Source organism: Nocardia sp. bgisy118 (assembly GCF_057708605.1).
In genome coordinates this window covers 1-115,343 of record NZ_JBYISM010000005.1, presented here as the reverse complement: position 1 = coordinate 115,343, position 115,343 = coordinate 1, and the positions used below count along the sequence as shown (strand labels likewise).

Below are 115,343 nucleotides of genomic sequence, written 5' to 3'. Positions count from 1 at the left end.
CGCCACATCGCCGAGGAAGGACATGACGAATTCGTTGGACGGCCGGTCGTAGACGTCCTCGGGGGTGCCGATCTGCTCGATCCGCCCCTTGTTCATCACCGCGATGCGGTCGGCGACGTCGAGCGCCTCCTCCTGGTCGTGGGTCACCAGCACGGTGGTCACGTGGACCTCCTCGTGCAGGCGGCGCAGCCAGGTGCGCAGGTCGGCGCGGACCTTGGCGTCCAGCGCGCCGAACGGCTCGTCCAGCAGCAGCACCTGCGGGTCCACCGCGAGCGCCCGGGCCAGTGCCATGCGCTGGCGCTGGCCGCCGGACAGCTGGGCCGGGTAGCGGTGCTGGAAGCCGTCCAGGCCGACGATGCCGAGCAGCTCGTCGACCCGCTTCGCGATCTCGTTCTTGGGCCGCTTGCGGATCTTCAGGCCGAACGCCACGTTGTCGCGCACGGTCATGTGCTTGAACGCCGCGTAGTGCTGGAAGACGAAGCCGATGTCGCGCTTCTGCGGCGGCACCCGGGTCACGTCGTTGCCCGCGATCGTGACGACGCCGGAGTCCAGCGACTCCAGCCCGGCGATCGAGCGCAGCAGCGTCGATTTGCCGGAACCGGAGGGACCGAGCAGCGCGGTCAGCTCGCCGGACGGGATGTCGATGGTGACATCGTCTAGCGCCGCGAAGGTGCCGTAGTTCTTCCTTGCGTTGGTCACGGTGATCATTTGGCGCCCCGCTTGCGTTCGAGAAGAGTCATGAGAAGAAGAGTCACGAGGGCGATGCCCATCAGCAGGGTCGCGGCGCAGTAGGCGCCGAACGAGTTGTGGTCGTTGATGTAGCGGCCGTGCACCAGCAGCGTCAGCGTCAGCGACTGGCCGGGCAGCGCCGAGGACACCATGATCACCGCACCGAACTCGCCGAGCGCACGCGCGACGGTGAGCACCACGCCGTAGGTCAGGCCCCAGCGGATCGCGGGCAGGGTGATCCGCCAGAACGTCTGCCACCGCGACGCGCCGAGGGTGGCCGCGGCCTGCTCCTGGTCGTCGCCGATCTCGTGCAGCACCGGCTCCACTTCGCGCACCACGAACGGCAGCGTGACGAAGATGGTGGCGATCACCATGCCGGGCAGGTTGAAGATCACCTTCAGGCCCGCGTTCTCCAGGCCGCCGAACCAGCCGCCCGCGCCCCACAGCAGGATCAGCGACACACCGACGACGACCGGCGAGACCGCGAACGGCAGGTCGACGATGCCCTGCACCAGGTTGCGGCCGGGGAAGCGGCCGCGCACCAGCGCGATGGCGGTCACCACGCCGAAGACCACGTTCACCGGCACCACGATCGCCACGATGAGCAGCGACAGCTGGAACGCCGATTGGGCCGCGGGCGTGGTGATCGAGTCGATGAACGCGCCGATGCCGTTCTCGAAGGTGCGCCACAGGATGATGATCAGCGGAAGCAGCAAGAGCACGAACAGGTAGCCCAGTGCCACCGTCCGCAGCGAAATGCGGGTCAGGGCGGACGGTTTCATCGGGTCGCCTGCTCCTTACGCGCGCTGCGGTCCGCGAGCAGACGCAGCACGAGCAGCGTCACGAACGAGATCGCCAGCAGCGCCACCGAGACGGCCGCCGCGTTGACCGGCCGATCGATCTCGATCTGCTTCTGGATGTACTGCGAGGCCATCTCCGTCTTGCGCGGGATGGCGCCGCCGATCAGCACGACCGAACCGTATTCGCCGATCGCGCGGGCGAAGGCCAGGCCGCCGCCGCTGATGATCGCGGGTGCCAGCGTCGGCAGCACGATCCGGCGGAAGGTGGTCCAGTTGTCCGCGCCCAGGGAGAGCGCGGCCTGCTCGACCTCACGGTCGGCCTCCATGAGCACCGGCTGCACCGAGCGCACCACGAACGGAAGCGTGACGAACGCCAGGGCCACCACCAGACCGGGCTGGGTGGCGTTCAAGTGGATGTCGATCGGGCTCTGCGGACCGTAGAGCGACAGCAGCACAATGCTGGCGACGATGGTGGGTAGCGCGAACGGTAGGTCGATCAACGCGTTGACGATCCCCTTACCGGGGAAGTCGTCGCGCACCAGCACCCAGGCGATGAGGGTGCCCATCACCACATTGATCAGCGCGACGATCACCGACACGAGGACCGTGATGCGCAGCGAGTCGAGCGCGGCAGGTGCGGTGATCGCCTCCCAGAAGCCGGACCAGCCGTCCTCGAAGGAGGTCACGGTCAGCGCGGCCAGCGGCAGCAGCACGATGATGCTGAGCCACAGCACCGTGGTCGCGATGCCGAGCGGGCCCACCGAGCCGCTCACCCGCAGCCACGACCAGCGCGAGCGCCCCGGGCGTGCTGCTTTCTTGGTTACGCCGGGACCGGGGGCGACCCCGGTCCCGGCGGTACTGCTGTCAGTCACAATCGTCCAGTATCCCGTGTGCTGTGGGTCACCCAGCTACTTGGTCGCGTTGTCGTAGATGACCGCGACGCTGCCGGTGTTGGGAGCGAACAGCTCCTTGTCCACGGTCTTCCAGCCACCGAGGTCGGCGATCGTCCACAGCTTCTGCGGAGTCGGGAAGTCCTTGGCGAAGTCGCTCGCGACCTTCGGGTCGACCGGACGGAAACCGGCCTCGGCCCATGCCTTCTGACCGGCCGGGGTGAACAGGAAGTCACGGAAGGCGACGGCCTTCTCCGGGTTCTTGCTGTTCTTCAGCACCGCGACCGGGTTCTCGATCTTGAACGTGGTCGGCGAGATGATGTGCTCGATCGGGTCACCCTTGCGCTCGGAGAAGATGGCCTCGTTCTCGTAGCTCAGCAGCACGTCACCGGTGCCCTGCAGGAAGGTCTCGGTGGCTTCGCGGCCCGACTTGGGCTGCACCTTGATGTGCTCCTTGGAGACCAGCTGGCTCAGGTAGTCCAAGCCCGCCTGCGGGTTCTTGCCGCCGTCGGACTTCGCCGCGTACGGGGCGAGCAGGTTCCACTTGGCCGAGCCGGAGCTGAACGGGTTGGGCGTGACCACCTCGACGCCCGGCTTCAGCAGGTCGTCCCAGTCCTTGATGCCCTTCGGGTTGCCCTTGCGCACCACGATCGCGACCACGGAGCCGAACGGAATTCCCTTGTTGGCGTCGGCATTCCAGTTCGCGTCGACCAGGCCTGCGTCGACGAGGCGGGTGATGTCGGGCTCCACCGAGAAGTTCACGACATCGGCCTCGGCCCCGTCCTTGACCTTGCGGGACTGGTCACCGGAGGCGCCGTAGGACGGCTGGATCTGGACGCCCTTGCCCGCATCGGTCTTGTTGAACTCGGGGACGACCTTGTCGAATCCGGGCTTGGGGACGGCGTAGGCGTACAGGTTCAAGGTGCCGCCGCTGCCGTCGGCCCCACCTCCGCCCACGGTGTCGCTGGCTCCGCCGCCGCAGGCGGTGAGCACGACCGCCGCTACCGCGGTGAGCGCGGCGGCGGCATAGCGTCGGCGCGGGGCGAGCCAAGTGTTGCGAGACATCGTCGGGTGGGACCTTTCCTGCGGACCGCCACGCGGATCGAAAAAGACCGTGGCAGCGTAAGATTCGTGTCGATCGGGTAGACCTGCCGCCGAACTGCGCGACAGTGGCGCGACTACCGGCCGGAAACGGCCGACGCGGGGGTCGGGGACGTCTGCGAAAAATTGCACGCCAGTCTACGGGGCAGGGACGCGCAGACGTGCCCGGTCACCGATCAACGACAGAGAATGTCCGCGACCGCGAGGTTGCCGACAGCGATCAACGCCAATTCATGGCGGACCTGCGGGACGGCACTCGAAGACACGGGCAGACTGTAGCAGAGCACAGCTCGCTAGTTCGAATCGAAGAGTTCCTGAACAAGGGGGGTTTCATCCCATGACGATCAGTCCGGATCGGGTCCGCACACGTTTGCCCGGCATCAGCACTCGCGCGTGGGAACACCCCGCCGACCGCACCGCCCTGGTGGCGCTGCGCTCGCTGACCGGATTCGACACCGTATTGCGCACCCTCTCCGGTTTGCTGCACGAACGCCAGCACCGGCTGCTCTACCTGGCCACCGCCGTACGGGTGGACGAGCGGCAGTTCCGGACGCTGCACGACTTGCGCGCGGACTGCGTGCAGATCCTGGACGCGCCGATCACGCCGGAGATGTTCGTGCTGCAGAGCCCGCACGTGAACGCCTTCACCATCGGCATGGACCGGCCGTTCATCGTGGTGACCACCGCGCTGATCGACCTCATGGACACCGAAGAACTGCGCTTCGTGGTCGGCCACGAGCTCGGGCACGCGCTGTCCGGGCACGCGGTCTACCGCACGATGCTCATGCACCTGCTGCGGCTCACGGCGAGCGTCGGTTGGATGCCGGTCGGCGGCTGGGCGCTGCGCGCCATCGTGGCCGCGCTCATGGAGTGGAGCCGCAAGTCGGAGCTGTCGGGCGACCGGGCGGGACTGCTCTGCGGCCAGGACGTGGAGGCGTCGGTGCGGGTGCACATGAAGACCGCGGGCGGCGCGTGCGTGCACGAGATGAACCACGGGGCGTTCCTGGCCCAGGCGGACGACTACCAGCGCGCGGGCGACCTGCGCGACGGCGTCCTCAAGCTGTTGAACCTGGAGTTGCAGTCGCATCCGTTCTCGGTGCTGCGCGCCGCCGAACTGCGCCGCTGGATCCAGAGCGGCGAGTACAACCGCGTGCTCGCGGGCGACTACCCGCACCGCGCGCACGACAAGAACACCAGCATCAGCGCGGAGATCAAGGAGGCGGCCCGCACCTACCGGCAGAACTTCGACCAGTCCGAGGACCCGCTCGTGCGCACCGTGCGCAACCTCGGCCGCGACGTCGGCGCGGCGGTCGGCACCGTCGGCCACGAGGTCGGCGAAACCATCTCCACTCTCGGCAAGCGCCTCGCAGACTGGCGCAACGGCGACCGGGCGGACTGAGCGCGCATCCTTTCCCACGCCCCGCAGGCCGCGGACGGCCTGCGGGGCGTCGGAAGCGCCGCGAATCCGTGCGGGCGATTCAGCGGGTGAAGAACCAGGCGATGACGACGAGCACGAGCAGGGCGAGCAGGGCCAGTTGGACCCGGGAGCGCGGCATCAACGTGCTCCGGTCTGAACGGGCCTGCGGTCGCCCGGCCGGTCGTCGACCAGGACCGGGGACGGCTCGGCGAGGATCGCGGCGTCGGCGACGGTGAGCTCGCGGGCGCGGTTGCGGCCGAGCAGCTGCAAGGCGGCGCGCAGCGCGCGGTCGAGCAGGTACGCGATGGCGAAACTCACCGGGACCATGCCGACAAGGACAACGAGGAACTGCGGGATGAACGGCAATCCCGCGACCCACAGCTCGAAACCGTCCCACCAACCTGCAACGCGATGCACGGATACCAGCCTACTGGCCCAACCTGAGCAACCGACCGGCGCATTCGGGTGGACGGCGGGCCTGGGCGGCACACATGATGGGGTATGGCGTCAACGGATGATCTGACAGTTCGCGAACCCGACGATCTGCCGGTGCTCAGCGCGCTCACTCAGTCCAGGCATCGCGGCACCCATCCCCCCATCGACGACTACGCCTTCCTGTCCGATTGCGAGACCAGCTGCCTGATCTCGAGCAACGGCGCGGTCGAGTGGATGTGCGTGCCGCGCCCCGACTCCCCCAGCGTCTTCGGCGCGATGCTGGACCGCAGCGCCGGGCACTTCCGGATCGGCCCGTACGGCGTCAACGTGCCCGCCGCGCGCCGCTACCTGCCCGGCGGCATGATCCTGGAGACCACCTGGCAGACCGACACCGGCTGGCTCATCGTGCGCGACGCGCTGGTGCTCGGGCCGTGGCACAACAACGTCCAGCGCAGCAAGACCCATCGGCGCACCCCGATGGACTGGGACGCCGAGCACATGCTGCTGCGCACTGTGAAATGCGTCAACGGCACGGTCGAGCTGGAGATGAGCTGCGAACCGGCCTTCGACTACCACCGCTCCACGGCGCGCTGGGAGTACACCGGCAAGGTCTACGAGGAAGCCACGGCGGTGTGCAGCAGCGATCCCAGCGCGGGCCCGACCCTGGTGCTCACCACCGATCTGCGCCTGGGGCTGGAGGGGCGCGAGGCTCGGGCACGCACCAGGATGCGCGAGGGCGACCAGGTCTTCGTCGCGCTCACCTGGTCGGATCTGCCCGCCCCCAAGACATTCGAGGACGCCGCAGAGAAGATGTGGATGACCACCGAGTGCTGGCGGCAGTGGATCACCCTCGGCAAATTCCCGGATCACCCATGGCGCAACTACTTGCAGCGCAGCGCGTTGACGCTCAAGGGCCTGACCTACGCGCCGACCGGCGCGCTGATGGCGGCGGCCACCACCTCGCTGCCGGAAACCCCTGGTGGCGAACGCAATTGGGACTACCGCTTCAGCTGGGTGCGCGACTCCAGCTTCGCCCTGTGGGGCCTGTACACGCTCGGACTCGACCGCGAGGCCGACGACTTCTTCTGCTTCCTCAACGACGCGACGACCGGCGACAACGGCGAACCCGTTCCGCTGCAAGTGCTCTACGGCATCGGCGGGGAACGCGATCTCGTCGAGAGCGAGCTGGAGCACCTGAAGGGCTACGACGGCGCCCAGCCCGTGCGCATCGGCAACGGCGCCTACAACCAGAACCAGCACGACATCTGGGGCACCATGCTCGACGCGGTGTACCTGCACGTGAAGTCGCGCCAGCAGGTCCCCGAGACGTTGTGGCCGCTGCTGGAGCGGCAGGTGAACGCCGCGATCACGCACTGGCGCGAGCCCGACCGCGGGATCTGGGAGGTGCGCGGCGAACCGCAGCACTTCACCTCCTCGAAGGTGATGTGCTGGGTGGCGCTGGATCGCGGCGCCAAACTGGCCGAACTGCACGGCCAGTTCCAGCGCGCCACCGAGTGGTACACGATCGCCGAGGAGATCAGGGACGACGTGCTCGCCAACGGCGTGACGAGCGAGGGCGTCTTCACCCAGGTCTACGGCGGGGACACCCTGGACGCCGCGCTGCTGCTCGTGGTGCTGACCCGCTTCCTCCCGCCCGACGACCACCGGGTGCGCGCCACCGTGCTCGCCATCGCCGACCGGCTCACCGAGAACGGGCTGGTGCTGCGCTACCGCACCGAGACCACCGACGACGGACTCACCGGTGAGGAGGGCACCTTCACCATCTGCTCGTTCTGGCTGGTCTCGGCGCTGGTCGAGATCGGCGAGCTCCAGCGGGCACGGCACCTGTGCGAGCGCCTGCTCGGCTTCGCCAGCCCGCTGCGGCTCTACGCCGAGGAGATCGACCCGCGCAGCGGACGGCACCTGGGCAACTACCCGCAGGCGTTCACCCATCTGGCGCTGATCAACGCGGTCACCCACGTGATCAGGGCCGAGGCCAAGCGCGGGGCCGGACAGTTCCAGCCCGCACACTCCCCGCCGATCAGCCCCGCCTGAGCTGTGCCGCCGTCCGCGGCGGGTTACGCGGCGAGCGAGTCGGCGCGGTCGCGGACGGCGCGCAGCTTGCCCAGGTTGGTGTCGAGTTCGGCGATGCGGTCCTCGCGCCGGTCGCCGTACTTGCCGTAGGCGTCCTCCGCGACGCGCAGCGCATCGTCGGCGGTGCGCAGCGTGTCGGTGGCGATGTCGGTGAAGTGATCGCGCAACGTCCGCTGCATGGCGCGCAACCGGTTTCGCGATTCCTTGCTCACCTGGAAGATCACGTCGTCCATCAGCCTGGCCACCGCCACCTTGGCCTCGGCGCGGCGGCGCAGCTGACGGTTCTTGCGGTCGTCCCAGATCGCGTTGACGCCGAGCAGCACGCCCGCGCCCGCCGAATACCAGTTCACCAGCGACATGCCGAGCAGACTGGTCGCGAGACCGACCATCAGGATGCCGCCGTAGGAACCCCGGAGGCCGGACAGAACCTGTTGGGTCACACTGGCTTTGGCACTCTCCAGCGACTCCAGCGGCGCCACCGGCTCCAGCACCTCGCCCGGGTTGGCCAAGCGCAGATCGGGCAGCGGCGGGGTGCGGTTGTCGGCGGGGAACTTCGCGGCGACCTGCTCGCACAGCTCCACCGAGCGGTAGTGCGCCATGACGAAGTTCTCCTCGACGGCCTCGCAGATGCGGGCGTCGAGGTCGGCGCCGAAATCCCTCCAGCCGCGCGCCGGATCCGCCTTGGCGATCTCGGCCTCGGCGTCACGCACCAGGCTGCGTAGCCGGTGGCGTAGGTCGTGCTCGATGTCGGCCATCAGTTCGGTGGCGCCGTCGACGAGGGTGACCTGCCAGTTGGCGGTGCGCTGGCGCAGCTGATCGGCCTCTTCACGGGCCGCGAGCAGCTGCTGGGTGATCTGGGCGCGGCGGCGCGGATCGCGCAGCGCCTCGGCCTCGGTGTAGAGGGTGACGGCGAGATGGTCGGTCACCAGCCGGATGTCGCGCAGGGCGGCATCGCGGGCCACCGTGTCGGCGCGCGCCACCACGTAGTCGCGCAGGTGGTCGATCAGCTGCGGCACCCCGGACTCGATATCGCGCTGGTAGTTGCCCGCCTGGCGGTGCAGCAGCGCCGAGACCGGCGCGACGGCGAACCCGAGACCGGCCGCGTCCAGCAGATCGCGGTTGCGCTGCTGCACGTGCGACCAGTGCGGGTGGATGTCGATCTTGTTGAGCACGCAGACGACCGTCGGGCAGAGCTGCTGCACCCGCTGCAGGTACTCCAGCTGCACCGGCGTCAACTCGGCCGAGGCCTCGGCGACGTAGAGCACCGCGTCGGCGGCGGCGATCATCGACCACCGGGTGTGCTCGTCGCCCGCGCCCGGCGCGTCCATCAGGACGATGCCGTCGGCGAGCAGCGAACTCGGCTCGGTGAACTCGGCGCGGATCACGCCGTGCGCGGCCAGCGCCGGACCCGGATTCAGCGGATCCACCGGCTGGCGTTCGGTGCGGCCCGGGCCGGTCGACTTGACCAGCGTGGCGCTCGACTCCGGCCCGTACTCCACGATCACCGGTGCGCTCAGCGCGGAATCGGTGGCGCTCACCTGCGCCCCGACCAGGCTGTTGACCAGCGTGCTCATGCCGTTCTTCGGGTCGCCGACGACGACGAGACGGACCCGGGGATCACCAACCCTGGCGCGCACCATGCTCAGCCGACCGCCGAGATCGTCGCGGCCCGCGGATCTGGCCATCTCCCGCAGTTCGTCCAGTACCCGGATGAGCGGCGCCATCGCGTCCGGATGTTTCACCGTCGCGGACTCCAGTCCGGCTGCGGCAGACAACCCTCCTCCTCACTTCTCGTGTTCGCGCTCGACCGTGCGACGTGCGTACTCCCCGGTGGTCCGGATCAGACCAGTGTCATATCCGGTCCGGCGACGGGGTGGTGCGTCTCGGTCATGATGGTGGTCCCTGGCAGCAGGCCCGCGTCGAGTCCGCCGTGCTCGATCGATATCGGAGCGACCGCGTGGTGGTAGCTCACGTGGTCGAGCTCGTCGCTGATCGGACGGGTCTTCGGCGGTTCGACCACTACCGGCGGTTTGACCGGCACGACCGGGGTCGGCACCGGGGCGACGGTCGGGACCGACGCGGTCGGCACGTCGATGTCGACCGAAGGCACGGTAGGCGCCTGCGTCGGGATGTCGTGCGTCGGGGGTTGCGTGGGCACCGAGACCGTAGGGACGTCGGGTGTCGTCTGGCCGCCGGTCGGATACGTGGTGTCCACGCCGGAGCCGGGGTTCGTGGTGCCGCCGGTATTGCCGCCCGTCGCGCCACCGGTCGTGCCCGTGCTGCCGCCCGTGGTTCCGGTGCTACCGCCGGTGGTGCCGCCACCCGGGATGGTGACGTCGTCGTCCGGGGTGGAGGGCCGCGGCGTGACCGTGACGCCGGGCGTCTTCGTGGTCACGTCCGTGCCCGGCGTCGGCACGATCGTCACGCCCGGCGTCTTGGTGACGCCGGGTTCCAGGGTCGGCAGCGTGCCGGTGTCCGGCTTGGTCGGGATCGGCACGCTGGGGGTCGGCACCGTCTTGGTGATCGTGGTCGGCGCGCCGGGCGTGGTCCCCGGGTAGATGTCGGTCGGCTTCGGGGTGTCGGTCACCGACGTCGGCCCGGGAGTCGGCCGCGCGGGCGGGTCGAACAGCGCGGGCGCCACGGCCGCGGGGGCGGTCAGCGGCGACGGGCCCGTCGGCGTGCCGATGACGTTCGCGATGGGCGTGGTCGCGGCCTCCGGCTGGATGGTGGTCTGCAGCGGAGTGGCCACCACCGGCGCCGCGACGGCGGCAGGCGCGACCACGGCGGGGGCCACGGGAGCGGGCGGCGGCGCGACGGGGGCGACCGGCGCGGGCGCGGCGGCGACCGCCGGAGCGATCGGCTGCGGCGCGGCGGCCGCGGGCGCCGCATGCGAGACGGGGGCGCTCGCACCGGGCGTCGAGAGGCCACTCGCGAAACCGGCGCCGCCCGCGTTCGGACCGTGCTGCTCGGCGGCGCCGCGCGCGGAACCGGTCTCCGGCCGCGAACCCTCGAGCCAATCGGAGAAGTCGTCGAGCTGGTCACCGATGTTGGTGCCCGCGGCCGTCTTCACGGTCAGGCCCGCGGACGCCTCGACCCGCAGATCGGTGGTCAGATACGCGCCGTCGGGCCCGATGCCGAAATCGACGTCCAGGTGGGTCCAGACCTCGGCGCCGGCGTCGACGCCCAAGTACACGCCGAAATCCCCCGGCGACCCGACTCCGTCGAACATGTCGCCGGCGCCGAGCGAATCGCCTGCGCGCAGCGAATTGTCCACCGGCCGAGTGCTTTCGGCGGCCGACTCGCTCTCGTTCGACAACTTGGTGGCGGGCAGCTTCGGCGCGAACGGATTGGAGCCCGGAGCGAGGAAGCCCTCGTTACCTGGTAGGCCGAAACCGTGACCCGCCTGACCCAGCCCGTGGCCCGGCAGGCCGAAACCCTGGTTCTGCTCCCACCATTCGTACGGGGAACCGCCGCCCGGCGCGGCCTCGGCGGGCCCGGGCTGGGTCTGATCCCACGGCCCGTAGTCCGGCGTCGGGGCGAACCCGGGCGTCGGTGCGCCCTGGCTGTCCCACCACCCGTAGGGCGACTCGGACTCCGTTTCGCCTGGCCGGTTGCCGGTCCAGTACTCCGACGGCTCGGGCGCGGGCGGAGGTTCGAGGTGGAACTCGGGCGCGGGTTGGGGCGCGGCCACGGTGTGCGGCGGCCCCGAGGTGAGCGGCGGCGCGTACGGCAGCGAATCGGGCTCCGGATCCGGGAAGGTGACCACCGGGCTCGGCAGATCGGGATCCGGATCGGTGTTGTGCGCCCAGCCCGCGTTCCAGCTGTCCAGTCGCTGGCCGCCCTGAGCCGGGACGCCGCCACCGTTGGAGGCGATCAGTGCGCCACCGGTCACGTACGCTCCAGCCCTCGCGACGCGTGCGACACCGGTCGCCACACGGTACGCGGTGTCACCCGCGGGCTCGGCAAGATCGGTGTCGTCGTCGAAAGGCAGGTCACGCGTCATGCAAGCTCCACATCTCGGGTTTTCGGATCCTCATCTCGCTGGGAAGACCGAGTGAAGATCACCTAACGATATCCGGAAAACCCAGCTGTCACATTCTCCAAGACACCGGAGCGCGTGACGGTAACGAGCACAACAACCTTGCCATCCTGCTAACCGGAACGGAAGCCCCCTTTTCACGGGCCATCCGGACTGGACGAACGCCTCGACTGGACGCGAGATCCGGCCTACTTCTTCTCCTTCGGCTTGTCGGCCTGAGCGTCGGAAGAGAGCGCGGCGACGAAGGCTTCCTGCGGGACCTCGACACGGCCGATGGTCTTCATCCGCTTCTTGCCCTCCTTCTGCTTCTCCAGCAGCTTGCGCTTACGGCTGATGTCACCGCCGTAGCACTTGGCGAGCACGTCCTTGCGGATGGCGCGGATGTTCTCGCGGGCAATGATCTTCGACCCGATCGCGGCCTGGATGGGCACCTCGAACTGCTGGCGCGGGATCAGCTCGCGCAGCTTGGTGGTCATCTTGTGGCCGTAGGCCTGGGCCGCGTCCTTGTGCACGATCGCCGAGAACGCGTCGACCGCCTCGCCCTGCAACAGGATGTCCACCTTCACCAGCTGCGATTCCTGCTCGCCCGACTCTTCGTAATCCAGTGAGGCGTAGCCGCGGGTGCGCGACTTCAGCGAGTCGAAGAAGTCGAAGATGATCTCGGCCATCGGCAAGGTGTAGCGCAGCTCGACGCGGGTCTCGGACAGGTAGTCCATACCGCCCAGCTCGCCGCGCCGGGACTGGCACAGCTCCATGATCGAGCCGATGAACTCGCTCGGCGAGATGATGGTGCACTTCACGACCGGCTCGAACACCTTGCGCACCTTGCCTTCCGGCCAGTACGAGGGGTTCGTCACGATGTGCTCGGCGCCGTCCTCCATCTCCACCCGGTACACCACGTTGGGCGCGGTGGAGATGAGGTCCAAGTCGAACTCGCGCTGCAGCCGCTCCCTGGTGATCTCCATGTGCAGCAGGCCGAGGAAGCCACAGCGGAAACCGAAGCCGAGCGCCACCGAGGTCTCCGGTGTGTAGCTGAGCGCGGCGTCGTTGAGCTGGAGCTTGTCCAGCGCGTCGCGCAGGTCCGGGTAGTCCGAGCCGTCCACGGGGTACAGACCGGAGTAGACCATGGGCCGCGGCTCGCGGTAGCCGGTGAGCGGTTCGGTCGCGCCGTTGCGCGCGGCGGTGACGGTGTCGCCGACCTTGGACTGGCGCACGTCCTTCACGCCGGTGATCAGGTAGCCCACCTCGCCGACGCCGAGCCCGTCGGTCGGCTTCGGCTCCGGCGAGACGATGCCGATCTCCAGCAGCTCGTGGGTCGCGCCGGTGGACATCATCTTGATCTTCTCGCGCGGGGTGAGCTTGCCGTCCACCACACGTACGTAGGTGACCACGCCGCGGTAGGTGTCGTAGACCGAGTCGAAGATCATCGCGCGGGCGGGCGCGTCGCCGTCGCCGACCGGCGGCGGCACCTGCTTGATCACCTCGTTCAGCAGCTCGGGCACGCCGACGCCGGTCTTGCCGGAGACGCGCAGCACGTCCGAGGGCTCGCAGCCGACGATGTGCGCCAGCTCGGCGGCGTAGCGGTCCGGGTCGGCGGCGGGCAGGTCGATCTTGTTGAGCACCGGAATGACGGTGAGGTCTTTGTCCAGGGCCAGATACAGATTGGCCAGGGTCTGCGCCTCGATGCCTTGGGCCGCGTCCACCAGCAGGATCGCGCCCTCACAGGCCTCCAGCGCACGGGAGACCTCGTAGGTGAAGTCGACGTGGCCGGGGGTGTCGATGAGGTGCATCACGTAGTCGGTGCCGTCCACCTGCCACGGCAACCGGACGTTCTGCGCCTTGATGGTGATGCCGCGCTCGCGCTCGATGTCCATCCGGTCCAGGTACTGGGCGCGCATCGCCCGCTCCTCGACCACACCGGTGAGCTGCAACATCCGGTCGGCCAGCGTCGACTTGCCGTGGTCGATGTGCGCGATGATGCAGAAGTTCCGGATCCGGGACGGATCGGTGAACGTCTTGTCGGCGAAGCTGGCGGGCACTCCACTCCTCAGCTGGGTATCGGCAAACTGTGGTCTATCGTCCCATGAGCGCGGGTGTGCCCGGTCCACTGGTCCGGCCCCGACGCCGCGCCGTCCCGGTCGGCACCGCCACGCCCGGTTTTCCTGAGATGTCCCCCGCCGCGACGGGCCGTCCGAGCGGCCCGCGATCCCTACCGCAAATCCTCAGCTGTGCCAAGCGGATTGCGTGCCGGATGAGAAGTCGTCACCACACCGTTATCCTCCAACGATGGCCCGAAGTTGGAACTCTCTCGGCAAGCAGTTGAGCCTGATCGCGAAGGAGCAGGGTCCCAAGATCGTCCGGCAGCAGGGACCGCGGCTGGTGGAACGGCTGGTCGGCTCGCTCGCGCAGCGTCGCAACGGCAGCGTGTCCGTGCGACCGGCCGCGTCGACGCCGGTCCCCACGGCGCAGCGAGCCAGGCAGATCGTCTACTGCCCGCACCTGGACGGCCGCGCCGATCCCGGCGAGATCGTGTGGACCTGGGTGCCGTACGAGGAGGACCCGAGCAACGGCAAGGACCGCCCGGTGCTCGTGGTCGGCCGCGACCGCCGCACCCTGCTCGGCCTGATGCTCTCGTCTAATCCCGAACGCGCGCACGACCGCAACTGGATCGGCATCGGCAGCGGCAGCTGGGACCACGACGGCAGGCCGAGCTGGGTGCGCTTGGACCGGGTGCTGGACGTTCCCGAGGCGGGCATCCGCCGCGAGGGCGCCATCCTGGCCCGCAAGACCTTCGACCTGGTCGCGCACCGGCTGGTCGTCGAGTACCACTGGAGCTGAACGCGACGGCCCGATGCCGGCCGCGCCGGAATCGGGCCGTCGGCGCGAACCGTTCTCAGCTGATCATTTCCCGGCTCCGGCCGTACAGCAGGCCGTAGATCAGCGCGCCGAGCACGCCGCCGATCAGCGGGAAGATCACGAACGCCCACACCTGCCCTGGCGCGCCCTCCTGGTAGAACGCGACGCCGAGGCTGCGCGCCGGGTTCACCGAGGTGTAGTCCACCGGGAGGGAGACCAGGTGGATCGCCGCGAGGGTGACGCCGATGGACAAACCGGCCAGCGGCACGTCGGAGATCTGGTCGGTGCAGGCGAGCACCACGAAGACCAGCAGCGCCGTCAGCATCACCTCGATGATGATCATCGCGGCCATGCCGTAGCCGTTCTGGATGACGACCTCGCCGAGCGGCCCGGTCTTGGCCGACGGGCTGTGCTTGCCCCAACCGTTGGCGCCGAGGCCGTCGACCCTGCGGTCGTAGGACGGCAGATTCTTCGCGATCGCGAACAGCACGAGCCCGGCCAGGAAAGCGCCGATCAGCTGCGCGATCGCATAGCCGCCCGCGCTGATCGGGGTGAGCCTGCCCATGATGAGCTGACCGAGCGTGACCGCCGGATTGACGTGACAGCCCGAGATCGGCCCGATCGCGTAGACCAGGAACATCAGCGTGAGACCGAAGGCGAGCGCGACCCCGAGCGCGCCGACCCGCTCACCGGCCAGCACCAAGGTGCCGACACCGACCATCACCAGAATGAACGTGCCGAGCGCCTCGGCCGCCCATTTCTTCAAGTCGGGGATCGGCCTGTCCTCGGCCAGTTCCTCGACAACTTCCTGCGCCGTGGGAGACATACAGACACACCTTCCGCCATCTCGAGCTACCGGTAGACGAGGTATTGCTGCGAACCCAGACCATTCAAGATCAAACGGTGCTTGTAGGTGGGACGCTACGCCAGACGGGTGATCTCTACAACGACTTCGAGGTCCGTCGAGCCACCGCCGGAAAAGATTCCCTTCAGCGGCGGCACGTCGGCGTAATCGCGCCCGACGCCCACCGAGACGTGCTGTTCGCTGATCGGAATGTTGTTCGTCGGGTCGTGTCCCCACCACTGCCCCGTCCACGCCTCGATCCAGGCGTGCGACTGGCCCGCCACCGTCTCGTCGACGGCGGCCGCCGGATTCGGGTGCAGGTATCCGGAGACGTAGCGGCTCGGAATCCCCATGCTGCGCAACAACACCAGCGTCAGGTGCGCATAGTCCTGGCAAACGCCGTTGCGGTCGGCGAAGGCCTCCACCGCCGAGGTGTGCACCGAGGTGGTGCCCGCCAGGTAGGTCATCTCCCGGTGCACCCACTCCGCCGCCTCCAGCACCGCCTCGGCGGGCGAGACGCCGCGACACAGCAGGCTCGCGATCTCGGCCAGCTCCGGATCGCGCGGCGCGTAGGCGGTGGGCGTGAGCATCTCGCCGAAGCGGTCGGCCAGGTGCGCGCCGCGCAACTCCTCCCAGGACAACTCCTCGGGCGGCCCGGTGAACGGTTCGGTCTCCACCACCGACGAGCCCGTCACCTCCAGCTCGGTGTGCGGTGCGTGCAGATCGAACGCGGTGACCGCGGTACCCCAGTAGTCGGTGTAGCGGTACGACCGGGTCGCGGGCACCGTCTCGACCCGGTTCAGGATCACGTTCTGTCTGCTGTCCGCCCGCGGGGTGAGCCGCGCCTCGTTGAACGACCGGGTGACCGGCGCGTCGTACACGTATCCCGTGGTGTGCACCACCCTGATCCGCCAGGTCATAGCTCCCCCACCACCGGCACCTGGCTGTCGTGGCTGCTGCGCAGGTCGGTCCAGGCCACCCACGGCGCGGCGTGGAAATACTGCAATGCGATGGCCTCGCTCACCTCGCGGCAGGTGCGCTGTAGCGCGAGCAGCCGATCCTGCAGGTCTTCCAGCAGCGCGCCGGGCGGCAGGAATTCGAGTTCGCTGCGCGCCCTGCCGAGCAGGCGCTGTGCCTCGTGCCTCGCACCGACCCGGCTGCTCGGGCGCTGGTCCAGCTCGGCGAGACAGGACTCGGCGACCCGCACCGCGTGAAACACCGAGCGCGGGAAAAGCCGGTCGAGCAGGATGAATTCGACGACCAGGCCCGCGTCCAGCGCGCCGCGGTGGGTGCGCAGGTAGGTGTCGTGCGCGCCCGCCGACCGCAGCAGCGTCACCCAGGCGGGCGAGGACGTGCGGTCGCCCGCGCGGGACAGCAGCAGGCGCACCATCATGTCCACCCGCTCGATGGATCGGCCCAGCAGCAGAAAGCGGTAGCCGTCGTCGCGGCTGAGCGTGGAATCCGACAGCCCGGCGAACATGGCCGTCCGATCCTTGACGTAGGCGAAGAATTCGTGCGGGCCGAGACTGCGCGCGGCCTTCTCCGCGGCGGTCAGCCCGTTGTAGGTCGCGTTCAGGCACTCCCACATTTCGCTGGAGGTGACTTCGCGCGCGCCCTTGGCGTTTTCGCGCGCGTTGGCGATCGAGTCGACGATCGAGCCGCCGTGTTCGTGGCCGAACGCGACCAGGTCGGTCACCGCCCAGACGTCGAGTACGCCTCGGGGCGGTTCGATGCCGAGCACCCGCAGCAGCACCCGGGAGGTGCGGTCCGGGTCGACGGTGGCGTCCTCGAGCAGTTGGTGCACCGCGATATCGAGGATGCGGGCGGTGTCGTCGGCCCGCTCGACGTAGCGTCCGATCCAGTACAGGGATTCGGCATTGCGGGCCAGCATCGGCTATTCCTTCCCTGAGCGCCGGGTGGATCGCCGCCGCGGCACTGTCGATCGCGGGCCGCCCTGGCGTTGCTCCTGCTGTTGTTGCTGCTGTTGCCGATTGGCCTGCGCGGCGGTGAGCTCGCGGCCGACCTCGCGCGAATCCGATTGCGGCGGATCGCTCACCAACTCCCCACCCGCCAGCTCGCGTTCCGCCGGCGAAGCACGCCCGGCCAGCACCCAGGTGTCCTTGCTGCCGCCGCCCTGACTGGAATTGACCACCAGCGAGCCCTCGGGCAGCGCGACCCGGGTGAGTCCGCCGGGCAGCACCCAGATGTCGTCGCCGTCGTTCACCGCGAACGGACGCAGGTCGACGTGCCGGGGCACCAGATCGTCGCCGATCTTGGTCGGCACCGTGGACAGCTGCACCACCGGCTGCGCGATCCAGCCGCGCGGGTCCTCCTCGACCCTGCGCCGCACCGCCTCCAGCTCGCTGGGGCTCGCGTCCGGCCCGATGACGATGCCGTAGCCGCCGGAGCCCTCCACCGGTTTGATCACCAGTTCGGCCAGCCGGTCCATGACCTGCTCGCGTTCGTCGTCGAGCCAGCAGCGGTAGGTGTCGACATTCGGCAGCACCGGCTTCTCGCCGAGGTAGTACTCGATGATCTTCGGCACGTAGGTGTAGACGAGTTTGTCGTCGCCGACGCCGTTGCCCACCGCGCTGGAGATGACCACGTTCCCGGCGCGGGCCGCGTTCAGCACGCCCGCGACGCCGAGCACCGAGTCGGGCCGGAAGTGCATCGGGTCGAGGAAGGTGTCATCGATGCGGCGGTAGATCACGTCCACCTGCCGTTCGCCCTCGGTGGTGCGCATGTAGACGAAGTTGTCCCGGCAGAACAGGTCCCTGCCCTCGACCAGTTCCACGCCCATCTGCCTGGCCAGCAGCGAATGCTCGAAGTAGGCGGAGTTGTGTACGCCGGGCGTTAGCACCACCACGGTCGGGTCGGCTTCGTTCGGCGCGGCGGACGCGCGCAACGCCCGCAACAGGTGGCTGGGATAGTCGCCGACGGCACGCACCCGGTGCGAGGAGAACAGATCGGGAAAGACCCTGGCCATGGTGCGGCGGTTCTCCATGACGTACGACACCCCGGACGGCGAGCGCACGTTGTCCTCCAGCACCCGGAAGTCGCCGCGCTCGTCGCGGATGAGGTCGATGCCCGCGACGTGGATGCGGACGCCGTTGGGCGGGACCAGGCCCGCGGCCTCGCGATGGAAGTGCTGGCAGGAGTTGACCAGCCGCCTCGGGACGACCGCGTCGCGCAGGATGTGCTGCTCGCCGTAGACGTCGGCGAGGAACAGCTCCAGCGCCACCACCCGCTGCTTGATACCGCGCTCCAGCTTGTTCCACTCCGCCGCCGCGATCACCCGCGGCACCAGATCCAGCGGGAACGGGCGCTCCTGACCGGACAGCGAGAAGGTGATGCCCTGGTCGATGAAGGCGCGGTCGAGCGCGTCCGAGCGGCGCGCCAGGTCCGCGACATCGATGGGCGCGAGGGCGGCGAAGATCCCCTTGTACGGCTGGCGCACCCTGCCCGCGTGGTCGAACATCTCGTCGAAAGCCGCCGCGAAACGGCCCGGGCCGTACCCCTGGAACAGCTCCGTCGAGGTTGCCCGCCCGTTGCCGTTCCGCCGTCCCTGGAGCCTGTTCGAATTCGGCGCCGTAGACCGTCCCGAACGCGGCGGGGAGGCGGAAGTCATGCAAAAATCGTGCAACACGCAGGGGTGACGCCATGTGAGACGCAGGTAAATTTCTTGCATCGTCCGGCCACCGCCGAAATTCGGCCACGGTCCCGCCGTCCGGACAGGCCCCGACGCGCCGATTTCGTGTGCCGCGCGGCGGCTGGTAACCTCGACCTTCGGCGTCGCGATACCCGTTCACCTCGGGCGTGTCGTACGCGCAAGACTTCTCAGTACATACCACTCAGCGACAGGAACACGAGGAAACAGGCGTGGCCAACATCAAGTCCCAGATGAAGCGGATCCGTACCAACGAGGCGGCGCGCAAGCGCAACCAGTCGGTCAAGTCCGCGCTGCGCACCGCGATCCGCAGCTTCCGGGAAGCCGCTGCCGCCGGTGACAAGGATCAGGCCGGCGAGCGTCTCCAGTTCGCCAGCCGCAAGCTGGACAAGGCCGCCTCGAAGGGCGTGATCCACGCCAACCAGGCCGCCAACAAGAAGTCGGCGCTCGCGCTGGCCTACAACAAGCTCGGCTGATTCGCCGGTCCCGGGCATCCGGGATCCATTCTTCTGACGCCAGCCGCCGCGGCCTCGATGACCACGGCGGCTTTTGTCGTGTCCGACCCGAATCCGAGCCTCGTCGACGAGTTCACCGGACCGTAGCCGAGATGTCGGTGTCGGGGGCTACGATTCCGCGCATGGTAACCGTGTACGCGAATCAGACCGTGGTCAGAGCCGAGGACCTCCCGGAGGTCATCCGCGCCGCCGAGGTGCTCGGGCTCGGCCTGAAGATCGAGAACGTCATGGTCCCCGACGACGACGGTGGTTACTCGCTGGAGTGGATCGTGACCCGGGAAGACGATGTGCCCGTGTACGACGAATGGGAAGGCCGGTTCGAGGAATCGGACGAGGACGACGACGAACTGCTGCTCAGCTCGGCGGACTGAGCGACCGGCTCGGCGGGCGTCGTCCCAGGGACTCAGCCCCGCGGACGCCGCTCGGTCCGGCCGACACAGCTCGGCTCGACGGACACTGCTCGACTCAGCTCGGCGGGCTCAGCTCCGCCGCGCGCGGATTCTTTGCCGCGGCTCCGGCCATCAGGCGGTTCAATGCCGTCTGTGAGTCGGCGTCCGCGGCCCGATAGATGACGATCCGCTGGTCGGGATCCTGCACGGGCATCAGCACCTCGTAGGTGACGACCAGCGGCCCGACCTCCGGGTGGCACAGCGGCTCGTTCCCGCGCCCCTGCACCTTCACGTCGTGACGGTCCCAGGCGCGCGCGAACTCCTCGCTGTGCGCCGTGAACTCGCCGATCAGGTCGGCCAGTCGCTGATCGTCCGGGTGCGCCGCCCATGCCGCGCGCAGGTCCGCGACACCTTCCCGGATGACGCGCTCACGCTCCACGTAGAACTCGCGCAGCGCCGGATCGAGCAGGCACAACCACATCGAGTTGCGCCGCCGTTCCGTAGTGCGTCGAAATCCATTATGAGACAAGCCATTTCGCGATTCCATGCCATCGACCGTCTGGAACACGCCACCGCCGTCGACCTCGGTTTCCCGCACGAATTCCTGTCCCGCCCGCTCACCAGAAGCGTCACTTTCGGCGACCTGAAAATCGAACAGCGGGCCTGAGCCCACTGGCCTGGTCGTCGCTTTCACAGGTCCTCGCAGCACCTAAAACTCCTGCGAGGCGTCTGTGCAGGGCTGTCAGTTCACGCAGGGGATTTGGTCGCCGGAGATGGCGGCGTCCACGGGTTTGCCGACGTCCGGGATGGGGAGAGTGGTCGGGGTGTGGGTGGTGGCCGATGCGGCGGCGAGAGCCGTCGGCATGGTGAAGTCCGAGCCGATGACGACCTTGATGCGGCCCGTGGGCACGGTCGCGGACCGGATGACAGACAGGCCGCCGAGGGTCCGGGCCAGGCGGGCGGCGTCGGCGTCGTTGCCGGGGCCGTAGTACACGGCCGAGGCCGAGCCCTCCGAGGACGCGGCGTAGCCGACCGTGCCCGTCAGGTAGCCGCGCGCGGCGAGGGCGGCGGAAACCCGTGCGGCGTAAGCGTCTTCGCCATCGGCGTTGAGCACGTCGACGGTGCTCGACAGCGGCGGCGGTGCGGTCGGCACGGTCTCACCGAACGCGGCGCGCACCTCGCGGCGGATGGCAGCCGGATCGACGATGTTCACGTCCTGACCATCGATCACGTCGTAGCGCAGCACCGGCAGGGTGCGGAACTCCACGGTCGGGCTGGCGGCGGAGCCGACGGTGCGCAGGAAGTCGGTGACGTTCCAGCCGTCGGAGAGCACGATATTGCGGTGCGCGACGTCCATCAGGGCGGAGAGCTTGCCGACGTCGGTGAATGTGCCCGCATTCCGCAGCTCCCTCGCGACCGAGGTGAGGAAGGCCTGCTGGCGGTGGGTGCGGTCCAGATCGCCGTTCTCCAAGCCGTGGCGCTGGCGGACGAAGGCCAGCGCCTGGGCCGGATCGAGGCGCTGGCGACCGGCCGGGAAGTCGGCGCCGGAGTATTCGAGATCGCGCACCGGCTTGCGCAGGCACACGTCGACGCCGTTGAGCGCCTTGGCCAGATCGTAGAAACCGGCGAGGGTGACCTCGGCGAACCGGTCGATCGGCACGCCGGTCAGATTGCGCACCGCCTGCACGATCGAGGCACGGCCCGCCTCCCGGCCCGCCCGCTCCAGCTTCGTGCGATCGGTCTCGCCCCGCGCCTCCATTTGTTCCTGCACCAACGCCTTCTTCAGGCCGTACGCCTCCTTGATCTTCATGTGGGTGTAGCCCGGGATGCCGGAGACGGCCACGTAGTCGTCACGCGGGATGGAAACCGCGGTGATCTTCTTCAGGTCGGCGGGGATGTGCACCAGGATCAGCGTGTTGGCGTTGTAGCCGCCCTGGTCGCTGTCGCCCGCGTGGAGCTGATCGAGGATTTCCTGGGGAAGGTCGTTGCCGTTCTGGTCTTTTCGCGTATCCAGGCCGATCAGGAGGATGTTCATCGCGCCGCCCAGCGATCGCGGCGCGTCGTCGCCGAGCGCGTGGGAACGGCCGAAGCCGGCGTCGAAGCCGTTCTCGGTGGCCCAGCCCACCGCGGCGCCGGCCAGCACGAGCGCCGACAAGCCGCCCGCCATCACCTTCGCCACCGTGCGACCGAAGCCGCGGGGTGGTGTGGGCAGCTGAAGCACGTCGCGGGACGCCCGACGCCGCCCGTTGCGGTCGGAAGCATCGATGCGGGGAGCCCGCGCTCGTCGCTCGTTCATCCCAATCCAGTTTGACACGGATTGGGTAACCAATCATTTGCCGCAATCGATACTGTCTGGGGTCACCCCGCGCCGTGCAGGTCGAGAATGCTCGTCAAAGCGTGTTCGAGGGCGTAACTGGAGTCCGCCGCGCCGCCCTTCACGTCGGCGTTCAAGGTCGCGACCACCTGCATGGCGGTGCCGATGGTGGCCGGAGTCCAGCCGCGCGCCTGGGCCTGCGCCTTCTTCACCTTCCACGGCGGCATGCCCAGCTGCTGGGCGAGCTTGAACGGGTCGCCGCGACCCGCCGAACCGACCCTGGCGATGGTGTGCACCGAATCGGCGAGCGCGTCGGCCAGCAGCACGTGCGGGACGCCGCGATCGTTGGCCCACCGCAGCGCCTCCATCGCGCCGGGCCGGTCGCCCGCGACGGCGAGCTCGGCCACGTCGAACCCGGACACCTCCGCCTTCCCCGAGTAGTACTGCCGCACCGCGGCGACATCGATCTTGCCACCGGTGTCGGCCGCCAATTGCGAACAGGCGGCGGCCAATTCACGCAGATCCGAGCCGACCGCCTCCAGCACGACCTGCACGACGTCCGCCGCCACCCGCACCCCCGCGGCGCGGAACTCGCCGCGCACGAACTCCGTCCGCTCGGCCGCCTTGGTCAGCTTGGCGCAGTTGTGCACCACCGCCCCCGACTTCTGCAGCACGGGCGCGAGCGCCTTGGCCCGCCCGCCGCCGGAATGCAGCACCACCAGCACCACGCCGTCCGGCGGATCCCCCGCGGCCTCCGTGATCACCGCGACGGCTTCCTTCCCCGCCTCGGCCGCCGACTCCAGGACGATCACCCGATCCTCCGCGAACAAAGACGGACTCAACAGTTCCGCCAGCTCCGCGGTACTCGCGTCCCCCGCCCGCAGCCGGTCCACCGGCACCGCGTCCCCATCCGGCGCCACCGCCCTGACCTGCGCGGTGATCCCCGCCACCGCACGCTCGATCAACAGCTCTTCCTCGCCGAGGACCAGATGCACCGCCGCAGACCGTTCGCTCACCCGCCCGATCCTACGGTCCCCCGCCGACAGGGTTGTTCGCCCGCACCGACGACCCGTGACCAGCTGATCGTGCGCGAATTCGGGACGACATGGGTGCAGGTGCGTGTAGTCGAAGCTGCGGAGCGCGGCGATCGCTCGGGTGCGTGCGTCATGTCGCGGCGGCGACGGTGTCGACTGGGGCGCAGGCCGACCCTGCACAGCCCCAACCAGGGGGAGGCCGACTGGGAAGTGGATCGGCCGGGGCGCAAGCCGACCCGCGCAGGCCGACCAGGAGTGGATCGGCCGGAGCGCAAGCCGACCCGCGCAGGCCGACCAGGCGCGGATCGGCCGCCAGCACGGCTGAACGATCTCGGCCGTTCACGTGTTCAGGCCGGAGCGCACACCGACCGGGCGCAGGCCAACTAGACGCAGGCCGATCCGCAATCCGATCTGGTGCGGGTCTGCCGCCACGCGGCTGCTGTTGTCGCGGACGCTTACGCGGCGGTCAGGGTTCGGTGGACCACGAGGTGTCGGCGCTGTGCCCGCGCCGACAACCGGTGGCAGTGGCACGAACGTCCATGTGTCCACCTGCACGGCGGGTGCGAGCATGCTCCTCATCGCTGGCCTGCTCCTTTCGGATTCCGGGGCTGAGCGATCTCGGTCGTTCATGTGCTCGGTCCGGAGCGCGTGGTGAGGATGCGTAGGTCGGACGGGCCTCCGGCGATCAGCACATCCCCGTGCAGATCGGTGCGAGCGATCGTGGTGCCGAGGGTGTGCAACTCGGTGAGGATTTTGGGATGCGGGTGGCCGAAGGTGTTGTCCGCGCCGCTGCTGATGATGGCCAGCCGAGGGCGCACGGCGGCGAGGAATTCGCTTGTCGTGGTCCGTGATCCGTGATGTGGAACCTTCAAGATGTCGGCGCGCAGCGCTGCCGGTTCGCGGAGCAGGCGCAGCTGGGCCGGGGATTCGATGTCGCCGGTGAACAGGATTCGGCCGGCCGGGGTGGTGGCCACGATGACCAGGGAGCGGTCGTTCGGTTCGTCGGCGAGGTGTGGGCCGCCCGGACCGGGTCCGGCTGGCGCGAGAACGGTCAATTCCACGGCGCCGAAACGAAGTACGTGTCCGCTGGCCAGTTCGAGCAGCGGAATGCCGGTGCGTCCAGCGATCTCCGCCACTTGGGCCGCGCCGGTGAGCGGCGTACGTTCGTCGGTGACGCGTCGGCGCGCAGGCAGGGCGATCTCACCGATGCCCGGCGTGACGGCATCAATCGCACGAACTCCTGTTGTCCGTGCTGTCGAGTGTTCGGTGTGCGCGCTCGCATCAGGATGGGCCGTCGGCGCGCCGCATGCAGCTGTCGACCCGACTCCGCCGATGCCCGGGCCACCAAGGTCGGATGGGACGGCTGAAAGTCCCGAAGGCATTGTTTCGCCGAGCTCCTCCGGGGCAGCAGAAAGTTCCGGAGACATCGCTTCATCGGGTTCGCTCGGGCCAGCACAAGCCCTCGAGGGCACCGCGCCCTCGAGTTCGCTCGAGGCCGCACAAAGCCCCGAAAGCGCCGCTCTATCCACTCCAGTCGTGGCACAAAGCCCCGAAAGCGCCGCTCCATCCACTCCATCCAGGGCAGCGAAACGTCCCCAAGGCATTGCTTCACGAGCGTCGCCCAGCGCGGAACAACTTGCCGAAGGCACCACTTCATCGACTCCACGCGGGGCAGTACAAAGCCCCGAAGGCACCGCGCCGTCGATTCCGCCCAGGACGGCACAATGCCCCGAAGGCAGCACTTCGCCAGCTCCGCCCGACGCGGCAGAACAAAGCCTCGAAGGCACCGCGCCCTCGAGTTCGCTCGGGGCGGCACAACGCCCCGAAGGCACCGCTTCACCAGCGTCGCCCAGCGCGGAACAACTTGCCGAAGGCACCACTTCATCGACTCCGCCCGGGGCGGTGCACGGCCCCGAAGGCACCGTGCCCTCGAGTTCGCTCGGGGCGGCACAATGCCCCGAAGGCAGCACTTCGCCAGCTCCACCCGACGCGGCAGAACGTTTGGAAGGCACCGCTGCATCGACTCCGCCCGGTGCGGCAGACGGTCCCGAAGATATCGCCTCGCTGAGTTCCCCTGGGGCGGTGGCGATGGCGGCGACCGTGCGGCCGTGGAGTGCGCCGGTGAGGCCGCCGATGTGGTCGGCGTGGGGGTGGGTCAGGGCGAGGAGGGCGATGTGGTGGATGCGGAGGCGGTCCAGGCAGGTGCGCATGGTGCGCGGATCGGGGCCGACGTCGATGACGATGGCGGTGCCAGGGCCGGTGGCGAGGGCCAGGCCGTCGCCCTGGCCGATGTCGCAGGCCGCGAGAACCCAATCGGACGGAGGCCAGCCGGGATGCCAGAGCCGGGCGGGCAGCAGGACGGCGGCCGCGGCCAGCACCGCGACGGTCGCGAGCCGGCGTACCAGGGCGGCACGCAGCGCCCACACCACCACGATCACGAGCGCGGCAGCGGTCAGGCCACCGACCGAACCGGCGGGCACGGTGATCGTCGCGCCGGGCAGCGCCGCGGTGCGTTCGGCGACCTCGAGCAACCACCACAGCGGCGGGCCCGCGCAACGCAGGATCAGCTCCGCGAGCGGCGACCACACCGATGCGCAGGCAGCGCCGAGCGCGCCGACGACGGTGATCGGCGCGATCACCAGTGCGACAAGCACATTCGCCAGGATGGCGACGACGCTGACCCGGCCGGTCAGGGCGACCATGATCGGCACGGTGACCGTGAAGGCCGCGGCCGAGACCGCGACCACCTCGGCGGGCAGCCGCCACCAACCGCGGGCCCGCAGCCAATCGGCCCAGCCGGGCGCGAGCAGGATCAGTCCGGCGGTCGCCAGCACCGACAGCGCGAATCCGGCGTTCACCGCGAGTTCCGGCCAGACCAGCAACAGGCCGATCACTGCCGCGCACAACGCGGGCAGCGCCTGTTTGCGGCGGCCGGTGACCAGCGCGAGCAACGTGACAGCACCCATCGCGGCGGCCCGCAGCACGCTCGGATCCGGCCGGGCCACCACCACGAACATGAGCAGCGCCCCCGCCGCGGCCGTCGCCGCCACGCGGGGACCCACCGAGAGCGCCCGCACGACGAACAAGACGACCGACAGCAGGATCGTGAAGTTCGCGCCACTCACTACGCAAAGATGCTGCAAGCCCGCGGTTTCGAAGTCCTTGCGGACGGGTTCTGGCAGGCCGGAAGTATCACCGAGAACCAACGCCGGGATCAGTCCCGCCGCATCCGGGGGCAATGCGGCGGTCGCCGCGCCCGCGAAGTCGTCTCGCACCGACGCGGCCGCCCGCTGCCACCACGGCGGTGCCGCAACAGGTTTCGGAGGCCCCAGGGCATGCAGCGTGGCGACCGTCAGATCGCGATGCTTCGGCGGCTGTGGTTGCGCCCGGAATTCGATCGGCTGCCCGGGCAGCAGGTCACCCCACTCCGTGCCCGCCGCAAGGATCACGACCCGGCCGCCGGACCGCACCGTCGCTTCGGCGCTGTGATATTCGCGCAGCGCGGCCCGGACGATCCAACGCGGTTCACCACCGAAACCATTGGCCCGCATCGGCTTCGGGTCGTCCGTCGGGGTGACGACAACCCGTACGCCTCGCGCATCGGATGCGTCGCGACGCGATGTTCCCGCCACGCCGCCGCCATCGCGAAACCCGCCCCGAGCAGCGCAGCAGCGAGCAACGTCCACGCCACGGCCCGACGCCCCTGGGAAACCTCACCCTTCCCTCGTATCCCCGACACGATCACCACCATTGCCGCGACGACCACTACAGCCACCGCTACCGTCACCCCCGCCCCGACTCCCGCGACGACGGCGACTCCGAGGACCAGGACCGCCGAGAGCGTGCACGCCACGGCCAATCGCACGAAACGCTTCGTGCGGTAACGCGACATCGACCGCAATCCGACAGCCACCGCCGCCGTTGCTGCTACAGCCACCACGGCTACCACTACCGTCGCACCGGCCCCGACCCCTACAACGACGGCGACTCCGGCCCCAAAGACCACGGCGGTCAAGAAGGTGCATGCCATGGCACGCTGCACGAAACGCTCCGGGCGCGACGCTGACATCGACACCGGTCCGACTGCCACCGCTACCGCTGCCGCGACAACCACGGCCACCACTACCGTCACCCCGGCACCGACTTCCACGACGACGACTCCGCCCCCGAGGACCACGGCAGTCAAGAGCATGCACGCCACGGGCAACCGCACAAAACGCTTCGTGCGAACGGCTGACAGCGACACCGGTCCGACCGCCATCGCCAGTACCACGGCCACGGCCACGGCCACGGCCACGGCCACGGCCACGGCCACGGCCACGGCCACGGTGAGATCGGTACCGGTACCAGCACTCGAAAGTCCAACCACCACAGCGACAGCGACGCCGAGAAGCAGGGTCAGCGGAACGACCCGCCCTCGCGCGAAACGTTCCCGCTGCACCATCGCCGCCAATCCGGCTGCCGTCACCAGCAATCCGAGCGCGACCGCGATCCCGACCGACCAGCCCGAGGTCAGCGCGGCGATCGTCACTCCCCAGCAGCACAGGGCGGTGGGGAGCAGCCGCGCGTCCACAGTCGGCAGGGCGTCGGCTGCCTCCGGGTCCCGCGCATCGAGGGACGTGGTCATATCATCACCAGATCGCGCAGGCGGGCCAGCCGCGCGGGGCCGATGCCGTCTACTTCGCCGAGTTGTTCGAGGGCGGTGAAGCGGCCGTTCGCCGTGCGCCACGCGACGATTGCGCCCGCGGTGACCGGGCCGACGCCGGGCAAGGCGTCCAACTCCGCCTCGGTGGCCCTGTTGAGATCGACCTTGCCGGACGACCCGGCGCTCGGGCGGGAGGCCGCACTCGGGCCGGTCGTGGTGATCGTGGTGCTGCCGAGTTGGGTCGGCCCGGGCGACGGAGCGGCGAGTCCGACGAGGATCTGGTCACCGTCCTTCACGCGCTGGGCGAGGTTGATGCCGGTCAGATCGGCGCCGTCGCGGGCGCCGCCCGCCGCCGCGAGCGCATCCGCCACCCGAGCGCCCTCGGGCAGCCGCACCAATCCGCCGCGGTGGACCAGTCCGACAACACTGACGACCAGCTCGGCGGTCCCCGCCGCGGGCATCGCCCCCGTTGTGGCTGGAACCGGCTGCGCCGGAGAACGGTTCGGACGTGAGCCGAGCGGAGTCGTGCTGGTATGCACCGCGGGCAACGGTGGCACCGCGTGCGCCACCGGGCGCTCACGGAAAACCACGACCGTCGCCACGAGCACGGCGGCCAATCCGACCACCGCCAACGCCAGCACGCCGCGGCGGCCGGGATCGATACGCGCACCGTGAAAGCGCTCCGGGACGAAGCGCTCCCACCAGCCCGGACCGCGCGGGGGTTCGTCCAACCAACGTGGCGTACTCACCTGACCGACCGCCGCCTCGTCGTCCGCAACCTCGCCGGTATCCACGACACGACCGGAATACGCCGCGGAACGACGGCCGGACGCCGCCATACTCACCTGACCGACGGCCGCCTCGTCGTCCGCGACCTCGCTGGAATCCACGACATCACTGGAATACGCCGCGGAACGATGGTCGGGCGCCGCCGTACTCGATGTCGGTCGCGACCGAACGCGCTCGGGGGCCGCCACTCGACTCTTGGTTCGAACCCGTGCTTCCTCGACTCGCGACGCCGCTTCACCAGATTCGGGGTGATCGACCGCCATCGCTTCCCCGAACACGTCCGATTCCAGCGGCGGCAGGCGTTCCAAATGCCAACGCCCCGAATTCTTCTCAGACCGTCCTCGGATCCGCTGCCATTCCTCCCGATGTGACGCAGAGGAATCCCCGCCTACCGACGCCCACACGCTTCCATCGGAGCTCGTGGGCGCTTCCCTGTCCGCCATCTGGTGCGAGCCCGCCACCGCTGCGGGCAATGGCATCCCGCCATGCACCGAATCGACATTCGACGGCTGGACACTGACATCCACAATGTCGGTCTCGCCCAACCCAGCCACCGGATTCGCGAACACCGAACCACGCGGCGACGCTTCGACACCCGCCGCGACAACAGCCACATCCCAGACTGCCGACGCCCGCGCGCTGTCCACGGAGCTCACGGATACGTCCTCGTCCGACCCAGGCCGCGCGCCCGCCCTCACCGCGAGGCCGCCACGCACCGAACCGATATTCGACCGCCGAACGCCGACATCCACAGTCTCGGTCGCGCCCGACCCAGCCGCCCGACTCGCGAACACCGAACCACGCGGCGACGCTTCGACACCCGCCGCGACAACAGCCACATCCCCGTCTACCGACGCCCGCGCGCTGTCCACGGAACTCACGGACACGTCCTCGTCCGACACAGGCCGCGCGCCCGCCTCCACCGCGAGCCCGCCACGCACCGAACCGGCACTCGACATCCGAACGCCGACATCGACAATGTCTGTCTCGCCCGACCTAGCCGCCCTCGCGAACACCGAACCAGGCGGCGACGCTCCGGAACGCACGACAACGACATCCTCCGACCGGGCGCGATCGCCGAAGGACAGGGTCGTCCCTGCACCCGCGGCCCTGCTCGCGCCTACCCGGACGGTCAGCGCGCCGAGCTGCCGTCGAATCCGCTCGCGTTCGTCATGTCGTCGCATGCCCGCGACCGTACGCAGCCGACCGGACCGAACAGCCCGCTGCGACCAGGCATTTCCGTAGACCTGTTGATAACCGCTCCGCTGTGGACAACCCCATCCGCGAAACCCTGACCCGCGTAGATCCAGGCGCGACGGCCGCACGGCATCACTTCAATTGCTTGGCGAAGCAATTCGACAGCGGCAACACCTCGTAGGGCGGGAAGATCGGAATGCGGTGGTACCCGCTGCGGACGTAGAACCGCACGGCCTCCGGCTGCAGATGGCCGGTTTGCAGGATCAGCCGGGGCAGCCCCTCGGCGCGGGCGGCGTCTTCGCCCGCGTTCCAACGCATCGCCGCGTGACCGGCGGCCCACCCGAATAGGCGACGAAGGTGCGGTGCACGGTGGACTCGTCGACCGCGTTCCGAGTGCCGCGCACGGTGCGGGCCAGGTCGGCGTACCGGGGACCGACCTCGGCGGCCATCTCCTCGCGCAGGGTCACCGCGTCGGGATGCGCCCAATCGACCGCGACCACGGTCAGCGGCGGACGTGTCGGCGGCGTCGAACTCGTCATTGTCCCGAAGTTATCCGGCATCGCGCGCGATCGTCACGGTTGCGCTCATCGTGATCGCTCGTCCGTCACGCGCAGCCGCCGGGAACCACGAGCACACCGACCGCGCCGAGTCCGAGGTGCACACCGAGCACCGGTCCGAACTCCGCGACGATGAGTTCACGGATCCCTGGAATCAGTTCGCGCAGTTGCCCGGCCACGGTTTCGGCCGCCTCGGCCGCCTCGAGGTGCTGCACTGCCACTGCCGCGCCGTCTTCTCCGGCGGCGTCCACCGCGGCGGCCACGAGTTTGGCGTACGCCTTGGACCGGGTGCGCGCCTTCTCGCGCAGTTCGAGGCGGCCCTCCACGATTTGCAGCAGCGGTTTGGTGACCAGCTCGCTGCCGAAGAACGCCGCCGCGCTGCTCAGCCGTCCACCCCTGCGCAGCTGCTCGGTCCGGTTGACCAGGAAGAAGGTGCGCGCACGACTGGCGGCCGCGACCGCGGTGTCGTAGACGATGTCCAGCGACGCACCGGCTTTCGCTCGCCGCGCGGCCGCCAGAGTCGGGAGTCCGGTGGCCAGGCCCGCGCCGAGGGAATCGACGAGCCGCACCCGGTCGGCGGCGTCCATGTCGCGCACGGCTTGCCTGCCCGCCTCCCAGGTGCCGGACAGCTGACGCGAAAGATGCACCGCGACAACACCGTCTCCCCCGCTGCGCGCCAGCGCCCGCTCGTAGACCTCGCGCAGCTCGCCCGGCGAGGCTCCCGAGGTGGTCACGGTGTCTGCGGCGTAGTCGATGTCGATCGGTTCCACGCCCTCGCGGATGGCACGGTCGCCGACGAGGACGTGCAGCGGTACGACGGCGATATCCAGCTCGGCGACGAGTTCGGCGGGGAGGCTGGCGGACGAATCGGTGACGACCACGACGGCCAACTACCGAACCTCCTGCAAGGTCTTGACCATCGCGTTGGCTACCGCGGTGTGCCCAGCCCAACCCCAGTGGATGCCATCCGGATTGGCGTCGCCGGAGAAGATGTTCTCCCGCACCGCTTCACCGAGATCCACCAGCGGCACCGCGCTGCGCTCCGACCAGGCCTGCAGCGCCTTCACCGCGCGCGGCCGCCCGGAGTGCACCCGTCCGTACGCCTCGCAGTTGTGCACCGAGGGCAGTACGGCGACGAACGGCAGATCCGGGCGCAGCTGTGCCAGCGCCTCGCGGGACTGCTCCAGGTAGTCGACGCTCACCTTCGGCGGCAGCGCGACCGGGCGACCCAGCTTCGACAGCTTCGGCTGAAGCCAGTTGTAGACCGTGCGAACGCGCCTGCGCAGCCCCGGCGGACGCACATAGCGGATGAGCTCGCGCAGCGCGGTCGGTAGTGGTGACGGCAGGGTGTCCATGCCGCCGACGGCGAAGACCACCGCGCTCGCGTTGGGTACGGCGGCCCACACCCGAGGGTCGCCGATCAGCGCCCAGTACGCGTCGCGGCAGGTCCAGCCGATCCGGCCGACCAGTTCCACGTCCCAATCCAGTTCGGCGCCCACGAGATTCGGCCAGATCCGCGGATCATCCGCGGGCAGACCGCCCTTCGGACCGAAATAGGAGAGCGAGTCGGCCATCACCAAGAGAACCGGGCGCTTGGCCGGGGCCGCCTCGGGTGCGGGCACCACCTCACCCACGGTTACCGTACTCGCAGCTTCGCCCGCGGGCTCGGCGGGAAGGTCTTCGCCCGAATGCTCGTTGGGCACAGCCGAAAGCGGTGCGGCGGAAGGAATCAGCGCCGAAACGAAGGCAGACGCGGCTACTGAATCCGATACCGATACCGCGGTGGGGGCGGTCGATGCGGCCGTCACCCCGGGAACCGACGCAGGGTCCACGGGCTCGGGTTCACCGGTCGGCACGGAGTCCGCACCGTCGCCGCCCTCGGGCGTCGAGAGCGATGGGTCGGCCTCTCCGGCAGCCTCTTCCGCCGAAGGTTCGATTGATTCGAACACGGCACCGTTCGCGCCATCCTCGACCCCAACGGACCGCAGCTCACCGACGACAGCCTCGCCGCCCTCACGCACAGCTCCGGCTCCGGCTCCGGAATCACTATCCGGAACCGACGCTTCGACCACGTCGCCCACATCCGCGACGCTCGCTCGAGCGACACCGTCGCCCGACGGGGCCACGAGTTGTCCAGCGGCGCCATCGATTTGCGAGGCCGTCTCGATCCCCGCTTGCCCACGCGCGGCCGACTCTTCGGACGCCGCGTCCACGGTCAGGCCCCCCAGCGCGCCGTCCCCGGCACTGTTTTCGGCACCTGGCTCGCCATCGTCCACCGCGACGCCTTCGGCCACCGACGCGGCGTCGACCACCATGGCGGCATCGGCTACGGCGCTTGCCTCGCCGTCGGCACGCACCACGGCGGCATCGGCTACGACACTCGGATCACCATCCGCACCAACCCCATCGGCATCCGACTCATCCGCGACCTCACCACCCGACGCGCCAGAACCGTCACCGACGCCCACATCGGACGAGGAACTCGCACCCGGCTCCCCCACCGAATCGACGTCCCGCTTCGCCGGCGGCCCGCCGAACAACGCATCCGGCAGGTGCCGTTCCGGCTTGGCCGTCACCTGTTTGAACAACTCGTCCGGCACCGTCCGCAGGGGTTCGTCGCCCTTCGCGGCGTTCTTGCCCGACGGGGCGGGCTTGGCCGCGGGACCGCCGAACAACGCATCCGGAAGCTGGCGTTCCGGCCGGGCGGTCACCTGCTGGAACAGTTCGTCGGGCACCGATCTGATCGGTTCTTCAGAGGACATCGGGAGCTACCTTTGCCGCTGCGTTCCACACATCGAGGCGCCACCCGGGCTGTTCGATGCCTGGACCGTGGCTGCTCAGTTGCACCCAGCTGGTATTGGCCAATCCACCGAGGATCGGCCAGTTCTGTGGCGGCAGGTCGAGCAGCGCGGCCGTCAGGGCGGCGATCAGCCCGCCGTGCGCCACCAGGATGATAGTCCGGCCCGGCCAATCCTGTCGCTCGCTGAACAGTTCCTGGACGACGGGAAGCGAGCGCGCACCCACCTCGAGCTTGCTTTCGCCGTTGGGCGGCCGGTACGTGGCGTCCAGCCGCCAGGCCACGCGCGCGCCGGGATAGTCGGCGTCCACCTCGAGGTGGGTCAGCCCCTCCCAGTCACCGAGGTGGGTCTCTCGCAGGCGCGGGTCACGCACGACGGGCACCGTGGTGTGCTCCCCCAGCGCGAGCGCGGTGTCGTGGGCGCGCTTCAGATCGGAGGAGACGATCGCGATGGCGTTGCGCGAGACCAGTTCGCGCGCCGCCTCTTTGGCTTGTCTTCGGCCGAGATCGGTGAGATCGGTATCGATCTGGCCCTGCATACGATCCGAGGCATTCCATTCGGTCTGCCCGTGCCGCAACAGGATCAGGGTGCGCACACTGGCATACTTGCTCACTCGGCGCCGTTCCCCTCGGCACCCTCCGCGGCGCGCGGATCACCGACGCCTGCCACCGGAACCACCGGGCAGTCCTTCCACAGCCGTTCCAGCGCATAGAAATTGCGCTCGTCGTTGTGCTGGATGTGCACCACGACGTCGACGTAGTCCAGCAGCGCCCAGCGGCCCTCGCGGGTGCCCTCCCTGCGGACCGGCTTGTGACCGGCCTGCCGCAGCCGCTCCTCCACGTTGTCGACGATCGCGTTCACCTGGCGCTCGTTCGGCGCGGACGCGATCACGAAGCAGTCGGTGATCACCAGTTGCTCGGAGACGTCGAGGACGACCACGTCGGAAGCCAGCTTCTCGTCCGCCGCCCGCGCGGCGACCTGCGCCATCTCGACCGACTCGACAGATGCGCTCATGCCTGCCTGCTACCTTCCGCTGGTTCGGGCACGTAGAGGTGCCGCTTCGATATGTACTGCACCACGCCGTCGGGGACGAGGTACCACACCGGCCGATTCTCGGCGGCGCGTCGCCTGCACTCGCTGGACGAGATGGCCAGAGCCGGGATCTCGATCATGGTCACCGCATCGGCCGGAAGATCACGCAGATGTTCCTGGAGATGATCGGCGTTCAGCTCGTAGCCAGGACGGCTCACCCCGACGAACTTCGCCAGTTCGAACAGTTCCGCCCAATCCTGCCACGACAGGATGTTGGCCAGTGCGTCCGCTCCCGTGATGAAGTACAGCTCGGCGTCCGGATACTGGGCGTGCATCTCGCGCAGGGTGTCCACCGTGTAGGTGACCTTGCCGCGGTCGATGTCGGCCCTGCTGACCGAGAATCGCGGGTTGGAGGCCGTCGCGATGACGGTCATCAGGTACCTGTCCTCGGCCGGACTGACCTTTTTGTGTGCTTTCTGCCACGGTTGTCCGGTGGGGACGAAGATCACTTCGTCCAGGTCGAACCGGTTGGCGACTTCGCTGGCGGCGACCAGGTGCCCGTGGTGGATCGGGTCGAAGGTGCCGCCCATCACCCCCAGCTTGCGTCCGGTCCGGCCTTTCTCTTGCATGAGTGCCGAGCTTAATGCTCTGCCGCGAACCGCCGCCCGGACGCCCGGTCCTGGGACGAACGTCCAGTTCGGCGGCATGGCCCGTCCCGGAGCGGGAAGGTCACCGACGGCAGGCCGAGTCGGTCACCGCCGGTTTCGACCCCGCAGGTCAGGCCCCGTCCGTCGAGCCGAAGCGGCGGACGAACTCGCCCGCCAGTCCCCCGCCCGCCGCGGCGACCAATGCGCCGACGGCCGGATGGACGATCAGCCCAGTCACCGCGCCGGCGAGCTCGGGCAGCCGCCGCGCGAACCAGTTGCGGACGTACTCCATGGTCGACAGGTCCGGCTCGGACGCGGTCACCGCCTCCTCCAGCTCGTCGACACGCTCGGCGGCCTGGTCGCGCAGCGGCCCTTCGGCGGGCAGCTGGGCGCGCAGCCGCTCGAACTCGGCGCGCAACGCGGTGAGATCGGCGCCGGCGTTCTGGGTCGAGTCCCGGCCTGCCTCCACCCGGCTGACGGTGTTGTGGTGCCCGACGGCGATCTGCCCCGGCACGTCGCCGCCGACGTTCAGGTGGTAGTTGGCTCCGGATGCTTCGGTCACGGGTGGTGTCCTCTCAGTTCGTGGGGAAGGGGATGGACGGGGGCTCCACCGTGCTGGACGACGGCGGCAGGGTCACCGTGGGCGACGGCGGGGTCGTCGTCGTGGTGGTGGTCGTTGTCGACGGCGGAGTAGTGGTGGAAGAGGACGAGCCGGTCGGCGGGGTGGTGCCCGTCGGTGGGAGTACCGCGCTGCCGCGCAGTTCGAAGGTGATGGCCGAGCCACCCGAGTCGGACGGGATGACCAGCTTGGCGGCATAGTCGCCGGGCTCCGTGGGGCTGAAGGTGAAGTCGTACATACATCCGCTGACTCCGACGGGCGGGCAGGGGTTGGGCGTCGCTCGAAAGACCGGGTCGCCCGAGAGCGCGGCGGCCGCCTCGTTGTCGCACGACAGCCAGGGAAATCCCGCCGCCTGGGTCACAGGTTCCCCGCCCGGCACCGCCTCGAAGGTGACCAGGTAGGTCTGCGGAGCGCAGTCGGTGGCCCCCGGTCCGGGATCTGTCCGCTGCGTCCGCGGCGGAGGCGGGGCCTGAGCCGGGCCGCTGGTCTGTTCCGGGGTCGTGGTGACCGGGAGCAGACCGGTCGTCGCGGTGGACAGCACCGTCGTGATCGGCGCTTGGCCGACCGCGGGCGGCGCCTCGCCGGAGGTGAGGCGGACTCCGGTGACCGTCGCGGCCGCCGCGAGCGCCGCGACCACCGTGCCGGTGGCGACGGGATGACCGAGCGCGACCGAACGCAGCGCGCTCTGCACCGCCTGCGATCCGGCTTGCTGCGCCGCGACGACCGTGGCGCCCGCCCCGACGCCGACGGTCACCCCGACCGCCATCCCGAGCGCCTGCTCGCGCACGTGACTTTCCCTGGTGAAGTACGCGAGATCGGCGGCGTGACCCACCTGGGTCGCCGCCTGCAAGCCGACCGCGAGCACCTCCTTCCAGCATCCCCAGCGCAGGGCCCTGCCGAGGACCGGCGAGACGGCCCTGGCGAGTTCGCGCACCGAATCGTGCCGTCCGCGGACCATGCCCGCCCGCAACACCCGGACGACCACGGCGTCCAGTTCCAGGATCTCCGCGGCGGTCGCCGTACGGACGGCCCAATCACGCAGCGGGGCAATGAAATCGGCGGGATCCGGCAGTGGACCCTGCCAGTCGGCGGTGAGCGCGGTGGGGTTGCCGGTCAGGCGATAGCCCGCCGCGGTGGGCTCGGCCAGGTGGATGCGTTCCAGCGCCGCGAGGTCGGCCGTCGTGTCCGGCCTGCGAAGCAGAATGCCGAGCAGCGCGGGTTTCACCGGCACGCCCGCCAGCGCGCACAGCACGCCGAGTGCGTCGCGCACATGCCCCGCGAGTCCGGCGATCATCGCTCGTTGCAGCAGGCCGGGGTCGGCGAAGAGCTCGCCGGCGCCCGAGTGCGCGACCCACGCGGCGGCGCGCACCAGGGCGAGTGGGTGTCCACGCGCCGCACGGGACAGCCGCCTCGCCGCGTCCGAGTAGCCGAGACCGCGGCCGAGCACGCCCGCGAGCAGCGCCATGGCCTGCGGCTCGGGCAAGCCCTGGAGTTCCAGCGAACGTCCTTGTCCCCACAGCGTTCTCGTCGTCGTCGCGACGATCAGATCGCCCGCGGGCACGATGTCGAGCACGCTGTCCAGATCGGCGGCGGAACCGTCGAAGTCATCGATCACGATGAGCGCGCGGATCGATCCCATCAGCCGCCGCAACACCGTCTGGTCCGGCCGGTAGTCGACAGCGTCGTAGCAGGCCTGGAACAGCGACTGGATCAGATCCTCGACCGCGAGACCGGCCGCCGAAAGATAGACGACGGAATGCCCGCCCCGGGCGCGATCCGCCGCGAACCGGCGCAGCAACGTGGTTTTCCCCACCCCCGGCGGTCCCGAGATTTCCACCGGCACACCGCGATCCAGCGACTCGGCGACGAACCGCAATTCGGGCAGTCGGCCGATCATGTCGCCGCGCGCACGCGGAATCGGCACTCCCACCGGCCGGGTCCGCCGCCGCACCTCGGGCGGCGGACCGTCGCGGACGAAAACCTGTGACCCCTGCGCATTGATCACGACGTTGTTCTCGCCGACGACAACCTGCCCCGCGACGCTCCCGCCGACAGTGACGCGATGAAACCTGTTGTCTTCCCCATTCATGCGAATCTCCCCGGCGACGTCAGTCGTAGCGCAAAGAGTAATCGATGGATTCTCCTCGGGCGCAGCTATTTTCGCGACATGAAACCCTCGGAAATTCGTTCGGGCAATCAGTCAATTCCCCGCACACCGACGGCGGCCGGAAACTGTCCGAAACAATCGGTGGCGAAGGAATTGCTCAGCCGCCGAACACATCCCGCATTCCCGGCGCGAGGTCCGCGTCGAGCTGGTACCACGGGACGGTGACCACGATGTCGCCGGTGAGGTCCTCGGCCGGGGCGCCGAAGTGGATCTGCATGCCCGCCGGGGTCGCCAGCCAGACGCGGTAGTTGTACTCGGCGGGCTCGAGTGCGCTGGCCGAGAGGCCGGACTGCGGCGGAAGGAGGCCGGCGGCCCGGGCGGCAAGGGTGTCCAGGCCGCGGTGGAGGTCGGTGAACAGGTCGGCGAGGGTGAGCGTGCGGCCGGTCCGCACGTCGGTCACGTGACTCGTGCGCAGGACGACGGTCGCGTCGCCGGTGTCGACCGACACCGACAGCAGCCCGCTCAGCACCCGCGGCCCGAGATAGGTGGCCTGGCCGGGGCCGGGCGCGAGGGTGGTTCGCGCGTCCACCTGGTCGATCCAGAAGCGTGCCGCCGCGAGCATGCCCGCGTTGAACGCCGCCGCGGCGGGATCGCCGCCCACGATCTGCGGGACGTCGAGGACGTATCCGGGCCCGGTGACGAGCTCCGAGAACCCGGCGTGCGCCACGGCGCTCGGCGGAGCCGCCACGGCGTCCGGCTCGATGGCCGCCGCGCAGGTGGTCAGCAGCCCGGCCATCGCCACCACGACGACAGTGGCGGCGGCGTAGATCTTCATTCCGGTCTCCGAATTCGCGACGCACCGAGGCGTTCTCGGTGTCTGTCGCTACGGTCCGGCACACCGCCAAAGAAAGGCTGAGCATCCGCTGAAGAACGCCATCAGCGTTCCCGCATGTCCTCGAGCTGGTTGCGCGTGTATTCGAGTTCGAGGGTCACCTGGGCCGAGGGTTCGCGCTGCGCCAGCGCCTCGAGGTCGGCGAGCACCTCGCCGAGCGCGGCGATCCCGTCCGCCCGTTCGGACTCCGAGTCCGCGGACCAGTACCGCAGCCAAGCCGCCGAACGCAGGCACCGCGAGCGCGGTCCGATGCGACCGAGTTCGCCCCACAGCTGGGCGGCGCGCAGGTACGCAAGCCGCGCCTGATCCTCCGCGCCGCCCGCGTCCAACGCGGAGGCGGCCGACCAGACCAGCTCGGCCTGGAGCTCGACACGTCCGCGATCGGCGCGGACCAGCCGTGCGCCTTCGAGAAACTGCTCTCCCGCTTCGCGATACTTACCGGTGAGTCGCAGCGATTTGCCGAATTGTCCACGCAGCACCGCCATTTCGGCCGCCGGATAAGGCGATGCGCCCGCCGCGAGCGGTGGCTCGAACAGTTCGACGGCCTCGGCGTGCCGCCCGGCCCGATGGAGTGCGCGGGCGGCGACCAAGGTCAGATGCACCGCGTCCGCCTCCGACACTCCACCCCAGCGAGCAGCGGCGTGCAGTGCCGTCTCCGCCAGCTCCAACTCCCGCCCCGGGCGGCCCGCCAGCACCATGACCAGCTGCGAATGCCACCGCGCGAGCGTCTCGGCGGGCAGCGCGCCCGCACCGAGCGCCAGCGCCTTGCGCAGATACTCCTCCGCCTCGCCGGGGGTGTCGAGCAGCCGAGCCGCGGCCAGCTCGGCCAACCGCTCGGCGTCCTCGCCCCGTTGATCCCCTTCCCCATCGCCGGTCTGCCCGGCGCACCCCGCCTCGACGCCTTCCGGCGCTCCGTTCCCCATGCGGGGGATCGTGATCGGGGCCGCCAAAGAAATCCTTAACGAATCCTGATCGTGCGTCGCGCGTCCGGGACTATGTGGGGCGTTTGGATTTCGGCAGCTTGCTCACGATCGCGTCGTAGGACTGGTCGACGAGCTCGCGCAGCTCGTCGGTAGGGACCGCGCCGCCGAGCCGGATGCTGTTCCATCCGTATCGGCCGATGTAGGCCGAGGCGGTGACGTCGTCCGGGTAGATGTGCACGAGTTCGTCGGCCTCGTCGCGGTTTCGGCCGCACTTCAGGCCGACCGAAGCACCGCCGAGGAACGCGAAGATCTTGTCGCCGACCTTCGCGACCACATCGCCCTCCCACGGTTCGTCCTGCCAGGCGCCCGGTTTGGCGAGGCAGTAGGCCAGCAGCTGCGCATCGTCCATCTCAGATCGGCAGGAGCCGGGAGACCACGTCGGTCAGCTGTCTGGCCGAACGGCATTCGTGCATCTCGATCACCTCGCGGTAGCGGTCGGCGGCGGAATCGCCGGAGCCCCACTGGGTTCGCGGCTCCGGGTTGAGCCAGTGCGCGTGCTTGGCGACCCCGACCAGCGCGCGCAACGTATCCAGCTGCGGGTCACGGTAATTCGTGCGGGCGTCGCCAAGGATCAGCAAGGAGCTGCGGCTGGTGACGGCGTCGGGGAATTCGCGGGCGAACGCGGTCAGCGCGCCGCCGTAGTCGGAATGCCCGTCGAAGCCGACGACGTCGGACTCGGTGAAGATCTTGGTCATCGCCTCGTCGAGCTGGGTGTTCGGGTCGAAGAACCGGGTCACCTCGTCGGCGTTGTCGACGAACGCGAAAATCCGGACCCGCGAGAACTGTTCGCGCAACGCGCTCACCAGCAGCAGGGTGAAATTGCTGAAACCGGCGACGGATCCGGAGACGTCGCACAGCAGAACCAATTCCGGCCGCCCCGGATGCGGCTTGCGGTTCACCAGGTCGATCGGCACGCCGCCGGTCGACATGGACTTGCGCAGCGTACGCCGCAGATCGATCTCGCCGCGGCGAGCGTGCTTGCGCCGCACGGCAAGACGCGACGCCAGGATCCTGGCCAGCCGCTGGGTGCTGCGCCGCAACTCGGCCAGCTCTCGTTCGGAGGCGCGCAGGAAGTCCACGTCCTCGGCCTGCCGCGCGACGCCGTAACTCGCGACCCGCTCGCGGCCGATGCGTTCGGCCACCCGCCTGCGCGTCTCGGCCTCCACGGCGGTGCGGAAGCCGTCGATGCGCTGCCGGGCCGCCCGGCGGGCGACCTCGGCGTCGAACGCGCTGGTGTCCGGCCCGACGGCCAGCCCGGCCAGGATCTTGGCGAGCAGCGTCTGCGGCTGAACCTCCTTGAGCGCCTGATAGGCCGAGAACGACGGCCCGCGCGCGGACTGATACTGGCCGAGTTGCTCGACCAGCTGACCCACCAGCTGGTCGAGCTGCCGACCCGGGTCGTCCATCGCGAGCAGTTCGGCCAGCATTTCGCGCAAGGCGGGAATGTCCACCTCACCGGCGGGCGTACGCGGAATCTCCACCTCGTCCGCGGCGACGCCGCGCTGCCCCACCGCCACCGGGAACCACAGGTCGAACAGCCCGTCGAAGGTCGCGCGATGGGTGGTGCGGCGCAGCAGCGCGCAGGCCAGACCCTCGCGCAGCACCTCGCGGTCCAGCAGATCCAGCACCGTCATCACCCGGCCCGCGTCGACGGTCTCCGACGGACCGACCGGAATGCCGCGCGCCCGCAGCGCCTCGACGAAGCCGACGAGATGACCGGGCAGCCCGTGCGGGGCGTCCAGCGACACCGTCTCCGCCGGGCCCGATCCCGTGACCATGGCTCAGGCCAGCTTCAGCTCGGCCAGCGCGCGCTGGTGATCGCTCTGATGCTTGAGCACCACGCCGAGGGTGGCGCGCACGGTGGAGTCGTCCAGGTCCTTCAACCCGAGCGCCAGCAGGGTGCGACCCCAGTCGATGGATTCGGCGACCGAGGGCAGCTTCTTCAACTGCATGCCGCGCAGCACGTGCACGATGCGCACCAGCTGGGCGGACACCGCGGCCGACAGCTCGGGCACCCGGCTGGCCAGGATGCGGCGCTCCAGTTCCTCGTGCGGGAAGTCCAGGTGCAGGTACAGGCAGCGGCGCTTGAGCGCTTCCGACAGCTCCCTGGTGGCGTTGGAGGTCAGCACCACGAACGGCTTACGGCTGGCGGTGATCGTGCCCAGTTCCGGAACGGTGACGGCGAAATCGCTGAGCACCTCGAGCAGCAGGCCCTCGATCTCGACGTCGGCCTTGTCGGTCTCGTCGATCAGCAGCACCGTCGGGTCGGTGCGGCGGATCGCGGTGAGCAGCGGACGGGAGAGCAGGAACTCCTCGGTGAAGACGTCGGCCTTCGTTTCCTGCCAATCGTTTTCGCTGGAGGCCTGGATGCGCAGGATCTGCTTGGCGTGGTTCCACTCGTACAGCGCGCGGGCCTCGTCGACGCCCTCGTAGCACTGCAAGCGCACCAGTTCCGCGCCCGCGGTCTGCGCGACCGCGCGGGCCAGCTCGGTCTTGCCGACACCGGCCGGGCCCTCGATGAGCAGCGGCTTGCCCAGCCGATCGGCGAGGAACACCGAGGTGGCGGTGGCCTTGTCGGCCAGATAGCCGGTGGTGGCGAGCCGCTCGATCACGTCGTCGACCGAGGTGAAGATCGGCTCTTGCGGTGCATCGGCCACTGGTCAGTCCTTCCTTCGTAAAGCGGGAGGCTGTCGCCTCCGAAAACGCCCGCGCGGCGGCGGACTACGCCGGGCGGGTCTGCCCGTCGCCCCAGACGATCCACTTGGTGGACGTGAGCTCCGGCAGCGCCATCGGGCCGCGCGCGTGCAGCTTCTGGGTCGAGATGCCGATCTCGGCGCCGAAACCGAACTGCTCGCCGTCGGTGAACGCGGTGGACGCGTTGACCATGACGGCCGCGGCATCGACCCGGCCGGTGAACTCCCGCGCCGCCGCCAGCTCGGCGGTGACGATGGCCTCGGTGTGGCCGGTGCCCCAGGTGTTGATGTGCTCCACGGCCGCGTCCAGATCGTCGACGATCTTGAGCGCGATGTCCAGGGTGAGGTACTCCTCGCCCCAGTCGGCGTCGGTGGCGGGCACCTGACCGGGCAGGTCGCCGTGGATGGTGACGCCGTGCCGCTCCAAGGCCGCGGTGAGCTTGGGCAGCGCGGTGCCGGCGATGGCCTTGTCGATGAGGACCGTCTCGGCCGCGTTGCAGACGCTCGGACGGCGGGTCTTGGCGTTGATCAGGATCTGCTCGGCCATCTCCAAGTCGGCGGCCGCGTGCACGTAGACGTGGCAGTTGCCGGTGCCGGTCTCGATGGTCGGCACGGTGGCGTCGCGCACCACCGCGTTGATCAGCCCGGCGCCGCCGCGCGGGATCACCACGTCGACCAGGCCGCGCGCTTGGATCAGGTGGGTCACGCTGGAGCGGTCGTGGCTGGGCAGCAGCTGCACGGCGTCGGCCGGGATGCCCTGCGCCGTCAGGGCTTTGCGCAGGACGTCGACCAAGGCGGCATTGGACTCGGCGGCCGAGGAGGAGCCGCGAAGCAGTGCGGCGTTGCCCGACTTCAGCGCGAGACCGAAGGCGTCGACCGTGACGTTCGGCCGCGCCTCGTAGACCATGCCGACCACACCGAGCGGTACCCGCACCTGACGAACCTCGAGTCCGTTGGGCAGCGTCGAGCCACGCACCACGTCACCGACCGGGTCCGGCAGACCGGCGACTTGGCGCAGTCCGGAGGCGATGCCGTCGATGCGCGCCTTGGTGAGCCGCAGCCGATCGAGCAGCGAGGCCTCGGTGCCCGCGGCCTCGGCGGTCGCGATGTCCTTGTCGTTGGCCGCAAGCACGGTGTCGGCCGCGCCGAGCAGCGCGTCCGCCGCGGCGTGCAGCGCCTCGTTCTTCTGCGCGGTGGTCAGCTGGGCCAGCGCCCTGGACGCGACGCGGGCCTTTCGCGCGGCGTCGTGTACCGCCTCGCGGACATCCAGCTCGGTCGTCGTTCCTACCGTCATGGCTAACAGCCTACGCACCGGGTCGGCGGTGCTTTCCACGTGCACGAGCAGCCCGGCGCGCGGCCGGGGCGTTCGGATGCGTGCGTGCGGAGCGACCGGGGACTACCGTCCGGCGGTATGACCGCTGACGCCCCCGTCATCGCCGTGCTCGGCAGTATCAACATGGATCTGGTCACCACCACCCGGCGACGGCCCGCGCCCGGGGAGACGGTGCTCGGCAGCGGGTTCACCATGGTCCCCGGCGGCAAGGGCTCGAATCAGGCTATCGCGGCGCGACGAGCGGGCGGCACCGTAGCGTTCCTCGGCGCGGTCGGATCGGACGTTTTCGCGGGTGACCTGCGCCGGGTGCTCACCGAGTCGGGCGTCGGCGCCGACCGGCTGCGCACGGTGCCTGGCCCGAGCGGGATCGCCGCCATCGTGGTGGACAGCACAGGCGAGAACAGCATCGTCGTGGTGAGCGGGGCGAACGCGGCGCTGACCGAGCTGACGGCCGACGACCTCGCGCTGATCGGCGCGTCCGATGTCCTGCTGTGCCAGTTGGAGATTCCAGTGCCGACCGTCGCCGCCGCGGCGCGGCACGCGCGCGCGAAGGGCACCATCGTGATGCTCAATCCATCTCCCGCGCAACGTCTTCCGTCCGAGCTGTGGGAGGAAGTCGATGTGGCCGTGGTGAATTCGGGCGAGGCGGCCCAGCTGGGCGCGGCGCTGCACGCGGTCCGGCACCTGGTGGTCACCCAGGGAGCAGCCGGTGCGACCTATCGCGGTCCGGACGGTGCGGAACTGTCGGTTCCCGGCGTCCCGGTGGACGTCGTCGACACCACCGGCGCGGGCGACGCCTTCACCGGCGCGCTGGCCGCGGCGTGGCATCGCGGACCGCGCGCCGCACTCGAATGGGCGTGCGCCGCAGGCGCTCTCGCCACCACCAGGCTCGGCGCCAGCAGTGCGATCCCGGACCGCGAGCGGATCGAGGCCCTACTGCGCGAGCACGCGAACTAGCCGGACCTTCCCGCCGCTCCGGGCCGCCCAGCGGACCACTACGGGCAGCTCGATCGGGGCCCGGCGCGTCCACCCCGCGTTGTCCCGCGACCGCGCCGCGCAGCGCCTATCGTTGGGATTCATGCCCACCATGCCCGAGCGCATTCCGGCCGACGGGGACGCGGCGGCGCCGATCGATCACATCGACGCCGAGATGATCGCGCTGTCCTTCGTGGACAACGCGGGCATCACGCGGGTGAAGACGGTCCCCGCCGCGCGTCTGGCGCATGCGGCGCGCTTCGGCGTCGGCGTCTCGCCGTGTTTCGAGACCTTCGGATTCGACGATCTGATGACGGTGGGCCGCTATCTCGGCGGACCCGACGGGGACCTGCGGCTCGTGCCCGATCTCGCCGCGCTCACCGAACTCGCCGGTCAGCCCGGCTGGGCCTGGGCGCCCGCCGACAAGTACACCCAGGACGGCACACGGTTCGCGGCCTGCCAGCGCGGTTTCGCGACGCGGCAGGTGGAAGCGGCGCGGCGGGCGGGAGTGCGGCTGTCGATGGCCTTCGAGACCGAGTGGGCGCTGGGCCGAGCCGAGGATCCGATCGGTTTCACCCCCGCCATCCACGGCCCGGGCTACGGCATCATCCGGCTCGGGCAAGTAGCCGAGTACGCGCGCGAATTGGTGAGCCTGCTGATTCGGCAGGGCCTCAGGGTCGAGCAGTTTCACCCGGAATACGCCGTGTCGCAGCTGGAGATCTCCATCGCGCCCAGCGATCCGGTCGCCGCGGCCGACGCGGCGGTGCTGCTGCGGCACACCATCCGGCAGCTCAGCGGGAAGTACGGCTGGCGCGCGACGTTCGCACCCTGCCTCGCTCCCGGCGGCGCGGGTTCCGGTGCGCACCTGCATCTTTCGGCGCACGACGAAAACGGTTCGCTGTTCGCCGAAGGGCCCGGTCCCTACGGCATGAAGGAGGCGGGCGCGGCGTTCCTCGCAGGCGTGCTGCGGGAACTGCCCGCACTGGTCGCGATCGGCGCCGGGAATCCGGCCAGCTTCCTGCGGCTGCAACCCTCCCGGTGGGCGGGGATCTGGCAGTGCTGGGGACGCGAAACACGTGAGGCGGCACTTCGTTTCGTCACGGGTGTGCAAGGCACCGAGCGCTGGGCCGCCAATGCGGAGGTCAAATGCTTCGACGGGACGGGCAATCCGTATCTCATCGTCGGTGCGGTGATCGCCGCCGGACTCGCGGGCATTGCGGAGGGCCTGATCCTGCCCAACGAAATCACCGGTGACCCAGCGACTTTCGCACGCCGCTTTCAAGTCCGCAGACTGCCTGCCGATCCAGCGGAGGCGGCCGCGCACCTGGCCGCGTCCACAGTGCTGGCCGAGGCCATGGGGCCCGAACTACACGACTCGCTGCTCACCGTGCGGCGGGCCGAGGCCGAGCGCTACCGCGGCGCCAGACCCGAAGAGCTCGTCGCGTTCACGCTCTGGCGGTTCTGATGACGCTCACCGACGCCGTCACTCTCACCGATCACCACTGCCACGGCGTCAGGGCGGCCGATCTGGACCGTCCCGGCTTCGAGGCACTGCTCGGCGAGGGACCGCGCGGTTCGTTCGACTCGGCCCTCGGGCTCGCCGTCCGGCGCTGGTGCGCCCCCGTACTCGACCTGCCGCCGCACACCGGGGCGGACGCCTACCTGGCGCGCCGCGCCGATCTCGGCTGGCGCGAGGTGACCGCGCGGCTGCTCGGCGCGGCGGGCACGGCGCGCTGGCTCGTCGACACCGGCCTGCCCGACGGGCTCACCGACCTGGCCGAGTTCGGCGAACTGGCCGGTGGGGAGATCGGTGAGATCGTGCGGCTCGAACAGGTCGCCGAACAGGTCGTCGCCGAGGTGGGCGGCACCGCGAAGGCCTTCGACCGCATCGAGGCCGCGGTGCGCGAACGGGCCGCGGGCGCGGCCGGGCTCAAGACGGTCGCGGCGTACCGGACCGGCTTGGACTTCCCGCTGACCACCACGCCGCCGCCGACGCTCGCGCCCGAACACCGGCTCAGCGATCCGGCCACACTCGGCTGGCTCGTCGGACTCGGCGCGCGGATCGGCGCGGAACTCGGCCTGCCGCTACAGATCCACACCGGCTTCGGCGACCCCGACCTGCGCCTCCAGCACGCCGACCCGCTGCTGCTCACCGACTTCCTGCGCGCGACCGCGCCCACGGGACTCACGGTCGTGCTGTTGCACTGCTGGCCGTTCCACCGCAACGCCGCCTACCTCACGCACGTCTTCGAGCACGTCCGGATGGATCTCGGGCTCGCCATTCCGCACGTCGGCCGCGGCGCACGCACGCTGCTGGCCGAAGCGCTCGAGCTCGCGCCGTTCCGCTCGGTGCTCTACTCCTCCGACGGCTACGGCCTCCCCGAACTGCACTACCTCGGAGCCGTGCTGTGGCGCGACGCCCTCGGCAAGCTGCTCGACGAATGGCTGGCCGACGACGTCATCACCCCCGCCGACGCCGACAACCTCGTCTCCACCCTCGCCCACGGCAATGCCGCGAGGGACTACCCGTTCTCCGGCACCTCGCGGAAGCCCACACCGCGGTAGAGCGCGATCGCCGCGACGCGGAAATCCTCGAGGCACGTCGGGCGCCGAATCGGGGACGGCGAGTCGCGTCGAGACGGGCCCGGCGGGGGCGCCGGAACGGGCCTGCCACGCGGCGCTGTGCGGTGCGACGAAGCCCGGTCGCGGCGCGTTTTAATCGAGTGCGCAGCGGTCAACCAGTCTTTACGGTGGAACTATCCGAAGAGAAAGAAAGAAGGTAGACCGATGTTTCCCGTCGAGCTGCGCGGCACCAGGGCGCAGACGCTGATGTGGGCCAACGAGCACGATATCGAGCCTGCCGCGCTGCGGCAGCTGCGAAACATCGCGCAACTCCAGTGGGTGCACGGGCTGCGCGTGATGCCGGACGTGCACCTGGGCAAAGGGGCGACGGTCGGGTCGGTCATCGCGATGAAGAACGCGGTGGCGCCCGCGGCCGTCGGCGTGGACATCGGGTGCGGTATGGAGAGCGTCCGGACGAATCTGACGGCCGCCGACCTGCCCGACAACCTGCATTCGCTGCGGTCGCGGATCGAGGCCGCCGTGCCGGTGGGCTTCCACGCGCACGACGACCCGGTCAACATCGGCAAGGTCGGCGCCGAGGCCTCGGCATTCGGCGTGGGCACCGCCACGTTGCGGTCGGGCTGGGACCGGTTCTGGGGTTCGTTCACCACGCTCGACAAGGGTGTCGGCGCGCGAGAGTCCAAGGCGCACAAGCAGATGGGCACCTTGGGCGGCGGCAATCACTTCATCGAAGTCTGCCTGGACCAGGACGACACGGTGTGGATCCTGCTGCATTCCGGTAGCCGCAACATCGGCAAGGAACTCGCCGAACGGCATATGACCGTCGCCCGTTCGCTGCCGCACAACGTGGACCTACCGGACCGGGATCTGGCCGTATTCCTCTCCGGCACACCGGAAATGGACGCCTACCGGCACGACCTGACCTGGGCACAGGAGTACGCCGCGCGCAACCGCGCGGTGATGCTGGCGCTGGTCTGCCGTGCGGTGCGTGACGAATTCGCCGGTCGCGACGTGCGTTTCGAGACGCCGATCTCCTGCCACCACAACTATGTGGCGGAGGAGATCATCGACGGCATGCCGATGCTCGTCACTCGCAAGGGCGCCGTCCGCGCGGGCGAGGGTGATCTGGCGCTGATCCCTGGCTCGATGGGTACGCGCTCGTATGTCGTGCGAGGCAAGGGAAATCCCGACTCCTTCCAGTCCGCCGCGCACGGCGCGGGACGGCGAATGAGCCGCAACGCCGCCAAGCGGCAGTTCACCGTCGCCGACCTGATCGCCCAGACCGAGGGCGTCGAGTCCCGCAAGGACGCCGGCGTGGTGGACGAGATCCCGGCCGCCTACAAGGACATCGACGAAGTCATCGCCGCCCAGCGCGACCTGGTCGACGTGGTGGCGACGCTGCGCCAGGTCCTCTGCGTGAAGGGCTGACCTCCGACCCGGCCGGACCCTCGCGGTCCGGCTGGGTACGCAGCCGGGGAGGTCCGGCAGGGCCGTCGGCTGGCGACGGCCCTTGCGTAGCCTGAGGATAGCCCGGCGTGGTATCTCACTGCGCCTGCTTGGACAGATCTGAACAGATGCGCTCGACGGCAGCATCCAGACTCCAGGTCGCGTCGATACGTGTCTCGTCGGCGAACGGCAACGGTTGCCAGCCGTGGTACCACGAACGCATATTGTCGACAGTGAATTCCGCCGCCTCCGGTCGCATCTGGTGGCGTCGTACGGTCTCCTCGAACGACAGATCCCACGCGTAGAACAGAGCTCGCTCTGGGCGACGCCTCAGCCGCTCGAGCATCGCCCCGTAGTGGTCGGCATCCAGAATGCCTTCGACTACCACGACCATGCCGCGGTCCAGACACGACGCGACGATCGTCTCGATCAGTGCCACGCTGAAAGCACCGGATTCGTCGTGTTCGCGAAGAATAGTGCGGCGGACAATATCTTGGGCGACCACAGCGCACCGTCCTTTCAGGAAGCGATGCTGGACCTGCCGGGCGACGGTGGACTTACCCGACCCCGAGTTTCCACGCAGGACAACCAATTGCGCCGACGTTCCACTGTCCATATCCGCCATGATGGGCCACGAACGGTGGGCGTACACCAGGGACAGCTCTACGCGCCAGGTCGCTGGGACATTCCGGGCCCGGCCGCTGGTCCCAGGATCATTATCGCAGCGCAGGCGCATCCCAAGCCCGTGGTAGCCCTCGCATCCCAGCTAGACGACCACCCTCACATCATGACACTCCTGAGGTGGCTTTGCTGGCATCGTGGGCTTCGTGGGTGAACTGGTGGAACGGGTCGACGAGCACGATCGGATTCTCTGTATTGTCGACCGGGACAGAGCGATCCAAGAGCGATGGTTGCATCGGGTAGCGACGATTGTGTGTCGGGACAGCACAAGTCGAATCCTCGTTCATCGGCGACCGGAGACCGATCCGCTGTTCCCTGCGCATTACAACTGGTTGATCGGTGGCGCAGTGGCCGTGGGCGAGTCATACCGGGACGCGGCCAGCCGCGAGCTAGCCGAAGAGCTCGGGGTGCGGTGTCGACCGCGGTTTCTGTTCAAGTTTCTGTGTCACGGTGCGATCGCGCCGTATTGGCTGGGGCTGCACGAGACTGTCGTCGACCAAGATGTTCTTCCGGATCCATCCGAGATCGCCTGGTACGACTGGGTGCCGAAGTCGAAGTTGCGGAATGATATGCGGCAGCGGCCGTTCGTCCCCGACAGCATCGAGGCATTCAGCAGATACTCCGCGCTGACCGGAGATTTGTGAATACCGACTGGAGATATCTGTGAGGAATGTGGTCGATAGCCGAGGCTGACTCTGCGGCCGTGTCGCATCGCGCATGTCGTCTAGGTTGTCCGCCGGGGTCGCTCGGGCGGCTCGGTACAGACAGCCAGGAAGCGATGTCAGCCGATGAGGCAGTCAGAGCCGAGGCCAGGTGACGGCGCAAAGGTGTCCGTCGCGCGATAACGCGAACAGGAACTAGAACGCGTTCTATAGTCTGCACATGCAGACAGCGTCGACGGGACAGCCGGGGGCGAGGCGGGCCGATCCGGTGCGGAAGTGGCGGAGGCGGGTGGGGGCGCTCGTCCTCACTGTCTCCCTGGCCTGTGCGGTTCTGGTCGCGGTTGCCTCACCCGCGGTGGCGATTCCGACCACCAGCGATGCGTTCTATCTGCCTCCGGCCGGTTACGAGTCGACCGAGCCGGGCACGATCCTGCGGTCTCGGCCGATTACGCCGGCCGCGCTCCAGCTGATTCCCATGCGGATTCGCGCGTGGCAGTTGCTGTATCGGACAACGGATGCCAACGGTGCTCCGTACGCCGCGGTGACCACGATCCTGATGGCGGATCACGGCAGGCCCGCGACCGCGATCCTGTCGTACGACAGCATGATCGACGCGATCGCGCCGAATTGCATGCCCTCGCACGTACTGCGGACCGGCGCGCCGTGGTTCGAGTTCGGGGGTAGCGGTGGTCCGATCACGCTGTCCACGACAGCCAGCGAAACCGCGATGATCGCGGCGGGCCTGGCCCAGGGGTGGGCGGTGTCGGTGCCTGACCTCGGTGGCGTCGAGAATCGGTTCCTGACGCCGCGGGAACCGGGATACGTTGCGCTCGATGGGGTTCGAGCCGCGCAGAACCTCGCCGCGCTCGGTCCGATCGGGGCGGAGACGCCCGCACTGTTCTGGGGGTACTCCGGCGGCGGAATCGCCACGACGTGGGCCGCGCAGGTGCAGCCGACGTACGCACCGGAACTGAACGTCGCGGGGATGGCCATCGGTGCGCCGGTTCCGGATTTCGCCGCCGCGATCATGAATGGAAACGGTTCTCCGGTAGCCGGTTTGGTCGCGGTCGGCGTGGCAGCATTGCGGCAGGACTCTCCCGAATTCGCGGAGCTCCTCGATCGCATCGTCACCGAGGAAGGCCAGCAGCTGCTCGCGGGAGCGGCGGCGAGCTGCACACCGCAGAACCTGGTCAGCTTCGCGTTCCGTGACTTCGACAGCCTCTTGACCGAGCCGTTGCAGCAGGTCATGAGCGCGCCACTCACCCAGCGCGTGCTCGCGGAACGAGCTCTGGGCGATACCGCCCCCACCGCGCCGCTGTATGTCTACAACGCCGTCGACGACGAATTGAGCACCATCGCGTCCGCCGATCAGTTCGTCGACGGATATTGCGCCGCAGGCACTTCCGTGACCTACCGGCGCGATGTCATCGCCTCCGTGATCTCCGCGCACACCTTCGAATGGGGTCTCGGCGCGCCCGCCGCTTTCGCTTGGCTGAAGGACCGAGCCGCCGATGCGGGCTTCCCGCCGACCGGTTGCGACATCCAGACGGTGTCGACCCCGACCACACCTGCCGCGCTGAGCACCCTCGGACCCGATTACACCGGCGGTCTACTGGCCGCGATCCTCGGACATCGGTGACGCCGGGCACGTCGTCACCGCGCTCACGGAATGCGATTACCCCGGAACGCACATTCGGGTCATCAGACGTGCGCAGGTGTCGCGGATGGCTCCGCGACACCTGCGACTCGCCCAGCGCGGCAGCGCCAAGCGAAGCGCACACCGTCGCCGCGAGCCCATCGCGCGCCGAATTCAGCGGCGGCGCAACGTGCCCGCGATACCCGCACCGACGAGCAGCACACCGGCTAGGAAGATGCTGCCGTTGATCACCCAGGCGTGCACAGCCAGGCGCGTCTCCGCGGACAGTAGCGGCAGCCCGTCGATGAGACGGAAAGTGTCGTCCGGGAACAGGAAGTAGACGATGCCGGGGAACACACCCCATACCAGACCGGCCAGGACCGTTCCCACGGGCGAGTAGGCCGCCAGGGCGGCGACCAAGAGCAGAAGCGCTGCGCCGCCGATGATTTGGAAGGTCGAGCCGAGGCGGTCGGCGGTGTCGCCGAGGATCACCCACTGTCGGGTATCGGCGGCGCCGTGCGCGGCCAACGCGATCCCGATCGGCGTCACCACCAATCCCGTCAGCACCGCGACGAGCGTGCGTCCTGCGTTCCCACTGGTGCGGAACTGCGCGCCGGGCGGGGTCCAGTTCGGGGGCGGCTGGTACTGGTACGACATCGTTCGCCTCCTGCGATCCCGCCATCGCTGTTCATCGTCGCCCCGCGGCGGTGCTCTCGCGCGACCACGGGGTACCACGATGATCTCGCGAAGCCGCCGGTTCGGTGGCGGATCGGGACTTCGTGGGAATCTGCTCGGCGCGTCGACGCGGGGGCGGGCGGCGGAAGGTGTCAGTGGGATGGGGCACCATGGAGCGCGTGACCACGGCCGAGGAGAGTTTCGCGATCGACGGCACCGCTTCCGACCTGCGGGAGCGGGCCGAAGGGCTGCTGCGCGAGCTGGCGGGGGCGGGCGCGCGGCTACGGGAGGATCAGTGGACCGCGATCGAGGCGCTGGTGGTGCGGCGGCAGCGCGCCCTGGTCGTGCAGCGCACTGGGTGGGGCAAGTCGGCCGTCTATTTCATCGCGGCGAAGCTGCTGCGCGCCGAAGGCCGGGGCCCGACGGTGATCGTGTCGCCGCTGCTCGCGCTCATGCGCAATCAGGTGGCGGCGGCCGAGCGCGCCGGAGTGATCGCGGCGACCATCAACTCGGGCAATGTCACCGAGTGGGACGAGATCCACGATCGGGTCGCCGGTGGCGAGATCGACGTCCTGCTGGTCAGCCCGGAGCGGCTGAACAATCCGGACTTCCGCGATCAGGTCCTGCCGAAGCTGGCCGCCGACGCGGGCCTCGTGGTCATCGACGAAGCGCACTGCGTGTCCGACTGGGGCCACGATTTCCGGCCCGACTACCGTCGCATCCGCACCCTGATCGCCGATCTCGGCTCGGACGTGCCGGTGCTGGCCACCACCGCGACCGCCAACGACCGCGTGGTCACCGATGTCGCGACCCAGATCGGCACCGACACCCTGGTGCTGCGCGGCACGCTCGACCGGGAGTCGCTGCACATGTCGGTGGTGCGCCTGGAGGACGCGGTCGAGCGCACGGCCTGGCTGAGCGGCCACCTGCACCGGCTGCCCGGCTCCGGCATCGTCTACACGCTGACCGTCGCGGCCGCCCACGACCTGGCCGACGTGCTGAACTCGCACGGCCACACCGTCGCGGCCTACACCGGGCAGACCGACCCGGCCGAACGCGAGGCGCTGGAATCGGCGCTGCTGCGCAACGAGGTCAAGGCGCTCATCGCGACCTCCGCGCTCGGCATGGGCTTCGACAAACCCGATCTCGGTTTCGTCGTGCACGTCGGCGCGCCCTCCTCACCCATCGCCTACTACCAGCAGGTGGGCCGCGCGGGTCGCGGCACCGAGCGCGCCGAGGTGGTGCTGCTGCCCGGCCCGGAGGACACCCGGATCTGGAGCTACTTCGCCTCGGTGGCCTTCCCGCGCGAGCACATCGTGCGCACCGTGCTGGACGCCCTCGACCTGGACCGTCCGCTGTCCACCGCGGCGCTGGAGCCGCTGGTGGACTTGAACCGTTCCCGGCTGGAGATGGTGCTCAAGGTGCTGGACGTGGACGGCGCGGTGCGCCGGGTGCGCGGCGGCTGGATCAGCACCGGCGAGCCGTGGGCCTACGACACCGAGCGCTACGAACGTCTGGCCGCGGCCCGCGACGTCGAACAGCAAGCGATGCTGGACTACCAGTCGACCACCGGCTGCCGGATGAACTTCCTGCGCCGCCAGCTCGACGACCCTGGCCTGCCCGCACTGGACGCACAAACGCCTGGCTGCGCTCGCTGCGACAACTGCACCGGGTCGCGCCCCGACGCCACGGTCGACGCCGATGCCGTCGCGGCCACCCGCGCCCGCTTGGACCGCCCCGGCCTGGACCTCGCGCCGCGCAAACAGTGGCCGACCGGCATGGCCAAGCTCGGTATCCCGTTGTCGGGCAAGATCGGTGACGGCGCGGAGACCGGCCGAGTGCTCGGCAGGCTCACCGATCTCGGCTGGGGTCAACGCCTGCGCGCCCTGCTGGACGCTCCCGACGATCCCGTCCCCGACGCCGTCTTCGACGCCTGCATCGTGGTCTTGCGCGAGTGGGATTGGTCCACCCGCCCCACCTCGGTCATGGCCCTGGCGTCCGATCGCCACGCCGTGCTGACCGCCACTCTCGCCGCCCGCCTCGCCGAGGTCGGCAGGCTCCGCGATCTCGGCACCCTCGCGACCCGGCCCGGGCAGCCACCGGTCTCCGCGGCCAACTCCGCGCACCGCGTCGCGGGCCTCTACGACTCGTGGGACGTTCCCGACCTCTCCGGCGTCGACGGCCCGATTCTCCTGGTCGACGCCCGCACCGACACCGGCTGGACCCTCACGGTCGCCGCCCACGCCCTCCGCCGCGCGGGCGCACCCGCTGTCCTCCCCTTCGCGCTGGCCTCGGTCACCTGACCGGGTCGCCTACAAACTCAGCGTCGCCCGCAGACTCGCGTCCAGTGACTCGCTCTCCGCGGCGGTCAACTTCCCCAGCTTCTCGGTGAGCCACGGCCGGTAGGCCCGGTGCAGTTCCAGCGCGTCCACCCAGCCGTGTTCGGTGTACACGCCGAGCACATGGCCGGGATCGCTCACCACCACCGGGACGACGTGCAGCCAGCGGTACGGCGAGGTGATGACGGCCGGGTCGGAGACGAGCACCACCGTGCTGCGCCGGGGGAAGGGGGTGCCGTCGCTGAGAGTCGGTGCGTAGCTCCAGATCTCGCCGCGCCTCATGCGGCACCGCGGGACCGGCGGCGGGCGTCGGCGGCGGCGGACTCGGTGAGGTCGAGTTCGTCGTGGGCGGCGGCCAGGTCGGCGGCGTCGTCGACGGCGATGCTGGTGAGACTGTCGTGCACGAGCGCGGAGCGCAGCGACGCGTTGATCAGCGACGAAAGGCTGCGGTTCTGGCGTTCGGCGGCCTGCTTGGCCCATTCGGCGACCTGCGGATCCAGCGTCACCGTGATGCGCGTCGCCTTACTCATACCTTCATGCATACCAGAACGGTGCACCGCGCGGAACCAGTGCGGCGTGCCCGATCGGACGCCGCGAGGCCCGCGTTTTCGACGGACGTCGTGCGCCCTGGCCCGTTAAGCTCGGACCGTGGCGAGCAAGTCCGCATCGGCCGTCGAGCTGGACGTCGGTGACCGCACCGTGCGCATCTCGAACCCGGATCGGGTGTACTTCCCCGAGTCCGGCGCGACCAAGCTCGACCTCGTGCAGTACTACCTGAGCGTCGGCGACGGCATCGTCAACGCTCTGCGCGACCGTCCGTGCATGCTGCACCGCTTCCCCAAGGGCCTGGCCGGCGACAAGGTGCACCAGAAGCGCCTGCCGCAGGGTGCTCCGGAGTGGATTCCGACGGTGCGCGTCTTCTTCCCGCGCTACGGCCGTCACGCCGACGAGCTGTGCGTGCGGGAACTGGCCGACGTGATCTGGGCCGTCCAGATGTCGACGGTCGAGTTCCATCCGTGGAACTCCCGCCGCGCCGACACCGAACGCCCCGACGAGTGGCGCATCGACCTGGACCCGATGCCGGACTGCCCGTGGTCGCGGGTGCAGCGCGTCGCGGGCGTGGTGCACGAGGTGCTCGACGAACTCGGCGCCGTCGGCTGGCCGAAGACCTCGGGCGGCAACGGACTGCACGTGTACGTGCGGATCGCACCGGAGTGGGGTTTCGCCGACGTGCGCAGGGCCGCGCTGGCATTCGCGCACGAGGTGGAGCGCCGCGCCCCCGACGACGTCACGACCACCTGGTGGCGACGCGACCGCGATCCGAAGCTGCTGTTCGTCGACTACAACCAGAACGCCCGCGACCACACCATTGCCGCGGCCTACTCGGTGCGCGGCGTACCGGAGGCGACCGTCTCCACTCCGGTCCGCTGGGACGAGATCCCCGATATCGATCCGCGCGACTTCACGATAAAGACGGTGCCGTCCCGTTACGCCGAGCTCGGCGACCTGCACGCCGGAATCGATGACGCCGTCTTCGCCATCGACGAGCTGCTGGAGTGGGCAGACCGGGAGCGCCTCGAGGTGGATCCGCCGGAGGAGGATTCTTAACGCGTGGTGCTACCGTCGCGGTGGCGAGCAGTCGGTCCGAGCACGGACCGTCGGTGCCGGCGAAGGAGGTCCGCGATCGTGATCGAGCGTCATCGAGTGGTCCAGTGGCTCAGCGTGTCCTCGCGCGCGACGGAGCCGAGCGTCGGCGAGGCGCGGTCGTGAACGAGACGCCGGTCCCGATCGCGATCGGTCCCACCCAACCCGCGCCGACGCTGCTGGAGAAGGCCGTCACCGAGGGCGGCGCGACGCTGAGCGACCTCGCCGAGGCGCGGGCGTTGATCTGGGCGGGCGGGCCCGGGGAGTTCCCGGAGCGGCTGCCCGACTCCGTCGAGTGGGTGCAGCTGCCCGCGGCGGGCGTCGAGGACTGGTTCACCGGGGGTCTGATCGCCCGGCATCCGAACGTCCGGTTCACCTCCGCCGCAGGCGCTTTCGCCGCCAGTGTGGCCGAGCACGCGCTGATGATGCTGCTCGCCGGGGTGCGCTACCTGCCCGAACAGCTGCGCGCGGGCAGCTGGCGCCAGCAGGACTTCTTCCCGCACGTCGGCACCCTGCGCGGTAAGACCGTCACCATCGTCGGCGCGGGCGGCATCGGCCGCGCGCTGATCCCGATGCTCGTCCCGCTCGGCGCGCACATCATCGCGGTGAACCGGTCCGGTCGACCGGTCACCGGTCCAGGCATTCCGTCGACGGTCGAGACGATCTCGGCCGAGCAGGTGTCCAGGGTGTGGCCGCGCACCGATCACGTGGTGGTGGCCGCGCCCGCGACCGCGGACACCCAGCACCTGATCAGCGCCGACGTGCTGGCCCGGCTCAAGCCCTCCTCGTGGGTGATCAATGTGGCCCGCGGCAGCCTGGTCGACACGGACGCGCTGGTGGCGGCGCTCGCTGTCGGCGCGATCGGCGGCGCCGGGCTCGACGTCACCGACCCGGAGCCGCTGCCGGACGGGCACCCGCTCTGGGTGCTGCCGAATGCCATTGTGACGCCGCACGATTCGAATCCGCCGCAGCTGCGTTTCGCCGCGTTCGCCGACCATGTCGAGGCGAACGTCGTCCGGTTCGTCGAGGGGCGCGAACTGCTCGCGCCGATCGATCCCGCGCGCGGCTACTGACCTCCGCACGGGCCCCGGCGACAGGGACCGCACCGAGCCGACCGGCGAGTTCCACCACACCCGGCCACGGGTCCGCACCCGGCGCACAGGACCCCGTCGAGGCGAAACCGCCGCATTCGGCGCGCACGAGCATCGCCACCCCGCCGTTCGCGATGACGTCGTGACGAGAGCGCCCTAATCTGCCATTGACAAATGGCACATTCACAGATGATCCTTGATCCCATGACAAGGTCAACGAGGACCTCGGTCCCCGGCGTTCCCGCCGCGCCCTCCCTGCGTGCCGGTCTTGCCGCCGCGGCCGCCGAGTACGGATTGCGGCCGCTGAACTGCGCCATTCCCCTGAACACGCCGGGCATCTGGTTCGCGCGCAACCTCATCGCTGCGATCATGGCCGCGGCCGGACCACCACCGGCAGGCACCAGCGTCGCCCCGGTTCGCGCGGGCGCGGTGCGCGGCGAATGGGTGCGAGCACCGGGCGTCGAATTCGGCAGGCGCGCGATCTACTACATCCACGGCAGCGGGTACGTCCTCTGCTCTGCCCGCACCCACCGCGGGCTCGCCGCCCGGCTCTCCCGCGAGACCGGTCGCCCGGTATTCCTCATCGATTACCGGCTGGCGCCGGAGCACCGCTTCCCCGCCGCGGCCGACGATGTGGCGGCGGGCTACCGGTGGCTGCTCCATCGCGGCTACGAGGCGAAAGACCTCGCCATCGCCTGTGATTCGGCGGGCGGGCACCTCGCGCTCGATCTGCTGGTGCAGAACGGGACCCGCGCGCTGCCGCCGCCTGCCGCCGTGGCGATGTTCTCGCCGCTGCTCGACCTCACCTTGAGCCTCGCCGCCGGACAGGAACGGCGCAGACGCGATCCGGTCATCTCGGCGCGCGCCGCCGCCCGGCTGCCTCGTCAGTACACCCGCGGCCTCCCCGCCGACGCGCCCCGGCTGCGGCTCACTGTGCCCGCTGGCATCGAACTGCCGCCGATCCTGGTCCAGGCCGGTGGCGCCGAGATGCTCAGCGCGGACGCGCGGCGGCTGCACGAACTGGTGCGCGCCGCGGGCGGCGTCTGCGAGCTGGAGATCTGGCCGGGCCAGGTGCACGTCTTCCAGGCGCTGCCCCGGCTGGTTCCGGAGGCCGACCTGGCGCTGCGCAGGACCGCGGAATTTCTCGGCGCGGCATGGGCCGCGCGCACCGATGTGGAACAGGTGAGCTGAGATGTTGGAAAGACTTGTCTCGCTGAGCTTTCGATCGCGCCGCAGCCACGGGGCGCGGGCTGTGGTGACGGGCGCGGGCAGCGGCATCGGCCGCGCCTTCGCGGTCGAGCTCGCCGCCCGCGGCGGTCAGGTGATCTGCGCCGATATCGACCAGGCGCGCGCCGAGCAGACCGTCGCGATCATCGAGCGCACCCATCCCGGCGCCGCGCACGCCTTCCGCTGCGATGTGTCCCAGCGCGCGGATGTGGAGGTGCTGGCTCGCTTCGCCGAATCGGTTTTCGACAAGCCGGTCTCTCTGGTGATCAACAACGCGGGTGTCGGCATCGGCGGTAAACCCGTGGGCGCCATCGGTTTCGCCGACTGGGAGTGGGCGCTGGGCACCAATCTCTGGGGCGTGGTGCACGGCTGCGAGATCTTCACCCCGATGCTGCGGGAGGCGGGCCGCGGCGGCATCGTCAACGTCGCCTCGGCGGCCGCCTTCGCGGCCGCGCCCTCCATGGCCGTCTACAACACCTCCAAGGCCGCGGTGCTTTCGCTGTCGGAGACCATGGCCGCCGAACTGAGCGGCAGCGGAGTCGCGGTCACGGTGCTGTGCCCGACCTTCGTCAAGACCAACGTGGCCAAGGACGGACGCATCACCGCCCAGTCCATGCGGCTGGCCGAAACTCTCATGCGCTGGACCGGTTTCACCCCGGAACACGTCGCACGCATCACGCTCGACGCCAACGACCGCGGCAGCCTCTACGTCGTACCGCAACTCGACGCGCAGCTGATCTGGCGCCTCAAGCGCTACTTCCCCGCGCCCTACACCCTCGCCCTCGGCCTGCTGGAACGCCTGCTGCCGCAGGACGATTCGACCACTCCGGACCGCGCCGCGGTCACCGACAAGACGGGAGTCTGACATGGCCGCCATCGCTATGGACTTCGAGGACATGCTCCGCAAGATCAAGGACCGCCAGTGGGCGCTGGCCGACATCGACTGGGACGCTCCCGGCGCGGAGACCATCACCCCCGAGCTGCACGCGCGGCTCAAGCCGTTCATGGCCGACCTCATGTGGATCGAGAACGTCGGCGCCCGCGGTTTCGCGGCCATGGCCAAGAAGGCGCCCACCGAAACCCTGCGCGAGATCTACCGCTACTTCCACGCCGAGGAACAGAAGCACGCCAACGCCGAGCTGGCGCTGATGCGCCGCTGGGGCATGCTCGACGGCGACGAGATCCCGCAGCCGAACGTGAACGTCAAGCTGGTCATCGACTTCCTGGACAAGTACTCCGACGACATGTCGCTGTCGTTCCTCGGCACGGTGATCCCGATGCTCGAGGTGGCGCTGGACGGCGCACTGGTCAAGTTCATCATGGACGAGATCGAGGATCCGGTCTGCCAGGAGGCGTTCAAGCGGATCAATGCCGACGAATCTCGGCACCTGGCGGTCGATTTCGCGGTGATGGATCTGCTCGGGCACGCCGAGATGCGCAAGCTGCTCATCGAGCTGATCGGCGGTTGGGTCAAGCCGACCTTCCTGATCGGCGTGCTGAGCTACGTGCCGCTGCTGAACAAGATGCGCGACAACATCGTCGCGATGGGCGTGGACGAGGAGAAGCTCTACACGGCGCTGAAGCGCTACCGCACTGTCGGCGAGCGCAGCGATTTCGCGCGCAGGCTGCCGATGTATCAGATCGTGAAGATGCACGGCGGCTGGGTGGTGAACCGAGACCACCCGTATCACGTGCTGGCCGACGCCCTGGTCAAGATCACCGCGCGGGTGCCGAAGCGGTTGCTGCGCCGAGATCCCACCTGGGCCAAGGAAATCACCTACGAACCGGCTGCTCGAGGGACAACGCCATGACCAATACACAGACGCTCGACGTCGCGGTGATCGGCGGCGGCTTCGCTGGCATCGGCGCCGCGATCCGTTTGAAACAGCGCGGCATCGAGAACTTCGCCATCCTGGAGCGCGACACCGCACTCGGCGGCACCTGGCGCGACAACACCTATCCCGGTGCGGCCTGCGACATTCCGTCGCGGCTCTACTCCTACAGTTTCGCGCCCAATCCGAACTGGTCGCAGACCTATTCCGGCAGCGCGGAGATCCTCGGCTACATCGAGTCGATGGCGACGCAGTATCGGCTGCGCCCGCACGTTCGATTCGGTTGCACCGTCACCGGACTCGCGTTCGACGAGGACGCGGGCATGTGGGACATCGCGGTGGAAGGCGCCGCGCCCGTGCGGGCACGCACCGTGGTGCTCGCCTCCGGACCGCTGGCGAACGCGAGCTTCCCCGCCCTCCGCGGCATAGAGACCTACGAAGGGCACAAGATCCACAGTGCCCGTTGGGATCACGACTACGACTTCACCGGCAAGCGGGTCGCGGTGATCGGCACCGGGGCGAGCGCGGTGCAGATCATCCCCGAGCTGGTCGACAAGGCCGCCTCGGTCAAGGTGTTCCAGCGCACGCCCGGCTGGGTGCTGCCCCGGGTGAACCGGCGCACCAGCCCGCTCACCAAGAGCCTCTACCGGCACGTGCCAGGGGCGGAATCGCTGGCCAGGCGCGCCTGGTTCTACGGGCACGAGTCGGTGGCGCTCGGCGTCGTGTGGAACACCCCGCTGACCCGCGTCGTCGAGCTGGCCGGACGGGCCCAGCTGCGCAGGCAGGTGCGCGACCCGTGGCTGCGCCGCCAGCTGACGCCGGACTTTCGTGCCGGGTGCAAGCGCCTGCTGATGACCGACGACTACTACCCGGCGTTGCAGCGCGACAACTGCAAGCTGATCACCTGGCCGATCGCGCGACTCGCACCGCACGGCATCCGCACCGCGGAAGGTGTTGAGCACCAGGCGGATTGCATCGTGTTCGCGACCGGGTTCGACGTGTCCAAAGCCGGGACGCCGATCCCGATCACCGGCCGCGACGGCCGGGTGCTCGCCGAGGAGTGGTCGCGGGGCGCGTACGCGTACAAGAGCGTCGCCGTGTCGGGCTATCCGAATCTGTTCTTCACCTTCGGGCCGAATTCCGGACCCGGCCACAATTCGGCGCTGGTGTACATGGAGGCCCAGATCGACTACCTGGTCGAGGCGATCGGCACCGTCCTGGACCGGGACCTGCGCATGCTCGACGTCCGCAGGGACCGCCAGGACCGATACAACACGGCGATCCAGCGCAGGCTCACCGCGACCACCTGGAACTCCGGCTGCCACAGCTGGTACCTGACCGACGACGGCTTCAACGCCACCATGTATCCCGGTTTCGCGACGCAGTACGTGCACCAGCTGCGCGAGCTGCGGCTCGAGGACTATCACGTGGTGGCCGCAGACGCGGGTGCGCGGGCGGCCCGGATCGCGGCGGTCTCCTAGCGGGCGAGCCGGCCGACCCGCCGGAACGACGTGAGCCCGGCGCGCGCCCGTAGGTGCCGCCGGGCTCGTCTCGCTAGACTCGGTTCTTTCGACGATCAAGGTCGCGGCCGCCGGGGCATCCGGTGCGCCGCGGCGGGCGAGGAGGTGAGCACGGTGGCCGAGTATCGGATCGACGATCTGGCCCGCGCGGCGGGCACCACCACCCGCAACGTGCGCGCCTACCAGGAGCGCGGCCTGCTGCCGCCGCCGATCGGCAAGGACGGCAGGGCAAGCATCTACGACGAAACGCACCTGGACCGGCTGCGGCTGATCGACGCGCTGTTGCAGCGCGGCTTCACCACCGCGCACATCGCCGATTTCATCACCAGCTGGGAGACCGGCAAGGACCTGACCGAGGTGCTCGGCCTCCAGCACGCGGTCACCGCCGCCTGGGCGAAGACCGAGACCTTCGAGGTCCCGCGCGAGCTGATCGAGACGCTGCTCGGCGCCGAGGCCGCCGATCTGGTCGACCGGCTGACCGAGATGAAGCTGGTCCGGGTCGAGGGCGAGACCGTGGTGTTCACCGACACCCAGCTGCTGGCCTCCTTCGCCGAACTGCACGAATACGGCTTGGAGCTACGCACCCTCATCGAGATCTACGCCAAGGTCGCCGACCGGATCGACGACATCACCCACATCATGATCACCGCCGCCAAGCAGCACATCATCGACGAGCACGGCCCGGGCTGGCTGCCCGAGACCAGCGGCGAAATCGCCGAGACCACAACGATGTTGAACAAGATGCGGGAGCTGGCCACCGCGTCGGTGCACGCCACCCTCGCGCGGTCGCTCGACGTGACGCTGCGCCGCGAACTCGGCGAGTATCTCGCCACCGCCGCCGAGCGGGAAGCCAAGCGCACCGGCAAACGCTCCTGACGCACGTCATCGCCGCGCGTAGAGCACCGCGGCACAGCCGTACCCGACGGCGGTGAGCCCGAGACACCACAGCACCGCCGCGACGGCCTGCCCTCCCCCGCCGCTCGCCAGGAGACCGCGCACGGTGCCGATCACCGGTGTGGCGGGCTGGTTCTCGGCGAACGAGCGCAGCCAGCCGGGCATGGTACCGATCGGGACGAACGCGCCGCTGACATAAGGAACGAACATGACGGCGTAGGTGAACCCGCCCGCGGCCTCCGGACTCCTGGCCAGCACGCCGAGCGCGACCGCGATCCAGGTGACGGCGTGCACGAACAACACGATGAGCCCGAACGCGGCCGCCCAGTCGAACATGCCTGCGCCGGAACGGAATCCGAGCGCGAAGGCGATCGCGAGCACGATGCCGACGGCAGCGAGGTTACGGACGACGCCCTCCCCCACATGTCCCGCGAGCAGCGCCTGCCGGAAGGCGGGCAGCGTACGGAACCTCTCCACAGCGCCGGAGATCATGTCCGTCGATACCGCCGTCGCGGTAATGGACGCGCCGAAACCAGTGCACAGCAGGATGATTCCCGGCAGCACATAATCGAGGTAGGGCATGCCGACCTGGATCGCGCCGCCGAAGACGTAGACGAACAGCAGCATGATCAGGATCGGCAGCAGCAGCGAGACGATCAGGGTGTCGCGGCTGCGCAGGGTACGGCGCGTCGCGCGCCGGAACATGACCGCGGAATCCGCGACCGCCGCCGCCAACCGTCTCATCCGCGCCGGGCGAGTGCGCGCGTCGTCCTGCCAGGGCTGGACAGGCGGGTACCGAAGGCGTTGGACGCGGTCAGGATCACGTCGCGGCACGCTCGACGATGTCGGCCGTGCGCCGGGTCGCGTCCGAGCTCGAATGCAGCCGCGCAGCCAGGCTTTTCGCCCGCTGCCTGGTCTCCGGTGCGAGCAGGGTCCGGACGCCTTCGGTCAGCCGCTCCGCGTCCAGCCGCTGGAACGGCAGATGCGCGCCGACTCCGAGCCGTGCGACCTGACCGCCCCACATCGGCTGATCGAACGACACCGAGCAGACCAGCGTCGGCAGGCCTGCGCGCAGGCTCTCGAAGGTGGTGCCGATTCCGCCGTGATGCACGGCCGCGGCGCACAGCGGGAAGACGATGTCGTGCGCGAGCGGTCCGACGACCCGCACGTTCGGGCCGGTCTCGGCGTTCGCGGCGTCCAGATCGCTCCATCCCGCGCTCACCAGCCCGCGCCTGCCGAGCCGCGCGCAGACCTGCTCCACGATGGCCAGCACCGCGTGCGTGTCTCTGATGGGCATGCTGCCGAACCCGAAGTACACCGGCGGCTCGCCCTCCGCGATCCAGGCCAGCACCTCGCCGTGATCGGCGGCGAGCTCACCGACCGCCTCGCGCGCCGAGCGCTCGAGCGGCAGGAAGCCGACTAGCGGCCTGCGCTCACCCCACTCCTCGGCCAGACCAGGCACCAGCGCGCGATCGTAGATCTGCACCTCGGGCACGCCGCGGCGATCCAGCACGGCCGCCGGGCTGGCCACCGACCTGCGCAGGCCCAGTTCGCGGCGCAGCTGGTCGAGGTAGCGCAGGAAGACCACCCGCCGCAGGTTCTCGGCCAGCGCCCAGGTCGCGCGGTTGACCGCGGCGGGCGGACGCCAGTGCGGCGGCAGCGCGCCGGGGAACGGGTACGCCCCGTTCTTGCGGCCGGGGAATCCGTGCATGGTCACCATCGGCACCCCCATCGCCTCAGCCACCGACGCGGCCCGATCCTCGGTGAGCAGCGTGGAGACGATGATGTCGGCGTCTCGGCAGACCTCGACGACCTCCCGGTTCATCCGCTCGGCGTAGTCGGCCATCTGCTTGCCGACCAGCTGCATCAACCGGAAACTGCTGCCCGCGGCCAGCGCGCGCTGCCCCTCGTCGGAGGCGTACAGCTGCTGCACGTCCGGACCGCACGGGATCGCGGTCAGCCCGGCGCGCGCGGTGAAATCGATGAGATTGGGCGGAGCGCCGACGGTCACCTCGTGGCCGCGGCGGCGCAGTTCCAGACCGAGCGCCACCGCGGGTTGCACGTCCCCGCGCGTGCCGGTCAGCGGTATCGCCACCTTCATGCCGTCGCCTCCCGCCGGTCGGCGCGATTCTCCCTCATCGGACCTCCTGCGTCCGTACGGTGGTGGCCATGCACGTCGCGTTGTTCACCGACTTCCATCCCGCCACTCTCGGCGGAATCCAGACATCGGTGAACGCCCTGCGGCGCGGTCTGGCACGGGCCGGTCACCGGGTCACGGTGTTCGCCGCACCCACGCCGGAATCTACCGAACCCGACTCGGACCTGGTGGTCCTTTCGGCACTCGCGGGCGTGCGGGTGAACGGATTCGCGATGGTGCTGCCGACGCCGGAGAACAGTCGCCGCATCGACGCGGCCTTCGCCGACCGCGGTCCGGTCGACGTCGTGCATCTGCACACCACCTACGGTGTCGCGATCGCCGGGCTGCGCGCCGCGCGCCGCCACGGGATTCCGGTCGTGCAGACGGTGCACAGCCGCGACGACGCGTTCATCCAGCACACCTCGCCGACGCCGTACCTGTCCGCGCTCGCCGTGCGGGTGCTGCACGGCCGCTTCGTCGCGCACCGGGAATCGTTGTCGCACAACGAGGAATCTCGCGCGGCACGGCACGCCTGGCACACGATGGTGAACCACGCGCGCGCCGCCGACCGGGTGATCGTGCCGACCGAACACTTCGCCGACCGGTTCCGCGCGCACGGGTTGGACCGCCCGATTCGGGTGATTTCCAACGGTATCGACGACGCACTGCTCGATGCCGCCCGCGCCGCGGCCGCGATCGCGCCGTCGGCGACCGACGCCGCCGGGAGCAGCGGCGAAACAAGCGAAACCTCAGCACCTTTCACCGGTAGTAGCGCGAAACACGCAGCGCCCCTTCGTGTGCTGTGGTGTGGACGGTTGTCGCCGGAGAAGCGACTGCTGGAAGCCCTCGAAGCCGTCCGCCGAACGCCGGGCTGCACGCTGGACATATACGGCACCGGAGATCTGGAGGCCGCGGCCCACGCCGCGATCGAGGCGGGCGGACTCGCGGACCGCGTCCGGCTGCACGGCGGCGTGCCTCAGCTCGATTGCCTCACCGCGATGGCGGCGCACGACGTACTGCTCTTCCCCTCGACGGGATTCGACACCCAGGGCATGGCGCTGCTGGAGGCCGTCGCCATGGAGCTGCCGGTGGTCTACTGCGATCCCGATCTCGCGGAGACTGTGCCGCCGGGCGGCGGTGTGCGGACATCGGCCCCCTCGGTCGAGTCGATCGCCGCCACCCTGCGCGATCTGGCCGCCGATCCGGCGCGGCTGATTCCGATGCGAAAGGTCCTGAGCGAGTATGCCGACACGGCTCGGCAGTCGCGGCTGACCGATCGGATCGTCGCCGAATACACCGACCTGACGGGCGGCGCCGACCGCGCTTCGGCGCAGGCGGCCATCCCCACCGCTCCCGGTCGTCTCCCGCTGCTCGGTCACAGCCTCGCCGCGTTGCGCGGCGGGCTGCCGTTCGTCGCCGGGCTGGCCGAGATCGGGCCGATCGTGCGCATCTACCTCGGCCCGCGCCCCGCCTATGTGCTGACGACGCCCGAACTGATTCGCGAGGTCGGCTTCGGCGAGGCCGGGTCGTTCCATCGCGAGGAACTGCGGGAGGCGATGCACGAGGTGATCCACGGCGCCTCGAACGTGCTCAGCGGCACACCGCACGAACTGCGCCGCCGCATGATCGCCCCGGCGCTGCGCAGGCGCAGGCTCGCCGAGTACACCACCGTCGCCGCGGAGCTGGTCAACGCGTGGGCCGACGCGCTCCCCGCCGATCGCGAGCTGAACCTGGTGAACGAGGCGCACCGGCTGGTGCTGGACATCATCTCGGCCACCCTGTTCACCGCCGATTTCGGCGCGGCGGCGAAACGCGAAGTACGCGAGAACATTCCGTGGCTGCTCGGTCAAGTGATCCAGCGGGCCGCGCTGCCGCCGCCGGTCCGGCGGGTCCGGGTCGTCGCGAATCGCCGCTTCGCCGCGAAGTCCGCCGCGCTACGGGCGCAGATCGGCGCGGTGGTCGCCGAATACCGCAGGGCCGACCGGGATTTCCACGACGTGCTCTCGGCGCTGGTCCGCCACACCGACCCGGAGACCGGTGCGCGCCTGTCCGACGAGGAGATCGTCGACGAGCTGATCCTGATGCTGGCGGCGGGCGTCGGCTCGACGGCTTCGATCATGGCCTGGGTCTGGCACGAGACCATGCGCAACCGCGAGGTCGGTGACGAATTGCGCAGAGAACTGGACGATTTCGTCGGCACCGCGCCGGTCCGCCCGGACCACGTGGTCGCGCTGCCGTATCTGCGGCTGGTGGTGCTGGAGACGTTGCGGTTCTGGGGGCCCTGGGTGAGCACGCAGACCGCCGACGGACCGGTCACCGTCGGCGACGTCACCCTGCCCGACGGCGCGACGGTGGTGTACAGCCCGTACCTCGTGCACCACACCGAGCGCTACTACCCCGCGCCCGAAACCTTCGATCCGGATCGGTGGTTCGCCGGACGGGTCGAGGAGATCGACAAGAAGGCGATCCTGCCGTTCGGCGTGGGAGAGCGGCACTGTCCCGGCAACAACTTCGCCGTCATGACTGTCACGCTTGCCACCGCGGCGCTGTTCGCGCACTGGCGGCCGACGCCCGATCCGAAGTACCGGGTGCGGCCGACCACCCTCGATTTCGTACCCTCGCCGTCCAAACTGCCGGTCGTGCTGCACCACAGATGATCGGCGCGCGGCGTACCAGGGCGACGATCGGCGTAGCAGAGCACGACCGACGCGTGCGGCTGCGACATCCCGTTGTTCCGGGCTGGGACCTGTCCATATCCATCGAACAACCGGGCGGGCGACGTACGCTGCTCGGTGAGCGTGTGCGCCTACGACCGACCGATGGAACGGACCGCCCATGGCCTACGGACGAACCACGATTCCGCCCCTCCCCCTGCTGCGCGCCGTCGAACGCTTTCGCGACGCGCTGGCCGTGCTACATCGGAGAACGGTCCCCGGCCACATCGCGCTGATGGAGATGATGACGTCCGGCTGGCTGGCGCAGGCCATCGCGACGGCCGCCGAGCTCGGCATCGCCGACGAGCTCGCTCACGGTCCGCGACAGGGCTCGGAGCTGGCCACCGCGGTGGGCGCCGACGAGGACGCGCTGCACCGGCTGTTGCGCCTGCTGATCAGCCACGGCATCTTCGCGCGGCGGCGTGACGGCGCCTACCGGCTGACCCCGCAGGCGCGGGCACTGTGCCGGGACAACCCGGTCTCACTGCGCGACGCCTTCCTGTTCTTCGGGTCCGCCCAGCATCGCGGCCACTGGTCGCATCTCACCGACGCGGTGCGCACCGGCACGCCCGTGGGGCCCGCGCTGAACGGGATGCCGTTCTTCGACTACGTGCAGACCGACCGCGAGCTCGGCGAGCTGTTCGACAACGCGATGACGAGCATCAGCACACTCGCCCTCGAACCGCTCTTGGCCGCACACGATTTCGCGCGCTACGACACCATCGTCGACGTCGGCGGCGGCCACGGCAGCCTGCTCGCCGAGATCCTGCTCCGCGCACCGCGATCCCGCGGCATCCTGTTCGACCTGCCCGAGGTGGTCGCCGACGCGGCGCCGGGTCTGGCCGAACGCGGCGTGATCGATCGCTGCACCGTCACGGCCGGATCGTTCTTCGAGTCCGTACCCGAAGGCGGCGACGCCTACCTGCTCAAGCACATCATCCACGATTGGCCGGAACCGGACGCGGGCCGGATCCTGCGCACGCTGCGCACCGTCATGCGCCCCGACGCGCGGCTGCTGCTCGTCGAACTGGTTCTGCCCGAGCACAATCGGCCGCATCCCGGCAAGTACATCGATATCGAGATGCTGGTGAACGCCGGGGGCCGCGAACGGACCGAATCGGACTATCGAGAGCTGTTGGCGCGCTATGGCTTCACGTTGCTGCGCGTCATCCCGACCGCGTCACCGGACAATATCCTGGAAGCATACCCGGCCGATCGGTAGCATCGTGGCAGTGCTCCAGAGGGGGAAGCCATGGCACACGACGAATCTCGCGATCGTTCCGAGGACCCGCGCGCGCACTGGCGGCATCTGCCGCCGGAGCCCACGCGGCACATCGAGGAGATCTATGTCGGACCCAGCGCGTCCGACTACGCCCTCCCTGCCGCCGACCCCGATCAGGACTTCATCCGGCGCTACGGCGGCTGACGCTCAGGTCGTGCACACCAACGCCTGCGCTATCAGCGCGAGGTAGAGGGCGAACACGAAGGCTACGGCAGGCAGGACCGGATGTTCGGGCTTGCCCGAACGCAGGAACCGCCATTCCCCGTACACCGGAATCAGCAACAGCGCCACGGGAATCCACGCCGCGACGGCTCGCACACCGCTGCGCTCCCACGGCTGGACCAGAACCGAATCGACCGCCACCGCGAGGACGCCGAACCCGAGGATCGCGACCGCACAACCTGTGACCCCCCACCGATTCGAGTACAGGTGCTCCCCCGGCCGCCGTTCCCGTGCGGTCTTGCGGGCGAACTCGAAATGCAGGAACGCGCCCGCGAAGATCGCCACGGCGGCGACCGCCTGCCACCGGGCGGCGACCTCTCCGGTGTCGATCGCCGAGATGAGCACGTAGCCTGCGATCAGGATCTGAATCGGGTACGTGACGACGAGATTGAGCAGGATTCCGGTGCGCACCGCGGCCGACCACCGCTCCACGGCCCACAGGAACAATCCGTACGCCAGAACCGCCGCGATCGCCACGCCGGAGACCGCCGACAGGACGAGACTCGCGCCGACCGCTCCGATCGCCAGCACGCCCATGGCCGCGCGCAGCTCGCCCGTGCTCACCGCACCCGTGACCAGGGGCCGATCCGGATTGTGCACCCGGTCGTAGTCCAGGTCCTTCTGTTCGTCGACCATCCGCAGATACAGCAGCACGAAGGCGACGACGACGATGCGCGAAACTGTGGCCGAGCTCGGCTGCCACGGTGTCTCCGGCTGGGACACCAGGGCCGCCGTCCCCTCCAAGGCCAGCACGAAGACGACGGCGTAGAGCAGGTAGTGCGGCTTGTACATCACGGCGGTGAAGCGCGCGAGACGCCGCACCGAATCGAGCGGGCTCGGCGCCCGCACCTCGCTGTTCACGCCCCGCCCCACCGCTCCCACGCGGTGACCTCGGTCGCGGGCAGCCTGCGCGGGGTCTCCTTCGGCGGGCCGGGCAGCAGGTGCGCGACCGGAAGCAGCGCGACCTGCGTGACCTCGTCGAAGGGGATGGCCAGCAGCTCGGCGACCTCGCGCTCGTAGGCCAGGTGCGCGGTGGTCATGGTGCCGCCGAGCCCCCGATCGTGCAGTGCGAGCAGGAAATTCCAGACGGCCGGATAGATCGAGCCGTAGAAGCTGGCCAGGTGCAGCGCCGAACCGGTCGCGGGCGGGCGGCCCAGCGAGCACGCCAGCACCAGCGCGGGCACCTCGTGCATGCGTTCGGCCAGGTATTGGCCGGAGGCTAGGTCGCCGAGCTGATCGGGTCGCGGGGTGCGGGCGGACAGGTACGCCGCGAAACCCTTGCGGTAGAACTCCGCGATCTGCTGCCGGGTGCGCGGGTCCTGGACGACGAGGAAGCGCCACGGCTGCCGGTTGGTGCCGCTCGGCGCGTGTGCGGCGGTGTCGAGGCAGTCCAGCAGCTCGGCGCGGTCCACGGGGCGGGTGAGGTCGAGTCGTCTGCGGAACGCGCGGGTCGTCCGCAGCAGCTCGGCGGCGTTCATCGTGGGTCCGCGAGTGACTCGGAATCCAAAGCGTCCGCGTCGAATTCGAGGTCGACGCAGGCCGCGACGGCGCCGGCCTGCCGGATCTCGCAGTGCACGACGGTGGTGTCGAGGCCGGGCTCGGTGATCTCGGCGACGCACTCGGCGGGCAGATCCAGTTCCACGAACCGGTCGAAGGTGCTTGCCAGACAGACCAATCGGGGCTGGTCGCGCAGCACCATGCTCAGCGCGGTCTGCCTGCACGCCTCGATCAGCAGGCTGCCCGGCACGTGGTCGAGCTGGTGATCGAACAGGAACGGATGGGACAGATCGGGGACGAGGGCGGCACGGGCGACGCGACCGTCCCTTTCCGGGGCCGCGATCACGACATTGCGCCGGTTCTCCCGGCCGACCACGGCCGCCTCGGCGCGCTCGCCCAGCGCCGCCGCCCCGTGAAAGGCGCCGATTCCCAGGCTCTCTCGGAATTGATCACGCAGCGCGGCCCACTGCCTCGGCGTCGTCCAGGAGAACGAACCGTCCACGGTGAGCATCGGCTCGCCGCCGGAGAAGATCTCCAGCACCATGTCCAAGCCCTGCAATGCCTCGCCGCGGCGATGCCTGCGCGGTACCCGCACCTGCATCACCAGATCGGCGGGTGCGATGCCGATCTCCCACGCCGGGGTGTCCGAGCCGGTGCCGTTGAAGGTCCGCACGATGAACGCCATATCCGCGGGCACGCCGTAGAACTCGTGGGTCGAGGCGATCGCCGCCTGCCGCGCTGCCTCCATCACCACCAGTGGGTCGTGACGCATGCCGAGCGATCCGGCGTGGTCGCCGTAATAGGCATGCATGCGAGGTAGTTGCGCACCGACCAGGAAGGCGTCGGGCCCGATGGCGTCCAGTGAGGTGACGAACACCTCCGAGACCGCGCAGCGGTGCGCCTGCTGCCTGGGGATGGTGCGGTTGTGCGTGGCGGTCTTCTCGACTGCCGCGGGTGTTGTCACGATCGGCCCTCCAACCATTCTCGCGCGGCCACCGGCGGCAGCGTCTGGCGCTGCGAGCCGACCCGCATCGGAAGCACATAGGACCCGAGCACCAGGACCGACCAGGGATCCAGCTCCGCGCCCGCGGCCCACGCCGAATACAGCAGCCGCGCACCGTCCGCGTCTTCGGCCGGGCCCGCGTCGATTCCGGCGCGGCGCAGCGCGTCCAGGATCGAGCGCAGCGCGTCGTCGCGGTCGAAGCTGCGCACCGGGACACTCGCGTACAGATCGGCGGCCAACGCGCTGACCGCCGCGGTGCGGTCCACCCGCGCCGCCGCTTGCCCGAGCAGATCCGCGCGGGTGTCCTCATCGAAGTAGACGGCCAGTTCGCGCAGCACGTCGGCCGGATCGTCGGGGGTGTGCACCAGGTTCAGCAGGAAGTTGTGCCTGCCGAGCACGTAACGGAGTTCGCCGGGTTTGCGTTCGCGCGGATCGGTGGCGCCCTTGCCCTCGGTGAGGCGGATCGGCACCGGCAGCGCGTCGTCTGTGCCGTGCACCACCAGCACCAGCACCTCCGAGATGCCGATCAGCAGATCGGCCAGCCGCCTGCGCTCGGGCGAGGCGATGTTCCACGCGAAGTACCACAGCGCGCGCACCAAGTGCCGGTTCACCCGCATCCGGTGCGCCGCGACGACGCGGAAACCGTTGGCGGGCAGCCATTGCAGGGTCGGTTCGATGGCGCGCGCCACGATCGCGTCCGGTTTGAGCAACAGCAACGAGTGCTGCCTGGCGAAGCCGACCGGATCGATGCCGAGGCGCTCGAGCTGTTCGACGGCCTCCTGCACGTACGTGTCGTCCGCGTAGGCGTCGATCTTGGCGGCGGTGGGCGTCAGCTCGGCGAGCAGCGCGTGCAGCGACGCGCCGCCTCGATCCAGTGGCGTCGCCGTCATCGCGGCACTCCGCCGAAACCGTTGGCGGCCAACACTTCGTCGATCGAAGGCAGCGGAACGCCGAGGTAGCCGGATTCCAGGCAGTAGTCCAGCAGCAGGCGCAGGTACTCCTTGCCGGTGGGCGGTGCGGGGCGGCCGAGCAGTATTTCGGCGCGGGTGGTGTCGAAGTCGAGCCTGCGCACGAAGTAGCTGGTGTAGAGCGCGCCGATCCGGCGGTAGTACTCGCGCTCGACCGGATCCAGATCGTCCTCGGCGAACGCCGATTCCGGCACGAAGGTCGCCACCTCGAAGGACGGGTACTCGGCCAGCACGTCGGACACCTCGCGCAGCGAGAGCGCGTCGCGACCGAGCGCGTGCAGCGTGCGGTACCTCGCCGAGTCGAAATCCAGTACGGCCGCAGCGATCACGTCGGCCACGTGGTCGACCGGCGCCAGCGCCAGCGTGGCGTCGTAGCGGCCGGGCAGGGTCCGCAGCTTGCCCTCGACCATCAGCTTCACGACGGTGTAAAGGTTCTTGTATTCGCGGATCTCCCCGGTGGACACAGCGCCCGTGACGATGCCGGGCCGCACGATCGCCCACTGGAGTCCCTGCTCGCCTGCCGCACGCACCATTTGTTCGGCGCGGAACTTGCTGCGCTCGTAGCCGTTTCCGAACGACTGGCCGACGTCGAGCTCGTCCTCGCGGACCGTCCCTCCGCGCATCCCGCACACGTACGCGGTGCTGACGTGCACCAGCGGCACATCCCACTCCAGCGCCAAGGCGATCGCGTGTTCTGCGCCGCGCACGTTGAGCTCGTCGTAGTCGGCGGCGGGCGCGTCGAAGGCGGTGGTGGCCGCGCAGTGCACGATCACGCCCACGCGCTCGGCCAGGTCGGCCGTGTCGCGCGCCGACAGGCCGAAGCCGGGGCGGCGGATGTCACCCGCCACCGGCGTGCCCGCCTCCAGGACCGTGCCGTCGTTGCGGACGATCTCGGCGTTGCTGTGCAGCACCGCGGCGACCGGCCTGCTCGCGGCCGAGAGCCGAGCGACCACCTCGGCGCCGACCAGGCCGGTCGCACCGGTGACCAGCACGGTCTCGCGCTCACCCATGACCGTTCCCCCGTGATGCGCCCACGACCAGCGCGATCACCTCGCCGACCCGGCGGACCCCGACGAGGTCCTCCGGACGTTGCCTCGGTAGCTCGAAAGCCCGCTCCAACGCCACGGTCAGCTCCATCAGGCGCAGCGAGTCGAAGCCGAGATCTTCCACGAGGCGGTGCTCGTCGGCGAGGTCGGCGGGCGGTTGCGGCGCCATGGTGTGGACGAGGCGTCGCGCCCGGGCGGCCAGGGTGGTGTCGGCGACGGCGGTCATGAGGGTTCGCTTTCCCGGAGATGGGGCTGGTGGCCACCGGTGGTGAGCAGGTCGCGAGCCTCGTCGAGAGGCAGGTCGGTGTTCAGGTAGGCGGCCAGCCGCAGCCAGTCGTAGCCGATCGCGAGGGTGCGCCGCCACTGTTCGCGCGAGTCGAACGAGGCGGGGAAGACGAGCGCCGAATCGGCGCCGCCCGCCACCTCGCGCACCAACGCGACGAAATCGTCGAGGGTCGCCAGCCCCGCCACGGTGTCGCCGCCGCGCAATAGTTCCGAGAACCGCACCCGGCGTGCGGCATCGAGCCGAGCCAGCACCTCCGCGCGCCGCCGCGTGCCCGGCGGCACCGAGCGCGCGACCGTGGCGACCGGCGCCACGTCGGCGGGCAGCGGATGAACGCCGAAGGCGGACAGCAAGACCCGCACCGCCATGGCGACCATGCGATGCGCGGCGATATCGGCGACACCACCCTGCCCGTTCTTCACCGCGCCAGCCAGATCCTCCCTGGCGTTCTCCAGCACGATGTTCGACCACACCAGGTGCAGTGCGCACTCGGTGAAGCGCCGCGCGGGCAGCGGCGCGAGGGTGACGATCGCGTCGTCGCGGGCCGCGCCGGTCAGTCCCAGCGCGGGCCGGTGCGCGCTCGGCACCGGCGTGTAGGGCGCGACGGGCTTGCACATGGCGAGCGCGGGTTCGATCGGGCCCGCGCCGCGCCACTGCAACCCGACCAGGCCGAGTCGCACGAATTCGGCCAGTTCCGTGGTGATGTCGCGTGGGGCGTGGGCAAGGACGTCGCGCAGGGAATGCTTGAAGACCACCGATCGCCAGGCGCGGGCAGCGTCGTCCGAGAGCGCGAAGACGTCGCGGTCGTGGCGGACGACGTGCACCCGGCCGCCGATGGTCCACGTCGTCACGCCGGGGCGGCGGGCGAACAGGATGCGGTGCGGGTCGTCGGTCGTTTCCTCGATGCCGAGATCGGCAACCAGTTGCCAGAGCGGCCGCCAGGTCGTGTCTTCGGCCGCGCGGCGCGCTCGGGAGTCCGGGAGGAAGGCCGGGGTGTCAGGGTGCGACACCGCCTGTGCCGATCCGGATGCTGTGGCGGACAACGAGTCCGGCTCGACTGTGCGGTGTCCATTGGTCGTCGGCTCGGGCATGGCGTCACCGTTGTCCCCTCGGAGGGTCTCGAAGGTCCACGTCCCGGGGTCGCTCAGCTCCCGGTAGCGGTCGATGACATCGCGAGGGCCGATGCGATCGAGCTGGCTCGGCAGCCATTTGGTCTCGAGATAGGTCTCGCCACGGCGGGCCGCCCACGCCTTCATGGCTTGCAGCAGTCCGTCGCGGGCCCATTCGCTCGCCTCGTCGTGCGCGCGCAGCGTGCGCAGCGCCGCGGCATAACGCAGCGCCTGCACCGCGCGGGCCGTCCACCACTCCGACATCCGAGTTCGGAAGTCGTCGTGCGGAAGCAGCGCGCGCAAGCCGTCGATGTCCACCGCGCCGGGCCGGGCCACCGTGGCGCGCAGGAAACGCTGGCAGCGGTTGAGCAGATCCTCGTTCAGCGCCGCCGGATCGCCCGCGGCCGCCTGACCGAGCTGACGTCGCAGCTGTGCCACCGAGCGGGTGCGGACCTCCACGCGGCGACCGTCGATGAACAGGACCGTCGGCAAGGTCGGCAGGTCCTCGCTTCCGGGGACGACCGCGAGGAAGTCCACGTCGGAGCCTTCGTTGCCGAAGCCTTCGGCCAGCGATCCTTCGAACAGCACCGCCGAATCATCGTGCAGTGCAATACTTTCCAGCGCGGAATCGAGGAGTCGACGCACGCGCTCGGTCGGCAGGGCGGGCACCGGCTCGGCGGATGCCAATGGCCGAACGTCCTCCGTGCGCTCGGCGCGGGACACCATCGATCGCGGGCCGTCCGGCGCCGCGCCGTCCGCGTCTGCGGATCGGCGGTCTTCGGGGGCAGCGGATCCGGGCTGCGCGGCGGCGGTCAGTGCGGTTGTTCCATCGGCTTCGTGGACTTCCACCCCAGTGAGTTCGCCGTCCCGGAACAGCTGCCACAGGTGGCGGCGGCGCGGCTTACCACTGGACGTGCGCCGGATGGTGCCCCGAGGACCCGTGACGATGGTGATCGCGGCGGCGGTGCCGAGCTCACCGCGAATCACCCTTCGCGCCTGAGCTATCCAGTCGCCGGAGGGGGCTTCGGCGAACAGCGCGATGCCCGGTGCGCCTATTTCGGTGAGCGCGACAGCGGCCAGTTTGCCTTTGGTGAGACCGGTCTCCCCCGCCACCCGGGATTCGATGTCTTCCATGAACACCGAGCGCCCGCGCACCTTGAGGCTGGTGCCCATCCTTCCGAGCACGAAAACCTCACCGCGGTACAGGAATCCGGCATCGCCGGTGCGGAGCTCGCCGTCCCGGATCCGGGTCGCGCCGCCGTCGTCGTCCCCGGTGTAGCCCATGGCCACCGAATCGCCGACGACCACTAGTTCGCCGAGCACGCCGTCGGGCAGCTCGCGCCCCGCCTCGTTCACCGCGCGGACGGTCGATTCCGGTGTCGAAAACCCCAGGCCGGTGATCCACCCCGAGCCCTCGACCCGGTGGGCGTCGTCCAGGGTCGCCTCGGTCAGCACCCGAACCGGTTGGCCGAAGCGCAGATTCGGCGTATCGAGGCGCAGCGCGGTGATCGGCCGTCGCCGGGCCGAGGAGGTCACCATGAGTGTGGCCTCGGCCAGTCCGTAGGCCAGGGTATAGGCGTCCGTCGAGAAGCCGCGGGGGCGGGTGAGCTCGGCGAACGCCTGCAGGTCGGCCACCTCCACCGGCTCGGAGCCGACGGCCAGAGTGCGCCAAGCGGACAGGTCCAGATCGGCGATCTCCTCCGGCCGGACGCGGTGCGCCACATAGCCCAACGCGAACGACGGCGAGGGCGTGTGCTGGGCCGAGGCCATCGCGCGCAGCCAACGAGCCGGGTCGCGGACGAACTGGTCCGGGCGCATCAGGTAGAGATCGCCTTGGTTCGTGACGGTCGTCAGGAACGCGCCGACCAGGCCCATATCGTGGTAGAGCGGCAGCCACGACACCATGGCCTCGCCGGGACGCCAGTCGACGAGCCGGGAGATCATGGCGATGTTGTTCGCCAAATTGCGCCAGCTGACCCGCACCCCGCGCGGCGTGCCGGTCGAACCCGAGGTGAACTGCAACAACGCGCAGTCCGCTGGTGCGCCCAGTTCGCGCCGGACGGGCGCCTGCGGCCGCCGTGCCCCGATCACCAGCGGCTCGTCGGTCCGATCGGCGGCGACCGCCGCCCGGCGCACCAGGTCCTCGAATTCCGGCGAGGTCACGACCAGCCGCGGCTCGGCGGCGGCGAGGATGGCGGCGATGTGCGCGACGATCTGGTCGAGATCGCCGAACATGGGCGGCGCGATCGGCGTGAACACACCGCCGCAGGCCCAGACCGCGTAAAAGGCTGCGGTGCAGGCGAATCCGGTGGGCATGATCACGCAGGCGCCCGCGCCGCCCGCGAGTCCGTGTTCCCGCATCAGCGCGGCGATGGACCACGACTGCTCGGCGAGTTCGTGATAGCTGCGAAACTCCCAGCCGTCGGCCTCGTCGGCCAGGTGGACGCCCGTCTCCCGCGCCGGCCGCAGGAGCCAATCTCGCACGGCCGCAACATCTTTGTCAGATACCATCGCGGTGATCTCCTTCGGACAGCACAGTAACCGTTCCGGCCGTTCCGTCCACCCGAATTCGCATACTGGTCCGTATTCTCTTCGTGACGTCCTTGACCTGAACGACGGTCGGCACCCCGAGCTCGCGCGCCACGATCGCCACGTGGGTCAGCGGGCTGCCGCGCTCGATCACCAGCGCCGACGCCGAGGGCAGCGCCGCGACCCAGCCGGGGTCGGTCCGGTAGGCCACCAGGATGCCGCCCGCGACATCGCCCGGCTCGCCGACGACCACCGCGTCGCCTTCCACGATTCCCGCCGCCGACGGCGTGCCGCCGAGGACGGTGCCCACCGCCGCCGCGGGCATCTCACGGACCGGCACCCAGCCCTGCGCGGCCAGTTCCGCCCGACCGAACGCGCCACCCCTGGTGACGAACCGCGCGGGCGCGACCAGCTCGGCGTCGGCGGCGCACTGCGCCTTGCGGGCGGCGACCAGCGCGCGCAACGGACCGGTGTCGGCGCCCTCGTAGCAGCCGCGCAGTTCGTCCACCGTCAGGTGGAACACGTCGGCGAACTCGTCCAGCACGCCGCGTTCCGCCAGATCCCGGCCCATCGCCCGGATCATCCGCTTCACCATGCCGAAAGCCCTGGTGCGGCAGAACCGCAGGCGCTCGCGATGGGCGGCGCACCGCGACACCTTGCCCCGCAGGCGCTCGTAGACCCGGCGGCGTGCGCCGCGCACATGGGCGTCGAGATAAGCCTCCGCCTCGTCGCCCCGATCCGACGGCGCGGCCGCCTCGTGCACCCGGCCGAGCGCGCTGCGCAGCATGATGAACAGCCCCGAGGGGTCCTCACGCAGATCCGGCGTCTCCAGCTTCAGTTCGTCCAGGCTGCGGTAGCCGTAGCGGTCCAGGTAGGCGTCCACCTCGGCGCGGAAGCCGGGGTGATCGGCCAGTGCGGCGAACAGCCGGTCCGGCGAGGTCGACCGCACCAGCGCCGTCAGCTCCGGATCCGCGTCCACCGTCCTGGCGAGCGCGGTCATCGCGCGGGCGGGCTCGGCCGATTCGACGTCGGCGCCGGGCCCGACGACCGCGTAGAGGAACCACTCGGGCGCCTTCGGTAGCAACGCCTTGGTCAGCGCGTAGAGCAGGCCGGTGCAGGTCAGCAGGATCGCGTCGAGCACCATCAGCGGGCCCCACCGCTCGACGAGATCGCGATCGACCCTGCGGTAGGCGGCGTAGGCCTCTTCACCGGACAGCGACGCGTAGTCGAGGCCGTCGTATTCGTCGTAGACGCGGTAGAACTCGGCGAGGAAGTCGTCGACCATGGCGTCGATGCCGAACAGCCGGCGCAGATAGGTCGCCGTGGTCACCGCGCGGGAGCGCAGGCGGGCGAGCGGGTTGCGGAAGACGAAGGGCCGCAATGTCTTCGCGAGATCGTCGGCCAGCGGCTCGGCCACCCCGAGCGCGGCCTCCAGCACCCGGCGATTGAGCGGGTAGCCCGGCGCGATGCCCACCATCCGGTACCAGTGCAGCAGGTTGTAGTACACCCGGCCGTGAAAGTAGCCGAGCAGCACCGGAGTCCACGCGTCGGTCTGCCGCAGCTGGGCGGGCGGCACCCGCAGCGAGGCGGCGTAGCCGCGGTACACGCGACCGTAGATGTCCGCCGCGGTGGTGTAGGTCAGCGGGGAGGTGATGCCGCTGAAACTCTCGATGATGTTCGAGTTGTCCCAGATCCGCAGTTCGCCGGGCGCGAGCCGCTCACCCGCGCCGCGCAGCAGTGCGTCCGGTGTGTTCGCGGGCCGCAGTTCGGTGGTGATCGGGCGGGACTGGAGTACCCACAATCCCACGTCGTCGAGCGCCCACTCGATGTCCTGCGGTGCGCCGCAAACGATTTCGATCTTGCGACCGAGCTCCGCCAGCTCGGCGATCTCGGCGTCGGTGAGCACGGCGCGCTCGCGCAGCGCCGCCGCCACCTCGCCGACCTCGCACCCCTGCTCCGCGGCGGGGGTGTAGCGGCTCTCCTTGTCGCCGACGACCGTGTCCAGCACGGCGCCGGTCGCCTTCTCGACGGTCACCGTGTCCGCGTCCACCGCACCGGACACCAGGCCCTCGCCGAGGCCGTACACCGCGCTGATCACCAGTTCACCGGGCGCGCCGGTGCTGGGATTCGCGGTGAACAGCACGCCGCCGGCCCGTGCCGCCACCAGCCGTTGCAGCACCACGCCCGGCGCGCCGCCGACCGGAAGCGCCCGCGCGAAGGCGTACCGTATCGACCGCTCGGAGAAGGCGGACGCCCAGCAGTCCCGCACCCGGTCGGCCACCGCGGCGACCCCGTTGACGTTGAGGAAGGAGTCGAACTGTCCCGCGTAGGAGTGCTCGGCGCCGTCCTCGGCGACCGTCGAGGAGCGCACCGCGATCGGCCCGCCGCCGATCCTGGCGTACCCGTCGGCGATCAGTTCCCGCAGCTCGGCGGGCAGCGGCGCGGATTCGATCGCGGCGCGCAGTTCTGCGCCCAGCGCCAGCGCGTGCTCCAGGTCGTCCGCCGCGCCGATCGCGGAAACCCGCTCGGCCAGTCCGTGTTCGGCGAGAAAGCGCTCGAACGCGTCGGTGCCGAGCGCCACCCACTCCGGAACACGGAAGCCGCCGTTCTGTACGGCGTGCAATCCGCGCGCCTTGCCGCCCGCCCGCGCGACGATCGTCGCCAGTTCGTCCCACGACCCGAGTACCTGCACGGCATCTCTCCCATCGCCCCTGATCGACGCACCGGAGCCGGGCGCCCCGGGCTCGGTATCGGCCACGCGAAAACCAAGGGTTTGTCTGGATATATCCGAGTTGTCGGCTTGGCGTTAGCCCCTGATCCAGTGGTACCAGTTCCCGAACAGTTCGTCGCGCGGCGCGTGACACCGATATGCTGCGGGCAGTTCGTGGGTTCGGTGAGGAGTGATTCGGCGTGGGTTGGACGTTCACCCCGGACGAGTTCGCCCACGTCTGGCGGGAAACAGGGGTGGATCGTCACCCGTACCCGCTGCGCATCTTGGAGACGCCGCGCACCGAACACGAGGCCGAGGCGCTGCGCACGCAGCTGAACCAGCGCCTGCCGCTCGGCGCCGACCCTGATCTGTCGGCTTGCCTGCGAATCCTCGCCGAACCGCACACCAGGATCGTCGCCATCGGCGGCGCGCACACCCCGAACACCGAGCTGCGACTGCTGGCCTGCACGGTGTACGACCGCGCGGTGCTCGCCGTCCAGGAACCCGGCGCCCGCGCCGATTTCGGCGGCCGCGTGCGCATCTCGATCGGGCACGCGAGCAAGCTCGGCAGCCGCATCGCCACGCTGCTGCCGAGAACACCCGCCGGGCGCGAACCCGCCCGCGCCGCCACCGCCGCCGCGGTCCGCGACACCGAGACCGTCGTCGCCGCCCAGCCCGCCGCGACCCTCATCCGCAGGCTGTTGCTCAAGCCGCACACCGCCGAGGGACACCTGCGCATCGAAGCGCGGCTGGACCGGGACGAACCGGTCCCCGCGATCCACTACACCTGGATCGATGTCCAGGGCGACGGGCGTTACCTGATCAAAGCAGGCGACACGGTGCACATCGTGCCTGCCTCGCCGGAGCAGATCGCCACACAACTCCAGAAACGCATTCCGGCACAGGCCAGGTGAGCGGTCGCCGCGGGTTCGTCCGGCGGCGCATGTTAGGCATACCTTCGTCTTCGCTGCGGTTTTCGACGGACTCCGTCCGGCGGCACCCATTAGGCTTAGGCGGACCGACCGATCAACGGGGGTGCGCATGACGATCGAGAGCAGCCGAGCCGATATAGCGCGGTTCAAGCAGGAAGCGCAGACAGGCACCGTCAAGTTCGACCCGGACGCCGCGCGGCGGTGCGCCGAGATGTACGAGAATCAGGCCGACCGGCTGATCTATCTGCAGCAACGGCTCGAATCCGTAGCCGAACTACAAGGATTCGGCGGCTTCGTCTCCGCGCAGCAACTACAGGCAGGCTTCGGACACAAAGCACGCGACGCGGCGGCACTGCTCGACCACTACATCGAGGCCGCCTACCGCATGAAGGAGGCGTTCCTGATCAGCGCCGGACTCTACGAAGAAGCCGACGCCGCCAACGCGGCCGCGCTGCGCGCGGTGGAAACGAGGCTGCCCCGATGACCGGCACCGACCCCACCTACATCAACTCGATGGAGCACTTCGAGTCGATACCGCACGAGGAGATCTACGCCAAGACCCAGCAGATCGACGCCGGTGAGATCCTGCGCGCGTCGGTCACCTGGCTCGAGGTCGCCGCCGCGCTGGCCACATCGATGCCGCTCACCCGCGGCGGGGCTGATCGCGTCATGAACGGCATGGAATGGGAGGGCGCGGCCGCGAGCGCCGCCTATGCGAGCACCCGCAGCTTCGCTTCCTCCGTCGACGAACTCAGCGCCGTGATGGGACAGGTCGGCGCGCGGCTCGGCGGCGTGGCGGCGGCGGCCGAAGCGGTCAAGCTGGCAGTCGTGCCGCCCGGCAGCTCCGGGCCGATCGGCGCCATCGCGCAACTGCTCGAGGCGGCGAACGTCATCGACGCGCAGATGGCGCAGGAAGCGCTGCGGCAGGAAGCCGTGCTCGCGATGAACATGGTGTACAAGCCCGCCTACACGATGGCAGGCAACGGCGTCCCCGCACTGCCGGAACCGCCTGTGCTGTCCGCCGTTCCGGATGCCGGGGTGATCCCGCAGTCGTCGAACGGATCCGCGGGGTACGGGGCACCGGGCAGCGAAGCTCCCGAAGGGACGGAAAGCGTTCCGCCGGAGTCGGATTCGCAGCCGGAACCGCCCATCGATTCGGTACCCGATCCGTCGGCCCCGGAATCTCGGACGCCGACCCCCGACGCACCGCCTTCCCAAGACGTGCCACCGCCGATTCAGGAGGCCCCGGCACCGCCGACCACCGAGGCACCGCCGCCTACCCAAGACGTGCCACCGCCGACTCAGGAGGCCCCGGCACCGCCGACCACCGAGGCACCGCCGCCTACCCAAGACACGCCACCGCCTACCCAGGACATCCCGGCCCCGCCGACCCAGGACGCACCAGCGCCCACGCAAGAGGCTCCAGCACCGCCACCCACTCTCGACGCGCCACCAACCCAGGAAACTCCGGCACCGCCGACCCAGAACCCGCCGTCGCCTACCCAAGAGGCTCCGGTGCCGCCGCCGATCCACGAGCCGCCTACTCAGGACGTCCCACCCCCTACCCAGGAAGCCCCGGCACCGCCACCAACCCAGGCGCCACCGACCCTGGACACACCCCCGCCCGCCCAAGAGCCCCCGGCACCGCAAGCCCCGCCGACCCAGGACATTCCTGCCCCGCCGCCCACCCAGGCACCGCCTCCGCAGGAACCCCCGGCCCCGCCGACCCAGCAGGCACCCCCGCCTCCCCACCACACACCCGCTCCGCCACCCACCCAGGAGGCTCCGCCGCCACCCGCCCCACCATCCGGCGAAACCCAGCCGCTCCCCGACCTGGGCGGCCAACCCGGCGTCACCGGCCCCATCCCCGAAGCCCAAAACCAGGGCTCCTCCCACACCGACCAACCCGGCGTGGTCCCCCAATCCGGTGCAACCAGCTAACACACCGGAACCCCCAGAGCCTCGCCCCTTTCGCACTCCTCGCCCACACCACAACACCGCGAGGAGTGCAGAGGTATGCGAGCTGCATGTGGCCCTACCAGCACCAATTCGGCGCTAAGCCCCACTGCGGCAAGCGGTTTCGCGCGGCCACGCACACCGCTCGCATGCCTGACACACGCCACGCCGCGAAGAGTCCGATATGCGCCATGGTCGGCAGACCAGATCCTAGGCGGCGCTGACCTGCTGCGGCACGCACGTGGTTCGCACAGTCGCGCACATGGCGCCCCTACTCCTCGCAGACCCTCCGCACTCCTCGCACACGCCGCAACCCCTGCGAGGAGTGCAGACGGTATGCGAGGCGCGTGACGCTGACGGCAGTACCAGCGCGGCGCCAGGCCAACTGCGGCAGGCAGTTTCGCGCGGCCTTGCACACCGCTCGTACTCCTCGCAGACATTTCGCACCGCCAGGCACACGCCACACCCGCGAGGGGTACAGACAGATCCGCTGTGCATGGCGCTGACAGCAGTGCCAGCGCGGCGCTAGGCGAACTGCGACAATCGGTTTCGCGCCGCCTCGAACACGCTCGTACATGCCGTAACCGCTGCGAAGAGTGCGGTATGCGCCATGGTCGGCAGACGAGAACCTCGGCTGCTACGCCATCTGCGGCACGCGGTTTCGCCCGGTCCCGCACAGCGGTGTACACCTCACACGCGCACAGCATTGCGAAGAGCGCAGCCTCACCCAGCACCAACGCGCAACTGGGCTGCGGTACGCGGTCCGGCCTACCGCTGCTGCTCCTCGCAGACCCTCCGTGCTCCTCGCACACGGCGGAACCCCTTGCGAGGAGTACAGATAGGTATACGACGCGCGTGACGCTGACGGCAGTGCCAGCACGGCGCTAAGCCGCCTGCGACAGGCGATTTCGCGCAGCCTCGTACACCGCTTCGCACTCCTCGTACACGCTACAAGCGCCGCGCGGGGTACGGACGGTTCCGATACCCATTGCGCTGACGGCAGCACCGGCACGCGCTAGACCAACTGCGGCAGGCAGTTTCGCGCGGCCTCGTACACCGCTCGTACTCCTCGCAGACATCTCGCACCGCTAGCACACGCCACAAGACCCACGAGGGGTAGAGACAGTATCCGATGCGTATGGCGCTGACACGCAGTACCAGCACGGGCTAAACCAACTGCGACAATCGGTTTCGCGCGGCCTCGTACACCGCCCCAAGCCCCGCGGGGGTGCAGGCGGTATCCGATGCGCGTGACTCTGACGCCAGTACCGTTGCGGCGCTGGGCTGTTGCGATACGCACAGCGTCGCATACGCCCCGCACAGCCGGTGGGTGGATGAGGGATGCGCGCCGGGCGGGGTGGCCCAGGGGGAGGGTTCAGGCTTTGACCAAGTCGTCGGCGTGAATTACCGGGCGTTGCATGGTGTCCGGGAGTTCGGTGGTGGAGCGGCCAAGCATGGTGGAGAGTTCGGTGCTGTCGTATTCGACGACGCCGCGGGCGATCAGGCGGTGATCGGCCGAGAGGAGGTCGACCACGTCGCCGCCGTAGAAGCGGCCTCGGACGGCGGTGATGCCCGCGGCGAGCAGGGAGCGGCGGCGTTGGGCGACGGCCTGGACGGCGCCGTCGTCGAGGACCAGGGCGCCGCGGCTGTCGGCCGCATGGCGGACCCAGAATTTGCGGGCCGACAGGCGGACCGGGCGGGCGGCGAAGGCGGTGCCGACGGTGCCGGAGGCGAGTGCGATGGCGGCCTCCTCGGCGGCGGCGAGCAGGACGGGGACGCCCGCGTCGGCGGCCAGCCGCGCGGCGGAGAGCTTGGAGGCCATGCCGCCGGTGCCGAGCGCGCCACCGCTGCCCGCGATGACGCCGTCCAGATCGGCGCTGCTGCGGACCTCGGGGATGAACTTCGCGGCGCCCTTGCGCGGATCGCCGTCGTAGAGGCCTTCCACGTCGGAGAGCAAGATCAGGGCATCGGCACCGACCAGGTGCGCGACGAGGGCCGCGAGCCGGTCGTTGTCGCCGAACCTGATCTCCTCGGTGGCGACCGTGTCGTTCTCGTTCACCACCGCGACCGCGCCGAGCGAACGCAGCCGGTCCAGGGTGCGCTGGGCATTGCGGTGGTGCTCGCGGCGGGAGAAATCATCGGCGCTGAGCAGCACCTGCCCGACGGTGCGGCCGTAGCGTGCGAAGGAGGTGCCCCACGCGTGCGCCAGCGCCAGCTGACCGACGCTCGCCGCCGCCTGCTTTGTCGCCAGATCCCTTGGGCGGCTGGACAACCCGAGCGGAGCGATACCCGCGCCGATGGCGCCGGACGAGACGACGACGACGTCCGAACCCGCGCGCATGCGGGCCTCGACGGCGTCGGCGAGACGGTCCAACCGCGTCGTGTCCAGACCGCCCTTCAGGCTGGTCAAGGCCGACGAGCCGATCTTCACCACGACACGGCGCGCCGAGGCGATCGCCTGCCGCGCCTCACTGAGCCCGCCGGGCGACACCGCGTCCGCTAGCTCCGAATTCACCTGCGTCACAACTGAACTCCCTGTACCGCAACCGAAAGTGCTGTCCGGCCTGCCACACCGGCCGTCCCGCCGCCGGACGGTAGAAACCGTTCGGCGGCGGCGCTTTTCACGACCGGTCCTCGTCCTCGGTGACCAGGCCGCGGCGCACCCGCGAGGCGTGCTTGCGCTCGGCGGCGCCGACGCGGTCGCTCTGCTCCAAACGAACATCGGTGCCGCGACCGGTCGGCACGCGATCGATACCCGCCGAGATCTGCGGCTCCCAGTCGAAGCTGACGTCGCCGATGGTGACCGGGGCGCCCGGTTCGGCGCCGAGGCGCACCAGCTCGTCCTCGACGCCGAGGCGGGCCAGCCGGTCGGCCAGGTAGCCGACGGCCTCGTCGTTGTCGAACTGGGTCTGCCGCACCCAGCGCTCCGGGCGCGTGCCGCGCACGATGAAGCCGCCCGGCTCCTCCGGATCGGCGATCACGCTGAAGCCGGACTCGTCCACCGCGATCGGCCGGATCACCGGACGCTTCGGCGCGGCCTTCGGGTGCGCCTCGCGGTATTCGCGCACCAGGTCGGCAAGCGCGAAGGTCAAGGGGCGCAAGCCCGCTCGGCTCACGGCGGATATCTCGAAGACCGGCCAGCCGCGCTCGGTGAACTCGGCCGTCACCATCTCGGCCAGCTCGGCGGCGTCGGGGACGTCGGTCTTGTTCAGGATCACCACGCGGGGGCGATCGGCCAGATCACCGAGACCGGCGTCGGCGGCGAGCGCGGGCTTGTACGCGGCCAGCTCGGCCTCGAGCGCGTCGACGTCGGAGACGGGGTCGCGGCCCGGTTCGAGGGTCGCGCAGTCGACGACGTGCGCGAGTACCGCGCAGCGCTCCAGGTGGCGCAGGAAGTCCAGGCCGAGACCGCGGCCCTCACTGGCGCCGGGGATCAGGCCGGGCACGTCGGCGATGGTGAAGGTGGTGTCGCCGCTGGCCACCACGCCGAGGTTCGGAACGAGCGTGGTGAACGGGTAGTCGGCGATCTTCGGCTTGGCCGCGGAGAGCACCGAGACCAGCGAGGACTTGCCCGCCGACGGAAAGCCGACCAGACCGACGTCGGCGACCGACTTCAGTTCCAGGACGAGATCGAGCTCCTCGCCGTCCTCGCCGAGCAGCGCGAAACCGGGCGCCTTGCGCGCCTTCGACGCCAGCGACGCGTTGCCGAGACCGCCGCGTCCGCCGCGGGCGGCGATGTAACGGTTGCCCACGCCGACCAGGTCGGCCAGGATCTCGCCGTCCTTGCCCAGCACGACGGTGCCGTCCGGCACCTTCAACAAGAGGTCGCCGCCGGTCTTGCCGTCCCGGTTGCCGCCCTCGCCGGGCTTGCCGTTACCAGCCTTGGCGTGCGGGTGGAAGTGGAAGTCCAGCAGGGTGTGCACGTTGCCGTCGACCTCGAGGACGACGTCGCCGCCGTTGCCGCCATTGCCGCCGTCCGGTCCGCCGAGCGGCTTGAACTTCTCGCGGTGCACCGACGCGCACCCATGACCGCCCTTTCCGGCACGCACGTACAGCACGACACGGTCGATGAATTTCGACATGGGTCGAATCATCCTCCTTCTGGGCTGGTCGTTCTTCGAGGGCTCGCGCGGATTCTTCGGCGCTCGCCGCCATGAGAACGCGAAAAGCGGGTCAGGGTGACGTACCCTGACCCGCTCGGCTTTGTCTGGATCGGCTAGGCGGTCAGGCCTGAACCGGCTCCGGGACGACGATGTTGACGGTTTTGCGGCCACGCTTGGTGCCGAACTGGACCGCGCCCGCCTCGAGGGCGAACAGGGTGTCGTCACCGCCACGACCGACGTTCACGCCGGGGTGGAAGTGGGTGCCACGCTGACGCACCAGGATCTCGCCTGCCTTGACGGTCTGGCCGCCGAAGCGCTTGACGCCGAGTCGCTGGGCGTTGGAATCGCGTCCGTTCCGGGAGCTGGACGCGCCCTTCTTGTGTGCCATAGCTGAGTCTCCTCGGGATGTCTTACTTGATGCCGGTGACCTTCAGGACCGTCAGCGGCTGACGGTGACCCTGGCGCTTGTGGTAGCCGGTCTTGTTCTTGAACTTGTGAATGCGGATCTTGGGGCCCTTGGTCTGCTCGACCAGCTCCGCGGTCACCGAACGCTCGGCCAGCTTGGCCGCGTCGGTGGTCAGTTCGGCGCCGTCCACCACGAGGACGGGCGAGAGCTCGACGGCGGAACCCGGCGCACCCTCGATCTTTTCGACCTTCACCAGGTCACCGACCGCGACCTTGTACTGCTTTCCGCCGGTCTTGACGATCGCGTACGTTGCCATCGGTCGGCTTCCTCCACTCGATGTCTTCTCGTGCTTCATTCACGCCACAGGTCGCGACGTGAATTGTCTTGGCTGGTTGCCGCACGGGGCGCATACCTCGCTGCGTCAAGCAGCTTCGGGCGCATCGCCAGGCAGCGACCGTCCAAGGCTACCAGACCCCCGGTCTACGACCCAATTCGGCGGCTGGCACCCGCTCGGCAACCCGGTCACGCGCGGATTTCACCGAGCTGTCCGACGCCCGAACGGATTCGGCCGGTCGCCCCTCTCGGGTCCGACCGGCCGAATCACCACACTCGCTCAGCTGGGCGAATCGACCGGCGGGCCTGCGGGACGGCCGACGGCCCTGCGGCGCGGACGCCCACGCTGCGGCAGTTCGACCGGCTCGGGCTGCTGCGAATAGTCGACCGCGGGCGCGCCGCCCTGGTCGGCGCTGGACAGCACGAACACGGCTCCGGCGCTGTCGGCCGCGGGCGCGGCCGCCGAACGCGCCACCCGACGACGGCGAGGCACCTGCCGGGGCTCCGGTTCACCGTTGGCAACCGCTCGATCGGCGGCGGCGACAGCGGCTTCCGCGACCGCCACCTCCTCCCGCACCGACGGCGCGGGCTCCTCCGTCACCGAAACCCGAGCGACCTTCTCCGGCGCCGTCACGAAGGCTTCGACCTGCTCCTCCAGCGCCTCGGCGACCTGCTCGGCCACCTTCTCGACCTCGGCCTCCTCGGCGACCACCGCTTCCGCGACGGCCTCCTCGGCCACGACCGCGACGGCTTCCTCGGTCACCGCTTCGACCTCGGCGACCGCCTCGGCCCACGGCTCGACCTCGGTGGCCTCCTCGGCAACCGCCTCCTGTGCGGCAGCCACGGCGTCGGCCACATTCGCCGCCACCGCATCGGCATCGGTCGCGACGACCTCGGCCTCGGCGACTGCCTCCGCGCCCTGCTCGGCATCGGCGTTGTGCGCGGCCATGGCCAGCGCCACCGGATGCGCCCGCTTGACGGCGGCCTCTTCCTCGGCCGCCTCGCTCGGCGGCGGCGTGCCGTTGGTGGCGGCCGCGGGAGCCGCGCTCTTGTCCCGGCCGCGCCGACGACGCGAGCCGCCCTCGCGACGGGCCGAGGTGTCCTCGGCGGGCGTGAGCTCCACCGGGTAGGTGTGCACCAGGATGCCGCGGCCGTGGCAGTGCTCGCAGGTGGTCGAGAACGCCTCGACCAGCCCGGTGCCCAGCTTCTTACGGGTCATCTGGACCAGGCCGAGCGAGGTCACCTCGGACACCTGGTGCCTGGTGCGGTCCCGGCCGAGCGCCTCGGTCAGGCGGCGCAGCACCAGGTCGCGGTTCGACTCGAGCACCATGTCGATGAAGTCGACGACGATCATGCCGCCGATGTCGCGCAGCCGCATCTGGCGCACGATCTCCTCGGCCGCCTCCAGGTTGTTCCTGGTGACGGTCTCCTCCAGGTTGCTGTTGCCCGACCCGGTGAACTTGCCGGTGTTGACGTCGATGACGGTCATGGCCTCGGTGCGGTCGATCACCAGGGTGCCGCCGGAGGGCAGCCACACCTTGCGATCGAGCGCCTTGGCCAGCTGCTCGTCGATGCGGAAGGTCTCGAAGACGTCCACGCCGTTGTTGTCGTGCCGGGAGACCCGCGCGAGCAGGTCGGGCGCGACGGTGCGGATGTAGCTCTCGACCGTGCTCCACGCCCGGTCGCCCTCGATGACCAGCCGCGAGAAGTCCTCGTTGAACAGGTCGCGGATGACCTTGACCAGGAGATCGGGCTCCTCGTACAGCGTCTTCGGCGCGCCGCCGTCCTTGTTCGCCTGCTTCTCGATGGAGCGCCACGTGGTCTGCAACCGTTCCACGTCGCGGGCCAGCTCGGCCTCGCTGACGCCCTCGGAGGCGGTGCGGATGATCACGCCCGCGTCGGCGGGCACGATGTCGCGCAGGATCTCCTTGAGGCGCTTGCGCTCGGTATCGGGCAGCTTGCGGCTGATGCCGGTGGAGGTGCCGCCGGGCACGTACACCAGGAAGCGACCGGCCAGGCTGATCTGGGTGGTCAGCCGGGCGCCCTTGTGCCCGACCGGGTCCTTGGACACCTGGACGAGCACCTGATCGCCGGGCTTGAGCGCCTGCTCGATCTTGCGCTCCTTGCCGCCGAGCCCGGCGGCCTCCCAGTTCACCTCGCCCGCGTACAGCACGCCGTTGCGGCCGCGGCCGATGTCGACGAACGCCGCCTCCATGCTGGGCAGCACGTTCTGCACCTTGCCGAGGTAGACGTTGCCGACCATGGAGGCCTGGCCGGTGTTGGTGACGAAGTGCTCGACGACGATGTTGTCCTCGAGCACCGCGACCTGGGTGGCGGCCGGGTGTTCGGGGAACGACTTCTCGCGCACCACCATCACCCTGTCCACCGCCTCGCGGCGGGCCAGGAACTCCGACTCGGTCAGGATCGGCGGGCGGCGGCGACCGGCCTCGCGACCGTCGCGGCGACGCTGACGCTTCGCCTCGAGGCGGGTGGAGCCGGTGATGCCCTGCACCTCGTCCGAGGCGGCCCGGCCGCGGCTCTTGGCGCGCGGCTCGCGCTCGTGCACGACAGTGTTCGGCGGGTCGTCGTCGGCGGGCTCGGCTTCGCCCTCACCGCCGACCTTGCGGCGGCGGCGACGACGGCGACGACGGCTCGCGCCCTCGGGCACCGCGTCCTCGGTCTCGCTGTCGGCGTCGCCCTCTTCGGTCGCCTCGGCGGCTTCCGCGCCCTCGGCGGTCTCGGCGGCGGCGGACTCGTCCTCGGTGTCGGACTCGGACTGATCGCCCTCGTCGCCCTCGGTGTCGGAGTCGCCGTGCTGCTCGCCGCGGCCACGGCCGCGACCGCGCCTGCCACGTCGGCGACGGCGCGGCTGGCCTTCACCGTCGCCATGCTGCTCGGCGCTGTCCTGCTCGTCCTCGGTGGTCTCGGGTTCCTCCTCGACGACCTCCTGCGCGACGACCTCCTGAGTGGCGGCCTCCTCGGCGCGCTTGGCCTCGCGCTCGGCACGGCGCTGCTTGCGCATCTGCTCGGCGGCCGCCGCGTCGGGCGACAGGAACAGCGGCGCAGCGATGGAGGGCGCCTCGAAGACCGACGGCGCCGCGACCTGCGGCTCGCCGGGTTCGGCGTGGGTGAACAGCTGCGTCGGCTCGGCGCTCGCCGTCGATAGTCCCGTGTGCACCGGATCCGGGGCGGAGAAGAGCAGCCCGCTCGGCTGTGCGGCCTCGGGCTTCTCGGGCTCCGGCGCTGCCGCCTCCGCCGCCTCGGGCTCGGCGGTAGGCGGTTCGGCTGTCGCGGGGGGAGTCGCCGCATCGGGTTCGGCGGCGCCGAGCGCGTCGCGCACCGACTCCGCGACCGCCCGGTCGACGTTGGATTGCGCGCTGCGCGCGTCGGCACCCAGCTCGGTGAGTTTGGCCAGGATGCGCTTGCTCGTCACTCCCAGCCGCTTGGCAAGCGCGTGAACTCGGATTCGCTCCGGCAATTGATCGGCATCCTGTGATGTTGTTTCCAGCGGCTCTTGATCGGCCACGAAGTCTCCTCGGGCCCCCGGGCGCGTCCCTCCCGGTACGGAGTGACGCGGCCAACGCGGGGGACGCTGTCCGTACACCTCACGCCGTCGACGCGAGGTCCTGTGGTCTCGCCCCGCGTGCCCGGTTGTCACCTGGTTCTTCGTCTTCGGGCTAACTGGTCACGCGGCGCCTGGCTGTTGGCTGAACTCCGCGGAAACGAGCGCTCATCCAGCGTGCCTGCGCGGACCGCCACACCCTCAGCAACCGGGCGCGATTGTCCGTGGCAGCGATGATCGGCATCGAACCGCGGTGTCATCCGGTCGTCATCGCAACCGACCATTCGCGTACCTGCGCGAACTGTCGGTGTCGTTGACGACCACTGCCAGTATCCCACATCGTGCGCCCATGGTTCGCCATCGGCGCGTGAGCGGCCCGATGCCCCGGGTTTGCCGCATCGGCACGACCCGGCGTGACAAGGGATGATGTGATGCGCGAGCCCGCGCGGGTCTTGCCGCGCCGGTGCGGCGCGGCGAGTGTGCGGTGGAACTCAGGCGGGGAACTCGGGAAACCAGAGCCCGATCTCGCGCTTGGCCGACTCCGGGGAGTCCGAGCCGTGCACGAGGTTGTACTGGGTCTCGAGGGCGAAGTCGCCACGGATGCTGCCCGGCACGGCCTTCTCCACGGGGTCGGTGCCGCCGGCGATCTGCCGGAACGCGGCGATGGCGCGCGGGCCCTCCAGGACTGCGGCCACGACCGGGCCGGAGGTGATGAACTCGATCAAGGAGCCGAAGAACGGCTTCTCGGCATGCTCGGCGTAGTGCTCCCCGGCCAGTTCCCCGGACACCTGCTTCAGCTCCAGGGCCACGATCTTCAGGCCCTTGCGCTCGATACGGGCCAGCACCTCGCCGACCAGGCCACGGGCCACGCCGTCCGGCTTGATGAGTACCAACGTCTGCTCAGTCACGGCGCACAGCCTAATTGACCCCGCCGCCCACTACCGAACCAGCATCGGCCGCGATGCTCCCGGCCGCGTTCGATCCGCGTCGGCTCGACGAATTCGCAGCCGATTCCGGATCGCTACCGGTTCATCCGCTGACTGGGCAGCAGCCCCTGGTCCATCCGTCGCTTGACCTCGGAGCGCAGTATCAGGATGAACGCCCAGACGGCCGCGAAGAGCACGCCGATGATGCCGATGGACAGGTGGATGAACACACCGAGGATCACCAGGACCTGGAGGCCGAGGTTGAACGGCAGCGCCCAGGACCGGCGTTGCAGGCCCGCGCCGAGAATCATCAGCAGCGCGAGAATCACCAGGTAGCTGCCGGACAACCAGCTGACGCCACCGCCGACGTCGGCGACCACCGGCAGCGCGAGCAGCACCACGATGGACTCCAGGATCAGCGTGCCCGCCATGACGCCGCGCAGGCCCTTCCACGGATCGGGCGCGGCGGCCGCGCTCGTGCCGGGTTGCTCGGCGGCGGCCGCGTCCTCGCGGCGCTCGCTGGGCTCACTCATGCCGTGCTCACCGGCCCCTTCGTGGATGTCGCATGCTGGATTCCCCGTTCACGCGGGGTCCTTTCCGAACAGTGCCCGGGCCGCGCCCGCGGTGACCACCGAGCCGGTGACGACGACGCCTGCGCCCGAGACGGCTTCGACCGGGTCGCCGACCTCCTCGGCGATGGCGATCGCGGTCTCCAGCGCGTCGGGCAGCGTGTCGGCGGTGACCACGCGTTCGTCGCCGAACCGCTGCACCGCCAGATTCGCCAGGCTGTCGATGTCCATGGCGCGCGGCGAACCGTTGGTGGTGACGACGATCTCGTCGAACACCGGCTCCAGCGCCTCGAGAATGCCCGCGGCGTCCTTGTCGCCGAGCACGGCGACGACGCCGACCAGCTTGCGGAAGTCGAACTCCTCGCCGAGGGTGGCGGCGAGCGCTCGCGCGCCCGCCGGGTTGTGCGCGGCGTCGATGAAGATGGTCGGCGCGCTGCGCATCCGCTCCATACGGCCTGGGCTGGTGACCGAAGCGAACCCGGCGCGCACGGCGTCGATGTCGAGCTGACGCTCCGAGCCCGCGCCGAAGAACGCCTCGACCGCGGCCAGCGCGAGCACCGCGTTGCGGGCCTGGTGCTCACCGTGCAGCGGCAGGAAGATCTCGTCGTACACCCCGCCGAGACCCTGCAACTCGAGCTGCTGACCGCCGACGGCGACGCGACGCGCCAGCACCCGGAACTCCGCGCCCTCACGGGCCACCGCGGCGTCCACCTCGACGGCCCGGCGCAGCAGCACCTCCATCGCCTCGGGCTCCTGCTGCGCGATCACCGCGACGTTGTCGCGCGGGACCAGGCTCTCCGGAGCGCGTTTGATGATTCCGGCCTTCTCCCCCGCGATGGCGGCGAGGTCGGGGCCGAGGTAGTCGACGTGGTCCAGTCCGATCGGGGTGATCACCGCGACTTGGCCGTCGATCACATTGGTGGCGTCCCAGGTGCCGCCCATGCCGGTCTCCACGATCGCCACGTCGACAGGGGCCTCCGCGAACGCGGCGTAGGCCATGCCGGTGAGCACCTCGAACTTGCTCATCGCCGGACCGCCGGCCGCGGCGGACTGCGCGTCGATCATCTCGACGTAGGGCTGTAGCTCGCGGTAGGTCTCGACGTACTTGGCCGGGCTGATCGGCGCGTTGTCGATGCTGATCCGCTCGGTGGCCAGTTGCAGGTGCGGGCTGGTGATGCGGCCTGTCCGCCGGTGCAGCGCGGTGAGCAGGGCGTCGATCATGCGGGTGACCGAGGTCTTGCCGTTGGTGCCCGCGATGTGGATCGCCGGATAGCTCTGCTGCGGGGAGCCGAGCAGATCCATCAGGGTGGCGATGCGGGTGAGCGAGGGCTCGATCTTGGTCTCCGGCCAGCGCTGGTCGAGTTCCGCCTCGACCAGCGCCATCTCGGCGAGCTCCACCGGCGATGGCCCCGACCCGAGCCGGGTGCCGCCGCTGTCGTCGCGGTACTGCCGCTCCGGCTCGTCGTTCATTTGACTGCCAGTTCCGCGAGCCGCGCCCCGATGCGGTCCACCTCGGCGGCGGCGACATCGCGACGGTTCTTGATCTTGGCCACCACCGGTTCCGGGGCCTTGGCCAGGAACGCCTCGTTACCGAGCTTGGCCTCGGTGCCCGCCAGCTCCTTCTCCGCGGCGGCCAGGTCCTTCTCCAGGCGGCGGCGTTCGGCGTCCAGGTCGACCGCGCCCGAGGTGTCCAGTTCGACGGTCACCGTCGCGCCGCTCAGCCGCACCTCCACCGAGGCGGTGGCGGCGAACGCGGCGCCGGGCGCGGTGAGCCGGGCCAGGTTGGCGACCGACGGCTCCAGCCCGGTGAGGTCGGCCTGCTCCAGGCCGATCAGCTTGGCCGCCACCTTCTGCTTGTCGGCCAGGCCCTGATCGCTGCGGAACCGGCGGATCTCGGTGATCAACCGCTGAGCGTCCGAAACACGCTGTGCCGCACCGGTGTCGGCGGCGATCCCGCTGACCTGCGGCCAGGCCGCGATCACCACGGACTCGCCGCCGGTGAGCGCCTGCCACAGCTCCTCGGTGACGAACGGGATCACCGGGTGCAGCAGCCGCAGCACCGAGTCCAGCACGTTGCCGAGCACGATCCTGGTCGTGGCCGCCCGCTCCTCGGATTCGGCGAACTGCACCTTGGCCAGCTCCAGGTACCAGTCGCACAGCTCGTCCCAAGCGAAGTGGTACAGCGCCTCGCACGCCTTGCCGAACTCGTAGGCGTCGAAGGCCGAATCCACCTCGGCCAGAACCTGATCCAGGCGATCCAGGATCCAGCGGTCGGCGTCGGTGAGCGCCGCGCGGTCGGGAAGCGCACCGGGCTCGGCGCCGTTCATGAGCGCGAACTTGGTGGCGTTGAACAGCTTGGTGACGAAGCTGCGCGAGGCCAGCGCGTGCGGCTCGCCGACGGACAGGTCGCCGCCGGGCTGGGCGCCGCGAGCCAAGGTGAAGCGCAGCGCGTCCGCGCCATAGCCCTTGATCCAGTCCAGCGGGTCGATGCCGTTGCCGCGCGACTTCGACATCTTCTTGCCGAACTGGTCGCGGATCAGGCCGTGCAGGAAGACGTCCTTGAACGGCACCTGCACCGCGCCGGAGGTCTTGCCCGCGACGATGGCCGGATCCTCGGAGACGAACATGCCGAACATCATCATTCTGGCCACCCAGAAGAAGAGGATGTCGTAGCCGGTGACCAGCACGCTGGTCGGATAGAACTTCGCCAGCTCCGGCGTCGCGTCGGGCCAGCCCATCGTGGAGAACGGCCACAGGCCGGAGGAGAACCAGGTATCGAGCACGTCCGGGTCCTGCACCCAGCCTTCGGGGGCGGTCTCGTCCGGGCCGACGCAGATCACTTCGCCCTCGGGGCCGTACCAGATCGGGATGCGGTGGCCCCACCACAGCTGACGCGAGATGGTCCAGTCGTGCATGTTGTCGACCCACTCGAACCAGCGCGGCTCCTGGCTGGCCGGGTGGATGACGGTGTCCCCGTTGCGGACCGCGTCGCCCGCGGCCTTGGCCAGCGACTCCACCTTGACCCACCACTGCATGGAGAGCCTGGGCTCGATGGGCTCGCCGGTGCGCTCGGAATGGCCGACGCTGTGCAGATACGGACGCTTCTCCGCGACGACACGACCTTCCGCGGCGAGCCGCTCGCGGACCTTGACGCGGGCCTCGAAACGGTCCATCCCGTCGAATTCGGTTCCGGTGTTCGCGATCCGGCCGCGCTCGTCCATGATCGTCGGCATCGGCAGGTTGTGCCGCAGGCCGATCTCGAAGTCGTTCGGGTCGTGCGCGGGCGTGATCTTCACGGCGCCGGAGCCGAACTCGGGGTCGACGTAGTCGTCGGCCACGATCGGGATCTGGCGGCCGGTGATCGGGTGCTCCAGGGTGGAGCCGATCAGCGCCTGGTAGCGCGGGTCCTCCGGGTGCACCGCGACCGCGGTGTCGCCGAGCATCGTCTCCACCCGGGTGGTCGCCACGATGACGTGCGGTTCGTCGTCGTTCAACGAGCCGTAGCGCAGCGAGATCAGCTCGCCCGCGACTTCCTCGTGCTTGACCTCGATGTCGGAGATGGCGGTGCGCAGCTCGGGCGACCAGTTCACCAGGCGCTCGGCGCGGTAGATGAGGCCCGCGTCGTAGAGGCGCTTGAAGATGGTCTGCACGGCCCGCGAGAGGCCCTCGTCCATGGTGAAGCGGTCGCGGCTCCAGTCGATGCCGTCGCCGAGGGCGCGCATCTGCCACTGGATGGCGCCGCCGGACTCGCGCTTCCAGTCCCAGACCTTCTCGACGAACAGTTCGCGGCCGAAGTCTTCCTTGGTCTTGCCGTCGACGGCGAGTTGCTTCTCCACCACGGTCTGGGTCGCGATGCCCGCGTGGTCCATGCCGGGTAGCCACAGCACCTCGTAGCCCTGCATCCGCTTGCGGCGGGCGAGGGTGTCCATCAGGGTGTGGTCGAGGGCGTGGCCCATGTGCAGGGTGCCGGTGACATTCGGCGGCGGCAGCACGATGGAGTACGCGGGCTTGCCGCTCGCGGTGTCGGCCTGGAAGTACCCAGCCGCTACCCAGCGCTCGTACGTCTCGGTCTCCACGACGCTGGGGTCCCAGCTCTTGGGGAGGGCATCGGCACGATTACGCGAGTTGTCAGGGGCTGCGCTGGTCACTCCGTGATTCTAGGGGTTGGCTCGACATGGCCTCGCCGCCTCCCCGCAGCCCGCGCTCCACGGCGCGACCGGGGTGCGGAAACGAAAGGAGGCGGAGCCTTCGGTGGATGAGGGACACCGAACACTCCGCCTACGCCTCACAGCTTACCGGCGATCCAGAGGGCGACCCTGAATACACAAGTAATTCTCAGCTTCCGCCGACGTCATCACCGGGTCCGCCGCATCCGCCAGGACGCGCGGCGCCGACTCCTGTTCGACCAGGTCGCCGTTGATCGCGATGGCGGCCGCCGATCCCGCGCCCGCGGCGGAGATCACCTGGGCGCCCGGGTCGGCGACATTGCCCGCCGCCCAGACCCCGGGCACGCTGGTCCGCCCGCGCGCGTCGGTGACGACCCAGCCGTCCGGGCCCGTCTCGCACCCGAGCGCGGTCAGCACGTCGCCGTTGGGCACGAACGTCGGCGCGACGAACACCGCGGACCGCGGCACCGCGCGTCCGTCGGCCAGCTCCACACCGCGCAGCCTGCCGTCCTCGACCGCCAACCGCGCGACCTCGCCGGTCACGACGCGCACGCCCCGTGTGGCGAGCCGATCCAGCTCGTCGCGGCTCGGCTCCATCGTGTGCGGGAAGAACGTCACGTCGGCCGACCACTGCGGCAGCAGCAGCGCGACGTGCACGGCCCTGGCCACCGCACCGGGTTCGGTGCCGCCGAGCACGCCGAGCGGTCGATCGCGCACCTCGTAGCCGTGACAGTACGGGCAGTGCAGGACGTCCGCGCCCCAGCGCTCGCGCACACCGGGCAGGTCGGGCAGCACGTCGCGCAGTCCGGTGGCGACGAGCACGCGGCGGGCCGTCAGCTGTCCGCCCGACGCGAGGTGGAGCGTGAATTCGCCGGTGTCACGGTTTCTTTCGGCGCCGGTGACGTCGTCGTCGAGCAGCTCGCCACCGTATCCAGCCACCTCGGCGGCGCCGGTCGCCAGCAACTCGGCGGGCGGCAGGCCGTCCCGGGACAGGAAGCCGTGCATGTGCTGGGCGGGCGCGTTGCGCGGCGCGCCGCCCTTGACCACCGCGACTCGCCGCCGCGCCCTGCTCAACACCAGCGCCGCCGACAGCCCCGCCGCGCCGCCGCCGACGACGACCACGTCATAGGTCGCCCGCTCCGTGTTCTGTTCGCTCATGCCTCCACCTCGCAGACGCTCGGCTCCGGCATGCGCGAAGCGCGCTGGCACATGATTCGTTGTCTCCGTTCACTCATGCGCGATCACCTCCGCGTTCAGGCTGCCCTTCGTGGCCCGATACCGGCAACGAAATTTGCCGTTTCCGGGAAAGGGGCGTGCACTGGGGACATGTATGACCAACCGGGCATCATGCGGGCGCTCGCCGACATCGGCCCCAGGCTGAAGGCGCTGCGCACCCACCGCTCCCTCACCCTGACGGCGCTGTCGGCGACCACCGGCATCTCCAAGAGCACGCTGTCGCGGCTGGAATCCGGGCAGCGCAAGGCGAGCCTGGAGTTGCTGCTGCCCATCGCGATGGCGTTGCAGGTGCCGCTGGACGAGCTCGTGGCGGCGCCCAAGATCGCGGACCCGCGCGTGCACGCCACACCGCGGCAGGTCGACGGATACACCGTGCTGCCGCTGACCGCACGCCCCGGCCCGCTGCAAGCGTTCAAGATGATCCTCCCGCCCGAGCGCAAGGACCCCGATCCCCGCGTGCACGAGGGTTACGAATGGTTGTACGTGCTCTCCGGCAGGCTGCGGTTGATCCTCGGCGAACACGACCTGATCATGGGCCCCGGCGAGACCGCGGAATTCGATACACGGCAACCGCATTGGTTCGGCAGCGCCGGGCGCGGTCCGGTCGAGATCCTGAGCCTGTTCGGCAGCCAGGGCGAGCGCATGCACGTGCGAGCGAGGCCGCGCCGCAGCGCGCGGTGAGTTGCCAGGGCGCGCCGGGAAAGCCGGCCGGTCGGCGACGAATCATCCATTCGCCACCCGAATCTCAGGGTTTTCCCGGTTGCCGAATCGGACCGGACTAGGGAGTCTGGAAGGGGTGAACCCCCCGCTCGATGCTCTACCCCTGTACTCCCCCGAGCCGCGCTTCCCGCTGGCCGCCGCCTGCACGGTGACGCCGGTCGGCGTGCACGACATGCGCGGCCAGACGGTCGACGAATTGCGTTACCCCCCAACGGCGGCACTGATCTTCGCCGGAGTGCCGGGCGCGGGCAAGAGCACGGCGTTGCGGAGGTTCTTCGGCGCGGACGCCACGGCCGAGACGCCGCTCAGCGGGCCGTCCGGTTCGATCGTCCTGGATTCGCAGCACGCGCGGAACCGCTGGCGGCACCGGCTCGGCTGGCTCCCCTATCCGCTGTGGCGTCCGGTCGTGCACGTCGTGCACTACGCGAGCATCCGGGCGGCGCTGCGCGACGCCGACGGCCCGGTGGTGATCCACGACTGCGGCACCTTCGGCTGGAGCCGCAGGATGATCGCGCGCTGGGCGGCCGGCTACCGCAGGGACCTGCACGTAATCATGCTCGACGTGCCTGCGACGGTGGCCAGGGCCGGACAGTATGCCCGCGGCCGCCGCATCAACGGGATGTTCTTCACCCTGCACTGCCGCCGCTGGGACCGCTTGATCCGCGAGCTCGACACCGGCGACCGCGCCGCGCCCGCTCCGTCCTCCTCCGTCGTCATCGTGGACCGTTCCACCGTCAATCGCCTGTCCCGCGTCGCGTTCGACGGGTGAGCGCGCTCAGGGCACCAGGACCGTCAGAGCCGCGGGCACCGCGCGCAACGTGATGGGCAACATCCCGGCCGGTTCGCCGTCCGCGGTGGCGGGCGCGCCCGGTGCGGTGAGAGTGACCGCGGCGGCGCGATATTGCGCGACGGTCGGATGATCGATGCGCTTGCCCGCCGACAGCGCGGGCAGCAAGCGCAGCATCTCCAGTCGCGACACTGCGCCGACCACCGTGAGATCGAGCAGCCCGTCGTCCATCTCGGCGTCGGGGCAGATCAACATGCCGCCGCCATAGGTGCGGGTGTTGCCCACCGCGACCATCACCGCGTCGGTCTCGATCACGCCGTCGCCCGGCGGATTGTCCACCGCGCCTTCGGCGATGCCGGACAGTGCGATCCGATAGGGCACGGTGAAACCACCGGTGATCTCGGCCAGCGCCGCGACGGTGTAGCGGAGCCTGCCCTTGGGCCAGCGCATGTCGTTCGCGCGCAACGTCACCCGCGCGTCGAAACCGGTGCCCGTGACGGTCGCGAACCACATCGGGGTGGCATCCGGTGCGTCCGACTCGATCCGGCCGAGGTCCATCACCGCGGTGCGCCCCGCGAGCACCACGTCGACCGCGGCCGCCGGGTCGTCGGTGGGGACGCCGAGCGCCCGCGCCAGATCGTTGCCCGTGCCGCTCGGCACCAAGCCGAGCGGCACGCCGGTCTGCGCGACGGCCTCGAGAATCACACAGATCAGGCCGTCGCCGCCGACGCACACCACCGCGTCGGGGCGAGCGGCGGGATCCGGATTCGCCAGCGAATCACGGACCAGCCGAACGGATTCGGCGGCCGAAGGCGCGCGGATCTCGGTGACCTCGACGCCGCGCTCGGCGAGCCGTGCGATGGCCACCGTCGCGGTGTCGTGTCCTTTGCCCGCGCCGGACAACCGGTTCGTGACGACCAGTGCGGAGCGGATGCTGCTCGACGCCTCGCGGCTCATCAGATCAGTTTCCCAGGGTTCATGATGCCCGCGGGGTCCAATTCCCGTTTCACCGCGCGCAGCACCCGGATGCCGAGCTCACCGACCTCGGTGGGCAACCAGGGCCGGTGGTCGGCGCCGACCGCGTGGTGGTGGGTGATCGTGCCGCCCGCGGCCATGATCGCGTCGCCCACCGCGCGTTTGGCGGTCTGCCACTGCGCGATCGGGTCGTCGAGTTGCTTGGCGACGACGGTGAAGTACAGCGAAGCGCCGGTCGGATAGGTGTGCGAGATGTGGCACATCACCAGTGCGGGCGTGCCTTGCGCGCCGAGCGAATCGGTCAGCGCCGCGGTCGTCTTCGCCTTCAGCTCGGCGATATTGGACCAGGTCGTCGCGGTCTCCAATGTCTCGCACAGCACCCCGACATCGAGCAGCGCGTCACGCATGTAGGGCGCGGCGAACCGGCCGTGCTCCCATTCGCGGGCCGCCTGCTCGCCGAGCGCGGTGCCGCCCGAAGCCGCCAGCAACGCGGTCGCCTCGGCCGAGCGCGACGCGACGTGCTCCGCGCTGCCCTCGAAGGTGGTGATGGCCAGGCAGCCCGACACCGCCTGGCCGCCGACGTCACCCGAGCGGGCCAGGTTCAGTCCGGTCTCGGCCTCGTCGGAGAGCCGGAGCACCGTCGGAGCCGCGCCCGCCTGCACCACGGCGCGCAGCGCGGCCGCGCCGGTGGCGAAGTCGGGGAACGACCACGCCTGGTAGGCGGTGGTTTCCGGGAGCGGATGCACGCGCAGCGTGACCTCCGTGATCACGCCGAGCGTGCCCTCCGAGCCGACAAACAGCTCGCGCAGGTCCGGCCCTGCGGCGGAGGCGGGCGCGCGCCCCAACTCCAGCGAGCCGGTCGGCGTCGCGATCCTGAGTCGCTGCACCATGTCGTCGAACCGGCCGTATCCCGCCGAGGCCTGGCCGGAGGATCTGGTGGCCGCGAAGCCGCCGATGCTGGCGAATTCGAAGCTCTGCGGGAAGTGGCCGAGCGAAAGTCCTTGCGCGGCGAGCAGTTCCTCGGCCCGCGGTCCGGTGAGGCCCGCGCCGAGGGTCGCCGTGCCGCTCACCGGGTCGACATCGCGGATCCCGTCGATGCGGCGCAGGTCGAGGGCGATGACGGTGTCGAATTGCCCGCGCACCGGATCCACGCCGCCGACCACGCTGGTGCCACCGCCGAAGGGCACCACCGCGATTCCGTGCTCGGCGCAGTAGGCCAGTACCGCGAGCACCTGCTCGTGGTCGGCGGGAAAGACGATGGCGTCGGGGGCGTCCTGCGGGCCCTCGGCGCGGCGGCGCAGCAGATCGAGGGTGCTCTTGCCGCCCGCGTGCCGCAGTCGATCGTGATGGTCGGCCGACACATTGTCCGCACCGACCACCGCGACCAACCCGTCCCGCTGCGCCGGCGTCAACGCCGACGCGCGGAGTGGCACATCACCCTCATCGCGGCGCGCCACCGGTTCGCCGGACACTCCGAAGACCTGCGCGAGCAGGCCGCGGATCTGCGCCGAAAGCGGCTTGTGTCCGGCCGGGATACCCCAGGCGTCCCACACCATACTCGGTACCCGCGCGTGTGCGCCCGGCTTTGCCGCGGGCTCGGAATGCCCGCCTGCCTGCTGCGTCTCGACCATGCGTTACAGTTTGACATATACTGTCAAGCAGTAACTATCCGTCCCGCACTCAGCCCGGTGGTGATTCCCGTGACCGATGACCCGGACGCCGAACTTTCGGCCATCGACCTGGCGATCTTCGACGCCGCACGCGCCTGCGTCCAAGAGTTCGGGGTACGCCGGACCACGCTCACCGAGGTCGCGCGCCGCGCGGGCGTCAGCAGGCCGACCGTATACCGCCGCTGGTCCGACACCGGCGCGCTGGTCGCCGAGCTGTTGGTTCGCGAACTGCGCGGCATTCTCACCGCCGCGATGCCCGACGCGGGCCCGGCGCGGACGCGGCTGGTCGAGGGCGTGGTCGAGGGCGCGGGGATGGTGCGCTCGAACCCATTGTTCGGCAAGATCTTTCGCACCGACACCGACCTGATGCTCACCTATGTCTTCGGCAGGCTCGGCCGCAATCAGCGCATCCTCGTCGAACTGTTCGCCGCCGGGATCAGGGACGGCCAGGACGACGGCTCCATCCGGCCCGGCGATCCCGTCCAGCTGGCCACCATGATGCTGCTCATCGTGCAGTCGGCGGTGCAATCCGCGGGCACTGTCGCGGGGTTGCTGCCCGCCCCCGAGCTGGACACCGAACTGGCCCGCGCCATCGACGGCTACCTCCGCCCCGGCGACCCCGAATGACGAAAGGCTGTGCCATGACCGACAATCCGGCGACCCGAGGGGATTCCGCGCTCGATGCCGAGCGCCGCGCGCGCGAGCTGCGCGCCCTCGGCGACGGCGGCGAGATCGACGTGCTGGTGATCGGCGGCGGCGTCACCGGCGCGGGCGCCGCGCTGGACGCCGCCGCGCGCGGACTGCGCACCGTGCTGGTGGAACGGCACGACCTGGCGTTCGGCACCAGCCGGTGGAGTTCGAAGCTGGTGCACGGCGGTCTGCGATATCTGGCGGGCGGCCGGATCGGGATAGCGCACGAGAGCGCGGTCGAGCGCGGCATCCTGATCGGCGCCACCGCACCGCATCTGGTGCGTCCGTTGCCACAGCTGGTGCCCCTGCTGCCGAATATCGGCGCGGCGCAACAGGCATTGATCCGCGCGGGCTTCGTGGCGGGCGATGCCTTGCGGCGCGGCGCGGGCACCCCGGCCGCGACCCTGCCGCGGTCGCGACGGGTCGCCACCGCGGAGGCGCTGCGCTTGGCTCCGACCGTGCGCAGGGCGGGTCTGCGCGGTGGGCTCCAGGCCTGGGACGGGCAACTGGTGGACGACGCGCGGCTCGTCGTCGCGCTGGCTCGCACCGCGGCCGCCCAGGGCGCCACCATCCTCACCAGGGTGGAAGCCCTCGACGTGACCGGGGATTCGGCCACGCTGCGCGACACCCTTTCCGGCGAGACGCTTTCCGTGCGGGCTCGCGCGGTCGTCAACGCCACCGGCGTGTGGGCCGATCAGGTCGACTCGAGCATCGAGCTGCGTCCGAGCCGGGGCACCCACCTGGTGTTCTCGGCCGAGTCGTTCGGCGGTCTGAGCGCCTCGCTGACGGTGCCGGTGCCCGGCAGCACCAGCCGGTTCGTCTTCGCCTTCCCCGCCGCGCACGGGCGGGTGTACCTCGGCTTGACCGACGAAGACGCGCCGGGCCCGGTGCCCGACGAACCGCAGCCCACCGAGGCCGAGGTGGATTTCCTGCTCGACACCATCAACACCGTGTTGCGAGAACCGTTGACCCACGCCGATATTCGCGGCCGATACGCGGGCCTGCGTCCGCTGCTGAAGACCGGCGACGGCAGCACCGCCGACATCTCCCGCCGGCACGCGGTGCTGACCTCGCCGACCGGCGTGATCACGATCGTCGGCGGCAAGCTCACCACGTACCGCCGGATGGCCGAGGACGTCGTCGACGCGGCGGTGCGCCATGCCCGCCTCGACGCGGCGCCCTGCCCGACCAAACGTCTGCCGCTGGTCGGCGCGGTCTCCGGTGCGTCACGAGATCGCCTCGCCGCCGCCCCGCTGCTGGTGGAACGCTACGGCAGCGAAGCGCCCGCCGTCGCCGCCCTCGCCGCCCTCGACCCGGCCCTGCGCGAGCCGGTCGCCCCCGGGATGGACGTCATCGGAGCCGAATTCGCCTTCGCCCTCTCGCACGAGGGCGCACTGCACGTCGACGACCTGCTCGATCGGCGCACCCGCATCGGCCTGGTTCCGGAGGACCGCGCCGCAGCTCTGCCCGCGGCCACCGCGGCGCTCGCCACGATCTGATCGACGGCGATCGGCTCCGCGCTCATCGTGTATTCCGGGCTGCGCGGGACAGGCCGAGCGTCCGCGACGTCAGTCGAAGACCCACGTATCGAGTTCGGCGCGCATGCAAGCGCGGGGCCAGCGGTCGAGTCCGTGCTCGGCTTCGGCGGTGCGCAGGGCGCGCAGGCCCGGCGTCTCCTCGGCGGCCGTCAGGTACCGGAAGCCGAGGCGCTCGTAGTACGGGCCGTTCCACGCCACCTCGACGAACGTGGTCAGGGTGATGGTGAGCACTCCGTTGGCCCGCGCCCAGTGGACGGCGCGGTCGATGAGCCGCTTGCCCAGGCGTTGCCCGGCGTACTCCGGATCGACCGACACCTGATCGACGTGCGCGTTGCCGTCGACGAGGCCGAGGACGAGATAGGCGATCGGCCGGTCGACAACGTCGGTCGCGACCCAGGCCCGCCCGTCCTGCTGGAATTCGCGCAGCGTGGCGAGCGTCGGCGGCTCGTCGTCAGCGACGGCGGTCATACCGATGTCGGCGAACGGTTTTCCGGCCGCCCGCTCGATGTCCCGCAGAACGGGCAGGTCGGCCTCGGTCGCCGGTCTGATGGAGGGCATGCCAGGAGTATTGCCGGATCACCGGGCGAAAGTCGCGGGGATTTCCAGATCATCGAGGAGATCACTCTCCATGAGACGCACACCCGGGCAGGCGACGTCACGTGATCGGGACGACAGCGGAGAGCCCGAGAACACCGGACGACCGCGAAGTCGGCTCGATCACGGCCGACCGATCCGCCGGGCGAGGACCGGAGAGCCGACCTCGCCCGACTCTCCGCGCTGCCCTGCGGATTCCACGGCCGGAGCGACCGGTCGGGCGGGTCCCCGCGGCCTGTTGCTGTTCCGATCCGCCCCGTCACGTCCTGTGCGAGCCTCTATGCTGGACGCCGGTAGTGCGCGGGAAGGAGGCGCGGGTGCGCAAGAACCCGTCGACCGTAGGGATCGCGCCGGGCGATGGTCTGATTGCACGCTTCGGCGCGGTGGTGGTGTATCTCGCGGGTGAAACCGCTTCCACCGACCGGATCCTCGGCGCCATCGAGGCCGTCGCCGAAGGTGATCATCCCGGGGCCGCGATCGCCCAGCGGCTGGCCGCCGTCGTGTTCGGCAGCGGCTCCGAGCCACCGCCGTTCGGCGTGGTCGCCCCGACCGACGACGGCACCGTGATCCTGCTGCGCGGACCGGTCGCCGCCGAGATCCACGGCGCGGAGGGCGCCCGCAGGCTCTCCGGCGCGCGGGCGTTCACCTGGGTGGACGAGATCGTGCGCGAACCGGTGCGCCGGATCACCGTAGGCGCCGACACCGGCTCCCCGATCACCCCGCTGCCCCGCACCGACCTCCGCGCGGGCGCCGTGCCCGGCGGCGGCTTCGAATGGCGCGTCGCCGTGCGCAAGGCGAGCGCACCGAAGATTCCGCCACGCGCCGCCGCCACCGCGAACCCCGGATCCGCCGAACCACCGGCGACCGCGCCCGCGGGCTTCGAAGCGTTGACGGACGACTCCGACGACACGCGAAAGGACGCCGACTCCCCCGTCGAGTCGAACGCCGGATCCGGTCGGCCGTCCGCCGCTCACCCGCAGGACATCGGCACCAGGGCGATGCCACTCGCCTGGTCCCAGACCGCAGGCTTCGGTTCCGCGCGACCCGAACCCGTTGCGTTGCAGAAGAATCCGGCCACGCGCGGCGTTCGCGTCCCGCCGCCACGTCCGCCGAAGGGCTCGCCCGAAGCCCCGACGGGGGCGCTGGTCTTCGAGGACACCGCCTACCCGCTCGACCGTCCGTATGTCATCGGCCGCAGTCCCACCACCGACGATTCGGTGCGCAACGCCATCGCGTCCCCGCTGTCGGTGCCCAGGGACCGGCACGTCTCCCGCGTGCACGCCTACATCTCGCTGAACCGGGGCAAGGTCTTCGTCCGCGACGCGTCCACACCCGCGGGCACCTATGTCGCGGGGCCGGGCACCGACACCTGGACGCGCATCGGCACCGCCCCCGTCGAGCTGCCGCCAGGCTGGCGCATCCGCATCGGCGAGAAGGTGCTCACCCACCGCACCGACGAACGCCACCCGGCCACCGCCCAAACGCGTCGTTCCTGAGCCTCGCCCGGCCGTTGCTCAGCGCTGCCGCGGTGCGACGGCCGATTCCGGCCCGACGAGGTATGCCGGGCCCCGCGCCGCGGCCTACGATGCGAAGAGCGCGGCAGCAGTCCTGCTGAGACAGTCAGTGCGCGGAGAGGACAATAAGGACATGCATCGACAGGGCCCCACCGAGGACATCGATGAATCCGCGCTGACCGTCACCGCGCCCAAGGAGCAGGCAGCGGGCATCACCGCCGTGGCCGTGGCGCTGAAACGCTCGGTCGAGGAGATGGGGGTCGTCCGCACCGCGCGCACGCTGACCAGGCTCAACCAGGTCAACGGCTTCGACTGCCCCGGCTGCGCGTGGCCGGAGCCCACCGGGCACCGGCGGCCCGCCGAGTTCTGCGAGAACGGCGCCAAGGCCGTCGCCGAGGAGGCGACGCTGCGCACCGTCACGCCGGAGTTCTTCGCCGCCCACTCGGTCGCCGAGCTCGCCGGGAAATCCGGATATTGGCTCGGCCAGCAGGGCAGGCTGACCCATCCGATGGTGCTGCGCCCGGGCGACACCCATTACTCGCCCCTCTCCTGGGACGAGGCGTACCGCGTGATTGCCGATCAGCTGCGCGAGCTGGCCTCGCCCGACGAGGCCGTGTTCTACACCTCGGGCCGCACCGCCAACGAGACCGCGTTCCTCTACCAATTGCTGGTCCGCAGCTACGGCACCAACAATCTGCCGGACTGCTCGAACATGTGCCACGAATCCTCTGGCGCGGCGCTCATCGGCTCCATCGGCATCGGTAAGGGCTCGGTCTCGATCGACGACTTCGGCAAGGCCGATCTGATCATCGTCGCGGGCCAGAATCCCGGCACCAACCATCCCCGCATGCTCAGCGCCCTCGCCGACGCGAAGGCCAACGGCGCCAGGGTCGTCGCGGTCAACCCGCTGCCGGAGACGGGTCTGCTCGGCTTCCGCGATCCGCAGACCGTGCGCGGCGTCACCACGGGCGTCGCGATCGCCGACGACTTCCTCCAGATCCGGCTCGGCGGCGACATGGCCCTGTTCCAAGGTCTGGGCAAGCTGCTGTTCGAGGCCGAGGACCGAGCGCCGGGCACCGTCGTGGACCGCGCGTTCGTCGATGCGCACTGCGCCGGCTTCGCCGAATACGAAAGCCACACGCGCGCGGTGGATCTCGACGTCGTCGCAGCCGCGACCGGACTGTCGAGGGCGGAACTCGGGCGCACCGCGCGCCTGCTCGCCGAATCGCGCAGCACCATCATCTGCTGGGCGATGGGTCTGACCCAGCAGGCGCACGGCGTCGCCACCATCGAGGAGGCGACCAATCTGCTGTTGTTGCGCGGCATGATCGGCAAACCGGGCGCGGGCGTGTGCCCGGTGCGCGGGCACTCCAACGTGCAGGGCGACCGCACCATGGGCATCTGGGAGAAGATGCCCGACTCCTTCCTCGACGCGCTCGACCGCGAGTTCGGCATCACCAGCCCCCGCGAACATGGATGGGACACAGTGCATTCCATCCGCGCCATGCGCGACGGCAGGGCCAAGGTGTTCTTCGGCATGGGCGGCAACTTCGTCTCGGCCACGCCCGACACCGAGGTCACCGAGGCCGCGCTGCGCAATTGCGCACTGACCGTGCAGGTCTCGACCAAGCTGAACCGCAGCCACGTGGTGCACGGACGCACCGCGCTGATCCTGCCCACCCTCGGTCGCACCGACAAGGACGTCGTGGGCGGCGTGAAACAGCATGTGTCGGTGGAGGATTCGATGTCGATGGTGCACCTGTCCACCGGCCGCCTCGAACCCGTCGGCGATCAGCTGCGCAGCGAGGTCGCCATCGTCTGCGAACTGGCCCTCGCGCTGTTCGGCGAGGACCATCCGGTGCCGTGGGCGCGATACCGGCGCGATTACGACAAGATTCGCGACGCAATAGCGCGCGTGGTGCCCGGTTGCGCCGATTACAACACCAAAGTCCGGCAGCGCAACGGCTTCGTGCTACCACATCCCCCGCGCGACAGCCGCGAGTTCCGCACCGCCACCGGCCGCGCCAATTTCGCGGTGAACGAGCTGACCTGGGTTCCGGTACCCGAGGGCAGGCTCGTGCTCCAGACACTGCGCAGCCACGACCAATACAACACCACCATCTACGGCCTCGACGACCGTTACCGCGGCGTGCACGGCGGACGCCGGGTGATCCTGGTGAACACCGACGACATCGCCGAATTCGGCTTCGCCGACGGCGATCTCGTCGATCTGGTCTCGGAGTGGACCGACGGCATCGAGCGACGTGTCCGAGCCTTCCGCGTCGTCGGCTACCCGACGCCGCGCGGCAACGCCGCCGCGTACTACCCCGAGACCAACGCACTCGTCCCGCTGGATCACGTCGCGGCGCGATCCAATACGCCCGTTTCCAAGGCGGTGACCATCCGGCTGGAGCGGCACGTGCACGTCGGAGCCGAATCATGAGCGAGCGTCAGCGAGTGAATCGAAAGCACAGCGCATCCCCGCGCGCGACGCGGCCGAGCGCCAGCGAGGTGGAGTCGTGAGCGAGCGTCAGCGAGTGAACCGAAGGCACAGCGCGTCCCGGCGCGCGACGCGGCCGAGCGGCAGCGAGGCTGGGTCGTGAAGGAGCGTCAGCGAGTGAACCAAAGGCACAGCGCGTCCCGGCGCACGACGCGGCCGAGCGGCAGCGAGGCTGGGTCGTGAAGGAGCGTCAGCGAGTGAACCAAAGGCACAGCGCGTCCCGGCGCACGACGCGGCCGAGCGGCAGCGAGGCTGCGTCGTGAGCCGGGTGACCGCGCGCCGTCGCACACTGCGCCTGTCCCCGTCCGGAGAGATCCAGCGACCCGACACTCTGGCAGTGGAGGAGCCGCTGGAGATCCGGCTCGGCGGGCGGTCGCTGACCGTCACCATGCGCACCCCCGGCGCCGATGTCGACCTGGTGCACGGATTCCTGTTGAGCGAGAGCATCATCGAATCGGCCGATGACGTGGTGAGCGCCCGCTACTGCGCGGGCACCGACGCGGACGGCCGCAACACCTACAACGTGCTCGACGTCGAGCTGCGTGTCCCCGTACCCGCCCGCGCGCGCAACTTCCTCACCACCAGTTCGTGCGGGCTCTGCGGCAAGACCGCCCTCGACGAGGTCAGGGCCCACACCCGTTATCCACTCCCGGACGACACGCCCGCCGTCGACTCGGCCGTACTCGCCGGCATGCCCGAGACGCTGCGCGAGCGGCAATCGGTCTTCGACGCCACCGGCGGCCTGCACGCGGCGGGCTTGTTCACCGCCGACGGGACGGCGCTCGCGGTGCGGGAGGACATCGGCAGGCACAACGCGGTGGACAAGGTGCTGGGCTGGGCCCTGCGTGAAAACCGGATCCCCGCGTCCGATCTGGTGCTCATCGTGAGCGGGCGGGCGTCCTTCGAGCTGGTCCAGAAGGCGGTGATGGCCGGTGTGCCGATGCTCGGAGCGGTGTCGGCGCCGAGCTCGCTGGCGGTGGACCTGGCGGACGAATCCGGTCTCACCCTGGTCGGCTTCCTGCGCGGCGACACCATGAACATCTATGCCGGCGCGCACCGCGTGGACCGGCGATCGGCGGCGCGTCCCGCGAGCTGATGTCGGCTCGCCGCCGCGACGCCTATTGCCCGGTACTCGATGTCCGTTCTACCGTGACTGCACGCCCGAACACCCCTCGGCGAGGAACGGAGCGATGATGCGGATCTCGGTGGAAGGAAAGTCCGGCGGCGTGCGCGTCCGGATGCGTTTCGAGCAGCACCGCCGCCGGTGGCTGGCCGTGCGAATCATGTTGGGGATACTGACCTTCCAGGGCGCGGTGGTGGGTCTGTGGGCGGTGCTCGCGCCGCACTCCTGGTATACGAGTTTCCCCGGATTCGGGATGCAGTGGGTCGCCGTGGACGGCCCCTACAACCACCACTTGGCCAGCGACGTCGGGGCCTTCTTCCTTGCCCTCGCTGCGGTGAGCGGCTTCGCGCTGTGGCGCGGAGGCAGCGCGCTGGCGCAGGCCGCGGGGCTGGGCTGGCTCGTCTTCGCCACCCCGCATGTGATCTACCACGCGTTTCACAAGCCGGACGCGATGAGCGGCGTCAGCTTCACGCTGAGCCTGCTGGCCGCCGCGGCCCTCTTGGCGCTCGGCGCGGCCTGTCTGCTGGTGACTCCGCGTGGGCCGGAGGCGCCCGATCCCCGGCCCATCGAGTTCCGCTTCCCGCGCCGCCGTCCGACGCGCTGAGGCCCGGAAGGTGCCTGGCCGGAGGCGTCGCACGAGGGGCCCGGGCGACCGTCGGCGCGTGGCCGGGTAGGTCGCCTCGGGCGTACTGGCGTGCGCCTCCGGCTCGAGCGGGGTCGCTGCGACGCCGTCAGGCGTCGAGAGCCTTGAGCAGCGCCTCGCGCTGCCGGGCGCCCAGGCCGCCGATGCGGCGGTCCTCGGGGATCTCGGCCTGATCCATCAGCTTCGCGGCCTTCACCGGACCGACGCCGGGCAGGGCCTTGATCACCGCCGCGACCTTGGTCTTCTTCACCAGATCATCCGACTCCGCCTTCTTCAGCAGGTCGGCGACCGACACCTTGCCGGCCTTGACCTTGCCGATCAGTTCGGAGCGCGCTTTGCGCACCGCAGCCGCTTTGGCCAACGCCTCGGTGCGCTGCTCGGCGGTCATCGTGGGCAGTGCCATGTCTCCTCCGCTTTCACTCGTCACTCGAACATCTGGTTGACCGCACCGAGTAAACAGCACGGCACCGGTGGCGGACCGCCGACACACCGGTCAAATGTTGCGATGAGTTTTCTGGCGCGTCGTCGTCAGAACAGGTGAACAACCCGCGCGAAGTGCGCGAAACGGACGAAAGGAAGCCCGCCCATGGAACTGTCGCTCACCCAGTTCGTCACCATCGACGGCGTCTGCCAGGGGCCGGGCGGGCCGCACGAGGACACCGAGGGCGGCTTCACGCACGGCGGCTGGACCGCACCGTACTTCGACGAGGCAGGGGGTCAATTCGTCAGCGAGGTGTTCGCTCGCGCGGATGCCTTCCTGCTCGGCAGGCGGACCTACGAGATCTTCGCCGGATACTGGCCACAGCACGACGACCCCGCCGACCCGATCGCCTCGAAACTCAACGCGCTGCCGAAATACGTTGGCACCCATACCCTCGAGCGCGCCGAGTGGACGGGAACCGAACTGCTGCGGGACGACCTCGTCCGGCAAGTCGCCGACCTCAAATCCCGCCCGGGCCGCGAACTGCAGGTCCACGGCAGCGGCGGCCTCGCGCACACCCTGCTCGCCGCCGGCCTCGTCGACACCCTGTACTTGCTGACCTTCCCCGTGCTCCTCGGCACCGGCAAACGTCTCTTCCGGACCGGATCCAGCCCCGCCGCCTTCCACCTGACCGACTCGCGCACGACACCGGCCGGCGTCCACATCGGCACCTACCGCGCCGCAGGCGTCCCCGAATACGGCACCCTCGGCGAGTAGCCGGCACACACCACCGAACGAAAAAATGTGACCCACGTAACACATCGCGTGACGGCGGCGAAAGAAAATACAGCAGCCTTCGCAACGGGATCAAGGTTCAACGGCGAACCAGGGGGATCAACGGCGCTCCCCACCTCGGGCGCGATTCGTCCACGACGAATCGTCACCGCGTCCCGGCGAGGCAGACACAACCGCACAACGACCCGCGTCCCGATGAACGGCCTTCGGGCTATCCGGCGCGGGCATGGACTGCTAGCCTCCGAATTGGAACACGTTTCAATTCGTCAGGGGTTGACATGACACAACAGATTCGCGATGTCGTCGAGCAGTACGTCAAGCTGGTCGGCACCGGGCCCACGGAATCCATCGTGGAGCTCTACGCGCCGGACGCGACCGTCGAGGATCCCGCGGGCACCCCCGTCCGCCAAGGCCACGACGCCATCCGCGAGTTCTACTCCGTGTTCGACAACCTGGACCGGTCGACCGCGCTGCACGCCGACACCGTGCGGGTCGCGGGCAACCACGCCGCCTTCATGTTCGACGTCGTCACCATGGTCGGCGATCAGCGTTTCACGCTCACGCCGATCGACACGATGGAGTTCGACGAGCAGGGCAAGATCATCAAGATGCGCGCCTACTGGAGCCAGGACGACATGCGCGGCGAGCCGATCTGAGCCGTCCACGCCGCCGACGCCGCCCGGGAATCGCATCCCGGGCGGCGTCGAGGTTTCTCCAGGGTTATGCGGCGTCGAGCAGCGCACCAGCCAGAACGTGCGTCGTCTCGAAGGCCACGACGTCGGCAGCCACCTGAAGCAGCCGGTCCACGCATGGCGGGCCGGTGACCAGGAGCAGCCTGCCGCCGGCCTGGTCGATCCGTGAACGTGCGTCGAACAGCACCCGGAGGCCCGCGACGCCGAAGAACGACACCATGGACAGATCGACGACCACGCGAGGCGCGGCCGTGTCGAGCGCACCGATCAGATGCCGACGCAGCTCGTCGACGGTGAATTGATCCACCTCACCCGCGACGGCGCACAGCGTGATCTCGTCGCTCGGGGAGGTGATCGAAACCCGCACCCGCGCAGCGGGATCGGAACGATGCGGTCGGACTTCGGTGAAGTGAGTGGAAAGAATGGTCGACATGAGGAACCCAGTCCCGTCGCACCCGGCAGCTGAACCCGCGCCGGGCGATGTATTCGCGCCGGGCGCCCGAGGCCCCGGAGCTGGGCTGGCTACTCAACCCTGAGATTCGAGTACCCGAACGAAGACTCCGATACACCTACAATTTCGAGCAAATCTCGACAATTCGGACATTTCGAAAACAAATCCGGACCCGGGGGACAATTCCCACGGGCCCGGATCGCGACTTCGGAATTACGCCGACTTCTCCCGGCGCTCGGCACGCTGCTGTTTGCGCGGCACGATGGTCGGCAGCACATTGTCGTTGACCGTGTCGGCGTTCACGACCACCTTGGCGACGTCGTCGCGGCTGGGAATGTCGTACATCACCGGCAGCAGGACTTCCTCCATGATGGCGCGCAGGCCGCGAGCGCCGGTGCCACGCAGGATGGCCTGGTCGGCGATCGCCTCCAGGGCGTCCTGGGTGAACTCCAGCTCGACGCCGTCCATCTCGAACAGCCGGATGTACTGCTTGACCAGCGCGTTCTTCGGCTCGGACAGGATCTTGACCAGGGATTCCTTGTCCAGGTTCGTCACCGACGCGACGACGGGGAGGCGGCCGATGAACTCCGGGATCAGACCGAACTTGATCAGATCCTCGGGCATCACCTCCGCGAAGTGATCGGTGGTGTCGATCTCGGCCTTGGAGCGCACCTCGGCGCCGAAGCCGATGCCGCGGTGGCCGGTGCGGTCGGAGATGATCTTCTCCAGGCCCGCGAACGCGCCCGCCACGATGAACAGCACGTTCGTGGTGTCGATCTGGATGAACTCCTGGTGCGGGTGCTTGCGTCCGCCCTGCGGCGGCACGCTGGCCTGGGTGCCCTCCAGGATCTTCAGCAGCGCCTGCTGCACGCCCTCGCCGGAGACGTCACGGGTGATCGAGGGGTTCTCGCTCTTGCGGGCGATCTTGTCCACCTCGTCGATGTAGATGATGCCGGTCTCGGCCCTCTTGACGTCGTAGTCGGCGGCCTGGATCAGCTTGAGCAGGATGTTCTCGACATCCTCGCCGACGTAGCCCGCCTCGGTGAGCGCCGTGGCGTCCGCGATGGCGAACGGCACGTTCAGCATCTTCGCGAGGGTCTGCGCCAGGTAGGTCTTGCCGCAGCCGGTGGGGCCGAGCATCAGAATGTTCGACTTGGTCAGCTCGACCGTCTCGCCCCGGCTGTCACGGCCCTTGTCCCCCGCCTGAATGCGCTTGTAGTGGTTGTACACGGCCACGGCGAGGGTGCGCTTGGCGGTGTCCTGCCCGATCACGTAGTTCTCGAGGAACTCACGGATCTCGGCGGGTTTCGGCAGCTCATCGAGTTTGACCTCGCTGGACTCGGCGAGTTCCTCCTCGATGATCTCGTTGCATAGATCGATGCACTCGTCACAGATGTACACGCCAGGTCCCGCAATGAGCTTCTTGACCTGCTTCTGGCTCTTTCCACAGAACGAGCACTTCAGCAGATCGCCGCCGTCTCCGATGCGCGCCATCTCGTGGGTCCCTACTTCCTTGTCCGCGTGCAACCGTCTGTCCAGGTTGCCAGCAATCCGCCGAACTCGGGTGTAATCGCGAACACTTCGAGTAATTCGGGCGGGTCGAGCTTGCCGTCAACCGAGAGCAAAGGTCCCTAGGTTGACCGTACCCGGTGTGCGCGACGGAGGTCGACAACTCGAGCATGTTTCTCGCCGGGGTTGTGCGGGTTCTCACGACATCGAAACACGTTCGGCACACGTTCCACCCGTGAGAGGCCGGTCCCGACGCCCGGCCGACCGCCATGGTGTTCGCGCCGTCCGCCACCCTCGCGAACGGTCGATGTCACCGTAGCGGAAGCGGGGGGGGGGGGGGGGGGGGGGGGGGGGGGGGGGGGGGGGGGGGGGGGGGGGGGGGGGGGGGGGGGGGGGGGGGGGGGGGGGGGT

Annotated in this window: 98 protein-coding genes (1 of these 98 running past the window's edge); 35 read left to right on the top strand and 63 right to left on the bottom strand. The window is 69.8% G+C overall.

Translation table 11 applies throughout. From position 1 onward, the window contains the following. From AC3EO7_RS08110 to AC3EO7_RS08090, 5 genes are all read right to left on the bottom strand, one after another. Positions 1 to 708: the 5' portion of a sulfate/molybdate ABC transporter ATP-binding protein gene (locus AC3EO7_RS08110; RefSeq protein WP_431962835.1), read on the bottom strand. Its footprint begins 288 nt before the window's first position; 708 of the gene's 996 nt are visible here — the first part of the coding sequence; its start codon is at positions 706 to 708; its stop codon lies beyond the left edge, outside the window. Continuing rightward, positions 705 to 1,511 (bottom strand): sulfate ABC transporter permease subunit CysW, encoded by an 807-nt coding sequence (gene cysW, locus AC3EO7_RS08105; RefSeq protein ID WP_431962833.1) that lies wholly within the window; start codon positions 1,509 to 1,511, stop codon positions 705 to 707. The genes AC3EO7_RS08110 and cysW overlap by 4 nt, the downstream gene beginning before the upstream one ends. Then, positions 1,508 to 2,401, bottom strand: a complete 894-nt coding sequence (gene cysT, locus AC3EO7_RS08100) for a sulfate ABC transporter permease subunit CysT (protein ID WP_431962831.1) — start codon at positions 2,399 to 2,401, stop codon at positions 1,508 to 1,510. Before cysT ends, cysW begins: the two co-directional genes overlap by 4 nt. A 36-nt stretch (positions 2,402 to 2,437) precedes the next feature. After that, complete coding sequence (locus AC3EO7_RS08095) at positions 2,438 to 3,484, bottom strand: sulfate ABC transporter substrate-binding protein (RefSeq protein WP_435590874.1); 1,047 nt, start codon at positions 3,482 to 3,484, stop codon at positions 2,438 to 2,440. A 212-nt stretch (positions 3,485 to 3,696) separates the two neighbouring features. Next, complete coding sequence (locus AC3EO7_RS08090; protein WP_309546086.1) at positions 3,697 to 3,786, bottom strand: Ms4533A family Cys-rich leader peptide; 90 nt, start codon at positions 3,784 to 3,786, stop codon at positions 3,697 to 3,699. 71 nt (positions 3,787 to 3,857) lie between these two features. Between AC3EO7_RS08090 and AC3EO7_RS08085 the strand changes: the two genes are divergently transcribed. After that, entirely contained in the window at positions 3,858 to 4,919 is a 1,062-nt protein-coding gene (locus AC3EO7_RS08085; protein ID WP_435590873.1) for a M48 family metallopeptidase, read from the top strand. A gap of 156 nt (positions 4,920 to 5,075) precedes the next feature. On the opposite strand, the gene AC3EO7_RS08080 is transcribed toward AC3EO7_RS08085, so the two are convergent. Beyond that, positions 5,076 to 5,354 (bottom strand): hypothetical protein, encoded by a 279-nt coding sequence (locus tag AC3EO7_RS08080; protein ID WP_431962825.1) that lies wholly within the window; start codon positions 5,352 to 5,354, stop codon positions 5,076 to 5,078. 84 nt (positions 5,355 to 5,438) lie between these two features. Here AC3EO7_RS08080 and AC3EO7_RS08075 point away from each other — a divergent pair, with 84 nt between their 5' ends. After that, complete coding sequence (locus AC3EO7_RS08075) at positions 5,439 to 7,427, top strand: glycoside hydrolase family 15 protein (protein ID WP_431962823.1); 1,989 nt, start codon at positions 5,439 to 5,441, stop codon at positions 7,425 to 7,427. A gap of 23 nt (positions 7,428 to 7,450) precedes the next feature. Here AC3EO7_RS08075 and AC3EO7_RS08070 read toward each other — a convergent pair whose 3' ends face one another. From AC3EO7_RS08070 to lepA, 3 genes are all read right to left on the bottom strand, one after another. Continuing rightward, a complete protein-coding gene (locus AC3EO7_RS08070; RefSeq protein ID WP_431962821.1) occupies positions 7,451 to 9,241 on the bottom strand; it encodes a dynamin family protein in 1,791 nt (596 codons plus the stop codon). A gap of 65 nt (positions 9,242 to 9,306) precedes the next feature. Continuing rightward, positions 9,307 to 11,469: a hypothetical protein gene (locus AC3EO7_RS08065; RefSeq protein ID WP_435590872.1), complete on the bottom strand. Its 2,163-nt coding sequence runs from the start codon at positions 11,467 to 11,469 to the stop codon at positions 9,307 to 9,309. A 224-nt stretch (positions 11,470 to 11,693) separates the two neighbouring features. Then, positions 11,694 to 13,544 carry a translation elongation factor 4 gene (gene lepA, locus AC3EO7_RS08060; protein WP_431962817.1) on the bottom strand — a complete coding sequence of 617 codons (1,851 nt, stop codon included), beginning with the start codon at positions 13,542 to 13,544 and terminating at the stop codon, positions 11,694 to 11,696. Positions 13,545 to 13,791: 247 nt separating this feature from the next. Between lepA and AC3EO7_RS08055 the strand changes: the two genes are divergently transcribed. Beyond that, the gene (locus tag AC3EO7_RS08055) at positions 13,792 to 14,343 is read left to right on the top strand and encodes a type II toxin-antitoxin system PemK/MazF family toxin (RefSeq protein WP_431962815.1); all 552 of its coding nucleotides are present in this window, start codon (positions 13,792 to 13,794) and stop codon (positions 14,341 to 14,343) included. A 55-nt stretch (positions 14,344 to 14,398) separates the two neighbouring features. On the opposite strand, the gene AC3EO7_RS08050 is transcribed toward AC3EO7_RS08055, so the two are convergent. The 4 genes from AC3EO7_RS08050 to AC3EO7_RS08035 form a co-directional block, all read right to left on the bottom strand. After that, the gene (locus AC3EO7_RS08050) at positions 14,399 to 15,187 is read right to left on the bottom strand and encodes an aquaporin (protein WP_431962813.1); all 789 of its coding nucleotides are present in this window, start codon (positions 15,185 to 15,187) and stop codon (positions 14,399 to 14,401) included. A 95-nt stretch (positions 15,188 to 15,282) separates the two neighbouring features. Next, positions 15,283 to 16,125, bottom strand: coding sequence for a transglutaminase family protein (locus AC3EO7_RS08045; protein WP_431962811.1), 843 nt, complete (start codon positions 16,123 to 16,125; stop codon positions 15,283 to 15,285). After that, on the bottom strand, positions 16,122 to 17,096 hold the full coding sequence (locus tag AC3EO7_RS08040; protein WP_431962809.1) for an alpha-E domain-containing protein: 975 nt from the start codon (positions 17,094 to 17,096) through the stop codon (positions 16,122 to 16,124). The genes AC3EO7_RS08045 and AC3EO7_RS08040 overlap by 4 nt, the downstream gene beginning before the upstream one ends. A gap of 3 nt (positions 17,097 to 17,099) precedes the next feature. Continuing rightward, positions 17,100 to 18,833 carry a circularly permuted type 2 ATP-grasp protein gene (locus tag AC3EO7_RS08035; RefSeq protein WP_435590871.1) on the bottom strand — a complete coding sequence of 578 codons (1,734 nt, stop codon included), beginning with the start codon at positions 18,831 to 18,833 and terminating at the stop codon, positions 17,100 to 17,102. Between the two features lie 251 nt (positions 18,834 to 19,084). Here AC3EO7_RS08035 and rpsT point away from each other — a divergent pair, with 251 nt between their 5' ends. Beyond that, positions 19,085 to 19,348, top strand: a complete 264-nt coding sequence (gene rpsT, locus AC3EO7_RS08030) for a 30S ribosomal protein S20 (RefSeq protein WP_067840826.1) — start codon at positions 19,085 to 19,087, stop codon at positions 19,346 to 19,348. A 161-nt stretch (positions 19,349 to 19,509) separates the two neighbouring features. After that, positions 19,510 to 19,758 carry a hypothetical protein gene (locus tag AC3EO7_RS08025; RefSeq protein ID WP_435590870.1) on the top strand — a complete coding sequence of 83 codons (249 nt, stop codon included), beginning with the start codon at positions 19,510 to 19,512 and terminating at the stop codon, positions 19,756 to 19,758. A gap of 94 nt (positions 19,759 to 19,852) precedes the next feature. Here the strand turns inward: AC3EO7_RS08025 and AC3EO7_RS08020 are convergent, their stop codons facing one another. The 20 genes from AC3EO7_RS08020 to AC3EO7_RS07925 all read right to left on the bottom strand — a co-directional run bounded on the left by AC3EO7_RS08020 (position 19,853) and on the right by AC3EO7_RS07925 (position 43,377). Then, positions 19,853 to 20,323, bottom strand: coding sequence for an MmyB family transcriptional regulator (locus AC3EO7_RS08020; protein ID WP_488186259.1), 471 nt, complete (start codon positions 20,321 to 20,323; stop codon positions 19,853 to 19,855). Between the two features lie 195 nt (positions 20,324 to 20,518). Next, entirely contained in the window at positions 20,519 to 22,072 is a 1,554-nt protein-coding gene (locus AC3EO7_RS08015; protein ID WP_435590868.1) for an LCP family protein, read from the bottom strand. 62 nt (positions 22,073 to 22,134) lie between these two features. After that, on the bottom strand, positions 22,135 to 23,106 hold the full coding sequence (holA, locus tag AC3EO7_RS08010) for a DNA polymerase III subunit delta (protein WP_431962798.1): 972 nt from the start codon (positions 23,104 to 23,106) through the stop codon (positions 22,135 to 22,137). 644 nt (positions 23,107 to 23,750) lie between these two features. Then, the gene (locus AC3EO7_RS08005) at positions 23,751 to 26,675 is read right to left on the bottom strand and encodes a ComEC/Rec2 family competence protein (protein ID WP_435590867.1); all 2,925 of its coding nucleotides are present in this window, start codon (positions 26,673 to 26,675) and stop codon (positions 23,751 to 23,753) included. Further along, positions 26,570 to 27,751 (bottom strand): hypothetical protein, encoded by a 1,182-nt coding sequence (locus AC3EO7_RS08000; protein WP_435590866.1) that lies wholly within the window; start codon positions 27,749 to 27,751, stop codon positions 26,570 to 26,572. Before AC3EO7_RS08000 ends, AC3EO7_RS08005 begins: the two co-directional genes overlap by 106 nt. Next, positions 27,748 to 28,659 carry a ComEA family DNA-binding protein gene (locus tag AC3EO7_RS07995; RefSeq protein ID WP_431962794.1) on the bottom strand — a complete coding sequence of 304 codons (912 nt, stop codon included), beginning with the start codon at positions 28,657 to 28,659 and terminating at the stop codon, positions 27,748 to 27,750. The genes AC3EO7_RS08000 and AC3EO7_RS07995 overlap by 4 nt, the downstream gene beginning before the upstream one ends. A 1,359-nt stretch (positions 28,660 to 30,018) precedes the next feature. Next, entirely contained in the window at positions 30,019 to 30,294 is a 276-nt protein-coding gene (locus AC3EO7_RS07990; RefSeq protein ID WP_435590865.1) for a hypothetical protein, read from the bottom strand. A 65-nt stretch (positions 30,295 to 30,359) separates the two neighbouring features. After that, positions 30,360 to 31,202 carry a DegV family protein gene (locus AC3EO7_RS07985; RefSeq protein WP_431962790.1) on the bottom strand — a complete coding sequence of 281 codons (843 nt, stop codon included), beginning with the start codon at positions 31,200 to 31,202 and terminating at the stop codon, positions 30,360 to 30,362. Continuing rightward, the gene (octT, locus tag AC3EO7_RS07980; RefSeq protein ID WP_435590980.1) at positions 31,203 to 31,886 is read right to left on the bottom strand and encodes a diglucosylglycerate octanoyltransferase; all 684 of its coding nucleotides are present in this window, start codon (positions 31,884 to 31,886) and stop codon (positions 31,203 to 31,205) included. It lies immediately after the preceding gene. A gap of 1,177 nt (positions 31,887 to 33,063) precedes the next feature. Beyond that, positions 33,064 to 33,723 carry a histidine phosphatase family protein gene (locus AC3EO7_RS07975; RefSeq protein WP_431962788.1) on the bottom strand — a complete coding sequence of 220 codons (660 nt, stop codon included), beginning with the start codon at positions 33,721 to 33,723 and terminating at the stop codon, positions 33,064 to 33,066. Next, a complete protein-coding gene (gene rsfS / locus AC3EO7_RS07970; RefSeq protein ID WP_431962786.1) occupies positions 33,720 to 34,124 on the bottom strand; it encodes a ribosome silencing factor in 405 nt (134 codons plus the stop codon). Before rsfS ends, AC3EO7_RS07975 begins: the two co-directional genes overlap by 4 nt. Then, positions 34,121 to 34,771: a nicotinate-nucleotide adenylyltransferase gene (nadD, locus tag AC3EO7_RS07965; RefSeq protein ID WP_431962784.1), complete on the bottom strand. Its 651-nt coding sequence runs from the start codon at positions 34,769 to 34,771 to the stop codon at positions 34,121 to 34,123. The genes rsfS and nadD overlap by 4 nt, the downstream gene beginning before the upstream one ends. Before the next feature lie 148 nt (positions 34,772 to 34,919). Further along, positions 34,920 to 35,351 (bottom strand): hypothetical protein, encoded by a 432-nt coding sequence (locus AC3EO7_RS07960; protein WP_431962782.1) that lies wholly within the window; start codon positions 35,349 to 35,351, stop codon positions 34,920 to 34,922. A 13-nt stretch (positions 35,352 to 35,364) separates the two neighbouring features. Next, complete coding sequence (locus AC3EO7_RS07955; RefSeq protein WP_435590864.1) at positions 35,365 to 37,497, bottom strand: ATP-binding protein; 2,133 nt, start codon at positions 37,495 to 37,497, stop codon at positions 35,365 to 35,367. A 175-nt stretch (positions 37,498 to 37,672) separates the two neighbouring features. Further along, the gene (locus AC3EO7_RS07950) at positions 37,673 to 38,350 is read right to left on the bottom strand and encodes a hypothetical protein (protein WP_431962778.1); all 678 of its coding nucleotides are present in this window, start codon (positions 38,348 to 38,350) and stop codon (positions 37,673 to 37,675) included. A gap of 101 nt (positions 38,351 to 38,451) precedes the next feature. Next, positions 38,452 to 39,330 carry a hypothetical protein gene (locus tag AC3EO7_RS07945; RefSeq protein ID WP_435590863.1) on the bottom strand — a complete coding sequence of 293 codons (879 nt, stop codon included), beginning with the start codon at positions 39,328 to 39,330 and terminating at the stop codon, positions 38,452 to 38,454. A gap of 70 nt (positions 39,331 to 39,400) precedes the next feature. Continuing rightward, positions 39,401 to 39,739 (bottom strand): MmcQ/YjbR family DNA-binding protein, encoded by a 339-nt coding sequence (locus tag AC3EO7_RS07940; protein WP_431962774.1) that lies wholly within the window; start codon positions 39,737 to 39,739, stop codon positions 39,401 to 39,403. 1 nt (position 39,740) lies between these two features. Further along, positions 39,741 to 41,168 (bottom strand): vWA domain-containing protein, encoded by a 1,428-nt coding sequence (locus AC3EO7_RS07935; RefSeq protein WP_431962772.1) that lies wholly within the window; start codon positions 41,166 to 41,168, stop codon positions 39,741 to 39,743. Positions 41,169 to 41,171: 3 nt separating this feature from the next. After that, a complete protein-coding gene (locus AC3EO7_RS07930) occupies positions 41,172 to 42,047 on the bottom strand; it encodes an AAA family ATPase (protein WP_435590862.1) in 876 nt (291 codons plus the stop codon). A gap of 64 nt (positions 42,048 to 42,111) precedes the next feature. Beyond that, on the bottom strand, positions 42,112 to 43,377 hold the full coding sequence (locus AC3EO7_RS07925; RefSeq protein ID WP_431962769.1) for a glutamate-5-semialdehyde dehydrogenase: 1,266 nt from the start codon (positions 43,375 to 43,377) through the stop codon (positions 42,112 to 42,114). Positions 43,378 to 43,494: 117 nt separating this feature from the next. Here AC3EO7_RS07925 and AC3EO7_RS07920 point away from each other — a divergent pair, with 117 nt between their 5' ends. The 4 genes from AC3EO7_RS07920 (at position 43,495) to AC3EO7_RS07905 (ending at position 48,402) form a co-directional block, all read left to right on the top strand. Next, on the top strand, positions 43,495 to 44,373 hold the full coding sequence (locus AC3EO7_RS07920) for a ribokinase (RefSeq protein WP_435590861.1): 879 nt from the start codon (positions 43,495 to 43,497) through the stop codon (positions 44,371 to 44,373). A 121-nt stretch (positions 44,374 to 44,494) separates the two neighbouring features. Then, a complete protein-coding gene (locus AC3EO7_RS07915; protein ID WP_431962765.1) occupies positions 44,495 to 45,856 on the top strand; it encodes a type I glutamate--ammonia ligase in 1,362 nt (453 codons plus the stop codon). Continuing rightward, a complete protein-coding gene (locus AC3EO7_RS07910; protein ID WP_431962763.1) occupies positions 45,856 to 46,956 on the top strand; it encodes an amidohydrolase family protein in 1,101 nt (366 codons plus the stop codon). The genes AC3EO7_RS07915 and AC3EO7_RS07910 overlap by 1 nt, the downstream gene beginning before the upstream one ends. Positions 46,957 to 47,178: 222 nt before the next feature. Further along, positions 47,179 to 48,402, top strand: a complete 1,224-nt coding sequence (locus tag AC3EO7_RS07905; protein WP_431962761.1) for an RtcB family protein — start codon at positions 47,179 to 47,181, stop codon at positions 48,400 to 48,402. A gap of 115 nt (positions 48,403 to 48,517) precedes the next feature. Here AC3EO7_RS07905 and AC3EO7_RS07900 read toward each other — a convergent pair whose 3' ends face one another. Beyond that, complete coding sequence (locus tag AC3EO7_RS07900; protein WP_435590860.1) at positions 48,518 to 49,036, bottom strand: AAA family ATPase; 519 nt, start codon at positions 49,034 to 49,036, stop codon at positions 48,518 to 48,520. 211 nt (positions 49,037 to 49,247) lie between these two features. On the opposite strand from AC3EO7_RS07900, the gene AC3EO7_RS07895 reads away from it, so the two are divergent. Together AC3EO7_RS07895 and AC3EO7_RS07890 are read left to right on the top strand one after the other, a co-directional pair. Continuing rightward, positions 49,248 to 49,745 carry an NUDIX hydrolase gene (locus AC3EO7_RS07895; RefSeq protein ID WP_435590859.1) on the top strand — a complete coding sequence of 166 codons (498 nt, stop codon included), beginning with the start codon at positions 49,248 to 49,250 and terminating at the stop codon, positions 49,743 to 49,745. A gap of 238 nt (positions 49,746 to 49,983) precedes the next feature. Further along, the gene (locus AC3EO7_RS07890; RefSeq protein ID WP_435590858.1) at positions 49,984 to 51,402 is read left to right on the top strand and encodes a lipase family protein; all 1,419 of its coding nucleotides are present in this window, start codon (positions 49,984 to 49,986) and stop codon (positions 51,400 to 51,402) included. 171 nt (positions 51,403 to 51,573) lie between these two features. Here the strand turns inward: AC3EO7_RS07890 and AC3EO7_RS07885 are convergent, their stop codons facing one another. Continuing rightward, positions 51,574 to 52,056 carry a hypothetical protein gene (locus AC3EO7_RS07885; RefSeq protein WP_431962757.1) on the bottom strand — a complete coding sequence of 161 codons (483 nt, stop codon included), beginning with the start codon at positions 52,054 to 52,056 and terminating at the stop codon, positions 51,574 to 51,576. A 188-nt stretch (positions 52,057 to 52,244) separates the two neighbouring features. Between AC3EO7_RS07885 and AC3EO7_RS07880 the strand changes: the two genes are divergently transcribed. Continuing rightward, positions 52,245 to 54,377 (top strand): RecQ family ATP-dependent DNA helicase, encoded by a 2,133-nt coding sequence (locus tag AC3EO7_RS07880; RefSeq protein ID WP_435590857.1) that lies wholly within the window; start codon positions 52,245 to 52,247, stop codon positions 54,375 to 54,377. A 9-nt stretch (positions 54,378 to 54,386) separates the two neighbouring features. Here AC3EO7_RS07880 and AC3EO7_RS07875 read toward each other — a convergent pair whose 3' ends face one another. Both AC3EO7_RS07875 and AC3EO7_RS07870 read right to left on the bottom strand, forming a co-directional pair. Continuing rightward, a complete protein-coding gene (locus AC3EO7_RS07875) occupies positions 54,387 to 54,695 on the bottom strand; it encodes a hypothetical protein (RefSeq protein ID WP_431962753.1) in 309 nt (102 codons plus the stop codon). Continuing rightward, positions 54,692 to 54,943: a DUF6364 family protein gene (locus tag AC3EO7_RS07870; protein WP_435590856.1), complete on the bottom strand. Its 252-nt coding sequence runs from the start codon at positions 54,941 to 54,943 to the stop codon at positions 54,692 to 54,694. Before AC3EO7_RS07870 ends, AC3EO7_RS07875 begins: the two co-directional genes overlap by 4 nt. Before the next feature lie 118 nt (positions 54,944 to 55,061). On the opposite strand from AC3EO7_RS07870, the gene ligD reads away from it, so the two are divergent. The 7 genes from ligD (at position 55,062) to AC3EO7_RS07835 (ending at position 62,603) form a co-directional block, all read left to right on the top strand. Then, on the top strand, positions 55,062 to 56,021 hold the full coding sequence (ligD, locus tag AC3EO7_RS07865; protein ID WP_431962749.1) for a non-homologous end-joining DNA ligase: 960 nt from the start codon (positions 55,062 to 55,064) through the stop codon (positions 56,019 to 56,021). Between the two features lie 158 nt (positions 56,022 to 56,179). Beyond that, on the top strand, positions 56,180 to 57,130 hold the full coding sequence (locus tag AC3EO7_RS07860; RefSeq protein WP_435590855.1) for a D-isomer specific 2-hydroxyacid dehydrogenase family protein: 951 nt from the start codon (positions 56,180 to 56,182) through the stop codon (positions 57,128 to 57,130). 222 nt (positions 57,131 to 57,352) lie between these two features. Next, positions 57,353 to 58,339, top strand: a complete 987-nt coding sequence (locus AC3EO7_RS07855; protein ID WP_435590854.1) for an alpha/beta hydrolase — start codon at positions 57,353 to 57,355, stop codon at positions 58,337 to 58,339. Between the two features lies 1 nt (position 58,340). Beyond that, on the top strand, positions 58,341 to 59,240 hold the full coding sequence (locus tag AC3EO7_RS07850) for an SDR family NAD(P)-dependent oxidoreductase (RefSeq protein ID WP_435590853.1): 900 nt from the start codon (positions 58,341 to 58,343) through the stop codon (positions 59,238 to 59,240). A 1-nt stretch (position 59,241) separates the two neighbouring features. After that, a complete protein-coding gene (locus AC3EO7_RS07845) occupies positions 59,242 to 60,186 on the top strand; it encodes a ferritin-like domain-containing protein (protein ID WP_435590852.1) in 945 nt (314 codons plus the stop codon). Beyond that, positions 60,183 to 61,688, top strand: a complete 1,506-nt coding sequence (locus tag AC3EO7_RS07840) for a flavin-containing monooxygenase (protein WP_435590851.1) — start codon at positions 60,183 to 60,185, stop codon at positions 61,686 to 61,688. The genes AC3EO7_RS07845 and AC3EO7_RS07840 overlap by 4 nt, the downstream gene beginning before the upstream one ends. A gap of 153 nt (positions 61,689 to 61,841) precedes the next feature. Next, entirely contained in the window at positions 61,842 to 62,603 is a 762-nt protein-coding gene (locus tag AC3EO7_RS07835) for a MerR family transcriptional regulator (RefSeq protein ID WP_431962737.1), read from the top strand. 6 nt (positions 62,604 to 62,609) lie between these two features. On the opposite strand, the gene AC3EO7_RS07830 is transcribed toward AC3EO7_RS07835, so the two are convergent. Then, the gene (locus AC3EO7_RS07830; RefSeq protein WP_435590850.1) at positions 62,610 to 63,365 is read right to left on the bottom strand and encodes an ABC transporter permease; all 756 of its coding nucleotides are present in this window, start codon (positions 63,363 to 63,365) and stop codon (positions 62,610 to 62,612) included. A 76-nt stretch (positions 63,366 to 63,441) separates the two neighbouring features. Continuing rightward, a complete protein-coding gene (locus AC3EO7_RS07825) occupies positions 63,442 to 64,722 on the bottom strand; it encodes a glycosyltransferase (RefSeq protein WP_435590849.1) in 1,281 nt (426 codons plus the stop codon). A gap of 68 nt (positions 64,723 to 64,790) precedes the next feature. Between AC3EO7_RS07825 and AC3EO7_RS07820 the strand changes: the two genes are divergently transcribed. From AC3EO7_RS07820 to AC3EO7_RS07810, 3 genes are all read left to right on the top strand, one after another. After that, positions 64,791 to 67,415 carry a cytochrome P450 gene (locus AC3EO7_RS07820; protein ID WP_435590848.1) on the top strand — a complete coding sequence of 875 codons (2,625 nt, stop codon included), beginning with the start codon at positions 64,791 to 64,793 and terminating at the stop codon, positions 67,413 to 67,415. Positions 67,416 to 67,593: 178 nt separating this feature from the next. Beyond that, the gene (locus tag AC3EO7_RS07815; RefSeq protein WP_431962730.1) at positions 67,594 to 68,694 is read left to right on the top strand and encodes a methyltransferase; all 1,101 of its coding nucleotides are present in this window, start codon (positions 67,594 to 67,596) and stop codon (positions 68,692 to 68,694) included. Between the two features lie 30 nt (positions 68,695 to 68,724). Beyond that, positions 68,725 to 68,898, top strand: coding sequence for a hypothetical protein (locus AC3EO7_RS07810; protein WP_435590847.1), 174 nt, complete (start codon positions 68,725 to 68,727; stop codon positions 68,896 to 68,898). 3 nt (positions 68,899 to 68,901) lie between these two features. Here AC3EO7_RS07810 and AC3EO7_RS07805 read toward each other — a convergent pair whose 3' ends face one another. Genes AC3EO7_RS07805 through AC3EO7_RS07770 form a run of 8 tightly spaced genes read right to left on the bottom strand, consistent with a single transcriptional unit; the run spans position 68,902 to position 80,103 of the window. Beyond that, positions 68,902 to 69,858, bottom strand: a complete 957-nt coding sequence (locus tag AC3EO7_RS07805) for a UbiA prenyltransferase family protein (RefSeq protein ID WP_435590846.1) — start codon at positions 69,856 to 69,858, stop codon at positions 68,902 to 68,904. Then, positions 69,834 to 70,454: a nitroreductase family protein gene (locus tag AC3EO7_RS07800; protein ID WP_431962724.1), complete on the bottom strand. Its 621-nt coding sequence runs from the start codon at positions 70,452 to 70,454 to the stop codon at positions 69,834 to 69,836. The genes AC3EO7_RS07805 and AC3EO7_RS07800 overlap by 25 nt, the downstream gene beginning before the upstream one ends. Beyond that, positions 70,451 to 71,437, bottom strand: coding sequence for a ScbA/BarX family gamma-butyrolactone biosynthesis protein (locus tag AC3EO7_RS07795; protein ID WP_435590845.1), 987 nt, complete (start codon positions 71,435 to 71,437; stop codon positions 70,451 to 70,453). Before AC3EO7_RS07795 ends, AC3EO7_RS07800 begins: the two co-directional genes overlap by 4 nt. After that, complete coding sequence (locus AC3EO7_RS07790) at positions 71,434 to 72,366, bottom strand: nucleoside-diphosphate kinase (RefSeq protein ID WP_431962720.1); 933 nt, start codon at positions 72,364 to 72,366, stop codon at positions 71,434 to 71,436. Before AC3EO7_RS07790 ends, AC3EO7_RS07795 begins: the two co-directional genes overlap by 4 nt. Next, complete coding sequence (locus AC3EO7_RS07785) at positions 72,363 to 73,454, bottom strand: SDR family oxidoreductase (protein ID WP_435590844.1); 1,092 nt, start codon at positions 73,452 to 73,454, stop codon at positions 72,363 to 72,365. Before AC3EO7_RS07785 ends, AC3EO7_RS07790 begins: the two co-directional genes overlap by 4 nt. Beyond that, positions 73,447 to 73,716 carry an acyl carrier protein gene (locus tag AC3EO7_RS07780; protein WP_431962716.1) on the bottom strand — a complete coding sequence of 90 codons (270 nt, stop codon included), beginning with the start codon at positions 73,714 to 73,716 and terminating at the stop codon, positions 73,447 to 73,449. Before AC3EO7_RS07780 ends, AC3EO7_RS07785 begins: the two co-directional genes overlap by 8 nt. After that, positions 73,713 to 77,393 carry an AMP-binding protein gene (locus AC3EO7_RS07775; protein ID WP_435590843.1) on the bottom strand — a complete coding sequence of 1,227 codons (3,681 nt, stop codon included), beginning with the start codon at positions 77,391 to 77,393 and terminating at the stop codon, positions 73,713 to 73,715. The genes AC3EO7_RS07780 and AC3EO7_RS07775 overlap by 4 nt, the downstream gene beginning before the upstream one ends. Beyond that, positions 77,383 to 80,103, bottom strand: coding sequence for a phosphoenolpyruvate synthase (locus tag AC3EO7_RS07770; protein WP_435590842.1), 2,721 nt, complete (start codon positions 80,101 to 80,103; stop codon positions 77,383 to 77,385). The genes AC3EO7_RS07775 and AC3EO7_RS07770 overlap by 11 nt, the downstream gene beginning before the upstream one ends. A 218-nt stretch (positions 80,104 to 80,321) precedes the next feature. Between AC3EO7_RS07770 and AC3EO7_RS07765 the strand changes: the two genes are divergently transcribed. The 3 genes from AC3EO7_RS07765 (at position 80,322) to AC3EO7_RS07755 (ending at position 82,994) form a co-directional block, all read left to right on the top strand. Further along, positions 80,322 to 81,035 (top strand): ESX secretion-associated protein EspG, encoded by a 714-nt coding sequence (locus tag AC3EO7_RS07765; RefSeq protein ID WP_435590841.1) that lies wholly within the window; start codon positions 80,322 to 80,324, stop codon positions 81,033 to 81,035. Between the two features lie 127 nt (positions 81,036 to 81,162). Beyond that, entirely contained in the window at positions 81,163 to 81,537 is a 375-nt protein-coding gene (locus tag AC3EO7_RS07760; protein ID WP_431962708.1) for a hypothetical protein, read from the top strand. Next, positions 81,534 to 82,994, top strand: coding sequence for a hypothetical protein (locus AC3EO7_RS07755; protein WP_435590840.1), 1,461 nt, complete (start codon positions 81,534 to 81,536; stop codon positions 82,992 to 82,994). The genes AC3EO7_RS07760 and AC3EO7_RS07755 overlap by 4 nt, the downstream gene beginning before the upstream one ends. Before the next feature lie 1,390 nt (positions 82,995 to 84,384). Here the strand turns inward: AC3EO7_RS07755 and proB are convergent. The 10 genes from proB to AC3EO7_RS07705 form a co-directional block, all read right to left on the bottom strand. After that, positions 84,385 to 85,500 (bottom strand): glutamate 5-kinase, encoded by a 1,116-nt coding sequence (gene proB, locus AC3EO7_RS07750; protein WP_431963569.1) that lies wholly within the window; start codon positions 85,498 to 85,500, stop codon positions 84,385 to 84,387. Positions 85,501 to 85,630: 130 nt separating this feature from the next. Further along, positions 85,631 to 87,091, bottom strand: a complete 1,461-nt coding sequence (gene obgE / locus AC3EO7_RS07745) for a GTPase ObgE (protein WP_431962704.1) — start codon at positions 87,089 to 87,091, stop codon at positions 85,631 to 85,633. 142 nt (positions 87,092 to 87,233) lie between these two features. Continuing rightward, positions 87,234 to 87,500, bottom strand: coding sequence for a 50S ribosomal protein L27 (gene rpmA / locus AC3EO7_RS07740; protein WP_068065451.1), 267 nt, complete (start codon positions 87,498 to 87,500; stop codon positions 87,234 to 87,236). 22 nt (positions 87,501 to 87,522) lie between these two features. Continuing rightward, the gene (gene rplU / locus AC3EO7_RS07735) at positions 87,523 to 87,834 is read right to left on the bottom strand and encodes a 50S ribosomal protein L21 (protein ID WP_068065454.1); all 312 of its coding nucleotides are present in this window, start codon (positions 87,832 to 87,834) and stop codon (positions 87,523 to 87,525) included. Positions 87,835 to 88,131: 297 nt separating this feature from the next. Then, positions 88,132 to 91,377 (bottom strand): translation initiation factor IF-2 N-terminal domain-containing protein, encoded by a 3,246-nt coding sequence (locus tag AC3EO7_RS07730; protein ID WP_435590839.1) that lies wholly within the window; start codon positions 91,375 to 91,377, stop codon positions 88,132 to 88,134. 527 nt (positions 91,378 to 91,904) lie between these two features. Next, positions 91,905 to 92,321, bottom strand: a complete 417-nt coding sequence (gene ndk, locus AC3EO7_RS07725) for a nucleoside-diphosphate kinase (protein ID WP_431962700.1) — start codon at positions 92,319 to 92,321, stop codon at positions 91,905 to 91,907. Between the two features lie 113 nt (positions 92,322 to 92,434). Continuing rightward, positions 92,435 to 92,872: a DUF4233 domain-containing protein gene (locus tag AC3EO7_RS07720; protein WP_431962698.1), complete on the bottom strand. Its 438-nt coding sequence runs from the start codon at positions 92,870 to 92,872 to the stop codon at positions 92,435 to 92,437. Between the two features lie 48 nt (positions 92,873 to 92,920). Next, positions 92,921 to 94,378, bottom strand: coding sequence for a bifunctional tetrahydrofolate synthase/dihydrofolate synthase (folC, locus tag AC3EO7_RS07715; RefSeq protein WP_435590838.1), 1,458 nt, complete (start codon positions 94,376 to 94,378; stop codon positions 92,921 to 92,923). Next, positions 94,375 to 97,056 carry a valine--tRNA ligase gene (locus tag AC3EO7_RS07710; protein WP_435590837.1) on the bottom strand — a complete coding sequence of 894 codons (2,682 nt, stop codon included), beginning with the start codon at positions 97,054 to 97,056 and terminating at the stop codon, positions 94,375 to 94,377. The genes folC and AC3EO7_RS07710 overlap by 4 nt, the downstream gene beginning before the upstream one ends. Before the next feature lie 144 nt (positions 97,057 to 97,200). After that, positions 97,201 to 98,232 (bottom strand): NAD(P)/FAD-dependent oxidoreductase, encoded by a 1,032-nt coding sequence (locus AC3EO7_RS07705; RefSeq protein ID WP_435590836.1) that lies wholly within the window; start codon positions 98,230 to 98,232, stop codon positions 97,201 to 97,203. A gap of 168 nt (positions 98,233 to 98,400) precedes the next feature. Between AC3EO7_RS07705 and AC3EO7_RS07700 the strand changes: the two genes are divergently transcribed. Together AC3EO7_RS07700 and AC3EO7_RS07695 are read left to right on the top strand one after the other, a co-directional pair. Beyond that, positions 98,401 to 98,991 (top strand): helix-turn-helix domain-containing protein, encoded by a 591-nt coding sequence (locus tag AC3EO7_RS07700; protein ID WP_431962690.1) that lies wholly within the window; start codon positions 98,401 to 98,403, stop codon positions 98,989 to 98,991. 115 nt (positions 98,992 to 99,106) lie between these two features. Beyond that, a complete protein-coding gene (locus AC3EO7_RS07695) occupies positions 99,107 to 99,799 on the top strand; it encodes an AAA family ATPase (RefSeq protein ID WP_431962688.1) in 693 nt (230 codons plus the stop codon). Between the two features lie 6 nt (positions 99,800 to 99,805). Here AC3EO7_RS07695 and AC3EO7_RS07690 read toward each other — a convergent pair whose 3' ends face one another. Both AC3EO7_RS07690 and AC3EO7_RS07685 read right to left on the bottom strand, forming a co-directional pair. Further along, entirely contained in the window at positions 99,806 to 100,774 is a 969-nt protein-coding gene (locus AC3EO7_RS07690; protein WP_435590835.1) for a diacylglycerol kinase family protein, read from the bottom strand. Then, positions 100,774 to 102,423, bottom strand: coding sequence for an FAD-binding oxidoreductase (locus AC3EO7_RS07685; protein WP_435590834.1), 1,650 nt, complete (start codon positions 102,421 to 102,423; stop codon positions 100,774 to 100,776). The genes AC3EO7_RS07690 and AC3EO7_RS07685 overlap by 1 nt, the downstream gene beginning before the upstream one ends. Positions 102,424 to 102,486: 63 nt before the next feature. Between AC3EO7_RS07685 and AC3EO7_RS07680 the strand changes: the two genes are divergently transcribed. Both AC3EO7_RS07680 and AC3EO7_RS07675 read left to right on the top strand, forming a co-directional pair. Next, positions 102,487 to 103,089 carry a TetR/AcrR family transcriptional regulator gene (locus tag AC3EO7_RS07680; protein WP_435590979.1) on the top strand — a complete coding sequence of 201 codons (603 nt, stop codon included), beginning with the start codon at positions 102,487 to 102,489 and terminating at the stop codon, positions 103,087 to 103,089. A gap of 14 nt (positions 103,090 to 103,103) precedes the next feature. Then, the gene (locus AC3EO7_RS07675; protein WP_435590833.1) at positions 103,104 to 104,651 is read left to right on the top strand and encodes a glycerol-3-phosphate dehydrogenase/oxidase; all 1,548 of its coding nucleotides are present in this window, start codon (positions 103,104 to 103,106) and stop codon (positions 104,649 to 104,651) included. A gap of 69 nt (positions 104,652 to 104,720) precedes the next feature. On the opposite strand, the gene AC3EO7_RS07670 is transcribed toward AC3EO7_RS07675, so the two are convergent. Further along, entirely contained in the window at positions 104,721 to 105,248 is a 528-nt protein-coding gene (locus AC3EO7_RS07670) for a GNAT family N-acetyltransferase (protein WP_431962680.1), read from the bottom strand. Between the two features lie 353 nt (positions 105,249 to 105,601). On the opposite strand from AC3EO7_RS07670, the gene AC3EO7_RS07665 reads away from it, so the two are divergent. The 4 genes from AC3EO7_RS07665 (at position 105,602) to AC3EO7_RS07650 (ending at position 111,025) form a co-directional block, all read left to right on the top strand. Then, on the top strand, positions 105,602 to 106,780 hold the full coding sequence (locus AC3EO7_RS07665) for an FHA domain-containing protein (RefSeq protein ID WP_435590832.1): 1,179 nt from the start codon (positions 105,602 to 105,604) through the stop codon (positions 106,778 to 106,780). Between the two features lie 151 nt (positions 106,781 to 106,931). Continuing rightward, complete coding sequence (locus AC3EO7_RS07660) at positions 106,932 to 109,241, top strand: FdhF/YdeP family oxidoreductase (protein WP_431962675.1); 2,310 nt, start codon at positions 106,932 to 106,934, stop codon at positions 109,239 to 109,241. Between the two features lie 316 nt (positions 109,242 to 109,557). Next, positions 109,558 to 110,394, top strand: a complete 837-nt coding sequence (gene fdhD, locus AC3EO7_RS07655; protein ID WP_435590831.1) for a formate dehydrogenase accessory sulfurtransferase FdhD — start codon at positions 109,558 to 109,560, stop codon at positions 110,392 to 110,394. Positions 110,395 to 110,488: 94 nt separating this feature from the next. Continuing rightward, positions 110,489 to 111,025 carry a hypothetical protein gene (locus AC3EO7_RS07650; protein ID WP_435590830.1) on the top strand — a complete coding sequence of 179 codons (537 nt, stop codon included), beginning with the start codon at positions 110,489 to 110,491 and terminating at the stop codon, positions 111,023 to 111,025. A 127-nt stretch (positions 111,026 to 111,152) separates the two neighbouring features. On the opposite strand, the gene mihF is transcribed toward AC3EO7_RS07650, so the two are convergent. Next, on the bottom strand, positions 111,153 to 111,467 hold the full coding sequence (mihF, locus tag AC3EO7_RS07645) for an integration host factor, actinobacterial type (RefSeq protein ID WP_068062535.1): 315 nt from the start codon (positions 111,465 to 111,467) through the stop codon (positions 111,153 to 111,155). Between the two features lie 183 nt (positions 111,468 to 111,650). Here mihF and AC3EO7_RS07640 point away from each other — a divergent pair, with 183 nt between their 5' ends. Then, positions 111,651 to 112,262, top strand: coding sequence for a dihydrofolate reductase family protein (locus AC3EO7_RS07640; protein ID WP_435590829.1), 612 nt, complete (start codon positions 111,651 to 111,653; stop codon positions 112,260 to 112,262). A 296-nt stretch (positions 112,263 to 112,558) separates the two neighbouring features. Then, positions 112,559 to 112,936 carry a nuclear transport factor 2 family protein gene (locus tag AC3EO7_RS07635; RefSeq protein WP_431962667.1) on the top strand — a complete coding sequence of 126 codons (378 nt, stop codon included), beginning with the start codon at positions 112,559 to 112,561 and terminating at the stop codon, positions 112,934 to 112,936. Positions 112,937 to 113,000: 64 nt separating this feature from the next. Here the strand turns inward: AC3EO7_RS07635 and AC3EO7_RS07630 are convergent, their stop codons facing one another. Together AC3EO7_RS07630 and clpX are read right to left on the bottom strand one after the other, a co-directional pair. Next, entirely contained in the window at positions 113,001 to 113,405 is a 405-nt protein-coding gene (locus AC3EO7_RS07630; RefSeq protein WP_431962665.1) for an STAS domain-containing protein, read from the bottom strand. Between the two features lie 231 nt (positions 113,406 to 113,636). Then, the gene (clpX, locus tag AC3EO7_RS07625) at positions 113,637 to 114,917 is read right to left on the bottom strand and encodes an ATP-dependent Clp protease ATP-binding subunit ClpX (RefSeq protein WP_067787500.1); all 1,281 of its coding nucleotides are present in this window, start codon (positions 114,915 to 114,917) and stop codon (positions 113,637 to 113,639) included. Positions 114,918 to 115,343 lie beyond the last annotated feature (426 nt).

Excerpts from the sequence above, each read along its gene's own strand:
- AC3EO7_RS07630 (WP_431962665.1), bottom strand. The coding sequence starts at position 113,405 with ATGTCGACCATTCTTTCCACTCACTTCACCGAAGTCCGACCGCATCGT.
- AC3EO7_RS07820 (WP_435590848.1), top strand. The coding sequence starts at position 64,791 with ATGCACGTCGCGTTGTTCACCGACTTCCATCCCGCCACTCTCGGCGGA.
- AC3EO7_RS07875 (WP_431962753.1), bottom strand. The coding sequence starts at position 54,695 with ATGAGGCGCGGCGAGATCTGGAGCTACGCACCGACTCTCAGCGACGGC.
- AC3EO7_RS07885 (WP_431962757.1), bottom strand. The coding sequence starts at position 52,056 with ATGTCGTACCAGTACCAGCCGCCCCCGAACTGGACCCCGCCCGGCGCG.
- AC3EO7_RS07850 (WP_435590853.1), top strand. The coding sequence starts at position 58,341 with ATGTTGGAAAGACTTGTCTCGCTGAGCTTTCGATCGCGCCGCAGCCAC.
- AC3EO7_RS07760 (WP_431962708.1), top strand. The coding sequence starts at position 81,163 with ATGACGATCGAGAGCAGCCGAGCCGATATAGCGCGGTTCAAGCAGGAA.
- AC3EO7_RS07815 (WP_431962730.1), top strand. The coding sequence starts at position 67,594 with ATGGCCTACGGACGAACCACGATTCCGCCCCTCCCCCTGCTGCGCGCC.
- AC3EO7_RS07880 (WP_435590857.1), top strand. The coding sequence starts at position 52,245 with ATGGAGCGCGTGACCACGGCCGAGGAGAGTTTCGCGATCGACGGCACC.
- folC (WP_435590838.1), bottom strand. The coding sequence starts at position 94,378 with ATGAACGACGAGCCGGAGCGGCAGTACCGCGACGACAGCGGCGGCACC.
- AC3EO7_RS08055 (WP_431962815.1), top strand. The coding sequence starts at position 13,792 with ATGGCCCGAAGTTGGAACTCTCTCGGCAAGCAGTTGAGCCTGATCGCG.
- rplU (WP_068065454.1), bottom strand. The coding sequence starts at position 87,834 with ATGGCAACGTACGCGATCGTCAAGACCGGCGGAAAGCAGTACAAGGTC.
- AC3EO7_RS07870 (WP_435590856.1), bottom strand. The coding sequence starts at position 54,943 with ATGAGTAAGGCGACGCGCATCACGGTGACGCTGGATCCGCAGGTCGCC.
- AC3EO7_RS07700 (WP_431962690.1), top strand. The coding sequence starts at position 98,401 with ATGTATGACCAACCGGGCATCATGCGGGCGCTCGCCGACATCGGCCCC.
- AC3EO7_RS07705 (WP_435590836.1), bottom strand. The coding sequence starts at position 98,232 with ATGAGCGAACAGAACACGGAGCGGGCGACCTATGACGTGGTCGTCGTC.
- AC3EO7_RS07855 (WP_435590854.1), top strand. The coding sequence starts at position 57,353 with ATGACAAGGTCAACGAGGACCTCGGTCCCCGGCGTTCCCGCCGCGCCC.
- AC3EO7_RS08015 (WP_435590868.1), bottom strand. The coding sequence starts at position 22,072 with ATGAACGAGCGACGAGCGCGGGCTCCCCGCATCGATGCTTCCGACCGC.
- octT (WP_435590980.1), bottom strand. The coding sequence starts at position 31,886 with ATGGCCGACTCGCTCTCCTATTTCGGTCCGAAGGGCGGTCTGCCCGCG.
- AC3EO7_RS07955 (WP_435590864.1), bottom strand. The coding sequence starts at position 37,497 with ATGAATGGGGAAGACAACAGGTTTCATCGCGTCACTGTCGGCGGGAGC.
- AC3EO7_RS07660 (WP_431962675.1), top strand. The coding sequence starts at position 106,932 with ATGCATCGACAGGGCCCCACCGAGGACATCGATGAATCCGCGCTGACC.
- nadD (WP_431962784.1), bottom strand. The coding sequence starts at position 34,771 with ATGCAAGAGAAAGGCCGGACCGGACGCAAGCTGGGGGTGATGGGCGGC.
- AC3EO7_RS07950 (WP_431962778.1), bottom strand. The coding sequence starts at position 38,350 with ATGAAGATCTACGCCGCCGCCACTGTCGTCGTGGTGGCGATGGCCGGG.
- AC3EO7_RS07675 (WP_435590833.1), top strand. The coding sequence starts at position 103,104 with ATGACCGACAATCCGGCGACCCGAGGGGATTCCGCGCTCGATGCCGAG.
- AC3EO7_RS08085 (WP_435590873.1), top strand. The coding sequence starts at position 3,858 with ATGACGATCAGTCCGGATCGGGTCCGCACACGTTTGCCCGGCATCAGC.
- AC3EO7_RS08075 (WP_431962823.1), top strand. The coding sequence starts at position 5,439 with ATGGCGTCAACGGATGATCTGACAGTTCGCGAACCCGACGATCTGCCG.
- AC3EO7_RS07720 (WP_431962698.1), bottom strand. The coding sequence starts at position 92,872 with ATGAGTGAGCCCAGCGAGCGCCGCGAGGACGCGGCCGCCGCCGAGCAA.
- AC3EO7_RS07990 (WP_435590865.1), bottom strand. The coding sequence starts at position 30,294 with ATGACGAGTTCGACGCCGCCGACACGTCCGCCGCTGACCGTGGTCGCG.
- rsfS (WP_431962786.1), bottom strand. The coding sequence starts at position 34,124 with ATGAGCGCATCTGTCGAGTCGGTCGAGATGGCGCAGGTCGCCGCGCGG.
- AC3EO7_RS07925 (WP_431962769.1), bottom strand. The coding sequence starts at position 43,377 with ATGACGGTAGGAACGACGACCGAGCTGGATGTCCGCGAGGCGGTACAC.
- AC3EO7_RS07910 (WP_431962763.1), top strand. The coding sequence starts at position 45,856 with ATGACGCTCACCGACGCCGTCACTCTCACCGATCACCACTGCCACGGC.
- AC3EO7_RS07845 (WP_435590852.1), top strand. The coding sequence starts at position 59,242 with ATGGCCGCCATCGCTATGGACTTCGAGGACATGCTCCGCAAGATCAAG.
- AC3EO7_RS07650 (WP_435590830.1), top strand. The coding sequence starts at position 110,489 with ATGATGCGGATCTCGGTGGAAGGAAAGTCCGGCGGCGTGCGCGTCCGG.
- AC3EO7_RS08020 (WP_488186259.1), bottom strand. The coding sequence starts at position 20,323 with ATGGAATCGCGAAATGGCTTGTCTCATAATGGATTTCGACGCACTACG.
- AC3EO7_RS07900 (WP_435590860.1), bottom strand. The coding sequence starts at position 49,036 with ATGGACAGTGGAACGTCGGCGCAATTGGTTGTCCTGCGTGGAAACTCG.
- AC3EO7_RS08095 (WP_435590874.1), bottom strand. The coding sequence starts at position 3,484 with ATGTCTCGCAACACTTGGCTCGCCCCGCGCCGACGCTATGCCGCCGCC.
- clpX (WP_067787500.1), bottom strand. The coding sequence starts at position 114,917 with ATGGCGCGCATCGGAGACGGCGGCGATCTGCTGAAGTGCTCGTTCTGT.
- AC3EO7_RS07755 (WP_435590840.1), top strand. The coding sequence starts at position 81,534 with ATGACCGGCACCGACCCCACCTACATCAACTCGATGGAGCACTTCGAG.
- AC3EO7_RS07635 (WP_431962667.1), top strand. The coding sequence starts at position 112,559 with ATGACACAACAGATTCGCGATGTCGTCGAGCAGTACGTCAAGCTGGTC.
- rpmA (WP_068065451.1), bottom strand. The coding sequence starts at position 87,500 with ATGGCACACAAGAAGGGCGCGTCCAGCTCCCGGAACGGACGCGATTCC.
- AC3EO7_RS07780 (WP_431962716.1), bottom strand. The coding sequence starts at position 73,716 with ATGACCGCCGTCGCCGACACCACCCTGGCCGCCCGGGCGCGACGCCTC.
- AC3EO7_RS08025 (WP_435590870.1), top strand. The coding sequence starts at position 19,510 with ATGGTAACCGTGTACGCGAATCAGACCGTGGTCAGAGCCGAGGACCTC.
- AC3EO7_RS08040 (WP_431962809.1), bottom strand. The coding sequence starts at position 17,096 with ATGCTGGCCCGCAATGCCGAATCCCTGTACTGGATCGGACGCTACGTC.
- AC3EO7_RS07775 (WP_435590843.1), bottom strand. The coding sequence starts at position 77,393 with ATGGTATCTGACAAAGATGTTGCGGCCGTGCGAGATTGGCTCCTGCGG.
- AC3EO7_RS07935 (WP_431962772.1), bottom strand. The coding sequence starts at position 41,168 with ATGGTCACGGGATCGGGCCCGGCGGAGACGGTGTCGCTGGACGCCCCG.
- cysW (WP_431962833.1), bottom strand. The coding sequence starts at position 1,511 with ATGAAACCGTCCGCCCTGACCCGCATTTCGCTGCGGACGGTGGCACTG.
- AC3EO7_RS08045 (WP_431962811.1), bottom strand. The coding sequence starts at position 16,125 with ATGACCTGGCGGATCAGGGTGGTGCACACCACGGGATACGTGTACGAC.
- AC3EO7_RS07920 (WP_435590861.1), top strand. The coding sequence starts at position 43,495 with ATGACCGCTGACGCCCCCGTCATCGCCGTGCTCGGCAGTATCAACATG.
- AC3EO7_RS07810 (WP_435590847.1), top strand. The coding sequence starts at position 68,725 with ATGGCACACGACGAATCTCGCGATCGTTCCGAGGACCCGCGCGCGCAC.
- AC3EO7_RS07685 (WP_435590834.1), bottom strand. The coding sequence starts at position 102,423 with ATGGTCGAGACGCAGCAGGCAGGCGGGCATTCCGAGCCCGCGGCAAAG.
- AC3EO7_RS07915 (WP_431962765.1), top strand. The coding sequence starts at position 44,495 with ATGCCCACCATGCCCGAGCGCATTCCGGCCGACGGGGACGCGGCGGCG.
- AC3EO7_RS07790 (WP_431962720.1), bottom strand. The coding sequence starts at position 72,366 with ATGACGGCGACGCCACTGGATCGAGGCGGCGCGTCGCTGCACGCGCTG.
- AC3EO7_RS07825 (WP_435590849.1), bottom strand. The coding sequence starts at position 64,722 with ATGAAGGTGGCGATACCGCTGACCGGCACGCGCGGGGACGTGCAACCC.
- AC3EO7_RS07690 (WP_435590835.1), bottom strand. The coding sequence starts at position 100,774 with ATGAGCCGCGAGGCGTCGAGCAGCATCCGCTCCGCACTGGTCGTCACG.
- obgE (WP_431962704.1), bottom strand. The coding sequence starts at position 87,091 with ATGTCGAAATTCATCGACCGTGTCGTGCTGTACGTGCGTGCCGGAAAG.
- mihF (WP_068062535.1), bottom strand. The coding sequence starts at position 111,467 with ATGGCACTGCCCACGATGACCGCCGAGCAGCGCACCGAGGCGTTGGCC.
- AC3EO7_RS07670 (WP_431962680.1), bottom strand. The coding sequence starts at position 105,248 with ATGCCCTCCATCAGACCGGCGACCGAGGCCGACCTGCCCGTTCTGCGG.
- AC3EO7_RS07905 (WP_431962761.1), top strand. The coding sequence starts at position 47,179 with ATGTTTCCCGTCGAGCTGCGCGGCACCAGGGCGCAGACGCTGATGTGG.
- AC3EO7_RS07945 (WP_435590863.1), bottom strand. The coding sequence starts at position 39,330 with ATGGGGAACGGAGCGCCGGAAGGCGTCGAGGCGGGGTGCGCCGGGCAG.
- AC3EO7_RS08065 (WP_435590872.1), bottom strand. The coding sequence starts at position 11,469 with ATGACGCGTGACCTGCCTTTCGACGACGACACCGATCTTGCCGAGCCC.
- AC3EO7_RS07940 (WP_431962774.1), bottom strand. The coding sequence starts at position 39,739 with ATGGACGATGCGCAGCTGCTGGCCTACTGCCTCGCCAAACCGGGCGCC.
- AC3EO7_RS07830 (WP_435590850.1), bottom strand. The coding sequence starts at position 63,365 with ATGAGACGGTTGGCGGCGGCGGTCGCGGATTCCGCGGTCATGTTCCGG.
- AC3EO7_RS07800 (WP_431962724.1), bottom strand. The coding sequence starts at position 70,454 with ATGAACGCCGCCGAGCTGCTGCGGACGACCCGCGCGTTCCGCAGACGA.
- AC3EO7_RS07890 (WP_435590858.1), top strand. The coding sequence starts at position 49,984 with ATGCAGACAGCGTCGACGGGACAGCCGGGGGCGAGGCGGGCCGATCCG.
- AC3EO7_RS08035 (WP_435590871.1), bottom strand. The coding sequence starts at position 18,833 with ATGACTTCCGCCTCCCCGCCGCGTTCGGGACGGTCTACGGCGCCGAAT.
- AC3EO7_RS07640 (WP_435590829.1), top strand. The coding sequence starts at position 111,651 with ATGGAACTGTCGCTCACCCAGTTCGTCACCATCGACGGCGTCTGCCAG.
- AC3EO7_RS07785 (WP_435590844.1), bottom strand. The coding sequence starts at position 73,454 with ATGGGTGAGCGCGAGACCGTGCTGGTCACCGGTGCGACCGGCCTGGTC.
- AC3EO7_RS08000 (WP_435590866.1), bottom strand. The coding sequence starts at position 27,751 with ATGACCACGTCCCTCGATGCGCGGGACCCGGAGGCAGCCGACGCCCTG.
- AC3EO7_RS07840 (WP_435590851.1), top strand. The coding sequence starts at position 60,183 with ATGACCAATACACAGACGCTCGACGTCGCGGTGATCGGCGGCGGCTTC.
- AC3EO7_RS08050 (WP_431962813.1), bottom strand. The coding sequence starts at position 15,187 with ATGTCTCCCACGGCGCAGGAAGTTGTCGAGGAACTGGCCGAGGACAGG.
- AC3EO7_RS08005 (WP_435590867.1), bottom strand. The coding sequence starts at position 26,675 with ATGCGGGCCAATGGTTTCGGTGGTGAACCGCGTTGGATCGTCCGGGCC.